This window comes from Microbacterium sp. HM-570, assembly GCF_054165885.1.
The window spans coordinates 2,624,623-2,737,657 of record NZ_CM135111.1 but is presented as its reverse complement, the minus strand read 5'-3'; the positions used below and the strand labels follow the sequence as shown (position 1 = coordinate 2,737,657).

General features: G+C 67.6%; 110 protein-coding genes, 1 tRNA gene and 4 pseudogenes (2 of these 115 running past the window's edge). 44 read left to right on the top strand and 71 right to left on the bottom strand.

Annotated features, from left to right (window positions below):
• The 6 genes from ACT9TC_RS13125 to ACT9TC_RS13100 all read right to left on the bottom strand — a co-directional run.
• Positions 1-386, bottom strand: partial view of a glucosamine-6-phosphate deaminase gene (locus tag ACT9TC_RS13125; RefSeq protein ID WP_458040917.1) — the start only. Its footprint begins 394 nt before the window's first position; 386 of the gene's 780 nt are visible here — the first part of the coding sequence; it begins with the start codon at positions 384-386; its stop codon lies off the left edge, out of view.
• Positions 379-1,362 (bottom strand): ROK family protein, encoded by a 984-nt coding sequence (locus tag ACT9TC_RS13120; RefSeq protein WP_458040916.1) that lies wholly within the window; start codon positions 1,360-1,362, stop codon positions 379-381. The genes ACT9TC_RS13125 and ACT9TC_RS13120 overlap by 8 nt, the downstream gene beginning before the upstream one ends.
• Positions 1,363-1,405: 43 nt before the next feature.
• Positions 1,406-2,251: a carbohydrate ABC transporter permease gene (locus ACT9TC_RS13115; protein ID WP_458042933.1), complete on the bottom strand. Its 846-nt coding sequence runs from the start codon at positions 2,249-2,251 to the stop codon at positions 1,406-1,408.
• A gap of 98 nt (positions 2,252-2,349) precedes the next feature.
• Positions 2,350-3,336, bottom strand: a complete 987-nt coding sequence (locus ACT9TC_RS13110) for a carbohydrate ABC transporter permease (RefSeq protein WP_458040915.1) — start codon at positions 3,334-3,336, stop codon at positions 2,350-2,352.
• Positions 3,337-3,444: 108 nt separating this feature from the next.
• Positions 3,445-4,668, bottom strand: a complete 1,224-nt coding sequence (locus tag ACT9TC_RS13105; RefSeq protein WP_458040914.1) for an extracellular solute-binding protein — start codon at positions 4,666-4,668, stop codon at positions 3,445-3,447.
• 88 nt (positions 4,669-4,756) lie between these two features.
• Positions 4,757-5,911 carry an ROK family protein gene (locus tag ACT9TC_RS13100; RefSeq protein ID WP_458042932.1) on the bottom strand — a complete coding sequence of 385 codons (1,155 nt, stop codon included), beginning with the start codon at positions 5,909-5,911 and terminating at the stop codon, positions 4,757-4,759.
• Positions 5,912-6,127: 216 nt separating this feature from the next.
• Here ACT9TC_RS13100 and ACT9TC_RS13095 point away from each other — a divergent pair, with 216 nt between their 5' ends.
• On the top strand, positions 6,128-6,598 hold the full coding sequence (locus tag ACT9TC_RS13095; RefSeq protein ID WP_458040913.1) for a hypothetical protein: 471 nt from the start codon (positions 6,128-6,130) through the stop codon (positions 6,596-6,598).
• A 174-nt stretch (positions 6,599-6,772) separates the two neighbouring features.
• A complete protein-coding gene (locus tag ACT9TC_RS13090) occupies positions 6,773-8,206 on the top strand; it encodes a L,D-transpeptidase family protein (protein WP_458040912.1) in 1,434 nt (477 codons plus the stop codon).
• 142 nt (positions 8,207-8,348) lie between these two features.
• Here the strand turns inward: ACT9TC_RS13090 and ACT9TC_RS13085 are convergent, their stop codons facing one another.
• Positions 8,349-10,565: an NADP-dependent isocitrate dehydrogenase gene (locus tag ACT9TC_RS13085; RefSeq protein WP_458040911.1), complete on the bottom strand. Its 2,217-nt coding sequence runs from the start codon at positions 10,563-10,565 to the stop codon at positions 8,349-8,351.
• 198 nt (positions 10,566-10,763) lie between these two features.
• On the opposite strand from ACT9TC_RS13085, the gene ACT9TC_RS13080 reads away from it, so the two are divergent.
• Positions 10,764-11,216: a GNAT family N-acetyltransferase gene (locus ACT9TC_RS13080; RefSeq protein ID WP_458040910.1), complete on the top strand. Its 453-nt coding sequence runs from the start codon at positions 10,764-10,766 to the stop codon at positions 11,214-11,216.
• Positions 11,217-11,315: 99 nt separating this feature from the next.
• Here ACT9TC_RS13080 and ACT9TC_RS13075 read toward each other — a convergent pair whose 3' ends face one another.
• The 13 genes from ACT9TC_RS13075 to ACT9TC_RS13015 all read right to left on the bottom strand — a co-directional run bounded on the left by ACT9TC_RS13075 (position 11,316) and on the right by ACT9TC_RS13015 (position 28,044).
• Positions 11,316-12,113: an alpha/beta fold hydrolase gene (locus tag ACT9TC_RS13075; protein WP_458040909.1), complete on the bottom strand. Its 798-nt coding sequence runs from the start codon at positions 12,111-12,113 to the stop codon at positions 11,316-11,318.
• Between the two features lie 40 nt (positions 12,114-12,153).
• A complete protein-coding gene (locus ACT9TC_RS13070; RefSeq protein ID WP_458040908.1) occupies positions 12,154-13,974 on the bottom strand; it encodes an ABC transporter ATP-binding protein in 1,821 nt (606 codons plus the stop codon).
• Entirely contained in the window at positions 13,971-15,908 is a 1,938-nt protein-coding gene (locus ACT9TC_RS13065; RefSeq protein WP_458040907.1) for an ABC transporter ATP-binding protein, read from the bottom strand. The genes ACT9TC_RS13070 and ACT9TC_RS13065 overlap by 4 nt, the downstream gene beginning before the upstream one ends.
• Positions 15,909-16,091: 183 nt before the next feature.
• A complete protein-coding gene (locus tag ACT9TC_RS13060) occupies positions 16,092-16,622 on the bottom strand; it encodes a methylated-DNA--[protein]-cysteine S-methyltransferase (RefSeq protein WP_458040906.1) in 531 nt (176 codons plus the stop codon).
• Positions 16,619-18,244 carry an AlkA N-terminal domain-containing protein gene (locus ACT9TC_RS13055; protein WP_458040905.1) on the bottom strand — a complete coding sequence of 542 codons (1,626 nt, stop codon included), beginning with the start codon at positions 18,242-18,244 and terminating at the stop codon, positions 16,619-16,621. The genes ACT9TC_RS13060 and ACT9TC_RS13055 overlap by 4 nt, the downstream gene beginning before the upstream one ends.
• A gap of 140 nt (positions 18,245-18,384) precedes the next feature.
• On the bottom strand, positions 18,385-19,992 hold the full coding sequence (gene purH, locus ACT9TC_RS13050; protein WP_458040904.1) for a bifunctional phosphoribosylaminoimidazolecarboxamide formyltransferase/IMP cyclohydrolase: 1,608 nt from the start codon (positions 19,990-19,992) through the stop codon (positions 18,385-18,387).
• Positions 19,993-20,042: 50 nt separating this feature from the next.
• Positions 20,043-20,636, bottom strand: coding sequence for a phosphoribosylglycinamide formyltransferase (gene purN, locus ACT9TC_RS13045; protein ID WP_458040903.1), 594 nt, complete (start codon positions 20,634-20,636; stop codon positions 20,043-20,045).
• Positions 20,637-20,677: 41 nt separating this feature from the next.
• A complete protein-coding gene (locus ACT9TC_RS13040) occupies positions 20,678-22,015 on the bottom strand; it encodes a cell division protein PerM (protein WP_458040902.1) in 1,338 nt (445 codons plus the stop codon).
• Between the two features lie 215 nt (positions 22,016-22,230).
• On the bottom strand, positions 22,231-23,133 hold the full coding sequence (gene sucD, locus ACT9TC_RS13035) for a succinate--CoA ligase subunit alpha (RefSeq protein WP_458040901.1): 903 nt from the start codon (positions 23,131-23,133) through the stop codon (positions 22,231-22,233).
• A 26-nt stretch (positions 23,134-23,159) separates the two neighbouring features.
• On the bottom strand, positions 23,160-24,323 hold the full coding sequence (gene sucC, locus ACT9TC_RS13030; RefSeq protein ID WP_458040900.1) for an ADP-forming succinate--CoA ligase subunit beta: 1,164 nt from the start codon (positions 24,321-24,323) through the stop codon (positions 23,160-23,162).
• Positions 24,324-24,404: 81 nt separating this feature from the next.
• Positions 24,405-25,973 (bottom strand): FAD-dependent oxidoreductase, encoded by a 1,569-nt coding sequence (locus ACT9TC_RS13025; protein WP_458040899.1) that lies wholly within the window; start codon positions 25,971-25,973, stop codon positions 24,405-24,407.
• 297 nt (positions 25,974-26,270) lie between these two features.
• A complete protein-coding gene (locus ACT9TC_RS13020; RefSeq protein WP_458040898.1) occupies positions 26,271-27,473 on the bottom strand; it encodes an IS4 family transposase in 1,203 nt (400 codons plus the stop codon).
• A 400-nt stretch (positions 27,474-27,873) separates the two neighbouring features.
• Positions 27,874-28,044 carry a hypothetical protein gene (locus ACT9TC_RS13015; RefSeq protein ID WP_458040897.1) on the bottom strand — a complete coding sequence of 57 codons (171 nt, stop codon included), beginning with the start codon at positions 28,042-28,044 and terminating at the stop codon, positions 27,874-27,876.
• A gap of 425 nt (positions 28,045-28,469) precedes the next feature.
• On the opposite strand from ACT9TC_RS13015, the gene ACT9TC_RS13010 reads away from it, so the two are divergent.
• Positions 28,470-28,904: a hypothetical protein gene (locus tag ACT9TC_RS13010; RefSeq protein WP_458040896.1), complete on the top strand. Its 435-nt coding sequence runs from the start codon at positions 28,470-28,472 to the stop codon at positions 28,902-28,904.
• A gap of 246 nt (positions 28,905-29,150) precedes the next feature.
• On the opposite strand, the gene ACT9TC_RS13005 is transcribed toward ACT9TC_RS13010, so the two are convergent.
• Both ACT9TC_RS13005 and ACT9TC_RS13000 read right to left on the bottom strand, forming a co-directional pair.
• The gene (locus ACT9TC_RS13005) at positions 29,151-29,333 is read right to left on the bottom strand and encodes a GIY-YIG nuclease family protein (protein WP_458040895.1); all 183 of its coding nucleotides are present in this window, start codon (positions 29,331-29,333) and stop codon (positions 29,151-29,153) included.
• Positions 29,334-29,422: 89 nt separating this feature from the next.
• On the bottom strand, positions 29,423-30,355 hold the full coding sequence (locus ACT9TC_RS13000) for a hypothetical protein (protein WP_458040894.1): 933 nt from the start codon (positions 30,353-30,355) through the stop codon (positions 29,423-29,425).
• Positions 30,356-30,529: 174 nt separating this feature from the next.
• On the opposite strand from ACT9TC_RS13000, the gene ACT9TC_RS12995 reads away from it, so the two are divergent.
• Positions 30,530-31,723 (top strand): amidohydrolase family protein, encoded by a 1,194-nt coding sequence (locus ACT9TC_RS12995; protein ID WP_458042931.1) that lies wholly within the window; start codon positions 30,530-30,532, stop codon positions 31,721-31,723.
• Between the two features lie 22 nt (positions 31,724-31,745).
• Here the strand turns inward: ACT9TC_RS12995 and ACT9TC_RS12990 are convergent, their stop codons facing one another.
• Positions 31,746-34,547 (bottom strand): heavy metal translocating P-type ATPase, encoded by a 2,802-nt coding sequence (locus ACT9TC_RS12990; RefSeq protein ID WP_458040893.1) that lies wholly within the window; start codon positions 34,545-34,547, stop codon positions 31,746-31,748.
• A gap of 776 nt (positions 34,548-35,323) precedes the next feature.
• Between ACT9TC_RS12990 and ACT9TC_RS12985 the strand changes: the two genes are divergently transcribed.
• The 6 genes from ACT9TC_RS12985 to ACT9TC_RS12960 all read left to right on the top strand — a co-directional run bounded on the left by ACT9TC_RS12985 (position 35,324) and on the right by ACT9TC_RS12960 (position 39,660).
• Positions 35,324-35,689: a BlaI/MecI/CopY family transcriptional regulator gene (locus ACT9TC_RS12985; RefSeq protein WP_458040892.1), complete on the top strand. Its 366-nt coding sequence runs from the start codon at positions 35,324-35,326 to the stop codon at positions 35,687-35,689.
• Complete coding sequence (locus ACT9TC_RS12980) at positions 35,686-36,675, top strand: M56 family metallopeptidase (protein WP_458040891.1); 990 nt, start codon at positions 35,686-35,688, stop codon at positions 36,673-36,675. The genes ACT9TC_RS12985 and ACT9TC_RS12980 overlap by 4 nt, the downstream gene beginning before the upstream one ends.
• A 281-nt stretch (positions 36,676-36,956) precedes the next feature.
• Positions 36,957-37,133 (top strand): hypothetical protein, encoded by a 177-nt coding sequence (locus ACT9TC_RS12975; protein WP_458040890.1) that lies wholly within the window; start codon positions 36,957-36,959, stop codon positions 37,131-37,133.
• A 94-nt stretch (positions 37,134-37,227) separates the two neighbouring features.
• The gene (locus tag ACT9TC_RS12970; RefSeq protein ID WP_458040889.1) at positions 37,228-37,455 is read left to right on the top strand and encodes a hypothetical protein; all 228 of its coding nucleotides are present in this window, start codon (positions 37,228-37,230) and stop codon (positions 37,453-37,455) included.
• An 853-nt stretch (positions 37,456-38,308) separates the two neighbouring features.
• A complete protein-coding gene (lgt, locus tag ACT9TC_RS12965; RefSeq protein WP_458040888.1) occupies positions 38,309-39,235 on the top strand; it encodes a prolipoprotein diacylglyceryl transferase in 927 nt (308 codons plus the stop codon).
• A 38-nt stretch (positions 39,236-39,273) separates the two neighbouring features.
• Positions 39,274-39,660 carry an SHOCT domain-containing protein gene (locus ACT9TC_RS12960; RefSeq protein ID WP_458040887.1) on the top strand — a complete coding sequence of 129 codons (387 nt, stop codon included), beginning with the start codon at positions 39,274-39,276 and terminating at the stop codon, positions 39,658-39,660.
• Between the two features lie 73 nt (positions 39,661-39,733).
• Here ACT9TC_RS12960 and ACT9TC_RS12955 read toward each other — a convergent pair whose 3' ends face one another.
• The 3 genes and pseudogenes from ACT9TC_RS12955 to ACT9TC_RS12945 form a co-directional block, all read right to left on the bottom strand.
• Positions 39,734-40,285 (bottom strand): OsmC family protein, encoded by a 552-nt coding sequence (locus tag ACT9TC_RS12955; protein WP_458040886.1) that lies wholly within the window; start codon positions 40,283-40,285, stop codon positions 39,734-39,736.
• Positions 40,286-40,696: 411 nt separating this feature from the next.
• Positions 40,697-40,928: pseudogene (locus ACT9TC_RS12950) on the bottom strand (IS3-like element ISGmo1 family transposase); the annotation flags it as partial.
• Positions 40,929-41,146: 218 nt separating this feature from the next.
• A complete protein-coding gene (locus ACT9TC_RS12945) occupies positions 41,147-41,536 on the bottom strand; it encodes a heavy metal-responsive transcriptional regulator (protein ID WP_458040885.1) in 390 nt (129 codons plus the stop codon).
• 102 nt (positions 41,537-41,638) lie between these two features.
• Between ACT9TC_RS12945 and merA the strand changes: the two genes are divergently transcribed.
• The 3 genes from merA to ACT9TC_RS12930 all read left to right on the top strand — a co-directional run bounded on the left by merA (position 41,639) and on the right by ACT9TC_RS12930 (position 44,769).
• Positions 41,639-43,072, top strand: a complete 1,434-nt coding sequence (gene merA / locus ACT9TC_RS12940; RefSeq protein ID WP_458040884.1) for a mercury(II) reductase — start codon at positions 41,639-41,641, stop codon at positions 43,070-43,072.
• Between the two features lie 36 nt (positions 43,073-43,108).
• A complete protein-coding gene (gene merB, locus ACT9TC_RS12935; protein WP_458040883.1) occupies positions 43,109-43,879 on the top strand; it encodes an organomercurial lyase MerB in 771 nt (256 codons plus the stop codon).
• Positions 43,880-44,040: 161 nt separating this feature from the next.
• Entirely contained in the window at positions 44,041-44,769 is a 729-nt protein-coding gene (locus tag ACT9TC_RS12930; protein ID WP_458040882.1) for a cytochrome c biogenesis CcdA family protein, read from the top strand.
• 11 nt (positions 44,770-44,780) lie between these two features.
• Here ACT9TC_RS12930 and ACT9TC_RS12925 read toward each other — a convergent pair whose 3' ends face one another.
• The 11 genes and pseudogenes from ACT9TC_RS12925 to ACT9TC_RS12875 form a co-directional block, all read right to left on the bottom strand.
• Positions 44,781-45,275: a TlpA family protein disulfide reductase gene (locus ACT9TC_RS12925; RefSeq protein WP_458040881.1), complete on the bottom strand. Its 495-nt coding sequence runs from the start codon at positions 45,273-45,275 to the stop codon at positions 44,781-44,783.
• A gap of 149 nt (positions 45,276-45,424) precedes the next feature.
• Positions 45,425-46,315, bottom strand: coding sequence for a tetratricopeptide repeat protein (locus tag ACT9TC_RS12920; protein WP_458040880.1), 891 nt, complete (start codon positions 46,313-46,315; stop codon positions 45,425-45,427).
• A complete protein-coding gene (locus ACT9TC_RS12915; protein ID WP_458040879.1) occupies positions 46,312-46,791 on the bottom strand; it encodes a cytochrome c-type biogenesis protein in 480 nt (159 codons plus the stop codon). Before ACT9TC_RS12915 ends, ACT9TC_RS12920 begins: the two co-directional genes overlap by 4 nt.
• Positions 46,784-48,616: a heme lyase CcmF/NrfE family subunit gene (locus tag ACT9TC_RS12910; RefSeq protein WP_458040878.1), complete on the bottom strand. Its 1,833-nt coding sequence runs from the start codon at positions 48,614-48,616 to the stop codon at positions 46,784-46,786. Before ACT9TC_RS12910 ends, ACT9TC_RS12915 begins: the two co-directional genes overlap by 8 nt.
• Positions 48,617-48,765: 149 nt before the next feature.
• Positions 48,766-49,167, bottom strand: coding sequence for a cytochrome c maturation protein CcmE (locus ACT9TC_RS12905; protein ID WP_458040877.1), 402 nt, complete (start codon positions 49,165-49,167; stop codon positions 48,766-48,768).
• A gap of 138 nt (positions 49,168-49,305) precedes the next feature.
• On the bottom strand, positions 49,306-50,040 hold the full coding sequence (ccsA, locus tag ACT9TC_RS12900) for a cytochrome c biogenesis protein CcsA (protein WP_458040876.1): 735 nt from the start codon (positions 50,038-50,040) through the stop codon (positions 49,306-49,308).
• A 4-nt stretch (positions 50,041-50,044) separates the two neighbouring features.
• Positions 50,045-50,704, bottom strand: a complete 660-nt coding sequence (locus ACT9TC_RS12895) for a heme exporter protein CcmB (RefSeq protein WP_458040875.1) — start codon at positions 50,702-50,704, stop codon at positions 50,045-50,047.
• Positions 50,701-51,378, bottom strand: coding sequence for an ABC transporter ATP-binding protein (locus ACT9TC_RS12890; RefSeq protein ID WP_458040874.1), 678 nt, complete (start codon positions 51,376-51,378; stop codon positions 50,701-50,703). Before ACT9TC_RS12890 ends, ACT9TC_RS12895 begins: the two co-directional genes overlap by 4 nt.
• Positions 51,379-51,830: 452 nt before the next feature.
• Entirely contained in the window at positions 51,831-52,730 is a 900-nt protein-coding gene (locus ACT9TC_RS12885) for a DDE-type integrase/transposase/recombinase (RefSeq protein WP_458042930.1), read from the bottom strand.
• A pseudogene (locus tag ACT9TC_RS12880) lies at positions 52,730-52,831 on the bottom strand (recombinase family protein); the annotation flags it as partial. The pseudogene ACT9TC_RS12880 and the gene ACT9TC_RS12885, both read right to left, overlap by 1 nt.
• Positions 52,830-53,102: an IS3 family transposase gene (locus tag ACT9TC_RS12875; RefSeq protein ID WP_458040873.1), complete on the bottom strand. Its 273-nt coding sequence runs from the start codon at positions 53,100-53,102 to the stop codon at positions 52,830-52,832. The gene ACT9TC_RS12875 and the pseudogene ACT9TC_RS12880, both read right to left, overlap by 2 nt.
• Before the next feature lie 791 nt (positions 53,103-53,893).
• Between ACT9TC_RS12875 and ACT9TC_RS12870 the strand changes: the two genes are divergently transcribed.
• Positions 53,894-54,712 carry a WD40/YVTN/BNR-like repeat-containing protein gene (locus tag ACT9TC_RS12870; protein ID WP_458040872.1) on the top strand — a complete coding sequence of 273 codons (819 nt, stop codon included), beginning with the start codon at positions 53,894-53,896 and terminating at the stop codon, positions 54,710-54,712.
• Positions 54,713-54,779: 67 nt separating this feature from the next.
• On the opposite strand, the gene ACT9TC_RS12865 is transcribed toward ACT9TC_RS12870, so the two are convergent.
• Positions 54,780-56,147, bottom strand: coding sequence for an IS1380 family transposase (locus ACT9TC_RS12865; protein ID WP_458040660.1), 1,368 nt, complete (start codon positions 56,145-56,147; stop codon positions 54,780-54,782).
• 569 nt (positions 56,148-56,716) lie between these two features.
• A pseudogene (locus ACT9TC_RS12860) lies at positions 56,717-56,846 on the bottom strand (IS4 family transposase); the annotation flags it as partial.
• 60 nt (positions 56,847-56,906) lie between these two features.
• On the opposite strand from ACT9TC_RS12860, the gene ACT9TC_RS12855 reads away from it, so the two are divergent.
• From ACT9TC_RS12855 to ACT9TC_RS12840, 4 genes are all read left to right on the top strand, one after another.
• Positions 56,907-57,578 (top strand): TetR/AcrR family transcriptional regulator, encoded by a 672-nt coding sequence (locus ACT9TC_RS12855; protein ID WP_458040871.1) that lies wholly within the window; start codon positions 56,907-56,909, stop codon positions 57,576-57,578.
• Positions 57,579-57,705: 127 nt separating this feature from the next.
• Positions 57,706-58,965: an acyl-CoA dehydrogenase family protein gene (locus ACT9TC_RS12850; RefSeq protein ID WP_458040870.1), complete on the top strand. Its 1,260-nt coding sequence runs from the start codon at positions 57,706-57,708 to the stop codon at positions 58,963-58,965.
• 78 nt (positions 58,966-59,043) lie between these two features.
• Positions 59,044-60,195, top strand: a complete 1,152-nt coding sequence (locus ACT9TC_RS12845; protein WP_458040869.1) for an AI-2E family transporter — start codon at positions 59,044-59,046, stop codon at positions 60,193-60,195.
• A 54-nt stretch (positions 60,196-60,249) separates the two neighbouring features.
• Positions 60,250-61,281 (top strand): ATP-dependent DNA ligase, encoded by a 1,032-nt coding sequence (locus ACT9TC_RS12840; protein WP_458040868.1) that lies wholly within the window; start codon positions 60,250-60,252, stop codon positions 61,279-61,281.
• Positions 61,282-61,290: 9 nt separating this feature from the next.
• On the opposite strand, the gene ligD (ACT9TC_RS12835) is transcribed toward ACT9TC_RS12840, so the two are convergent.
• The 5 genes from ligD (ACT9TC_RS12835) to ACT9TC_RS12815 form a co-directional block, all read right to left on the bottom strand.
• Positions 61,291-62,328 carry a non-homologous end-joining DNA ligase gene (ligD, locus tag ACT9TC_RS12835; protein WP_458040867.1) on the bottom strand — a complete coding sequence of 346 codons (1,038 nt, stop codon included), beginning with the start codon at positions 62,326-62,328 and terminating at the stop codon, positions 61,291-61,293.
• A gap of 127 nt (positions 62,329-62,455) precedes the next feature.
• Complete coding sequence (locus ACT9TC_RS12830) at positions 62,456-63,643, bottom strand: SseB family protein (RefSeq protein WP_458040866.1); 1,188 nt, start codon at positions 63,641-63,643, stop codon at positions 62,456-62,458.
• 199 nt (positions 63,644-63,842) lie between these two features.
• Positions 63,843-66,299, bottom strand: coding sequence for an ATP-dependent helicase (locus ACT9TC_RS12825; protein ID WP_458040865.1), 2,457 nt, complete (start codon positions 66,297-66,299; stop codon positions 63,843-63,845).
• A 230-nt stretch (positions 66,300-66,529) separates the two neighbouring features.
• Positions 66,530-66,823 carry a putative quinol monooxygenase gene (locus tag ACT9TC_RS12820; protein ID WP_458040864.1) on the bottom strand — a complete coding sequence of 98 codons (294 nt, stop codon included), beginning with the start codon at positions 66,821-66,823 and terminating at the stop codon, positions 66,530-66,532.
• Position 66,824: 1 nt separating this feature from the next.
• A complete protein-coding gene (locus ACT9TC_RS12815; RefSeq protein WP_458040863.1) occupies positions 66,825-67,049 on the bottom strand; it encodes a hypothetical protein in 225 nt (74 codons plus the stop codon).
• A gap of 446 nt (positions 67,050-67,495) precedes the next feature.
• Here ACT9TC_RS12815 and ACT9TC_RS12810 point away from each other — a divergent pair.
• From ACT9TC_RS12810 to ACT9TC_RS12800, 3 genes are all read left to right on the top strand, one after another.
• Positions 67,496-67,568: transfer RNA gene (locus ACT9TC_RS12810), tRNA-Met, on the top strand.
• Positions 67,569-67,699: 131 nt separating this feature from the next.
• Positions 67,700-68,608 (top strand): oxygenase MpaB family protein, encoded by a 909-nt coding sequence (locus ACT9TC_RS12805; protein WP_458040862.1) that lies wholly within the window; start codon positions 67,700-67,702, stop codon positions 68,606-68,608.
• Positions 68,609-68,722: 114 nt separating this feature from the next.
• The gene (locus ACT9TC_RS12800) at positions 68,723-69,724 is read left to right on the top strand and encodes an IS481 family transposase (protein WP_458040861.1); all 1,002 of its coding nucleotides are present in this window, start codon (positions 68,723-68,725) and stop codon (positions 69,722-69,724) included.
• Here ACT9TC_RS12800 and ACT9TC_RS12795 read toward each other — a convergent pair.
• Complete coding sequence (locus ACT9TC_RS12795) at positions 69,721-70,167, bottom strand: ester cyclase (RefSeq protein ID WP_458040860.1); 447 nt, start codon at positions 70,165-70,167, stop codon at positions 69,721-69,723. The two genes, ACT9TC_RS12800 and ACT9TC_RS12795, sit on opposite strands and share 4 nt — an antisense overlap.
• Positions 70,168-70,232: 65 nt before the next feature.
• The gene (locus ACT9TC_RS12790; protein ID WP_458040859.1) at positions 70,233-70,856 is read right to left on the bottom strand and encodes a TetR/AcrR family transcriptional regulator; all 624 of its coding nucleotides are present in this window, start codon (positions 70,854-70,856) and stop codon (positions 70,233-70,235) included.
• Between the two features lie 56 nt (positions 70,857-70,912).
• On the opposite strand from ACT9TC_RS12790, the gene ACT9TC_RS12785 reads away from it, so the two are divergent.
• Positions 70,913-71,854: an SDR family NAD(P)-dependent oxidoreductase gene (locus ACT9TC_RS12785; RefSeq protein ID WP_458040858.1), complete on the top strand. Its 942-nt coding sequence runs from the start codon at positions 70,913-70,915 to the stop codon at positions 71,852-71,854.
• Between the two features lie 20 nt (positions 71,855-71,874).
• Here the strand turns inward: ACT9TC_RS12785 and ACT9TC_RS12780 are convergent, their stop codons facing one another.
• On the bottom strand, positions 71,875-72,465 hold the full coding sequence (locus ACT9TC_RS12780; RefSeq protein ID WP_458040857.1) for a TetR/AcrR family transcriptional regulator: 591 nt from the start codon (positions 72,463-72,465) through the stop codon (positions 71,875-71,877).
• A gap of 153 nt (positions 72,466-72,618) precedes the next feature.
• Between ACT9TC_RS12780 and ACT9TC_RS12775 the strand changes: the two genes are divergently transcribed.
• Positions 72,619-73,044 (top strand): SRPBCC family protein, encoded by a 426-nt coding sequence (locus ACT9TC_RS12775; RefSeq protein WP_458040856.1) that lies wholly within the window; start codon positions 72,619-72,621, stop codon positions 73,042-73,044.
• A 15-nt stretch (positions 73,045-73,059) separates the two neighbouring features.
• Here ACT9TC_RS12775 and ACT9TC_RS12770 read toward each other — a convergent pair whose 3' ends face one another.
• The 4 genes from ACT9TC_RS12770 to ACT9TC_RS12755 all read right to left on the bottom strand — a co-directional run bounded on the left by ACT9TC_RS12770 (position 73,060) and on the right by ACT9TC_RS12755 (position 75,269).
• Positions 73,060-73,278: a three-helix bundle dimerization domain-containing protein gene (locus tag ACT9TC_RS12770; protein ID WP_458040855.1), complete on the bottom strand. Its 219-nt coding sequence runs from the start codon at positions 73,276-73,278 to the stop codon at positions 73,060-73,062.
• A 95-nt stretch (positions 73,279-73,373) separates the two neighbouring features.
• A complete protein-coding gene (locus ACT9TC_RS12765; protein WP_458040854.1) occupies positions 73,374-73,619 on the bottom strand; it encodes a hypothetical protein in 246 nt (81 codons plus the stop codon).
• Positions 73,620-73,758: 139 nt separating this feature from the next.
• Entirely contained in the window at positions 73,759-74,289 is a 531-nt protein-coding gene (locus ACT9TC_RS12760) for a hypothetical protein (protein WP_458040853.1), read from the bottom strand.
• Between the two features lie 53 nt (positions 74,290-74,342).
• Entirely contained in the window at positions 74,343-75,269 is a 927-nt protein-coding gene (locus tag ACT9TC_RS12755) for an AraC family transcriptional regulator (protein ID WP_458040852.1), read from the bottom strand.
• Positions 75,270-75,408: 139 nt separating this feature from the next.
• Here ACT9TC_RS12755 and ACT9TC_RS12750 point away from each other — a divergent pair, with 139 nt between their 5' ends.
• Entirely contained in the window at positions 75,409-76,146 is a 738-nt protein-coding gene (locus tag ACT9TC_RS12750; RefSeq protein WP_458040851.1) for an SDR family oxidoreductase, read from the top strand.
• Between the two features lie 158 nt (positions 76,147-76,304).
• On the opposite strand, the gene ACT9TC_RS12745 is transcribed toward ACT9TC_RS12750, so the two are convergent.
• A complete protein-coding gene (locus tag ACT9TC_RS12745) occupies positions 76,305-76,796 on the bottom strand; it encodes a DUF6326 family protein (RefSeq protein WP_458040850.1) in 492 nt (163 codons plus the stop codon).
• A gap of 40 nt (positions 76,797-76,836) precedes the next feature.
• Positions 76,837-77,850: an NAD(P)-dependent alcohol dehydrogenase gene (locus tag ACT9TC_RS12740; RefSeq protein WP_458040849.1), complete on the bottom strand. Its 1,014-nt coding sequence runs from the start codon at positions 77,848-77,850 to the stop codon at positions 76,837-76,839.
• 131 nt (positions 77,851-77,981) lie between these two features.
• Here ACT9TC_RS12740 and ACT9TC_RS12735 point away from each other — a divergent pair, with 131 nt between their 5' ends.
• The 4 genes from ACT9TC_RS12735 (at position 77,982) to ACT9TC_RS12720 (ending at position 81,773) form a co-directional block, all read left to right on the top strand.
• Entirely contained in the window at positions 77,982-78,644 is a 663-nt protein-coding gene (locus ACT9TC_RS12735; RefSeq protein WP_458040848.1) for a DUF2306 domain-containing protein, read from the top strand.
• Complete coding sequence (locus tag ACT9TC_RS12730) at positions 78,622-79,785, top strand: sensor histidine kinase (protein WP_458040847.1); 1,164 nt, start codon at positions 78,622-78,624, stop codon at positions 79,783-79,785. Before ACT9TC_RS12735 ends, ACT9TC_RS12730 begins: the two co-directional genes overlap by 23 nt.
• Positions 79,782-80,435: a response regulator gene (locus ACT9TC_RS12725; protein ID WP_458040846.1), complete on the top strand. Its 654-nt coding sequence runs from the start codon at positions 79,782-79,784 to the stop codon at positions 80,433-80,435. Before ACT9TC_RS12730 ends, ACT9TC_RS12725 begins: the two co-directional genes overlap by 4 nt.
• An 87-nt stretch (positions 80,436-80,522) precedes the next feature.
• Positions 80,523-81,773 carry a serine hydrolase domain-containing protein gene (locus ACT9TC_RS12720; RefSeq protein ID WP_458040845.1) on the top strand — a complete coding sequence of 417 codons (1,251 nt, stop codon included), beginning with the start codon at positions 80,523-80,525 and terminating at the stop codon, positions 81,771-81,773.
• A 27-nt stretch (positions 81,774-81,800) separates the two neighbouring features.
• Here ACT9TC_RS12720 and ACT9TC_RS12715 read toward each other — a convergent pair whose 3' ends face one another.
• The 3 genes from ACT9TC_RS12715 to ACT9TC_RS12705 form a co-directional block, all read right to left on the bottom strand.
• Entirely contained in the window at positions 81,801-82,193 is a 393-nt protein-coding gene (locus ACT9TC_RS12715) for an HNH endonuclease (protein WP_458040844.1), read from the bottom strand.
• Between the two features lie 90 nt (positions 82,194-82,283).
• On the bottom strand, positions 82,284-82,550 hold the full coding sequence (locus ACT9TC_RS12710; protein ID WP_458040843.1) for a hypothetical protein: 267 nt from the start codon (positions 82,548-82,550) through the stop codon (positions 82,284-82,286).
• Between the two features lie 187 nt (positions 82,551-82,737).
• Positions 82,738-83,157, bottom strand: a complete 420-nt coding sequence (locus ACT9TC_RS12705; RefSeq protein WP_458040842.1) for a hypothetical protein — start codon at positions 83,155-83,157, stop codon at positions 82,738-82,740.
• Between the two features lie 458 nt (positions 83,158-83,615).
• On the opposite strand from ACT9TC_RS12705, the gene ACT9TC_RS12700 reads away from it, so the two are divergent.
• Together ACT9TC_RS12700 and ACT9TC_RS12695 are read left to right on the top strand one after the other, a co-directional pair.
• Positions 83,616-84,611, top strand: a complete 996-nt coding sequence (locus ACT9TC_RS12700) for a hypothetical protein (protein ID WP_458040841.1) — start codon at positions 83,616-83,618, stop codon at positions 84,609-84,611.
• A 121-nt stretch (positions 84,612-84,732) separates the two neighbouring features.
• Positions 84,733-84,960, top strand: a complete 228-nt coding sequence (locus ACT9TC_RS12695) for an RNA-binding S4 domain-containing protein (protein ID WP_458040840.1) — start codon at positions 84,733-84,735, stop codon at positions 84,958-84,960.
• A gap of 13 nt (positions 84,961-84,973) precedes the next feature.
• Here ACT9TC_RS12695 and ACT9TC_RS12690 read toward each other — a convergent pair whose 3' ends face one another.
• The gene (locus ACT9TC_RS12690) at positions 84,974-85,630 is read right to left on the bottom strand and encodes a histidine phosphatase family protein (protein WP_458040839.1); all 657 of its coding nucleotides are present in this window, start codon (positions 85,628-85,630) and stop codon (positions 84,974-84,976) included.
• A gap of 53 nt (positions 85,631-85,683) precedes the next feature.
• Here ACT9TC_RS12690 and ACT9TC_RS12685 point away from each other — a divergent pair, with 53 nt between their 5' ends.
• Both ACT9TC_RS12685 and ACT9TC_RS12680 read left to right on the top strand, forming a co-directional pair.
• Positions 85,684-86,358 (top strand): TetR family transcriptional regulator, encoded by a 675-nt coding sequence (locus ACT9TC_RS12685; RefSeq protein ID WP_458040838.1) that lies wholly within the window; start codon positions 85,684-85,686, stop codon positions 86,356-86,358.
• Between the two features lie 215 nt (positions 86,359-86,573).
• Positions 86,574-87,860, top strand: a complete 1,287-nt coding sequence (locus ACT9TC_RS12680; protein ID WP_458040837.1) for a DUF222 domain-containing protein — start codon at positions 86,574-86,576, stop codon at positions 87,858-87,860.
• 94 nt (positions 87,861-87,954) lie between these two features.
• On the opposite strand, the gene ACT9TC_RS12675 is transcribed toward ACT9TC_RS12680, so the two are convergent.
• From ACT9TC_RS12675 to ACT9TC_RS12655, 5 genes are read right to left on the bottom strand one after another with little or no spacing between them, the layout of a single operon-like run.
• Positions 87,955-89,034: an ABC transporter permease gene (locus tag ACT9TC_RS12675; protein WP_458040836.1), complete on the bottom strand. Its 1,080-nt coding sequence runs from the start codon at positions 89,032-89,034 to the stop codon at positions 87,955-87,957.
• The gene (locus ACT9TC_RS12670) at positions 89,034-89,972 is read right to left on the bottom strand and encodes an ABC transporter ATP-binding protein (protein WP_458040835.1); all 939 of its coding nucleotides are present in this window, start codon (positions 89,970-89,972) and stop codon (positions 89,034-89,036) included. The genes ACT9TC_RS12675 and ACT9TC_RS12670 overlap by 1 nt, the downstream gene beginning before the upstream one ends.
• A gap of 41 nt (positions 89,973-90,013) precedes the next feature.
• Positions 90,014-90,982, bottom strand: coding sequence for an NAD-dependent epimerase/dehydratase family protein (locus tag ACT9TC_RS12665; protein WP_458040834.1), 969 nt, complete (start codon positions 90,980-90,982; stop codon positions 90,014-90,016).
• Positions 90,979-93,720: an alpha/beta fold hydrolase gene (locus ACT9TC_RS12660; protein ID WP_458042929.1), complete on the bottom strand. Its 2,742-nt coding sequence runs from the start codon at positions 93,718-93,720 to the stop codon at positions 90,979-90,981. The genes ACT9TC_RS12665 and ACT9TC_RS12660 overlap by 4 nt, the downstream gene beginning before the upstream one ends.
• 20 nt (positions 93,721-93,740) lie before the next feature.
• Positions 93,741-94,763 (bottom strand): 3-oxoacyl-ACP synthase III, encoded by a 1,023-nt coding sequence (locus ACT9TC_RS12655; protein ID WP_458040833.1) that lies wholly within the window; start codon positions 94,761-94,763, stop codon positions 93,741-93,743.
• Positions 94,764-94,935: 172 nt separating this feature from the next.
• On the opposite strand from ACT9TC_RS12655, the gene ACT9TC_RS12650 reads away from it, so the two are divergent.
• The 5 genes from ACT9TC_RS12650 (at position 94,936) to ACT9TC_RS12630 (ending at position 97,241) form a co-directional block, all read left to right on the top strand.
• The gene (locus ACT9TC_RS12650; protein ID WP_458040832.1) at positions 94,936-95,625 is read left to right on the top strand and encodes an HAD family hydrolase; all 690 of its coding nucleotides are present in this window, start codon (positions 94,936-94,938) and stop codon (positions 95,623-95,625) included.
• Between the two features lie 36 nt (positions 95,626-95,661).
• Positions 95,662-95,814, top strand: coding sequence for a hypothetical protein (locus tag ACT9TC_RS12645; RefSeq protein WP_458040831.1), 153 nt, complete (start codon positions 95,662-95,664; stop codon positions 95,812-95,814).
• A gap of 116 nt (positions 95,815-95,930) precedes the next feature.
• Positions 95,931-96,368 carry a helix-turn-helix transcriptional regulator gene (locus ACT9TC_RS12640; RefSeq protein ID WP_458040830.1) on the top strand — a complete coding sequence of 146 codons (438 nt, stop codon included), beginning with the start codon at positions 95,931-95,933 and terminating at the stop codon, positions 96,366-96,368.
• Between the two features lie 10 nt (positions 96,369-96,378).
• Positions 96,379-96,792, top strand: a complete 414-nt coding sequence (locus ACT9TC_RS12635) for a VOC family protein (RefSeq protein WP_458040829.1) — start codon at positions 96,379-96,381, stop codon at positions 96,790-96,792.
• Positions 96,789-97,241, top strand: coding sequence for an iron chaperone (locus ACT9TC_RS12630; protein WP_458040828.1), 453 nt, complete (start codon positions 96,789-96,791; stop codon positions 97,239-97,241). The genes ACT9TC_RS12635 and ACT9TC_RS12630 overlap by 4 nt, the downstream gene beginning before the upstream one ends.
• 45 nt (positions 97,242-97,286) lie before the next feature.
• Here ACT9TC_RS12630 and ACT9TC_RS12625 read toward each other — a convergent pair whose 3' ends face one another.
• From ACT9TC_RS12625 to ACT9TC_RS12615, 3 genes are all read right to left on the bottom strand, one after another.
• Positions 97,287-97,967: an esterase/lipase family protein gene (locus tag ACT9TC_RS12625; RefSeq protein ID WP_458040827.1), complete on the bottom strand. Its 681-nt coding sequence runs from the start codon at positions 97,965-97,967 to the stop codon at positions 97,287-97,289.
• A complete protein-coding gene (locus ACT9TC_RS12620) occupies positions 97,964-98,755 on the bottom strand; it encodes an alpha/beta fold hydrolase (RefSeq protein ID WP_458040826.1) in 792 nt (263 codons plus the stop codon). Before ACT9TC_RS12620 ends, ACT9TC_RS12625 begins: the two co-directional genes overlap by 4 nt.
• Positions 98,756-98,832: 77 nt before the next feature.
• A complete protein-coding gene (locus ACT9TC_RS12615; RefSeq protein WP_458040825.1) occupies positions 98,833-99,876 on the bottom strand; it encodes a glycerophosphodiester phosphodiesterase family protein in 1,044 nt (347 codons plus the stop codon).
• 166 nt (positions 99,877-100,042) lie between these two features.
• Here ACT9TC_RS12615 and ACT9TC_RS12610 point away from each other — a divergent pair, with 166 nt between their 5' ends.
• The gene (locus ACT9TC_RS12610; RefSeq protein WP_458040824.1) at positions 100,043-100,969 is read left to right on the top strand and encodes a Bax inhibitor-1/YccA family protein; all 927 of its coding nucleotides are present in this window, start codon (positions 100,043-100,045) and stop codon (positions 100,967-100,969) included.
• A 128-nt stretch (positions 100,970-101,097) separates the two neighbouring features.
• Positions 101,098-102,065, top strand: a pseudogene (gene ligD / locus ACT9TC_RS12605) (non-homologous end-joining DNA ligase LigD).
• Between the two features lie 221 nt (positions 102,066-102,286).
• Here ligD (ACT9TC_RS12605) and guaA read toward each other — a convergent pair.
• The 6 genes from guaA to guaB all read right to left on the bottom strand — a co-directional run bounded on the left by guaA (position 102,287) and on the right by guaB (position 108,795).
• Positions 102,287-103,870, bottom strand: coding sequence for a glutamine-hydrolyzing GMP synthase (guaA, locus tag ACT9TC_RS12600; RefSeq protein WP_458040823.1), 1,584 nt, complete (start codon positions 103,868-103,870; stop codon positions 102,287-102,289).
• Complete coding sequence (locus ACT9TC_RS12595; RefSeq protein WP_458040822.1) at positions 103,867-104,385, bottom strand: DUF3817 domain-containing protein; 519 nt, start codon at positions 104,383-104,385, stop codon at positions 103,867-103,869. Before ACT9TC_RS12595 ends, guaA begins: the two co-directional genes overlap by 4 nt.
• A gap of 81 nt (positions 104,386-104,466) precedes the next feature.
• Positions 104,467-105,261 (bottom strand): SURF1 family cytochrome oxidase biogenesis protein, encoded by a 795-nt coding sequence (locus ACT9TC_RS12590; RefSeq protein WP_458042928.1) that lies wholly within the window; start codon positions 105,259-105,261, stop codon positions 104,467-104,469.
• Positions 105,262-105,366: 105 nt separating this feature from the next.
• Positions 105,367-106,485 carry a GuaB3 family IMP dehydrogenase-related protein gene (locus ACT9TC_RS12585; RefSeq protein WP_458042927.1) on the bottom strand — a complete coding sequence of 373 codons (1,119 nt, stop codon included), beginning with the start codon at positions 106,483-106,485 and terminating at the stop codon, positions 105,367-105,369.
• A 140-nt stretch (positions 106,486-106,625) separates the two neighbouring features.
• Positions 106,626-107,249, bottom strand: a complete 624-nt coding sequence (locus ACT9TC_RS12580; protein WP_458040821.1) for a TMEM175 family protein — start codon at positions 107,247-107,249, stop codon at positions 106,626-106,628.
• 43 nt (positions 107,250-107,292) lie between these two features.
• Positions 107,293-108,795 (bottom strand): IMP dehydrogenase, encoded by a 1,503-nt coding sequence (guaB, locus tag ACT9TC_RS12575; RefSeq protein ID WP_458040820.1) that lies wholly within the window; start codon positions 108,793-108,795, stop codon positions 107,293-107,295.
• 245 nt (positions 108,796-109,040) lie between these two features.
• On the opposite strand from guaB, the gene ACT9TC_RS12570 reads away from it, so the two are divergent.
• The 4 genes from ACT9TC_RS12570 to ACT9TC_RS12555 all read left to right on the top strand — a co-directional run.
• Positions 109,041-110,363 carry a branched-chain amino acid ABC transporter permease gene (locus tag ACT9TC_RS12570; RefSeq protein WP_458040819.1) on the top strand — a complete coding sequence of 441 codons (1,323 nt, stop codon included), beginning with the start codon at positions 109,041-109,043 and terminating at the stop codon, positions 110,361-110,363.
• Positions 110,364-110,370: 7 nt separating this feature from the next.
• Complete coding sequence (locus ACT9TC_RS12565) at positions 110,371-111,351, top strand: branched-chain amino acid ABC transporter permease (RefSeq protein ID WP_458040818.1); 981 nt, start codon at positions 110,371-110,373, stop codon at positions 111,349-111,351.
• A 115-nt stretch (positions 111,352-111,466) separates the two neighbouring features.
• Positions 111,467-112,402 carry an ABC transporter ATP-binding protein gene (locus ACT9TC_RS12560; protein ID WP_458042926.1) on the top strand — a complete coding sequence of 312 codons (936 nt, stop codon included), beginning with the start codon at positions 111,467-111,469 and terminating at the stop codon, positions 112,400-112,402.
• Positions 112,399-113,035, top strand: partial view of an ABC transporter ATP-binding protein gene (locus tag ACT9TC_RS12555; RefSeq protein WP_458040817.1) — the 5' portion only. Its footprint extends 101 nt past the window's final position; 637 of the gene's 738 nt are visible here — the first part of the coding sequence; it begins with the start codon at positions 112,399-112,401; the stop codon falls past the right edge of the window. Before ACT9TC_RS12560 ends, ACT9TC_RS12555 begins: the two co-directional genes overlap by 4 nt.

The following is a 113,035-nucleotide window of genomic DNA, read 5'->3' as shown; positions in this document are numbered from 1 at the left end:
AGCTGCAGATCCACACCCCCGGATGCCTCGAGCTCGGCCTCGTACGCCTCGCCCGCGTGTTCGATGCCCGCGAGCGACCCGTTCGGCACGCGCACCCGCTCCGCGTCGAGCCCGAGCGGTTCGACGACCTCGCGTCGGATCACACTGCGGTAGCTCTGTGGATCGTCGGGGTCGAGGCCGACGTATTCGTCGAGGGCGAACGCGCGCACGCGGGACACGTCAACGCTCGGCATCCGGCTCACCAGCGCACGGTAGACCGGAAGCGGGCTCGACCCGGTCGCAAGCCCCAGCACCGCGTCGGGTCGCCTGTCGATGAGTCGCACGATCTCGTCGGCGACGAGCGTGCCCCCGGTCGAAGCATCCGGAACGATGACCACCTCAGCCATGAATCAGAACCCCTTCCTCCGGCGCTCCGGCCAGCGCTGCGCCAAGAGCGGCCGCCGGCCAACCCGGCGGGAGCAGCTCGACACGGTCGGCGAGCGCGAGTGAACGCAGAAAGACGGATGCCTCGGCCACCGCTTCGAGTTCGCGCCGCACGTCGTCGTGCAATCTGGCACCGAGAGCGGTCAGTCCGCCACCGAGAATGACCGTCTCGACGTCCGTCGTGAGGACCAGTATTCGCACCGCCGCTGCAACACCGCGCGCGAGTTGGCCGCGGAGCGTCAACGCGAACGGATCGCCCGACGCGGCCGCGTCGAAGATATCCCCCACCGGGTGCGCGCCCGGTCGCCCCCATCGTTCGGCGAGCGCGGCGCCCCCGGCGAGGGCCTCGATGCACCCGCGCTGTCCGCACCGGCAGAGCGGTCCCGCGGGATCCACGCTGATGTGACCGACCTCGCCGGCCGCCCCGCGCGCGCCACGCCAGACCGTGCCCGGCACCGTCTGGCGCCCGGCGCCGGGCCCCGTCACGGGCCCCGTCACTGACCCCGTCACGATCCCCGCCGCGATGCCCGTCCCGAGGTTCAGGTAGGCGATCGATCCCGAGCCAGCGCGCAGCACGGCGGCGCCCAGGGCCGCGGCCCGCACGTCGTTGTCGACACGCACCTCCACCCCCAGCACCGACGCGACGGTATCGCCGAGATCGAGCGCCTCGATGCCCAGGTTGACGGCGTGCTCGACCCGCAGCGTTCCGGGCGCGATCTGGCCCGGAATGCCGATGCCGACAGACGAGATGCGCGACGCGGCACCCGATGGAGCCGCGCCCAGCTGAGCCCCGAGGTCGGTGACTGCTCCCAGGATCGTCTCGACCACGGCATCCGGACCCCACCCCGTGACGCGGCGCACCCGCGCGACGATCGTGCCGTCCGGCGCGACGGCGACCCCCTCGGTCTTCGAGCCGCCGACGTCCAGCCCGACCCTCATCGCCCGACTCCCGAGGGGGCGCCGGTGTTCAGCCTGTGACGCATCAGCCCTTGACCGCCCCCGACACGAGGCCGCTCGTCATCCGTCCCTGCACGATCAGGAAGAAGATCACGACCGGAACGGCGACGAGCGTTGACCCGGCCATCAACTCGGCCCAGTTCGTGCCGCCGTTCGGGTCGAGGAACGTCCGCAGCCACACCGGCAGCGTCATCGCCTCGGGCCGCGGGTTGAGCACGAGCGCGAAGACGAACTCGTTCCACGCCTGGATGAAGCCGAACACGCCGGTCGCGACCAACCCGGGCGCGAGCAGCGGGAACGTGATGCGCCAGAACGCCTGGGAGCGACTCAGCCCGTCGATCATCGCGGCCTCTTCCAGCTCGACCGGCACGCCGTTGACGAAGCCCCGCAGCGTCCAGATCGTGAAGGGCAGCACCGTCGCGATGTAGACCGCCGAGAGCCCGATGATCGTGTTGAGCAGCTGCCATCCGTCGATCAACCGGAAGGTCGAGATGATCATCGCCTCGGCGGGAATCATCTGCACGATCAGGATCGTCGCGATGAAGGAGCCGCGGGCCCGGAAACGGAAGCGCGTCACGGCGAGCGCCGCAAGGAACGCGAAGACGAGCGCGACGATCACGGTGATGAGCGCGATCTGCAGCGAATTGAGCAGGGCGGGCACGAACGGCGCGCGGCTCTGGCCGAGGATGATGCTCGCGTAGTTCTCCAGCGTGCCGTTGTCGGGCCACAGGTGCAGTTCGCTCCCCCGTACCTGCCCGTTCGGCTGGAACGACGTGTTGACCATCCAGTACACGGGGAAGACCGAGAAGAAGAACACCACGAGCGCCGCCGCACCCGCGAGCAGCGACCCCACACGTCGGCGCGCGGACATCTTGCGGCGCGGTGCGCGCGGCGGGCGCGGCGGGCGTTGCGGACGATCGGATGCCTCGGCATCCGTCCCCCGAATGTTGCGCGGCGTCGACACGGCGCTCATGCGCTCTCCTCCCGCAGGCTCCGGCGCACATAGAACAACGAGACCCCGACGAGCATCAGCACGACGATGACCGAGATCGCGCCGCCCGCGCCGAAGTCGCCCGAGCCGAGCGAGACGCGGTAGATGTACACGCCGAGCGTGTTGGTCTGGGACGCGAGGCCCCCGATGGACTGCAGCGCGTAGATCTGGGTGAAGACCCGCAGGTCCCAGATGACCTGCAGGATCGTCACGATGATGAGGATCGATCGGATGTAGGGCACGACCACGAGCCGGAAGCGCTTGACCGCTCCCGCCCCGTCGAGCTGCGCTGCCTCGAGCACCTCGTCGGGCACCTGCGTGAGCCCGGCATAGACCGTGAAAGCGACGAACGGCACGGCACCCCAGACGATGATGATCGTCGCGACGAAGAAGAAGCTGAGCGGATCGATCAGCCACGAGTGGCCCTCGAACGGCAGACCGAGGGCACTGAGGAACGCGTTCAGCACCCCATACTGCGTGTCGAAGATCCAGCCCCACACGATCGTCGCCGACAACGGCGGCATAGCCCACGCCAGCAGCAGCCCGACCGAGACGAGCGTGCGCAGGCCCGTGCCGAGCCGCCGCATGAGCAGCGCGACCAGGATGCCGAGCAGCATCGTCAGCACGACGCACACGGCCGCGAACAACACCGAACGCCCGAGCACCTGCCAGAACTCGGCGTCGGTGAGCACGGCCAGGTAGTTCGCCAGCCCGACGAATTCGGGCGGCGCTCCGAAGACCTGAGCCCGACCGAATTCCTGGAACGACATCACGAACAGCTGCACGAGAGGCCAGCCGGTGATGACCGCCAGCACAAGCAATCCGGGCACCAGGAGCGCGTAGGGCGTGAAGCCTCCGGGCCGACGCGGCCGGCGGCGTCCTCCGGGCTGCGGTTCGGGGGCGACGAGCCGCTCCCCCTCGACCGCGCTCACGGCCGGGGCGAGTCCGCGGGGGACGCTCGACATGGGATCTCCTGATCGGGAGGCGAATGGTCTGGGGCCAGATGGTGGGCCGGATGGGCGAGGCCCGATGGGCGGGGCCGGAGGAGCGCGCGGCTCCCCCGGCCCGCCCGATCAGCCGTTGAGGACCGACTCGATCTGCGTGTCGACCTCGGTCGCGAGCGCCGCGACGTCACCGCCGAGCGCGATCTGCACGAAGAAGTCCTCGAGCACGCGGGATGCCTCGACCTCGGCCCAGTTCGGCGATGCCGGAGTGAGCTTGGCGTTGCCGGCAGCCGCGGTGAAGGCCATCGCCTCGGGGGTGTCGCCGAGCGTCGAGGCGAGCGACTTCTTTGCCGGAATCAGGCCGTTCTCGCCGTAGATCGTCTGGAACTCATCGCTCAGGATGATCCCCAGCGCGCTCTTCGCCAAGTCGGGGTTGGCCGACTTGGCCGAGATTGCGATGTTCGATCCGCCCGCGAAAACTTGGGCGGCTCCGCCTTCCATGCCGGGCAGGGCGTAGACGAACGGTGCGGCGGGGGGCGCCTCGGTCTCGCAAGCGCTCGCCAGACCCAGCGCCCAGTTCGGGGCCGAGAACTGCACGGCCTGGTTCTCGCAGTACGGGGTCCACGGTTCGGCGTTGTCGCCATCCTTCGGTGCGAGGGAGGCGTTCATCATGAGGTCCTGCACCTGCAGCAGGCCCGCGACCGAGGCATCCGATGACAGTTGCGCATCCCAGCTGTCGCCATCCGCGACGGCGATCTCGCCGCCGTTCTCCCAGATGAAGGGCAGCGCGTTGTACCAGTCCTGGCCGGCGAAGTAGATACCCGACTTCCCCGGGTTGGCCGCGGCGAGCGCTTTGGCGCTCGTGACGTATTCGTCGAGCGTCGCGGGGGCGGCGCTCACGAGGGCGGGGTCGGCGAAGACCACGCGAGCGCCCGAGTACAGGGGCGGTGCGAAGAACTTGCCGTCGTAGGACCCGGCCTCGACGAACCCGGGCAGCAGGTCGTCGCCGCCGAGCGCCTCGTACTCGTCCGTGAGGTCGAGCAGGGCACCGACGGATGTGAAGGCGGGCGCCTGCGTGTTGCCGAACTCGACGATGTCGGGGCTGTCGGAGCTCGACAGACTCGTCGTCAGCTTGTCGACGAGCCCGTCCCACGACTGCTCCTCGATCACCAGGGTCGAGCCGGGGTTGTCGGCCTCGAAGGTCTCGACGAGGTAGTCCCGAGCCTCTTGCGGGGTGTCCGTGCCGACGAGCCAGACGCGGATCTCGGCTGATTCCGACGATCCGGCGGTGCAGCCGGCGAGGACGAGGGCGGATGCCCCGAGCAGGGCAATCGCCCCGAGCGTCTTCTTCATGGTGTTCCTTCGCGTGTGTTGAGTGGTGTGTGAATGGGTCGTGCCTGTATTGATCGGAGTGGGGCCTGTATCGATCGGGTGGGGCGGATCACGAGACACCGAGCTGTCCGGAGAGCACCATGACGGCGGCCCCGCGCAGGACGATGTCTTGGCCGTGCTGGGTCATGCGGACGCGCACGCCGTCGTGGAACTCGGCGAGCGTGCGGGCGCGCAGGGTGTCGGCGGTCTGCTGGAGCAGGGGGCCGTCGAGCAGTTCGGGCGGACCCGAGAGAACGATCTCGGACAGATCGAGTGCGCCGACGATGGGCGCGACCGCGATGCCGAGTCGCTCGCCCGCGTCTCGCAGGATGCCGTCCCGGTCGGTCTCCGCGGATGCCTCGGCCAGGCGGGCTTCCAGGGCCGGCACCGACAGCCAGGCCTCGAGGCACCCGACTTTGCCGCAGGCACAGCGCGGACCGCCGTCCGTGCCGATCGTCACGTGTCCGATCTCGCCCGCGGCGAAACGGCTGCCACGGGTCGGCTGACCGCCGGTGAGCAGACCCGAGCCGACACCCGCGCCCACCTTGATGAGCATCATGTCGTCTTCCGCGCCGCCGAACGTGTACTCGGCGAGCGCTGCCGCGTTGGCGTCGTTGGCGACGAGGACGGGCAGCTCGAGCGCCGAACGGAGGCGAGTCTCGAGGTCGAAGGCCGTCCATCCGAGGTTCGGCGCGCTCAAGACGACGCCGCGGTCGTCGACGATGCCGGGCGTGCCGACGCCGACGCCCAGCACGGGCGCGAAGGAGTCGGCGATCAGGTGTCGGGCGAGTTCGATGACGGCCGTTGCGGCGGCCTCTCCCCCGCCGGGCCGCGGCACTTCGTGGCGGGCGACGATCTCGCCGTCGAGGGTGAGTACGGCGCCGAGAAATGCCGTTGGCCCCGAGAGGTCGATGCCGACGATCCGGTGCGCGGCGCGGTCGATATCGAGCAGGATCGCGGGCTTGCCGGGTCGCGAGCCCTCGCGCAGTCCCTGTTCGATCACAAAACCATCGGCGATCAGCTCGGCGACGAGGTCACTGATCGTGACGCGAGTGAGCCCGGTTTCGCGCGACAGGTCCGCGCGACTCAGGGGGCCGCGGTGGAAGAGCGTCTGCAAGACGAGCGAGCGGTTGTGTCCTCGTCCGTGCTCCGGGAGAACCTTCTTGCCGGGCCGCAGGGCGCGACCCGCACCGAAGGCTCGAGGGGACGTCGTAGCCGGGGGCATGGTGATCGGCAGCGCGGGTCCGGATGCGGGCTCGGACACCGCGCCGGAGGGCTGCTCGGGGGTCGACATATTTGTTAGTAGACCTTACTAACACTCCGCTTGGCAAGGGTTTGTCCACAGTTCGTTCGGATCATTTACAAAACCGTAATGAGACGCGCTCGCGGCGCTGCCCGGAGAGCGCACATAGGCTGGGAGCTTCACCAAGGGGGAACCGTCATGAATCGACGACTGATCGCGCTCGCGCTGGCCGCGACAGTAACGTTCGGACTGACCGCGTGCACCGGAGGTGGGTCCGAGTCCCCCGAGAGCACTGGATCCTCCCGGGGCACTGAGTCCTCGAACAGCGGGGGCGCACCCGAATCGCAGACGGTGGAAGAGGCATGCGCCTCGATCAACGGCACCATCCAAAGCGTCTCGGCCGACTTCGAGGGCGTCACCGCCGAAAACCCCGAAGACGCGGCTGCCGCGTTCCAGGCCGCCGCGGATGCCCTGGGCGACGCGACCTCGGAAATCGGAAATGCCGAGGTCGCCGCGCTGCTGCCCGACATCCAGGCCGTCTTCGAGGCTGCCGGAGAAGCGATGACTGCTCTCTCCGAGGGGGATGCCACGAAGGTCACCGAGCTGCAGAACCTCGGCACCGATCTGCAGGAGAGCTTCACCGCGTTCCAGGAACTCTGCCTCGAGTAGATCAGACCGCTCCTCCCCCGCGTCGGCGCCACTTTCCGACATCCGCCACATCGATTGGCGGCGCGGATGCGGCGAAGTTGCACTCCCGTCCCCGGCACGATAAAGAGTCGTTGCGCCTTCGTTCTCAAGCCTCGCCTACAATCGAGGCACACCCCTCCGCGGGTGAGGGGGCCCGTGACTGACCTCATTTCGACGCCATCGTCCGCTGTCGACGATGCGCCGCTGACTCCTGCGCCGCGCGTGGAGTGGACTCCGGCTCCTCCGCGCAAGCGTCGTCGCTGGCCGCTCGCGCTGTGGATCGGGATCCCCGTGCTCGCTCTTGCGGGCATCGGCGTCTTCTTCGGCACCATCCTGATCGCACCGGGCGTGACCATCGCGGGAGTTCCCGTGGGCGGCCTCACGGTGGGCGCCGCCACGGAAAAGGTCTCGCAGACCGTCTCGGACACGGCAGTCGAGGTGTCCGTGGCCGGCACCACCGCGACCATCAGCGGCGCCGATCTGGGCGCGTCGATCGATGCGGATGCGCTCGCGCAGGCCGCCCTCGAAACGCACCCGATGTGGCAGGTGGGCGGGTGGTTCCCGAGCCCCGAACGGGTCGCACCCGACGTGGACGCCGCTGAATCCGAGGCCGCCCTCGCCAACGCGTTCGCCGCCGACTGGGTGGACCCCGTAGACGCGGTCGTCGCTTTCGACCCCGCCACCGGCTCCTATGTCGTCACACCCGCGGTGCCGGGTCGCGGCCTCGACCACGCCGCGATCGAGCAGGCCTACGAAGCTCGGCGGCTCGACTCCTCACTCCCCCCGGCCTTCGACGGCCAGCTCGTCGCGCTCGAGGCAGACATCACGACGGATGCCGCGACAGCCCGCGTGGAGCAGCTGAACGCCATGGTCGCGTCGGCGGGCTTCTACGTCGGCGAGGAGCGCACCGTTCCGATCGCCGCTGATGAACTCGCTTCGTGGCTGACGCTGTCGCCGAATCCCGAACAGGGCACGATCAGCATCTCGGCCGACCGCGCGGCGATCCAGACCATGGTGGACACGCTGCCCGCCGCCGTGGATCGCGCGCCCGTCAACGGCGTCCAGGTCGTCAACAAGGCCGGCACGGTGCTGCGCACCGAACAGGCCGGCGCCGGCGGACGCGCTCTCGGCGCGACGACCGGAATCGCCGCGGGCTTCGCATCGCAGCTCGCCGCCGGTGATGCCGCGTACGCGCTCGATGTCGAGGTGACCACCGCGCAGACCACGTCCGTGGTTCGTCTGCTCGAGGTCGACCTCTCCGAGCAGCGGCTATATGTCAAAGAAAACGACGTCGTGGTCGACTCGTGGCTGATCTCCAGCGGAGGACCCGGCTGGGCCACCCGCCAGGGCAACTTCACCGTCAACGCCAAGGTGCGGATGCAGGACATGGGTAACAGCGAGGTCGGCTACCTTCAGCCCGACGTCGAGTGGGTCATGTACTTCAGCGGCGACCAGGCGTTCCACGCCGTGTACTGGCGCAACATCTGGGGCACTCCGCTGAGCCACGGCTGCGTCGGTATGCCGACGTCGCTGGCCAAGCAGATCTATCAGTGGGCCGACGTCGGAACCGACGTCTGGGTGCACGCGTAAGCACACCGCGTTTCGACTCGGCCCTCCGGGCCTCACTCAACGACCGAGGCCGTGCCCGGTCGTTCAGCGAGCGCAGCGAGACGAAACGCAACGAAAGAAGAGCGGATGCCGGAGGCATCCGCTCTTCTTCTGTTCCACACCCCTACATGGCGTCGATGATGCCGTTCAGCGTCGAGGACGGACGCATGATGTCGTCGACCCGCTGCGCGTCGGGGTGGTAGTAGCCGCCGATGTCGACGGCCGTGCCCTGGGCCGCGGCGAGCTCGGCCACGATCGCCTGCTCGTTCGCGGCCAGCTCGGCGGCGATCGGCGCGAACCGAGCGGCGAGCTCGGGGTCGCTGGTTTGCTTCGCCAGCTCCTGCGCCCAGTACAGCGCGAGGTAGAAGTGGCTGCCGCGGTTGTCGATCATGCCGACGGCACGACCCGGCGAGCGGTCGTTCTCGAGGAACGTTCCGGTTGCCGCATCCAGTGTGTCGGCGAGGACTTTGGCGCTGGCGTTGCCCGTGCGGTCGGCGAGGTGCTCGAACGAGGCTGCCAGGGCGAAGAATTCACCCAGCGAGTCCCAACGCAGGAAGTTATCACCCACGAGCTGCTGCACGTGTTTGGGTGCGGAGCCGCCGGCACCGGTCTCGAATAGCCCGCCACCCGCGAGCAACGGAACGATCGAGAGCATCTTGGCGCTCGTGCCGACCTCGAGGATCGGGAACAGGTCGGTCAGGTAGTCGCGCAGCACGTTGCCCGTCACCGAGATGGTGTCGAGTCCGTGACGCATGCGCGAGAGCGTGTACCGCGTCGCCTCTTCGGGCGACAGGATCGACAGCTGCAGACCGTGCACGTCGAGGGTCGCGAGAGCCTGGTGCACCTTGGCGATCAGCTGCGCGTCGTGCGAGCGGTTGACGTCGAGCCAGAACACGGCGGGCGAACCCGTGGCGCGCGCTCGCGAAACGGCGAGACGCACCCAGTCGATGACGGCGATGTGCTTGGTCTGCGTGGCGCGCCAGATGTCGCCGGCTTCGACGGCGTGCTCGATGAGCACCTCACCGGAGCTGTCGAGGACCTGGACGATGCCGTCAGCGGCGATCTCGAACGTCTTGTCGTGGCTGCCGTACTCTTCAGCGGCCTGAGCCATGAGGCCGACGTTCGGAACGGTGCCGATCTTGGCCGGATCGAGCGGTCCGTTCGCGATCACATCGTCGATGACGGTCTGATAGACGCCCGCGTAGGACGAGTCGGGGATCACGGCGATCGTGTCGTCTTCGCCACCATCCGCGCCCCACAGCTTGCCGCCGTTGCGGACGAGCGCAGGCATGGATGCATCCACGATGACGTCCGACGGGACGTGCAGGTTCGTGATGCCCTTGTCGGAGTTGACGTACGACACGCGTGCCCCGGCCGCGAGGGCCTCGTGGAACGCGGCGATGATCTCGTCGCCCCCGTCCACACTGGCAAGCCCCGCGAGGATCGCGCCGAGCCCGTTGTTCGGGTCGAGGCCGGCCGCCGCGATCTTGTCGCCGTAGCGCGCGAAGACATCGGCGAAGTAGGAGCGTACGACGTGCCCGAAGATGATCGGGTCGCTAACCTTCATCATCGTGGCCTTGAGGTGCACGGAGTACAGCACGTCGTCGGCTTTGGCGGCATCCTGCGCCTCGGCCAGGAAAGCGTCGAGCGCCTTGCCCGACAGGAATGTCGCGTCGATGATTTCGCGCGGCAACACCTTGAGATCGCTCTTCAGCACCGTCTCGGTACCATCCGTCGCCGTGTGACGAATGGTCAGGACATCGTCGTGTGCGGCGACCCAGGACTTCTCGTTGCTCTTGAAGTCGTCGTGACCCATGGTCGCGACGCGTGTCTTCGACCCGGCGGGGAACGGCTTGTTGGTGTGCGGGTGCTTGCGGGCGTAGTTCTTCACCGACAGGGGCGCGCGACGGTCGCTGTTGCCCTCGCGCAGCACGGGGTTGACGGCCGATCCCTTGATGCGGTCGTAGCGCGCGCGCACGTCCTTCTCATCGAGGCTCGTGGGCTCGTCGGGGTAGTCGGGGATGTCGTATCCCTGCGCCTGCAGTTCGGCGATGGCCGCCTTCAGCTGCGGGATCGAGGCCGAGATGTTCGGCAGCTTGATGATGTTCGCCTCGGGGAGCGTCGCGAGCCCGCCGAGCTCGGCCAGCGCGTCGCCGACCTGCTGTTCGGGCGTCAGCTTCTGCGGGAAAGCCGCGAGCACGCGAGCCGCGAGCGAGATATCGCGCGTCTCGACGTCCACGCCCGCCTGACGCGCGACGGCACGCACGATCGGCAGAAACGATGCCGTTGCGAGGGCCGGGGCCTCATCGGTGTGGGTGTAGATGATGGTCGATTCGGTCACCAGAAAGTCTCCATTCACGTCTTGTCCACCCTATCCCACGCGCCCGAAATGTATCTCGACGTCGAGATAGTTGACCGTCGCCGACGCCCGGGAGAACGGCCTCGTGAACCCTCGTTCAGCGCGGGATGTTCATGGCGAAGACACATTCCGCAACATCGAACTGTGGGCACTCACACGATGAGCCGTTAGCCTGTCGCTATGGCTGAGCTGCGATTGGTTGAACTGTCCGCGTCCACGATCGTGGCGGTGAACAACCTGTCCCTGAAGCCCGGGCAGGAACAATTCCTCGCGCCGGTGTCCTACGGCGTCGCGGCCACCGTCGCCGACCCGACCACGTCATGGCAGCGCGTTGTCGCCGATGGCGACGAGGTCGTCGGCTTCGTCAGCGCGAACTTCGACGACGATGCCTCGATCGACTACTTCCGCTCGGTGCTCTGGCGCATCAACGTCGACGCCGACGACCAGGGCCGCGGCGTCGGACGCTTCGCCGTGAAGTCGCTCGTAGAAGAGGCGCGCTCGCGCGGTCTCGACCACGTCAACGTCATCTACGAGGCCGGCGAAAACGGGCCCGAGGCGTTCTTCCGCCGCGTCGGCTTCACGCCCGTGGGCGAGACGGAGTACGGCGAGGTCATCGCCCAGATCCGCATCTAGCGTCACAGGACAGACAATCGTTTCGACTCGCTGCGCTCGCTCAACGAGCGGGGGTACGCCGGTCGTTGAGCGAGGCCCGCAGGGCCGAGACGAAACGCATCACGGGGCGGTCAAGAACTCCAGCGCGGCATTCCGGAAGTCGCGTGAGCCCGGGGTGTTGAAGTGGTGCCGGCCCGGGATCTCGGCGAATCGACCGTTCGGTGTGGCTTCCGCCAGAACGCGTGAGCGCTCGAGGATCGCGTCGTCGCTGCCCGTGGCGAACAGGATCGGCTGGCGCGGCGGATGCGCGGGGTCGGGGTCCGCGTCCCCCAGCCGCATGCCCTCGGCGAGCGCGATGAGCGAGCGCAGGTCGTTGCCCGCCACCCGCTCCGAGAGCGTGACGTAGTTGCGGGTGACCTTGTCGCTGATCTCCACGCCGTCCTCGACGAACGCCCGCGCTTCATCGAGTTTCAGGCGCCCGAGCGGTGTGCCATCCGGAATGCCGCCCAGCACCGCACGTGAGACGCGGTGCGAGGCCTCGACCGCGAACTGCCACCCCACACGCGCGCCGAGCGAATATCCGACGTAACGCACCTCCTCGACCAGGTACGTGTCGAGGACGATCTCGAGGTCCGCGAGGAAGTCGTCCATCGTGTAGGCCCGCGGCTCGTGGGGTTTGTCGCTTGCCCCGTGACCGCGCTGATCGACACCGATCACGCGGAAGCCCGCCCGGGTGAGGTCGCGAACCCAGCCCGTGTCGACCCAGTTGTCCCGGCAGCTCGAGGAGAAACCGTGGACGCAGAGAACGGGCACCGCATCTTCGTCGCCCCACGTGTACGTCGCGATGCGGTAGCCCTCCACCGACATCACGAACTGCGGATCGGTCATCTCGGTCAGCACTGGTGAGGGAACGCTCATGGCACACAGCATCCCACGCGTCCGGCCGCCGCCACGAAAGCTAGACGAGGGTCTCGCGCCAGGCCTCGTGCAGCTTCGCGAACCGCCCCGTACCCGCGATCAGCGCCCCGGGGGTGTCGTCCTCGACGATACGGCCGTGCTCCATCACCAGAACGCGGTCGGCGATCGCGACCGTCGACAGCCGGTGCGCGATGATGATCGCGGTGCGGTCAGCCAACAGGTGCTGCAAGGCATCCTGAATCAACCGTTCGCTGGGCATGTCGAGCGACGCCGTCGCCTCGTCGAGGATCAGCACGGCCGGGTCGGCGAGGAACGCCCGCGCGAACGAGATCAGCTGACGCTGACCCGCCGAGACACGGCCACCGCGCTTGTTCACGTCGGTGTCGTATCCGTCGGGAAGTGCCCGGATGAAGTCATCCGCCCCAACCGCCCGCGCGGCCGCCTGAACCTCTTCGAACGTCGCCTCGGGCTTGCCGAAGGCGATGTTGTCGGCCACCGAGCCGCTGAAAAGGTACGCCTCTTGCGTGACCATGACGATCGCGCGGCGCAGGTCCTTCGGGTGCAGGTCCCGCAGGTCCACGTCATCGAGGGTGACGCGACCCCGGGTGGGATCGTAGAAGCGCGAGACGAGCTTGGCCAGCGTCGACTTGCCGGCGCCCGTCGTGCCGACGAGCGCAACCGTCTGGCCCGCCGGGATGTCGAGCGTGAAGTCGGGCAGGATCGTGCGGTCGCCGCCGTAGCCGAATTCGACTCCATCGAAGCGCACGTGACCGCGGGCCTTCCAGAGGTCGACCGGCTTGGTCGGATCGGGCACCGTCGGCTGCTCCTCGAGCACGCCCGACACCTTCTCGAGCGCAGCCGTCGCAGACTGGTACGAGTTGAGGAAGAACGCCACCTCCTGCAGCGGCGAGAAGAAGTTGCGGACGTACAGCACCGCGGCTAGCAGGACACCGACGTCGAGGGCTCCGCCGGCGATACCGGCGACCCGAAGTCCGCCCCAGAGCAGCACGAGCGCGACCGACATCGCCGCGACGGCCATCAGCCCCGGCTCGAACGTTCCGAACAGACGGATCGACCGGATGTTGACGTCGCGGTACTGGCTGGCGAGCTCGCCGAAGTCCTCGTCGTCGCGCTTCTCGCGCCGGAACGCCTTGACGGCACGGATGCCCGTCATCGTCTCGACGAACTTCACGATGACCTGCGCGCTCACGACGCGCGACTCGCGGTAGACCAGCTGCGAGCGACGGTAGAACCAGCGCATCAGCAGCCAGAGCGGCACGCCCATCACGACGAGGATGATGCCGGACTGCCAGTCGAGCAGGACGAGCGCGATGAGCGTGAACCCGCCGTACAGCAAGCCCGACACGAGCTCGTTCAGACCACCGTCCAGCAGCTCGCGGATGGAGTCGAGGTCGCTCGTCTGGCGCGAAATGATGCGCCCAGACGTGTACGACTCGTGAAACTCCAGGCTGAGCAGCTGCGTGTGGCGGAAGATCCGCATGCGCAGGTCCAGCATGATCGTCTGTGTCAGACGAGCCGTCACGACGACATACCAGCCGATCAGCACCGCCCCACCGATCGCCGAGAGGATGAACACCGCGACGACGCCGATCGTCGGCATCCAGTCCGCGCGATCGAGCACCGCGGGCAGTGCCGTGTCGATTCCGTACGCGATCAGGGCGGGGCCGAGGACCCGCAGCGCGGTCGAGACGACGAGCACCGTCGCCGCGAGGATCAGGTTGGCGCGCACGGGCGAAAGCAGCGACCCGAGCAGACGCAGCGACCGGCGACGGATCTGCCGACTCTCGGCCTGCGTGTAGTCCGAGCGGTCTTCGCCCTCGGTTCCGGTGACGGTACTCACGGATTCACCCCTCCGAGGCCGGCAACACCGGGCCCCTGACGTTCGACGATCGATGCGGCTGCCAGGGGGTCGGGCTCGGCGATCGAGGCATCCGAAATCGGGGCCGGTCCGTCGGCCGTGACCGTATTCGCTTCCGATTCGAGACTCGAGATCACATGCCGGTAATGCTCGCTCGTGCGGAGCAGTTCGGAGTGCGTGCCGACGCCCGTGATCCGCCCGTCCTCGAGCAGCGCGACGCGGTCGGCGAGCGCGACGGTCGAGGGCCGGTGCGCGACGATCAGCGCCGTCGTGGTCTCGAGCACACGACGAAGTGCTGCCTCGACGAGTGCCTCGGTGTCGACATCCAGGGCCGAGAGCGGGTCATCGAGCACGAGAACGGCGGGTTTGGCGGCCACCGCCCGGGCGAGCGCCAGGCGCTGGCGCTGACCGCCCGACAGGCTCAGACCCTCCTCGCCGATGATCGTGTCGACACCGTCGGGCAGCTCGTCCACGAACGTCGCCTGCGCGACATCGAGCGCCTCGCGCAGCACGCGCTCGGCCTCGGCGCTGCCGGGTTCGAGGTCTTCACGCCCGAGCAGGACGTTCTCGCGCACGGTCGCGGAGAAGAGCGTCGCGTCCTCGAAAGCCATCCCGATGTGCCCGCGAAGCTCGTGCAGCGTGAGCTCGCGAACATCCACGCCATCCAGTTCCACCCGTCCGGCGGTCACGTCGTAGAGACGCGTCGGCAGCGTCGTGAGCGTCGTCTTGCCCGAGCCGGTGAGCCCGACGAGGGCCATGGTCTCGCCCGGCTTCAGCACCAGGTCGATTCCGTCGAGCAGGTCGCGTTCGCCGTCCGCGGCATCCTGATACCGGAAATGCGCGTCACGGAACGCGAGTTCGCCACGGACTTCCGCCGCTCCTCGCGGCCGCGCGGGATCGATGATGGTGTTCTCTTCATCGAAAACCTCGAACAGGCGATCCGTCGCGGTGCGGGCATCGAGCAGGAACGAGAACAGGAATCCAATCGACTCCATCGGCCACCGCAACACGGTCGCCATGGCGAAGAACGCGAACAGCTCGGCGACGCTCAACTGGCCGAGCTGCGCGAGCACGATGCCCGCGGCCAGGCAGAGTGCGAAGGCGATCTCGGGCAGCAGCACGAGCCAGAACCAGATCACACCCACCGCGCGGGCCTTGTTCAGCTCGGTTTCGCGCAGGCCCTCGGCCTGGCTCGCGAACTTCTTCAACGCGTGACCGCCCCGGCCGAACGCCTTCAGAACGCGGATACCGTGCACGCTTTCCTCGACCGCCGTCGCGAGGTCGCCCGCCTGATCCTGGCTCTGCCGGGTGAGGGAGCCATAGCGCTTCTCGAAACGGAAACCGGCGATCCAGAGCGGGATCGAGCAGAGCACGAAGATCGTGCCGAGCGCCCAGTGCCAACGGAAGAGGATGACCGAGCCGACCAGGATCGTCAGGACGTTCACGACGAGCAGCACGAGGCCGAACGCGAGCCAGCGCCGGATCAGGCTGATGTCCTGCATCATGCGACTGAGCAGCTGCCCGGACTGCCACCGGTCATGGAACGCGACCGGCAGGCGCTGCAGACGCTCGTAGAACTGGGTACGCAGGTCGTACTCGACCTTCGTCGCCGGACCGAGAACGAACCAGCGCCGCGCCCAGACCATCACGGCCTCGAGAAGTCCGAGGCCGAGCACGACGACGGCGCCCCACACGATCTGCCCGGTGTCCCTCGACGCGATCGGGCCCGCGACGATGACCTCCAGGGCGAGCGGGATCGTGAGGGCCAACAGGCTTGCGATGAGGGCGCTGACACCGCCCAGCACGAGGCGCCCGGCCACCGGGCGGGCGAACGGAACGAGGCGCGCCAGTGCGCGTGGCGTTGACAGCTGAGCGGTCGACGATTGAGGCGTTGGGGTCGGAGCTGTCGAAGTCATGGTCCTTTTGGGCGTGCAGAATCGCCGAGTCGGCGCGACGGAGCGGAAGAGCTGCAGCGCACGGATCCCGGTCGGAGGCGCGGTGCGGGCAGCCTTTCAGGCTATGCGCCCGCGCGGCGCGAGGCAAGCATCAGACCGCTACCCGCGCTGGATGCGGGCCCGAGCCCGCCGGTTGCGACGAGATCAGGACGACGGGGGCGAGACCGAAGCCTCTCCTCGTTCTCGGGCGAGCAAGCTCGCCTTGACAGGCAGACCCCAGGCGAAACCCCCGAGCGATCCATCGCTGCGTAGCACCCGGTGGCACGGCACGAACAGGGCGGGCGCGTTTCGCGCACACACCGACGCAGCGGCCCGAACGGCCGTCGACGAGCCGAAGGCGGCGGCGAACGCGCTGTACGTGAGCGGCTCCCCCGGCACGATCCGGCGCAACGCACTCCAGCCCTTCAGCTGAAGCTCGGTGCCCTGCTGCCGGACGACGACATCGTCCAGGGCGCCGAGGGCGCCGCCGTAGTACGCGCGCGCCACGCCAGCAGCGTCGAGCTGGGCCTCGCGCACGGAGCTGGGCCGGAGGGCCGGGTGAATGCGAGCGATGACAGCGGAGGCATCCGTCGTCCAGCCCGACCCGAGTACGCGCTGCTGCGCGTCAGCAACGACGACGAGGGGGCCGTCCGGGGTGTCGACCGTCTCCATGAGGGCGGTTGCGAGGTCGGTCATGCGGGCTTGCCTTTCGTGTGGCGTAAATCCGGAAGGAATATCGGGGGCAGATGGGCCGAAGCGGGCCCTAATTCGGGGTTTCGGGGGCCTGGTTCCTTCGAGATTTTCGCCCCGGCCCGCGCACCGGCCGCGGGAAGGTCCGCGGCCGCGCGCCACAGATGCCCGGTCAGGTACGACCGCCACGGCGCGAACGGCGCGACACGAGCGGTCAACTCACGGGGATCGCTAGGCAGACCGGCGCGAACAGCGCCCGTTCGCACGGCCACGTCGCCCGACAGGAACACATCGGGGTCGCCGGTCACACGCATCCGCACATAGTCGGCGGTCCAGGGCCCTACTCCGGGCAGCGCAAGCAGTGTCACGCGCTGCGCCGCGGGCTCATCCCCCGGCCCGAGATCGAGCTCACCCGACGCGAGGGCCGCGGCGACGGCCGTGATGGCGCTGATCCGGGCACGGGGACCACGCAACACCTCGGCGCCGTGCTCGGCGATCGCGGACATCGTCGGGAACAGCCGCTCGGTTCCTTCCCAGGGCTCAACCGATTCGCCGAGCTCGTGGGTCAGTCGCGTGAGCGCCGTCCGCGCGGCGACCACGGTGATCTGCTGACCGACCATCGCCCGGATCAATATTTCGTGCGGATCCGCGGCACCGGGCACCCGCAGCCCGGGCACGGCTCGCACGCGCTCGGCGATCAGCGAGTCGGCAGACAGCGCCGCATCGATCGCGAGCGGGTCGGCGTCGAGATCGAAGAGCCGCCGCACCCGGGCCACGAGAGAGGCGAGGTCCGCCGGGCGGGCGACACGGGCTTCAAGCACGAGCCGCCCCTGCGCGGGCGCATCGCGCACCCGGAACCACGCCGGCCCACCCGGCAATCGCAGGGTACGAGCGAACGAATCGGACGACGAGACCTCCACCCCCGGAACCGCCCGCGCCGACATCCACGCGAACAGCCCCGCGGCATCGAACGGCAGCCGGTACGGCAGGGCGAGACGGATGTTGCCCCCAGCCTCGGGCGCCACCCCGGCCCGCGTGCCGCGCGCGCGGAGCTCGGTCGGGGTCATTCCGAACACCTCGCGCACCGTGTCGTTGAACTGCCGAACGCTCGAGAATCCAGCCGAGAACGCGACGTCCGCAGCGGTCAGGTCGGTGCCGACGAGGAGCATGCGAGCGGCGTGGGCACGCTGCGCCCGGGCGAGGGCCAAGGGCCCGGCGCCGAGTTCGGCCGCGAGCATCCGGGTCAGATGCCGGGGCGAGTACCCGAGGCGCGACGCCAGTCCCGGTACTCCCTCGCGTTCGATGACCCCGTCGGCGATGAGCCGCATCGCGCGTCCCGTGGCGTCCCCGCGAAGATCCCACTCCGGCGAACCCGGCGCCGCTTCAGGAAGACAGCGCTTGCACGCGCGGTAGCCCGCCTCGTGTGCGGCGGCAGAGGTAGCGAAGAACGACACGTTCGCGGGCTTCGGGGTGCGGGCCGGGCAGCTCGGGCGACAGTAGATTCCGGTTGTCCGCACGGCCGTCACGAACTGCCCGTCGAAGCGGGTGTCGCGCGACGAGATCGCGCGGTAGCGCTCGTCGAAGGTCATCGACGGATGCCTCGGCAGAGCACTCAAGGACTGCTTCATGCCCCCAGCCTGACACGCCCCGGGGCCACCCGCTCGCGGAAATCGGACACGGCTGCGCGAGCGTGCGACGCGCACGCTTCGACAGGCTCAGCGAGCGTACGCCCCCTGAGCTTGTCGAAGGGTGCGTACGCTCGCCCTGCTCAGTGGAAGAAGTGCCGCTCGCCCGTGAAGAACATGGTCACGCCCGCGTCGCGCGCGGCCTGGATGACCTCGTCATCGCGCACGGATCCACCGGGCTGAACGATCGCCGCGATGCCCGCATCGAGCAGCACCTGCGGGCCGTCCGCGAACGGGAAGAAGGCATCGGATGCGGCGACGGAACCGCGTGCGCGGTCCCCCGCGCGATCGACCGCGAGGCGGCACGAATCGACACGGTTGACCTGACCCATCCCGATCCCGACCGTCGCGGAGTTCTTCGCCAGCACGATCGCGTTGGACTTCACGGCGCGGCACGCCTTCCACGCGAAGATGAGGTTCGTCATCTCATCTCCCTCGGGCTGCGTGCCCGAAACGAGCTCCCAGTCCTTAGCGACCGACTCGATGTCGTCGGGGAACCGGTCCGCGTCCTGCAGCAGAAGTCCGCCGGAGACGAGGCGGACATCCATCCGCTCCTGCTTCCAGTCGGCCGGAAGCTGCAGCAGCCGCAGGTTCTTCTTCTCGGCGAAGACCTCGAGGGCCTGCGGCTCGAAGCCGGGCGCGACGATGACTTCAGTGAAGATGTCGCGCAGGTTCTCGGCCATCTTCAGCGTCACCGGGCGGTTCGCGGCGATCACGCCGCCGAACGCCGAGACCGGGTCGCACTCGTTCGCACGCAGGTGGGCGCTGGCGATCGGGTCAAGCGCGTTCGGAGCGCCGACGGCGATGCCGCACGGGTTGGCGTGCTTGATGATCGCGACGGCGGGCTTGACCATGTCGAACGCAGCGCGCAGGGCCGCATCTGCGTCGACATAGTTGTTGTAGCTCATGCCCTTGCCCTGCAGCTGCGTCGCCTGCGCGATGCCGTGGCCGCCCGTGCGGGTGTAGATCGCGGCGCGCTGGTGCGAGTTCTCGCCATAGCGGAGGGTTTCGAGGCGCTCGGCGCGGATCGTCAGATGACCCGGCAGATCCTCCCCCTCGGCGAGGGTGCCCTCGGCGAACCAGGTGGCGACGGCGGAGTCGTAGGCCGCGGTGTGCGCGAACGCGCGCGCGGCGAGCTCACGGCGCTGTCCGAGGCTCGTTCCGCCCGACGCGACGGCGTCGATCACTGCCGGGTACGACGAGGGCGACACGACGATTGCGACGTTCGCGTGGTTCTTGGCCGAGGCGCGGACCATCGCGGGACCACCGATGTCGATCTGCTCGACCACATCATCGGCCTCGGCCCCCGAGGCAACGGTCTCGACGAACGGGTACAGGTTCACCACGACGAGCTCGAACGGCGCGATGTCGAGGTCGGCGAGCTGACGCTCGTGGTCTTCCAGGCGCAGGTCGGCGAGCAGGCCCGCGTGCACGCCGGGGTGCAGGGTCTTGACCCGCCCGTCGAGTGACTCGGGGAAGCCCGTCACTGCCGCGACATCCGTCACCGCGTAGCCAGCGTCGCGGATCGTTGCCGCGGTCGAACCGGTCGAAACGATCTCGACGCCCGCATCGGCGAGGGCCGCGGCCAGTACCAGCAGGTCGGTCTTGTCGCTGACGGAGACAAGCGCGCGGCGAACGGGAATGACATCGCGGTCGCGGTAGAGGGACTTGTCGTGGCTCGGTCCGGCCATGGGGGTGCTCCTTTGCGGGGACGGTGGTCCTGGTGACAGATGGGGTGAAATCAGGTGGAGGATGCGACGGCGAGATCGAGCTCACCGGCTCCGATGCGGCGGACGACATCGATCAACAGGCGGCGTTCGACAGGCTTGATGCGCTCGTGCAGGGCCGCCTCGTCGTCGGTCGGCAGGACGGGCACCCGCTCCTGGGCAAGGATCGGTCCGGTGTCGACCCCGTCGTCGACGACGATGACACTCGCGCCGGTCTGTTCCGCACCCGCAGCGAGCGCGTCGCGGACGCCGTGTGCGCCCGGAAACTCGGGCAGGAAGGCCGGATGCGTGTTGACGATGCGCGGGGCGTACGCGGCGACGACAGCCGGCGGCAGCAGGCGCATCAGCCCGCTCAGCACGATCAGGTCGGGGTTCCACACATCGAGTTGGCGCAACAGCTCGTCGCCCCACGCCTCACGCGAATCGAAGCTCGACCACGGCACCAGAAAGGTCGGGATGCCGAACTCGTCGGCGTGCGCGAACCCCTCGGCCTCACGATCGGCACCGACGACGATGATCCGAGCCGGAAAGCCGGCACCATTCGCGGCCTCCAGCAGCGCGCGAAGGTTAGATCCCGTGCCCGAGATGAGGACCGCGACCGTGAGCACCGGGCAAGTCTACCGGGGCCGGGGCGACGCGCCCGGGGCGATCACCCCTGAACGAGAGGCGCGATGGGGGCGGTCGGCTGATCATCCTCGATGACGAACGCGCGGTCGCGCGTTTCCGGCGTCGCCGCGACGGGCTGATCCCCGTGTCCCCCAGGTGGGGAATCGTCCGCCGAACGCTCGTGCGAGAGCGGTGACAGCAACAGGATGGCTGCCCCCACGAACACCTCGACGCCGATCGCGAAGGCGAGGGGCCCCGCCTGGGGGCCGACGTCTGCGAGGCGCCCGGGCCCGATCGCCCCCGAGGCTGCGATTGCCATTCCGGCCGTGGCGAGGGCCGACACGACCGACATTGCGAGGGTTGTCACGAGACGCGGCGCGATCGCATCCGTGGGCCCGTCGGCGACGGCGTGCAGGCGGGAGCGGGCGAACCATCCGCCCAGCGCACCCGCCGCGACGGGGATGAGCGCGACGAGCAGCAGCCACGCATCGGACGCGTCGGGCACGGCGCCCAGCACGGGAATCGAGGGCACCACGGCCAGATCTGTGCCGACCGGCGAGACGGTGCTGCCCGTGCCGATCGCGAACCCGGGGCCGGCAATCCACGAGATGGTCCACACGATGAGCGTCGGGATATAGGCGACCTGGCCCAGGGTGACGACGATCGCACCCAGGATGTCGACGTTACCGGCCTGATACAGCGCGGCGATCTCGCCACCCGACATCGCCACGGCACCCGCGAGCACGACGGCCCCCACCCCGATCAGTGTGGCCACGGTGACGGCCACACCGAGGGCCGTCGCGCTGATGACCGCGTCGGCCGCGCCGCGGCGCTCGAGGGCGTCCCGGAACGTGTCGACGGCACCGTCGTCACCGTTCCGCCAGGCCGAGACGATCCCGCCGGTCAACACCGAAACCGCGTACAAGGCCGCCGGGATGACGATGGCCTGCCACAGGACGGATGAGACGACGTCGGTGTTGGAAGTGAGGGCGATCACCGTCGAGAGCGCCCCCGCGACGAAAAGCGCCGAGACGAATCCGGTGAACCACGCGCCCGAGCGCGCCGCGCGGGCGCCGGAGCGAACGCCGAAGATGATGGTGAAGGCGGCGAAACCGAGGGGCGCGAGCGAGAAGGCGAAGGATGCGGCATCCGACGAGATCCCGGCGGCGATGAGTGTGTCGGGGAGCGTCACCTGCAGCGGCACGAGGTTGCCCGCGTGCCATACCGCGGCCGTCGAGGGCCAGAGCGCAGCCCAGTCGGCGGTACCCCCCAGCCCGAAGACCCACAGGGCCGTGAGGGGCGCGGCGATCACCGCGAGTCCCCCCGCGACCTGGATGAGGGCGTCGAGCGCGCTGAGCAGGGCGACGATGAGGCGATGCATGGCGTCCTCGACCCTACCCGCGGCGGCTGCGGCGCCCTCCCAGGCTCGCCCGGACATTACTCCGGCGACATCGTCTCAACGGGGCTCGGCGGGCGCGCCCGCAGCCCGACCGGGCACATGCCACCGGAATATTGTCCGCGGGCGGCGCGCCGCCACACGAAGAAGGGCGGATGCGGCGGCTGTGGCCGCGGCATCCGCCCTTCTTGGTGTGAGTGCTAGAGCGCCTCGATGACCTCGCGCATGAGCGCAGCGGTCTCGCTCGGCGTTTTGCCGACCTTGACCCCGGCAGCCTCGAGGGCTTCCTTCTTGGCCTGCGCGGTACCCGCCGAGCCGGAGACGATCGCGCCGGCGTGGCCCATCGTCTTGCCCTCCGGGGCGGTGAAGCCCGCGACGTAGCCGACGACCGGCTTCGTGACGTGCGCCTTGATGTAGTCGGCCGCGCGCTCTTCCGCGTCGCCGCCGATCTCACCGATCATGACGATGGCCTTGGTCTCGGGGTCGGCCTCGAAGGCCGCGAGCGCGTCGATGTGCGTCGTGCCGATGACGGGGTCGCCGCCGATGCCGATGGCGGTCGAGAAGCCGAGGTCCCGCAGCTCGAACATCATCTGGTACGTCAGGGTGCCCGACTTCGACACGAGGCCGATCGGTCCCTTCCCCGTGATGTTCGCGGGGGTGATTCCGACGAGTGCCTCGCCGGGCGTGATGATTCCGGGGCAGTTCGGGCCGATGATGCGCGTGGCGTTGCCCTTGCTCTGGGCGTAGGCCCAGGCCTCGGCGCTGTCACCGACGGGCACACCCTCGGTGATCACGACGAGCAGCGGGATCTCGGCGTCGATGGCCTCGAGCATCGCGTCCTTCGTGAAGGCGGCGGGAACGAAGGCGATCGAGACGTCCGCGCCGGTCGCGGCCATGGCCTCGGCGACCGACGCGAAGACGGGCAGCTCGACAGCGTTGCCCGAGGCATCCGTGTGCGAAACCGTCGTGCCGGCCTTGCGGGCGTTGACACCACCGGCGACCTGGGTGCCCGCCTTCAGCATGAGCGCCGTGTGCTTGGTGCCCTCGCCTCCGGTGATGCCCTGGACGATGACCTTGGAGTCTTTGTTGAGGAAGATCGACATTTCTCTGCAGTCCTTTGATCCGTGGGTCAGACGTTGGCGAGTTCGGCGGCCTTGTCGGCGCCCTCGTCCATGGTCGAGGCCAGCGTGACGAGCGGGTGGGCGTAATCGCGCAGGATCGCGCGGCCCTCGTCGACGCGGTTTCCGTCGAGGCGGACGACGAGGGGCTTGGATGCCGTGGCACCGAGCGTGTCGAGGGCGCCGACGATGCCGTTGGCGACCGCGTCGCAGGCGGTGATGCCGCCGAAGACGTTGACGAACACGCTCTTGACCTGCGGGTCTCCGAGGATGACGTCGAGGCCGGCGGCCATGACGGCGGCGGATGCTCCGCCACCGATGTCGAGGAAGTTGGCCGGGGTCACGCCGCCGTGGGCTTCACCCGCGTAGGCGACGACGTCGAGCGTCGACATGACGAGCCCCGCGCCGTTGCCGATGATGCCGACCTGACCGTCGAGCTTGACGTAGTTGAGGTCGTTCTCCTTGGCCTTGGCCTCGAGAGGGTCGGCGGCGTCCTTGTCTTCGAGCGCATCGTGGTCGGGGTGACGGAACGCGGCGTTCTCGTCGATCGAGACCTTGCCGTCGAGGGCGATGATGTCGCCCTCCTCGGTGAGCACGAGCGGGTTGACCTCGACGAGTGTCGCGTCCTCGCCCTTGTACACGTCGTAGAGCTTGACGAAGACATCCGCGACCTTGGGGGCGAGCTCGGCATCGAAGCCGGCGGCCTGCGCAATCTCGAGGGCCTTCGCTGCATCGATACCCGTCAGCGGGTTGACCTCGATGCGGGCGAGTGCCTCGGGCTTCTCGACGGCGAGCTGCTCGATCTCCATGCCACCCTCGACGCTCGCAAGGCTGAGGTAGGAGCGGTTGGCGCGGTCGAGCAGCACCGAGAAGTAGTACTCGGTGGCGATGCGCGCACCCGCCGCGACCATGACGCGCTTGACGATGTGGCCCTTGATGTCGAGGCCGAGGATCTGCTGCGCAGCCTCGAAGGCCTCTTCGGGGGTCTTGGCGACCTTCACGCCGCCGGCCTTGCCGCGGCCACCGACCTTGACCTGGGCCTTGACGACGACGACACCACCGATCTTCTCGGCAGCCGCCTTCGCCTCCTCAGCGGTGTCGGCGATGATGCCCGCGAGAACCGGCACCTCGTACTTCTCGAATAGGTCTCGTGCCTGGTACTCGTAAAGATCCACGTTGCAGTCCTTCGCTGTCGCGCCGGGGGATTTCTTCGAAAAGAGTCTTGATGTCGAGAGATCGACCAATCCCCGAGCCTACTACTTGGTCGGGTGGGCGGCAGACGCCGGGCACCCGCTGAGTGAGTCTCCGGGCGGCCCGTCGAGTGGGGTGAGGTCCTCGACCGCGGGGCCCTCGATGCGCGTCCCGTCGGGTGCGAAACGCGAGGCGTGGAGCGGGCAATCCCAGGTTCGGTCGGCGTCATTCCACGCCACGATGCCGCCCAGATGCGTGCAGACCGCGCTCACCGCGCGCGTCTGCCCGTCGACACTCGAAACGGCGACCGGATGTCCGGCGCGCTGCGCGACGACGCCTTCCCCCTCGGCGGGGCGCGGCACGGGCACACTCGCGCTCTCCGCCCGCAGCCATCCCTTCGCCGCTTCCGCACCGACCAGTGCGTTCTCGCGCGCGCCTCGTGCCAGGTCTGCCGGAACGGTCAAACGCGTGCCGAGCGCGATCATCCAGGACGCCCGTTCACGGAACGGCACGCGCATGATCTCCGACGTGAGCCGGATGGCAGCGGCCGGTCCGTTCGTCAGGCCCCACTTGGCGTATCCCGTCGCGAAGCGCACGCGCCCGAGGGTGCGGGGCATGACGCCGACGAAGGGAACGAGGTTGTGGGACTCGTAGTCCTGGGCCGACCAGCGCACCACTTCTTGCGCTCCGGGGAAGTGCTTCTGGGTCCAGGCGACGAGCTCGTCGATCTCCGCGGTGTCCGAGAGCGAGCGGCCGACCGGATGACCGTTGCCCCCGACGATCAGGCGTGCTGCGCCCGCGGGCCCGTCATCGGCCGTGACCGAGCGCACGGAGCGCACCGGTCCGTCGATCGAGAGGAACATGCCGTCCGGGATGTCCCCGTCATAGTCGAACGCGACGCAGTGCGACCGCAGACCGCGTGTCTTGGCGAACGTCAGCCCGCGGTCCATGATGGCCGTTCCGGTTGCGAGCACGATCCGATCCGCACGGAGGGCTCCCGCATCCGTCCGCACGAGGGGTTCCGGAACGGCGTGCACGGACCGCACTCGGGTGCCCGTGTGCAGAGTGCCGCCCGCTGCGACGAACGCCCGAGCGAGGGCGTCCGTGAGAGCGACCGGATCGACCGCGAGTTGACTGTCCAGCGCGGCCGCCGCCATCGCGGGGAACGGCGTTGCGAGTTCTCGCTCGTCGGCGCGCCGCATGTCGAGGCCGGCCTCGCGTCCGGCTCCGATCTCTGCCTCGATGGCTTCCAAGCCCGCCCGCGATGGCGTGTACGAGTACGCGGTGCGGTGTGTCGTCGACACTCCCGCGTCCTCCGTGAACTCGGCAAGCCATTCGGCTCCCGCCCGGTTCGCGTCGACATAGGCGCGCACGAGGGACGCGGAATGGTGCCTGCGCAGCGTCGAGAGCGTGCTGCCCTGCAGCAGTGAGACCTTGCCCGTGTTCGATCCGCTCGCGAGTTCTGCGATCTCGCCCGCTTCCACGATCGCAACGTCTCGCCCGAGGGTCGCCAGCATGAGACCGGTCGACAGCCCCGTAATGCCGGCCCCGACAATGACGACCTCGTGCCGTGCCGGAGCGAACGGGACGGAGACGGGCGGGGCGGTGCGGTCGAGTTTCCAGAGCGGGGGCATGAAACCAGCACACCTCGCGACGACGGATGAATCAACGGGGTTGACAGGGGGGCGCGACTCGCGGGCCGCTCTGCGACTGCGGGTCTAGGCTCAATACCGTTCAATTAGATGAGGATGGCTTCGTGGGGTGGTCTGTCGGGTTGGGGCCAGTTTCGGTGCCGGGCGCGTTTGACGTGCCAGCGGGTGTACTTGCGCTTGACGACGCGGGGGTTGGCGCGAGGGCGTCGCCTGGGCAGGAGCCGGCGGACAAGTTCGCCGATGGCGTGGGCCCAGAGCCGGACGATAGTGTCTTCGGCGTCAGGGGGGAAAAGCGCCCTGCTGGGCGATGGAGCGGCGGCTGATCCGGAGCGCGGTGACGAAGGAGATCCTGTGGGGGTCGTGGCCGGCGTGAGTGGCGGCATCGAGCATGAGGGTGCGGATCGCGTAGTGGCAGCACAGGTGTCCCCAGATCTCCTGGAGCACGAGATCGGGGGTCTTGGAGCGCAGCACCTGGCGGGGCCCGCGCTGATGGGTTTTCAGCTCGTCGAATGCGGTCTCGATCTCCCACCGTTGCGCGTACGCGGCGGCCAGTTCGGCGGCGGGAGCCTCTTGCGGGTCGAGGATCGTCGTCAGCAGCCGGTAGGGGCCTGCCGTGTCGCGTCCGTCCTCGATCGTGTACTCGACCACCCGGACGGTGACGCCCCGCTCGCGCTTCCGGTCGGTGCGTGAGTCGAACACCTCGGCCAGGTACGACCCGTCCGGCAGATCCTCGATCGCGTCGAGCTTGAGGTTGTCCCGGACCCGCCAGAGCAGGTCCGTGTCTGTCGCGGCGGCGGTCTGCCAGGCGGTGAAGGAGTAGAAGCCACGGTCGGCCAGGCACAGCATCCCCGGGGTGAGCCGGTCCAACAACTCGGCGGACAGCGCTTTCTCGCTCGTCGCGTACGGACCGCTCACCGCGTCGAAGATCGCATGGGTGCCGCACTCGGCGAGGGCGACCACCCTCGCCTGCGGGAACGCGGATCGTTCCCCCTTCATCACCCCGGGGCGCCCGAAGTGCTCGTCGTTGGCGGGTGTGTCAGCCAGATCCAGGCAGGTCCCATCGATCGCGACCAGCCGGCGCCCCGCCAGCCAGCACCCCGCAGCGTCCGGCCCCGCCAGAGGCTGCGCGACCCGGTCGAACAGCACCGCCATCGGCTCGGAACCCAGCCGGTCGCGCGCGTGGGAGATCGCTGCCTTGTTCGCCAGCCGCACCGGCGCCTGCTCCCGATCCGCCCACGCGATGCCGTCCGAGATCAGCGCCAGCACGTCCTCATACGACCCTTCCGAGTGCAGCGCCATCCCCATCGCGAAGTACACCACCGACCGGGCCGGCAACGACCTGCGCCGCTGCTCCGTCCGGCCGCACTCCGCGATCACCGCATCGACCAGACCGGCGGGGAACACCTTCATCAGCAACCCGACCGACACCAGATCCGGCAACCGCCGATCCGACTCGGGCTTCCTCCAACCAGAACGAGGCATACCCCAAAACTACACCGATGTAACTCTAATTGAACGGTATTGGCACTAAAGTGGCACGAGTCAGGAGGCCACCCTCAGGCGCGGCGTTGAACTCGTAGGTCAAACCCAACGCATGCGGCTCAACCTCTGCCAAGGCATTGCAATTGAACGCGGAAACCTGCAACGCTCCCAGCTCCACGTCATCAGTGCCCTGATCTGTCGTCGCTGGTGGCGGTGTAGACCCGCCGAGCCTGACCTGCGCTGCGCCGAGCCCAACCTGTGGTGTAGGAGGCGCCGATCCACGGTAAAAGGATGCCCCAGGAGGCGACGCAGTCTCCTCTGGGTGGGCGGTCATGGTCGTGGTTCTGTGGGTAACTCTAACGCTGTACTACGCTTCATAGTAGTTATATTACGTCCGGTCCTAGCTGAACCTGCGATTGAGGAGATTCGTCGGCCGCTGCGCGGCGGGATCGGACTTCGTTGCGAATACCGGTTTCAACTTGCGCACCCCGCGGACACCGGCCTTCCGCATGAGTCGCTCGGTCTGGTCCCGCCCAATTGACCAGCCCTGTCGTTGCATCAGCGCATGCATCTTCGGCGCCCGTAGATGCCGTAGTTCTCCGCACGCAGGCGGGCGATCTGGCACCGCGAAACTCTCCACTACTCCAAGCACCGGGCTCGCCAGCGCCCCGTTGCTTGGCATCGTGTTCGGCTGGGCTGAGCCTTCCCGGCGTGGCCCGACGCTTTCCGCGATCGCCGCCTAAGCATCGGCCCAGCTCAGCCCTAAGCGCAGCGCTCCTCACCGCGGTATACCCCGTGGGCTCGGGCTGCCGTTCCGCATGCTGGCGGTCGGGCTGGGCCCTGAGATAGCCGCTGTCGCCCTTCTGCGACGCCACATCCCCATCAACATCGTCGGCGGGCTTACCACGATTACTATTGGGGCATCCATGTTCAGGGGGTCTGAACGCAAACCCTCTGCTCCGTGCAGGATTTCAAGTGTGGAACGGTGCTAGCGAAATGAGTCTCACGACCGGCCGACCCAAGCGTTCACGCTGGCCGCTGATCACCGCCATCCTCGCCCCGCCAATCGTCGCCGGGGCGATCCTGGTGCCGACACTTATCAACAGTGGCCCCGCGCCGCAAGACATGTGGGTTGGCGCCACCAGCTACGGGCCCTCGAGCACCGCCCCTGCTGCTGACATCCAGGTGGTCCACAACGCCCTGCATAACATCGGCGCGCAGTGCCTCGAGACTGACCCCGACATGGGCATCATCGCCGCGGACGTTGACGAGATCATCGCGTTCTCGGCTCGCTACCCGACCGGCCGGTTTCCCATCGACGACGAGACCGCCACAGCCTCATCACTGCTGTTGGTCACCGAGAGGGCCGTGAAGAACTGCGCCCCGCAAGAAATAGAGGCTCTCGACGCCGCCCGATCAGCCTTGCCGTAGTCGCCGTGGCCAACTAAAACGCGAGTAATTCTCGCAACCATGTCGCGCAACCGACAGCTCAGAGCTGTGCACTCGTCGACCGTTCTGAGGCACTTCCTGAGCTGATCACCTACAACGGGCCGGCGCAGTCGATGCGGCCCGACGAGCTTGACGGGTAGCCAACTCGGGCCGAGCGCGTTCGCCTCGCAGCGACTATAGGAGCGTCGTGCTGCACATGGCGATCGGAGTGTGAGCGCTGCCGCCACGTCAGACGGCCTCGGACCGTGCAGCGGCCTTCGCGCCGATGCGCCGCCGATTCAGCTCGCGTGAGAACGGATCGTGGAGGTGCTGGTCGACGTTGAGAGGCACGTTCGCTGCGGCGAGCAATTCCTCCTCCGCGGTCCGAGGCGCGGGGTCACGCACCCAGCTCACTCGCGCATGCCGGTGCATCCAACCCACGAGAACTGGCCAGAGTGTTCGAAGTCGGGACGGCGCCGAAAGAAAGCGGCATTTACGCCTGGTGGTTCACGCCGGGTGCGTTACGGGTGCCCGCACGCGAGTATGCGGCCACGGACGAATTCGACTTGCTGTACACCGGCATCTCGCCACGCAAGCCGACCGCCGCGGGCAAAGCCAGCACCGGGAACATCCGCTCGCGGCTCCGCTCGCACGCGAAGCGAGACGCTTCGTGGAGCACGTGCGACGAAGTGGTCGGCGATGCCCTCGATCAGTGGCGCGCTGAACAGCGGGTTGAAGGCGAACGGCTCGCGGAGGAACTGCTGGGCAGTCGTGCCGCCGAAGCGCTCGACGTGAGTTCGTCGCTGTGCCCGGTAGTCGCCGACCGTCATGGTGAACCCTTGCCGAACGACACGGTCGAAGGCCTCTGAGCCTCCTAGCGCTTCGAGGGCCGGTTCAAGCTCGGGAGTCCACTCGAACGGATAGTGGCTCCCCTGAAGCAGCGCGGCGTGGAGAGCGAACCCGACGGACACCCACTGCTCCACGGAGCAGCCGAGCAACTCCTTCTGCCAGCTCGATGTCATGACCTCGGGAACGTAGCCCTCCTGAAACTCCGTGTCGCGGAAGAGGGCGACAGCCCGCGCCCAATGCGCCCCCGCGTCGGGCGCTTGGAAGGGTATTTGCGAGTAGATGAGGCGTAGGACCGTGGCGAACCCTGACCCCGGCTCCCCGAGGCTCGGATGTTCAAGGTTGAGAAACATCCAGCACATCCGTCGGAGTTCGTCCGGTGTTGGCGCGCCGCCTCCCGCCGTGCCCCATTGCAGGAACGTTGCCGCGACCCCGGCGATGTCCCACGGGAGGAAAGGCTTCACCCGCCCGCGTTCATCTGTGGGGTGGCCGTCCCACGCTCTCGACGCGACGCTGAGCATCTGGAGCGACGCATCGCGGTCGAACCGTCGGCAGAAGGCCCGCAGGTCTTGATAACGAGTAGCGCCCTCGATGGCGGGGGCGGTCACGAGTCATCCCGGGTTGGCAACTCCGAGGGAACCAGTGCGGCATCGTCCGGGTGGAAGTACAGCTCAAGCTCCGCGTTGTGGACGGTTCGCGCGTTCAAGCGCTTTGCCCACGTGTCGTTTCCTTCGACCTCGCGGTCGAACGCCCCATTGAGGAGAGCTCTTGTTTAGGCGTTTCTGGCGCACCTGGACCATCTGAGCTATTCGCCGAACACCATCAAGGCCTATGCCCATGACCTCCAAGACCTGTTTGGGTGGCTCGGCGACACCGGCCTGGATTGGCGGAATGTGCAGTTGCAGGACATCGGCGAATGGGTCGCCTGGTTGCGGGTTCCCCGGCGGCTGCGCGGCTCGGGCATCCCGGTTCTCCCGACGGTGGAGAGCGCTGTCTCGGAGCGGACGTTGCAGCGCAAGCTGGCGGCTGCCTCGGCGTTCTATGACTTCCATCTACGCTCCGATGTTGGGGTGGAGCTGGCGTTGTCACAGTGGACGCCGGGCTCGCGCCGTGGCGGCTTCAAGGGCTTCCTCGTGCACGCCGAGCGCGGAGCCCGGCGGCGGGAGATCCGAGCGATCGAGCTCGCCGCCGAGGCGGGCACCCCGTGGCTGCGCGTCGCCGGTATCAAGCTCGTGCTCGACGGCGTCATCGACGCCTGCACGGCGGCGATGCGGCATCCGTACGCCGACGGCTCGAACGCCGCACCCATCTGGCCGCTCGACGACCTCGCGCCTGTCGTCGTCGCAGCCGACGCCGCCGGCCTGCAGATCGCGATGCACGCGATCGGCGACGCGGCGAGCGGCATCGCCCTCGACGCCCTCGAGCACGCCCACGCCGTGAACGGCGACCGCCACCGGCGCCACCGCATCGAGCACCTCGAGTACGCCGACCCGGCCGACATCGTGCGGCTCGCGCGACTCGGCGTCACGGCGTCGATGCAGCCCGTGCACGCCGACCCGGCGATCTGGGCGAACTGGGCCGCGATGCTCGGCGACGAACGCGCCGACCGCGGCTTCGCCTGGACCGAGTTCACGGATGCCGGCGCCCGCCTGGCCTTCTCGACGGATGCCCCGACCGCGCCGCACGAGGCCCTGCCCAACCTGTACGTGGCCGCGACCCGGCGCTCCGCGCTCGACGGATCGTTCCCGCCCAGCCACCCCGAATACGCGGTGCCCCTCGAGGACGCCGTCGTGCACGCGACGCGCGACGCGGCGGCATCGTGCCTCGACGACGACGTGCGCGGCAGCATCGCGCCCGGCCTCGCGGCCGACTTCGCGGTGCTCGATCGAGACCCGTTCACCGAGGGCGCGGAGGCGCTCCTCGAAGCGCGCGTCGTGCGCACGGTCGTGGCGGGGGCCACCGTCTACGAAGTGTGACCCGTGGCGGCGTCCGATCCGGTCAGCGGACCGCAGTGGCGTACCTGGCCGGGTCGGCGTTGAAGCTCTCTGCGCATCCGTTCGAGCAGAAGTAGTAGGTGCGGCTTTCGTACTCGGTGCTTCCGGCGGCGGACGCCGGGTCGACGCTCATACCGCACACGGGGTCGGTGACCTTCTGGGACATGTGTTCCTCAATCTCTTCTTCTTCGCGTCCGACCTCCACTACAGGGTCGGTGGCTGGGATCCGGGCGGCATCGGGGACGGTCGGCGGGGTGAAGCTGCGAAGCCTGTTGGCGTTGGTCACCACGGACAGCGAGGACAGCGCCATCGCCGCTGCGGCAAGCATCGGGCTGAGGGTCCAGCCCAGCGCCGGGTACAGGAGGCCGGCGGCGATCGGGATGCCCGCGGCGTTGTAGAAGAACGCGAAGATCAGGTTCTGGTGGATGTTGCGCATCGTGGCCCGCGACAGGTCCACCGCGGTCACCAGCCCGGACAGCGCCCCCGAGATCAGGGTGATGTCGGATGACTCGATGGCCACGTCGGTGCCGGTGCCGATGGCGGAGCCGACGTCCGCCTGGGCCAGGGCGGGGGCGTCGTTGATGCCGTCGCCGACCATCCCGACCACGCGGCCCTCGCCCTGCAGCCGTTTGACCTCCGCGGCCTTGTGCTGGGGCATGACCTCCGCGAGGACCCTGCCGATGCCGACCTGCCGGGCGATCGCCGCGGCGGTGGCCCGGTTGTCCCCCGTCATCATCACCACGTCGATCCCGCGGGCACGCAGGGCCGCGACGGCGGCGGCGGAGCCGTCCTTGACGGTGTCCGCGACGCCGATCACACCGGCGAAGCGGCCGTCGACGGCTGCCAGGATCGGGGTCTTGCCGTCGGCGGCCAGCCGGTCGTCGTCGCCGGATTCCGCCGGGATGCCGGCACCGGCAAGCAGCCGCCGGTTGCCGACGAGCACCTCCCGGCCGCCCACCAGGGCGCGCACGCCCTGCCCTGTGACGGAATCGAACCCGGCCGCCTCGGGCAGCTCCATGCCGCGCTCGGCCGCTCCGGCCACGATCGCCGTCGCCAGCGGGTGCTCGGAGGCCCGCTCGACAGCGGCCACCAAGGTCAGCAGCTCGGCCTCGGAGAACCCTTCGGCGGGCAGCACGTCGGTCAGGGCGGGAGCGCCCCTGGTGATCGTGCCGGTCTTGTCGAGCACCACCGTGTCGAGCTTGTGGGCCGTCTCTAGTGCCTCTGCGTCGCGGATCAGGATGCCGGCCGTGGCCCCCTTGCCGGTGGCCACGGTGATCGACAGCGGCGTGGCCAGCCCCAATGCGCAGGGGCAGGCGATGATCAGCACCGACACGGCGGCAACGAGCGCGAAGACGAACGCCGGCGGCGGACCGGCCAGCTCCCACGCCACGAAGGCCCAGATGGCGACCGCGATGACCGCGGGCACGAAGTAGCCCGAGACCTTGTCGACCAGCCGCTGGATCGGGGCCTTCGACCCCTGCGCCTGCCGCACGAGCGCGATGATCTGTGCGAGCATCGTGTCCGCGCCGACCTTGGTCGCCGTGTACCGGAACGAACCCGTCTGGTTGATCGTGGCCCCGATGACCGTGTCACCGGTCCTCTTCGTCACCGGAATCGGCTCGCCGGTGACCATCGACTCGTCCACCGCGGAGGCGCCGTCGAGGACCTCTCCGTCGACGGGCAGCTTCTCCCCGGGGCGGACGACCACGACATCGCCTCGGACCACCTGGTCGATCTGGACCTCCAGCTCCTGCCCGCCGCGGATCACTCGCGCGATGCGGGGCTGAAGCCCGATCAGGGTGCGGATCGCCTCCCCGGTCCCGGCCTTCGCCTTGGTCTCCAGCAGCCGGCCGAGCAGGATCAGGGTGATGATCACCCCCACCACCTCGTAATAGACCTCCCGCGCCTCTGCGGGAAGGGCGCCCGGTGCGAATGTGACCACGAGGCTGTAACCGAACGCGGCGATGGTGCCCAGCGTGATCAGCGAGTTCATCTCCGCGGTCCGGTGCGACAACGCCAGCCACCCGGTCTTGTGAATGGGCCAGCCGGTGTAGAAGAACACCGGCACGATCAGCAAAAGCTGGAAGAAGTCGTTCATCAGCAACGGCGGCACCCACGTGGCACCGAACAGCTTCACCGCCATCACCGCGAAAAGCACCGGGAAGGTCAGAATCGCACCCAGGATGACCCGATTGCGCAGATCCCTGATCTCCGCCGCACGCTCACGCTCCTCGGCATCTCCGGAGTCTTCCGCCACACTCAGCGTCGGCATCGCGGCCAGCGGCTGCGCGCCACCACCGTGTACATGTTCGGCCGCCACCGCGTCCTGCGCGTGGTCACCCGTGCCGCCATCGGCGTGGACATCCGTACCGCCCTCGCTCTCCTGACGCTCGGCCAGCGCGACGGCAGAGCCCCCACCGTCGGCGTCCGAACCGCCCAGGACACGGATGCGCCCGTGCAGCATGTTCATGCCGCACGCGAACGTGTACTCACCGGGCTCGTCGGGGGTGAACTCCACCGTGGTCGTCTCATTCGCGGGCAGCAGCTGGTTGACCTTGAAGTCGGGGAACACCACGCGCGAGGAGCACTCGCCGCTCTCCTGCCGGTCGAACGACAGGCGCACCGGCACCCCCGCTGCGACCTCGATCGTGTCCGGGCTGTACCCGCCCTTGACGGTCACCGTCACGACCTGCACCCCGTCGGCGACCTCGGCCTTGCTCGACTTCTTCGGCCCGAAGAAGAACCAAGCGATGAACGCCGTCAGCGCCAGTGCCCCCCCGATGACCAGAACGTCACCGACAGCCATGGCCCCCACCTCCCTGCACCTTGCAGCAGCCTGTCCGCTGAGTTCTGAGCCGTCGCAGACCCGAGCGATCGCGCTGCGCGCCGATCGCCGTCCTCTCATCATGGACGGGCCATCCCGCCATGGTGTCCAACCCTGAACGCGAGTTCATGGCTTCTCCGTTTAGGGTGGGTGCCCCAGCCGCTATACCCTTACCCCCCATGGGTGTCAACGCGTTTGCTTTCCATTACCCTTGAGGTCGGCGTGAAGTGCATCCTGATACGAGGATTCTCCGGGAGCCAGTCGTTGATGTGTTGGTGCTTGTGGGTGTGGTCATTGTCCGTGACCACACAGAGTCGTTCACCGGGTAGGCGCGGGCACCCTCTTCATCACGTCGAGGAAATCGGCCTTCCCGTTCCGGTCGTATGCACTTGTCCGCCCCCTCCCAACTGCCGTGGACGTGGAGTTCGCTCCAAGGCAAGCTCTCTTCTTCACCTCTGGTAGTCGCCTACGCGATATCGACATGTTGCCCTCTGTGGTAGCGCCCTCATCCTCAACTCGGAGAGCCCGCTGTCCGAAATCTTCAGGGGAGGTTACAACACAGGTACTCTCACGGCAGCCCCGAGATCCCCGGTGCGGTGCGCAATAGGCGTCGGAGCAACAGTGAAGCAGGGACAGCAAACCGAGAGCGCGAGCGGGTCAGCGCAGCGCAGAGCGCGCGCTTGCTAACGCGGCCAGGAGTAGGATGTAATCCCTGATCATCCGGCATGGCCCAGAGTGACGAGGGGTGAGGAGTTCGGTTGCCCAAGTTCGGGAATCTCGAAAGCGCGATCATGAATGCGGTGTGGCATGCCGATCGGCCGCTGCTGGTGCGCGACGTGTTGGACCGCATGGGACGCGAGCTCGCGTACACCACGGTGCAGACCGTGATGGAGATCCTGCACCGCAAGGGCTGGCTGACAAAGAGTCGTGACGGCCGGGCATTCCGGTACGGTGCGGCGGCGAGCCGCGATGAATATGTTTCGGGCTTGGTTGGCGAGGCCCTCGCCCTGAGCGATGACAGCACGGCGGCCCTCGTAGGGTTCGTCGAGCGGATGCAGCCGGATGAGGTGGATGAGCTGCGCCGCATGCTGGGTTCGGCACGAGAACAGCGAGAGCGCGGATGACCGCCGCACTGACCCTGCTCGGCTACGCACTGCTGATTGCGGCCACGGTCCCGCGGTTGCTGCGGGCGGCCGCATGGGTGGACCGTGCGCCACGACTGGCGATCATCGCCTGGCAGGTGACCACCGTGAGCATCCTCACTTCCGTCGTCTTGGCGGGCGTCGCCCTCACCGTCCCGACAGTGCCGGTCACTGGCAACCTTGCAGAGTGGTTGAACGCCTGTCTCATGGCCCTCCGGGAGCAGTACGCTTCTACCGGCGGCGTCGCCAGCGGGGCAGCAGGTGTCGCGCTCGCCCTGGCCGTGACTGGACGCATCGGCTGGTCCCTCACCATCGCGACGCGGCGAATGGTCAGGGAGCGGGACAGCCACCGCCGGACCCTCGACATCGTCGGACAGCCAGATCATCGGCATGGTTTCGTCATCCTAGAGTCCGACGAGTCGATGGTGTACTGTCTCCCGGGGCGCCGCCATCGTACCGTCATCACGCGGGCCGCGCTCGGCAACCTCGACGATCGTCAGCTCAGGGCGGTGCTGGCACATGAGCGTGCCCACCTGCGCGAGCGCCACGATCTTGTCCTGCTGTTCTCCGCTGCGATCGCCGCCGCATTCCCATTCCTGAGGATCTTCCGCACGGCAACCACGGAGACCACACGATTGGTGGAATTGCGTGCCGATGACATCGCGAGCGTCAAGACTGATCGGCTTACTCTGGCCGAGGCTCTGCTCTTGGTGACATCCGGTGGTGCGCCGCGCGCCACTCCCGGTGTCGCACTCGGAGTAGGGAATGATGCCGCCGCCCGCGTCCGCCGGCTGATCCCACCCCGAAACCGGATCAGCCGAACTCAGGGGGCGGTCGGCTCCGCCGCCGTCGCAGCTGCCCTGGTGCTTCCATTGGTGATTCTCAGCGGACCTGCTGCGGTGGCCGCACAGCACCCCATCTGCCCTGCCGACTCGATCGGGGCAGCGAGCGCGACCACGACCGCCTGACCCGGCGGCTCCGCTCGTCGCGTCGGTAGTGCGACGACCGACTGGACAAACGTCCTCCTATCTCCTAAACTCCTTAGTAGATTGGTCCCACCTGCATTCTTTGCCGAGCGGGCCACGAACGGAGTGTATGGACGAGGTACTGTTCGGCGGCATGCCGGTTACCGCTTGCCTCGTCGGGCCGAATGGAACCATCCCGTGGAGTGCCCACTACGGCGGTGTCCCGACTACACCACGTACGTTCCTGTCGAGCAGCTACTCAGCGACCTGAAGGAGGGAGTCACGTGATCAACCCGATCCTGCTGATTCAGCCCGACTGCACGTGGTGCGCCGACAGAAAGCAACCGCTCGCCGAGCTCGATGAAGACATCCCACTACCCCGCGTCGACGAGGTCGACTTGCGCAGCGACCGGGCCGTCGACTCGCCACCGACCATCGCCTCATGGTCGCGCGCGGCCTGATCGCCCACGTCCGGTTTTCCAAGCGCGCTCCGCACGCAGCTGCTCGTTCTCACCCCTGCCGATATCACCTCCAACTGACCAGAAGGGTCATCTCGTGGAACTGTCGTACCTCCTGCTCGTCCTCGTCTGCCCGCTCGTCATGGGCGCCATGATGTGGTTCATGATGCGTGGAAACAGCGCAAAGCCGCACGCAAGCGCGGACCAGGAACAGGAGCTGGCCAAGCTGCGTGCAGAGATCGCCGCGCTGCGACCCGCACCTGCCCCCTTCGACGAGCGGCACCCCGCCCCCGCCTCGCGCGCTGACAAGCACACCTCGGCATGACCCCGGAGGTGCTGATCACCCTCGCCGCAGCGGCAGCGGGGATCGGTCTGATGTGGTTCGTCTGCATCCGTCCGATGCGAAAGATGCATTCCTCGGCGAAGGCGCCGGGCACAGCACGAATGGACAGCTCAACTGGGAGCGGTTGCTGCGCTTCGGCATCGTCGCCCAGCATCGAGGATCAGCTTCGGGCCGCGAGGAAAGAGCTGCAACAGCTCCGGCAGGCCGAGAACCCGGCCGAACCTGACTCGAGCCCGTCGCCCTCCAACGGGCGCGGTGGCCTATAAGGCGCCGCCGAACCGTTCCCCCTCTTCACTCGCTGTCGGGCAGTGGGACGAGTCGGTGCGGGTCGCCGGGGAGTTCGGATCTCTTCCATTCGAGACCAATACTGATGCCATTCGAGACCAGTACCGATGCCCGCAACATGCCGCATTGCGCCGAAAGGAGACCAGTGAACACGGAACGAGTCGAACTCCGCGGCGACTGGATGACCTGCGCATCCGGTGAGATACGGATCGAAGAAGCTCAATCGCATTCCGGGAGTCGGCGTGGCCGTGAACTATGCGACTGCGAAGGCACGGGTCGTTTCGCGATGCCGGGCCTCCTGAAGCCGCTGATCGGCGGAGCCGCGATGGCCTCCTCCTCTGTCCTCCTGGTCACCAACAGTCTTCGTCTTCGCCGGTTGAGCCCTGGCCAGTGCAGCCAGTGCAACTGAACGCTTCCGGCCAGAGCCGGGCACCGAATCCCCTGTCGGTCGTTCCGCCTCCACGCCAGCCGATTCCCACCCGAATGACGCACAGAAAGCCACGCCGTGAATTTCATTACCAGTATCCCCCGTCCCCCGGGGCAGTCTCTGATGCTCGGGCCGATCCACATCACGTACTACGCCCTGATCATTCTGACAGCGATCGCAGTGGCCATCTGGCTCACCTCATGGCGACTCAAGCGACGCGGTGGCCCGTCGGGCGTGGTGCTCGATATCGCCATCTGGGCGGTGCCCTTCGGCATCGTCGGCGGACGCCTGTACCACGTGGTGACTCACCCGGGAGATTACTTCTTCCCCGGCGCGGACCTCACGAAGATCTTCTTCGTTTGGGAGGGCGGGCTCGCCATCTTCGGCGCGGCCATCTTCGGCGCGCTCGGAGCCTACATCGGGTGTCGCCGGGCCGGCATCCGCTTCCTATCTTTCGCCGACGCGCTCGCGCCTGCGCTGCTGATCGCCCAGGGCATCGGGCGGATCGGCTGCTACTTCGCCGAAGAACTGTTCGGCGCCCCCACCACCCTTCCCTGGGGGCTGGAGGTCAGCCCGACCAACCCCGCGTTCCCAGCCGGGCTCCCCGCCGACACCCTCTTCCATCCGCTGTTCCTGTACGAGCTCATCTGGAACTTCATCGGTGCCGGTGTCATCTTTGCCGCCGAGCGCAGGTTCCACCTGCGTTGGGGCAAGGCCATCGGGCTCTATCTCGTCTGGTACGGCATCGGCAGGACGTGGCTCGAGGACCTGCGCCTCGACCCGACCGAGTTCCTGCTGGGCGGTGTCAAGATCAACATGGTCACCGCAATGACTGTTGCCCTCCTCGGGGTCGTCTTCATCATCGTGCAGAGCCGTCGCAGACTGGGGCCGGAGACGAGCGTCTATCTTCCCGGGCGCGACCCCGATGCTGCAGCACCCTCAGCAGAGGCGCGGACACCAGATGTTCACTCTGACGTCGACGATGACCTCGTATCCGCTTCGCCCTCCACCGACGGTCGAAGCGATCTGCGGCAACCGCCCGGCGCCTGAGGCCTACGTGATCACACCCCGAAAGAAGGAGAAAACAGATGATGGACTCTGAGACGACGCCGACGCCCGAGCCGACGCCCTCGCCGTCGGACATGTCCGGGATGGAGGGCATGTCCGGGATGGACGGCATGATGTCGATGATGGACGAGATGATGGGAGAGATGATGTCGATGGACGGTATGGGCGGTATGGGGTGGACGGGCGGTATGGGGTGGATGTGGGTGTGGACGATCCTGCTCGCACTCCTGCTCATCGCGGGGCTGGTTCTGCTGGTGCTGCTGATTGTCAGAATGGTTCGCAGTCAGGGGAGCACCTCAGCCGCGGCCGCCGATGGGAGTGGCGCGGCACGGCGGATACTCGCCGAACGATACGCGCGTGGCGAGATCGACTCGGATGAGTACCAGACACGGCGGGACGGTCTGTAGCGGGTCGAACAAGAGAAAATGTGGCAGCGCTGGCACTGATACCACCCGCGTGTCTTTGGCGGATGGCCCGGGATCAGGCCTTCGAGACGGTGATGCTGACCGGGGTCGGGTTCGCGAAGACGTCGAGAACTGGGCAGTGTTCGTCAACCGCGTCCTTCAGTTCCTTGTAGCGTTCCTCCGTCTCGGGACCGGAGATCCGGACATCGAGCCGTACCGACGTGAAGCCGGCGCGCACGCCTTCCTCGATCCCGAACAATTTTCGTGCGTCGAGGTCCTCTTCTGCCTCGATCGCGATGCCGTCGACCTGAACGCCGAGCGCCTGGGCGTACAGCCGGTACACGACGACCTGGCAGGACAGCAGGGCGCCAAGGGCATACTCGACCGGGCTCGCCGCGGCATCGTCCCCCGCGAGCGCGGCGGGCTCATCGACCGCGAAGGTGTGCTTTCCCGATGTGACCCGCGAGGCGACCGAGCCTTCGCCTTCCGCCTTCACGCGGAACGTCAGCTCTGCCGCGGTCGGGTCCGCCGAGATCCGCTCACCCCACGAGGCGGCGGCGGTCGTCAGGCGCTCGGTGCGCTGCTCAGCGATGGGGGGATGTCCGGTTGAGGTCTCGAGGAGCGTCATAACGCGACGCAAACCTGCCTCCCGCTGGCGTGCGAGCGGGCCTGCCGCACGGCGCAATAAAGGCGGCTCCGGCGTCTCACATTGCCGGGCGCACCGCTTGCATGCGCCCGGGTAGGTGGTCACATCGTGGGCGTCCAGGTGGTGCCACCGTCCTCCGACCGGATCTCAGCTTGGGCTCGACGGAGCGCGCCAGCGCAGAGGTTCCGCCGTCAACCGAGAGGGTCACGGCGCTGGTCGCTGGGGGGCGATTTCCTCCCAGCCGGTCCCGCCGTCGGTGCTGCGCGCTGCGCAGTTCATGCCGACGACGACGATCTCGTCGGTGTCGGCCGGATCCCAAGTCACCACCATGGCTCCCTGTGGCCCGCCGAGGCTGGTCCAGCTGAGCCTTGATCCGATTCGGTATGGGGTGTCCTGGATCATCGCCCCGAGGTGTGCACGCCGCGCTGCCTGGTCCGAGAACGTGCCCTGACGCTCCACCCACGCGTAGTAGCCGGCGCGGGACACGCCGAGCAGCCGGGCCATGAACTCGACCGCGTGGAAGGCCTTCTCCGCGTGCATCAGCGTGAACTTCTCGCTCACTTCTGCTCCCTCGCGAAGAAGCCGCGGCTTTTTTCAAGAACGCGTTCTCCTCCGCCAGCCGCCGGCGAGAATGTCAACTGAACTCAGACCCGGGGTGGCAATCTAAGCGAGGACCACCTGGGTGTGATGGCGGTGGGGGCCGATGCCCGTCGTCACGGGCTTGCTGGCGCGGGCTCGGGGTTGCCGGATTGCCACGTCGAATCTGTCGTCGAGCCATGGTGTGGGGTTGCAAGGCGGTTTCTGGCCACCTCGCCTTGAGGTGTGTCAGGACGGCGTCTTTCGCTACAGGTATTGGCAGATCTGGTTTGCCGCGCAACTCTCCGTGTCGATGGAAGTGGCCTCGGCGCGCAGTTCGGCGAGGGTCTCGCGCAGCGACACGAGGTGCTGTAGTTGGGCGTCGATGTCCGCCAAGCGTTGGTCGAGCAGGCCGCGGACGTGCTCACAAGGAGCGTCGCCGCCGTCGCGGATGTCGAGCACCTGCCGGATCTGGGCGAGGGTGAGGCCCGCAGCTTGTCCGCGGTGGACGAAGTCGATACGGGCGACAGACTCCAAGCTGTAGTCACGGTAGCCGGACTGCGTGCGGTCGGGCTCGGGGAGGAGGCCCTGTTCTTCATAGAACCGCAGGGTCTTCGTAGTGGTGCCGGCCGCGTCGGCGAGCTCTCCGATCCGCATGGCATCTCCTAATTCCGAGCTAGGGCTTGACCTTCCATCATACTGGAAGGTCCAGAATGGGGGCATCGAGGGAGTTCTCAAGCTGATCGGAAAGGAATTTGGATGAGCAGCACGAGGGTTGATCTCGCGGTGATCGGCTCAGGCGGAGCGGCGTTCGCGGCCGCGATCCGCGCGCGTGGACTGGGCAAGTCGGTAGTGATGATCGAGCGTGGCACGGTCGGTGGCACCTGTGTGAACACCGGCTGCGTGCCGTCCAAGGCGTTGATCGCTGCGGCCGAGGCACGTTACACCGCTGCCGACGCCGCAGGCCGGTTCCCGGGGATACATGCCGACGCGGGTTCGGTGGATATGCCCACCCTCGTCGAGGGCAAGCAGTCGCTCGTGGAGTCGATGCGTTCGGCGAAGTACGTCGACATCGCCGAGGCCTACGACTGGCCGATCCGGCAGGGTGCGGCGACCTTCACGGGCACCCCGGATGCGCCGCTTCTCCGAGTGATGGCACCGGACGGCAGCGGTGAGGTGATCGAGGCCGAGCATTACCTGGTCGCCACCGGTGCCCAGCCGTGGATCCCACCGATCCCCGGCCTGGAGCAGGTGGACTACCTGACCTCCACGACCGCGATGGAACTAAACGAGGTGCCCGACTCACTGCTGGTCCTCGGCGGCGGCGACGTCGGCCTGGAGCTGGCCCAGCTCTTCGCCCACCTCGGGGCGACGGTCACCATGCTGGTGCGCTCCCGCCTGGCCTCCCGCGAGGAGCCGGAGGTGTCCCAGCTGCTGCAATCGGTGTTCGCCGACGAGGGCATCCGGGTGGTACGCCGTGCCGAGGTCACTGCCATCAGGCGCGACGACCCGACAGGGCAGGTCGTGGCCACGGCAACGGTGTCCGGGGGCACGAGTGAGTTCCGGGCCGACCGGGTGCTCGTGGCTATGGGCCGCCATCCGGTCACCGACGCGCTCAACCTGGACGTCATCGAGGCCAAGACCGGCCTCGACGGGGCGATCATGGTCGACGACGGCCTGGCCACCTCGAACCCGCGGATCTGGGCGGCCGGCGATGTGACCGGGCACCCCGAGTTCGTCTACGTCGCGGCCTCGCACGGCGCGATGGCTGTCGACAACGCCTTCACCGGCGTCGGCCGGACCATCGACTACACCCACCTGCCCCGGGTCACGTTCACCAGCCCCGCGGTCGGCGCGGTCGGGATGACCGAGAGGGAGGCCATCGCCGCCGGGTATCGGTGCGACTGCCGGGTGCTGCCGCTCGACTACGTGTCCCGGGCCCTGGTGAACCGGGACACCCGCGGGTTCATCAAGGTCGTCCGCGATGCCGAGAGCGACCGGATCCTCGGGATCACCGCGGTCGCCAAGGACGCCGGCGAGTTCGCCGCCGCCGGGGTCTACATCCTCGAAGGACAGATGACCGCCGACCAGGTCGCCCATGCCTGGGCGCCCTACCTGACCATGGCGGAGGGTATCAAGATCGCCTGCCAATCCTTCACCACTGACGTCAGCAAGCTGTCCTGCTGCGCCTGACGCGCAAGCACTCCGATCAGAGAAGGAGACACACCGATGAGCGCCCCCCATGACACCCCCAGCCGACGCCTCCTGGAGCGGCTCGCCGACTCCGGCCAGAACGGCCTCGACCCGGTCGTCTTGATCCCGCTTCTGAAGCTGCTCGCCCACGGCGAGCCCGTCGAGGTCGCCGATCTGGCCGCGGCCGCCGGCCTCAGCGACACCGAGGTCCGTGCCCGGCTCGCCGCCGTGCCGGATACCGAATACGACGACGCCGGCAGAATCGTCGGCCAAGGTCTCACCCTGCGACCCACTCCGCACCGGTTGACAGTCGACGGCCAGGAGCTCTACACCTGGTGCGCCCTTGACACCTTGATCTTCCCGACCCTGCTCGAGCGCGCCGCCCGGGTGGAGTCCGTCTCGGCAGCCAGCGGGCAACCGATCACGATCGCCGTCGAGCCCGACCGCGTCACCCGCGTGGGGCCGGCCACCGCCGTGGTGTCCGTGCTCAACCCCGACGGCGCATCGATCCGGTCTTCCTTCTGCAACCAGGTCCACTTCTTCACCTCCAATGAGGATGCCGCCGACTGGCTGGCCGACCATCCCGAGGGGCAGGTGCTCCCGGTCGCCGACGCCTACCAGCTCGCGACCGACCTGACCACCGTCATGCACCACGCCACCGACGAGGCCATCACGACCGGCTCCCCGCACGCCGTCGGCAGCGAGGCACCGACCTGTTGCCAAGCACGACCGCTCCTTGGAGCGGGTTCAGATAAAGCAGATGACGTCGTAAACGTGAATCGGCCCGAGCCTGGAGCGAATGGGTAGCGAATAGACGCCTTGCCAGCGCTCAAGACGACCCGCGACTGCACGCTCTCATCGGTTCCTGGGTGACTGCGGACCGTAGACTGGCTCATACTGCCGTTCCGGGTGGCGGAAGACTTTCGGAGCATCGGCGTGGTGGGCTCGATCGGTTCTTAGAGGAGTGGGTGAGTTTGGAGCTCTTCGCGCTGTCCTCACTGGCGCTGGTGGCCGGGGTGGTGTCATTTACGGCACCGTGCACCCTGCCACTTTTGCCCGGCTACATCTCCTACGTCTCCGGCATGGCGAGTTCGGGTGCCGTGGTGGCCAAATCGAAGGTGCTTGCGGGCGCCGGCCTATTCGTGCTCGGATTCTCGGTGGTGTTCGTCGCACTGGGCCTCACCGCGTCGGGCCTGGGGCTGCTGCTGGCCCAGAACGGGCGGCTGCTCGAGCTGGCCGGTGGTGCATTCATCGTAATCATGGGCCTGGTGACCGCCGGTGCACTGCGGATTCCGCTCCTGCAGCGACAGCTCAGCTTCGACCTCTCGAAGCTCGGCCGGGGCCCACGTTCTGCGGCTCCGCTCGGGGCGGCTTTCGCGTTCGGCTGGACACCCTGCATCGGGCCGGTATTGGCCAGCGTACTGGTGACCGCCGCGAGCACGGAATCGATGTTCGAGGGGGCAGTTCTCCTGGCCGCCTACTCGCTGGGCCTGGGGCTGCCCTTCCTCGGACTCGCGGTGGCGGTCGCGCGTGGGAACGCCCGAATCGGCTGGTTGCGCCGGCACACTCGCAAGCTTGAGGTCGCCGGTGGCGTCGTGCTCGTCCTGATGGGCCTCGCGGTGATGAGCGGTCTGTGGACAGAATGGATGAGTTCGATGCTCAGCTGGTATGCCAAGGTGGGATGGCCGCCAATCTGACTGGATGCACACTACTCGTCCGGCGCGTCCTGCACCGGTCCGGTGGAGATGGTGGGGTCAGGACGTTCGCCCGCGAGCATCTCGTCCAGTACGCCGCTGAGCAGCGGCAGGGTCGATGCCCCGGTGATCTTTGCCGCGATCCGTCCTTCCGGGTCGATGAAGAAGGTCTCCGGAACGCCGAACACGCCGAAGTCGATCGCCAGTCTCGATTCGGGATCGCTCACATAGAGGTAGTCCTCCCCGCGGCCCATCTCGTCCAAGAAGGCGGTCGCCGTCGATTTCTGGTCCTGGTACACCACGCCGATGAACTGCACCCCGGCGTCCCGGTACGCGGCGGCGGCCGCGTTCAAGGAGGGATGTTCCTCACGGCATGCCACGCACCACGACGCCCAGAAGTTGACCACCACTACGTCGCCCTGGAAGTCGCTCAGTGAGACCGAACCGTCCTGCTCCAGATAGGGAAGTTGGCGCTCGGGTGCTGGCTCTCCGATCAGCGGTGTGGACACGAGGGTATTGTCCCGGTCCAGCCGGGCCCCGAAAAGGGCTCCGATCCCGACCGCGGCCACGACGACGAGGGCGGCGCTCCACCGTAGCCAGCGTCGTCGTCGCGGTGGCGGGGAGGCCGACATCGTCGCCTCCGTAGCACGCGACCGGATCATCCGGTTCCGCCCACGACCTCGCCGGACGCAATTCGCCGTAACTCCTCGACCTGCTCCCGCACACCGGCGGCGAGGTCCGTCCGCTTCTGCAGGGTGTCGAGCACGGTGATGGCCCCCTCCTGATCCTCGAACCCATAGAGCAGAATGTTCGCCTTGAACCACAGCGCTTCCATCAACTCAGGTTCCGCCGCCAGCGCCTGATCGACCAGCCGGGCCGCCTCCGCCGGATCGCCGACCTGCAGCATCAACCAGCCGAGACGCGCCATCGAGGCGGGATTTCCTGGTTCCCGCTCGAGTGCTTTTCGGTAGTGCACGAAAGCAAGGTCGTAGCGCCCTTCCGCGGCGTAGCGGTCCGCGAGCGCGAGGCGCATCCCGATCACGTCCGGGTTCGCCGCGACGACCGCTTCCATCTCCTCGTTGGTGACGTTATCCAGCTCCGCCGCGGTTGGGGCATCGCCGCCGCTGGTACCGAGCGGATTCTGCAGTGCCTCGTTTCCTGTCACGAATCCCCCTTCCGGCCGGTCGAGAAGGTTGCCGGGCAGCAGCAGCACTGCCGCGACGACCGAAAGGAGTCCGAGGGAGTAGAGCAGGATGCGCGGCTGGAGCAATTGCCGTCCGCGACTGGCCCTCAGCTCATCGGCCTCGCCAAGGTCCTCACCGGATTCGCGGTCCTCACCGGGCTCCGAATCGTAGGTCTCCCCGGAATCGTGCGCGGAGAGCCGTTCGATCTCCGCAATCGCGCGCGCCGCCTCGCTCTCGTACGTACTGCGCAAGGAGGTTTCGGTCTCCGGTGACAGCTCACCGCGGTCGACCTGCTGCTCTAGCTCCAGCAGGTCCCGGAGCGCCTGATCCCGGCGCTGCTCCAGAGCCTGGCGGCCGCCGCTCACGGTTCTTCCTCCTCGGCACGCCACCGGTAGTCAGCCAGGGCCGCCTGCACCCTGTCGCGATCGGTGCCGATCAACTCGGCCGGGTCGACGACCGGGCGCCGACTTCTCGTCGCCAGAACGACGACGCCGGTGCCCGCCGCCACCGCCGGAAGCAGCCACAGCAGGAAAGTCTGCCCCTCCACCGGGGGATCCAGCAGGATCCACGCACCATACCGTTCGGTGAAGTAGCCGATGACCTGCTCGTCGGTGCGTCCGGCGGCCACCTGTTCGGCGACGATCCGGCGCATCGATGTCGCCGTCTCCGACGGCGACTCCGCGATCGACACACTCTTGCAGACCGGGCAGCGCAGTCGCTGCTCAAGCGCGAGGGCGCGGTCTGATTCAACCGCATTCCCCCCGAAGAGCCCCGCCGCAGCGACCGCGAGCAGCACGAGGATGAGCCCGGCCAGCCCCCACTGCCGACGCCCGTTACGCATGAGGATTCCCCTCGACCACGGCATCTGCTTGCCGCCGGGAGTCAGTGCCGCCGTCACCACTACGACGCCGGAGGCCGAGTGCCCACGCGCCCCCCGCCATGATCAGCGTCCCGCCAGCCCAGAGCAACCACATGTAGGGGTAGCGGTAGAGGTTGAGCCCGATCTCGTCGGCTTCCAGGCTAGACAACGCCACATAGATGTCACGACTCGGGGTGCTCCACACCGACGGCGTGGCCACCGCCTGCACCTGGTTGTTGAACTGGGTCAGTGCTGGTTCGGCGCGGAACTCGACTTTGTCGTCCGCTTCGAAGACAATACGTGCGATAGTCGCGGTCCGGTCGCCGCCGACCCGCTCGAACGAGCCCTCGTAGGTGACCGTATAGCCATCGAACTGCACTGACTCGCCGCGCTCAAGCATGACGCTCGTCCGGTCCGAGAGGGTTCCCGAGGTGGCGATCCCGAGCGCCAACAGCGCCACTCCGAGATGCGCCAGTTGCCCGCCCCAGTAACCCCGGCGCTTGACGATCATCCGCAGCATCGGCCTCGGGCGTAGCGCAGGAACCGAGGTGATCAGCTCCCGGATGCTCCCGCTGATAATCGCCGCAACCAGGAACGCGACTAGGACGACAGGCACCGCACGCACACCGTTGAGAACGAGAGCGGCCGCGACCGCACTGGCGATCAGCAGCGGGACCCGCAGTCGGCGCCACATCACCGCCGCATCGGCCCGCCGGTAGGGCGTGAAAGGACCGATCCCCATCGCCAGCAGGAGCGCGAAAGCCAGCGGCACTGCCATCCGGTCGAAGAAGGGCCGCCCCACCGACACCTGCGCACCGCTGAAGGCCTCGACGAAGACCGGGTACACGGTGCCGAGCAGCACTACGAAGGCGAACACGGTGAGGATGACGTTGTTGGTGACGAACGCGCCCTCGCGGCTGAGGATTGATTCCGGATGCCGGTTCGAGGCGAGCTGCTCGCCGCGGAGCGCGAATAGCGCGAAGCCGCCGCCCGCGACGAGGACGAAGAAACCGAGTAGAGCCGGGCCGACGCCGGACTGGGTAAAGCTATGCACCGAGGCGATCAAGGACGACCTGGTCAGCAGGGTGGCGAGAATTGTCATCGAGAACGTGCCGATCACGAGGACGAAGTTCCATGCCTGAAGCATGCCGCGCTTGACCTGCACGACAGACGAGTGGATGAAAGCGGTGGCCAGCAACCAGGGAATGAGGGCGGCGTTCTCAACCGGATCCCAGGCCCAGTAGCCGCCCCAGCCCAGCACCTCATACGACCACCACGCGCCGTAGACCAGTCCACCGGTCAGAAACGTCCACGCCACTAGGTTGGAGCGGCGTGTGCGGCGCAGCCAGCCGACTCCGCCCTCGCGGATCAGCAGGGCGGACATCGCGAACGCAAACGGCACGGTGAACCCGACCAGTCCCAGGTACAGCATGGGCGGGTGGATGAGCACCATCAGGTGGTTCTGGAGGATAGCGTTCGGGCCGGGTCCGTCCAAGGGAGGGTCGGCGAGAATGCCGAACGGGTTCGCGACGGTGGCGATCATCCCGAAGAAGAACGCGGCAACAACGCCGATGATGGCTAGCGCACCGGTGCCCAGCCGGTCCTCGACGCTGCGCACTTGCCGGAGCACGACGGCTGTATAACCGGCCAGCACCAGTGTCCAGAGCACGATGCTGCCGGACAGCGCCGACCAGCCGGTCGTGATCTTGAACAGCAGCGGCGTAGCCCGCGCGGAGTTCTCCGCGACGTAGGAGACGGAGAAGTCGTCGGTGACGAGTGCGAACTCCAGCGCGCCGAACGCGACCACGGCCCCGGCCACCATCCCGAGGACGGCGAGTCGAAGCTGACCCAGCCGCACCGGTCCGTCCGGTCGGCGCTGGGCCCGCCAGCCGAGCACCGTGAGTGACAGGGAGCTGACCAGCGCCAGGACTACGGCGGTCCAGCCCACCGCCGCCGTCACGGTGTCACCGCTCGGGTCGAATATTCCGCACTGTCCTGTGGCACCGAATACTCTTCGTACTCCTCGTCGTGCTTGATGATCACCGTGTCGGCGTAGAAGGCACCGGCACGCCAGCTGCCCTCAACCACGGCCCCGATACCCGCGGCAAAGAGCTGCGGGGGGGCGCCGGTGAGCCGCACCGGTATCGCCGCGCCGTCGTCGACGAGGGTGAACCGAGTCTCCTCGTCCGTGCGCACCACACTGCCCTCCGCTACTAGTCCGCCGAGCCGGAATCGCTCTCCCGCCGGCGCGGAGCTCTTCTGAGCCGCCGCCTCGGTCGGGGTCAGGTAGTACACCAGGTTCTGGTTCAGGTTGCCGAACAGCAGGAATCCGACCAGCATCAGAATGGCGCCGGCCACCGGAATCACGATAAGCCGATACTTCATCGTGGGCGCTCCGCCTCTCGCCGCAGCCTGGCGCGGCGGAGGTGCAGCACGCCGAAGTAGCCGAGGATAGAGCCGTAGGCGGTGATAAATCCCCAACCCACCCAGAACCATTCAGACATGAGAGCGCGGTCCTTTCAGCTGTGGTGCACCGATCGACTGGCCGGCCAGTTTCCAGTCATGCGCTGCCACCGCGTCTTCGAGCTGATCGAGTTCTACACCGAGGCGATACCGCTGCCGGAGCAGCCAGCCCGCGAGCAGGGTGAAGGCAACGATGTTGAGCAGCAGCACCGCCAGCATGGTGTGGTCGATCGTCGGATCCCCCGGGCGCAGCACGGTGGGCGGCTGATGCAAAGTCCTCCACCACAGCACGGAGAAGTGGACAACCGGCACGAGGACGAACGCGACGATCCCGAACACGGCCGCCCGGCGGGCCCGGTCGGAGCGGTCACTGATCGCGCGCCGCAGAGCGAGGTAGCCCAGGTAGACGAACAGCAGCAGGGCGGTGGTGACCAGGCGAGCGTCCCAAGTCCACCAGACGCCCCACACCGGCTTACCCCAGATGGCGCCGAGGGCGATCGTCAGCGCAGTGAAGAATACACCGACCTCGGCGGCGGCCGCCGCAAGCCGGTCCCAGCGCTCGGTGCGGCGCCAGAGCCATCCGATGCTGCCGATCAGCGTCAGCAGGAAGGCTAGATAGGCCAGCCAGGCCGCCGGCACGTGCACGTACATCAGCTTCTGCAGATTCCCCTGCAGCCGATCGGGTGGAGCGATGAGCGCGGCGACCACACCGCCGATCGTCACGATGACGGCAGCCGGGGAGAGCATCTTGCCGAGAACACGTTTCATGCAGCTACTCCAGGAAGTGGCCGGCGAACAGCACTGCCAGCAAGAGGATCAGATCGACGGTCGCGATGAGCAGCAACCAGGGCAGCGGCGAGCGCCCGAAGGCGACCGCTTCCAGGACCTGTGTCGCCCCCAGCAGCAGGGGAAGCGCCAGCGGAACTATCAGCAGGGGCCCGAGTGTGCTGCGGACGTGGATCCAGTGCACCAGCGTATCGGCGATCACACCGAGCAAGGCCAGGCCGGTCGCCACACCGGGCAGCAGCGCCAGGAACCAGGCCCAGCCCGCCAGCACCGGGTCGTACAGCAGGACCGCCACCGGTGCCAGCACAGCGCCGAATCCGAGCAGCAGCACCGTCGTCGCGATGGCGTTGCCTAACATCCGGACCGCGCCGGGGACACCGGCGAGTGTGAGCAGGCGGGCTTGGGCAGGGGTCTGGTGCGAGCTCTGCCGGAGGATGACCATCACACCGAAGAGCAGCAGCACCACCCAGTACATCCCCGGCCCGACTTGCCGCAGCAACGGCACATCCGTTCCGACCGCCATCGGGATAATCAGCAGGGCGATCGCCCCGAAGGGGGCGATCACGAGCAGGGCCTCACCGGCCCGACGTTCCAGCCGCAAGCGGTTGCCGGCGATCGCCGTGCACATCCGGAGCTTACCGGTCACGGTAGTGCTCCGGCTGAAACGAGTCTTCCGTCGGCCAGCTCCGCGATGTCGTCGACGAGCGGCACCAGCCGCGCACGATCGTGGGAGACGATGAGGGCCGCACCACCTCGGCCGCGCACGTCGTCGATCAGGAACTCCACGAGATCGGCGGCAGCAGAGTCCAGTCCGGCGTGGGGTTCGTCGAGCAGGAGCAGCCACGGCCGACTCATCAGGGCTCGCGCTAAATCGGCGCGTCGCAGCATGCCGTGCGAGCAGTGGCCGGCCCGTCGGTCAGCGGCGCGGCCGAGGCCGACGGTGTCCAATGCGGCGTCCGCGACCTGTCGGGGCTGCCCGAACACCGCTGCGACAAACCGCAGGTTCTCCCGCAGTGTGAGCTGCGGGTACAGGGCCGCCTCGTGACCGATTAGGCAGATAGAGCGACGGACATCCGCCGGCACGACGCCATGCAGATCCGCACCCAGGATGCGACCTGCTCCGGCCGCCGGACGATGCAGGGTCGCCGCCAGCTGCAGCAGGGTGGTCTTGCCGGATCCGTTTGCCCCAGTGATCCCCGTGATCTGCCCGGGCGCAAGAGTGAGATCCAGCCCGCGAAGAACGGGTGTGCGCTGGATCTCTACGGCGATCGCGGCGAGGTGGATGACGCCGCCCGACAGTGAGTCGGCATGCCCCGCCACCACTGAAGGAACGGAGGGGAGTGCCCTGCATTTCCGGCCGGATGGCATGCCCAATCCCGCTTTGACATCAACAGCAGCGATCGTGCGCACGTCATCCTTATGGCGGCTTGGACAATTTCTCACACTATATCCGAACCACCTTAGGACTGCATCTCGATGGCCTGGGCTGGGCAGTCGCGCAGACGTCTGGGGATCGGCGATGGTCCACCGCGTGGACTCCGTAGCCGCTCGTGGCCGGCTGACAGGCGGGACTTCCCGGATGATGAGTCCCTGCGCAAACCGGCCAACGACGCGTCCACCCCGCCTACCCTCGAGTGCGAGGAGCCGCCGAATGACGCCCCGAGCACCTTCGGCCCGTGCCCTGGGCCGGACCGAAGAACGCCCGCTATGCGTCGTGGATTGTCCGCTCGTTTCGGCGGTAGGAAACCACGGTATTCGACTGTGTCGACATACTATGAGCTCGACCCTATAGGGGCTTGACTGGCTTCGGGTTCCTGGTGCCACGGCTCAGATGCCCGGGCAATGTTGCCAGAAGCTCGGAGTCGACGGTACGGAAGAATCGCTCGACCTTCCCCCGCCCCTGCGGCCGACCGACCGTGGAATGGATGATCCGGACGTGCAGCGCGATGGCGGTGCGTTCTAGCTAGGTGGTGGCTGGTGAATTCGGAGCCGTGATCGACATGGAGAACGTCGGGGATCCCGCACATCGCCCAGGCGCGGTCGGTCTTCCGCCAGATCGCCTGCCGGAGTGCGAGGGCGGTGTTCATCGCGGAGGGTGCACCCGTGAACACCATGTAGCCGCAGATCGCGCGGGAGTGATCATCCAGCACGGTCGTCAACCAGGGCCGAACAGGTTTCCCGTCGGCACCGACGATGAGGATGTCGAGTTCGGTGTGGTCGGAATGCCACGTCTGGTTCGGGTGCTCGGCGCGGCGACGAAACACGAGCTCGTGCTTGTCCCGGTACGACGCCGGCCCCTCCAACGCGAGCGTGACCAGGGCCGGGTCAAGTTCCAACACGATCTCCCTGACCTTCCAGTAGCTCGGCGCAGGGAGATCTCGTTGCGTCGCATCTGCGGCGGCGAGGCGATGGAGGGTAGCGAGGGCGGGGCGAGGTTTGGTCAGAGCCAGGCGTTCGATGAACGCCACGGTCTCGGGCCGTGTGCGTCGCACTCCCTGGTCGCTCCGGGGATGAGGGTCCAGCGCTGCGGGGCCGCCGTCGCGGTAGATCTGGTGCCAGCGTTGAAGTGTTCTTGCGCTGATCCCGGAATCCCGGGCGAGGACGGCGAGGGGGATCTGGTCTTCGACATGCAGCCGAAGGATCCGCCACCGCTCCTCGCCATCCAAGACCACTACATCGTCGCGGCGCGTGACGCGTGCGTTTGCTGATGCCGGTACAGCGTCGCGCGGCTCCACCCGACGAGCCGAGCCGCGTCTTCCGCGGTGCGGCCCCTAGTTGAACCTGCGATTGACGAGATTCGTCGGCCGTTGCGCGGCGGGATCGGACTTCGTTGTGAATACCCGTTTCAACTTGCGCACCCCGCGGACACCGGCCTTCCGCATGAGTCGCTCGGTCTGGTCCCGCCCGATTGACCAGCCCTGTCGTTGCATCAGCGCATCCATCTTTCGGCGCCCGTAGACGCCGTAGTTCTCCGCATGCAGGCGGGCGATCTCGGGAACCAGGAGATCGTCCTGCAGCGGCCTGGCGGATGGGGTTCGGTTCACCGCGGCGCGGAAGCCGCGTGAGGTCAGGAATCCTCTCACTGCCGGTCGGAGGACCTGGCAGATGAGCTCGACCCCGAACGATTTTCTGGTGATATTCCCGCAGCGCAGGGTCGAGGTCGACCGGAAAATCCTCTAAGTTGTGCAATACGTCGAGCCCATAAGTCCTGCTGAGGAGGTCGCGAACACGGTGAAGGTACTCGTAGTACTTGATCATCAGCGCTCGGAGCAGTCACCATCGAATGTGTAGTGAGAAGCACTCGGCTGGAGCAGCCGGTAGAAGCGGTTGAGAAACCGAACTGGCCCTGCGTCTTCATGAACGCGAGACCAGCCTCGATGGCGGCGTAGTCATGCTCGGTGGAGTCGTCCTTTGTGTGGATCAGCACGGCGACGCCTTCGACCAGGTTTCGCAGCTGGGAGAGCATGTTCTGCGAGAGCAGGGCGCGATTAGCGGAGAGCGCGGTGATGTTGTTGCAGATCACGCCGTCGATGCTGCGAAGGTGCTCCTCGACGATGCGGTCGGCGATTGCGTCCTTGCACCGCATCTTAAGGCCCTGCAGCCACGCCGTTCGCGTCTGCAGTCCCGCAACATCTCCCAAGCAAGTTAGGATATAGACCGGCGCTTGTCCAGCCGCCCCGCATTCCGAGTCGGCGGGGAAGCATGTCGAGACTTTGCGAAGGTGCCGCGGAATCGCGGGCAGAAGGGTGTTGCGGTGACACAGACCAGGGCTGCTGCAGGCAGGGAAGCGCTTGCACGGGCGCAACGGACCGAAGCGAGCAGGAGACGCCGGCGAGTGCTTCCATGGGTTGTCGGCGGGGCTGCGGTCGCGGTCGCGGGAGCCGCCGTAGCCGGTGCCCTCGTCGCCGGAGGTGCGGGGCAGCAAGCGTCTCCGGCCCCCTATGTGGGCGGAGACCTGCACGTGCTGGCTGCGACCGGTGGCGGGCTCTTCGTCGGCGGGCATGACGGGGCTGCGGCGTCCGCCGACGGGGGGAAGACCTGGGCCCAGCTCGAGAGTCTGGAGGGGGGCGATCCCATGGGCTGGGCCGAGACAACCGACGGCTTTCTCGTCGGGGGGCACCCTGGCCTCTACTCCTCGGCCGACGGCGAGAGCTTCACGCTCCGCACGGGTCAGGACGCCGTATCCGACGTCCACGGGATCGGCGCCGCGGGTGACACCGTCTACCTCGCCTCCACGCAGGCCGGTCTGCTGGCGAGTTCCGACGGCGGGGACGCTTGGGAGGTCCGGAATCCGCAAGTGGGGCAGAGCGTCATGGGCACGATCCTGGTCGATCCCGATGACTCGCAGCGGCTCGTCGCGCCCGACATGATGAATGGATTGCTGCTGAGCGAGGATGGCGGACTGACCTGGACCGTGCTTGGGGGAGCGGAGGGCCCGATGGCGGCGGCCTGGGACCCGCGGGACCGCAATCGGATCGTCTCGGTGGGCATGTCCGGGGGCACCGTCACGAGCGACGGAGGCGCGACCTGGAGCTCCATCACCCTCCCCACCGGAGCATCCGCCGTGGCGTTCTCAGCCCTGATCCACCGATTGGGTGGAGTATCGGCGTGTGACTGGATTCCTGGCCTGCTGGTGGCCGTGGGGCGTGTGTGAGTGGCGGGCCTCGTGATCCCGTTCGTTCCACTTGGGTTCCGGTCGCGCCCGTGGTGGGCTGGGGTTGTCAGGCGGAGGCGTTCGCGGGTGGGGAGGTCCCCGTCGCGAGTTCCCAGAGCCGAGCCCATGCCTGCTGCCAGGGCCATCGCTTGGGGAGGTGCAGGATCAGACGCCTGCCGGTGGATGCGACCCTGCCGGGCACCGCGGTGAGGGTTCGCAGGATGGTGCTCATCCGTGCGGTGCTGGTGCCGGCGGCGTGGGCGGCGGCTCGGGAGATGTTGAACGCGAGGACGGCGAAGCCGAGCCATGCCGCGTTGGCGGGGAAGCTCCCGGAGGGCAGGTGGGCGAGGGGTCCGTTTTTGAGTTCGGCGATGACCTGCTCGATGATCGCGTGGCCGCGGTGACGGGCGTCGGCGTCGACCGCGGTCAGGGTGCTGTTGGTGATGAACGCGTGATACCGCCAGGTGTCGAACAGGGTGTCCTGCCCATGCCGGGCGTGCTGGTTCAGCCGTTTCACGCGGCGGACGATCAGCCGGCAGGTGACCTGCTCGTCCTTGCGGCGTGAGGTGAACGCGGTGAACGAGACTTCGGCGACTTCGGCGTCGCTGATCAGTTCTCCGGTGTCGGGGTCCGGGATCGCGTGCGGGTAGCTGATCGGTATCCACGCGTCCTCGGCGATGCTTGCGATCGCGCGGGTCACGGTCGGCCAGTGCGGGATCGTGAACGAGAACCATGCTCCCGAGCGGATCGTCTGCTGCACGTTCTCGAACGTGCAGAACGCCGAATCGCCGCGGACCAGCACGTCCCGTCCCGGTGCGACAGATTCGACGGTGCCCAGCGCTCGGGCGAGGTGCCAGGCGGCGTTGTCGCCGCTTTTGACGTTCCCGCGGCGCAGTGAGAACTCCCCGACCACCGGTGCGCTGGAATCGGTGGAGATCGTGACCGCGAGGGCGTTCAGGCCCTTCACCTTGGAGTACCCGAACGCGGCGCCCTGCTGCTGATACCCGTGCAACTCGCGGATGGTGTCGTCCATGTCCACCAGCACCGGCCCGCCCGACCCGACCAGCCCCGGGACCAGGGCGGCCAGCGAGGTCAGCAGCCGCCGGTTCACCGCGGCGAGCTGGAGGACGTGGCCGTGGGTGAAGTTCCGCAGGAAGGTGCCCATCGTCGATGGTGCCCGCACCTGCCCGATCAGCCGGGCCATCGACCCGGCGCGCAGCACGTTCAGATCGTCGATGCTGTCCGCCCCGGCCAGCATCCCGCCGATCACGGTCCGCGCCTTGATCACCCGGTTCGGCGAGGGCACCGTCCAGTGCTCAGCCAGCAGCTCGGACAGCCCGGCCCGTTCGGCCAGTGCGAGCACCGGCAGCAAGCCGGCATGCGACACCAGATTCGGGTCATCGAACACCGGCGTGATCCTGTGAGATGCTTTCACCTACGAGATGTCCTTCCGGCCAGGGTCAATACGGCTTCAATCACCAGTATTTTCCCGCGTCAGAAGGACATTTCGGCATTAACACGCCGCCCCCACACCCCTTTCATCGGTGGATCAGGGCTCAGAGGACGGCGGCATCCTCTACGCGGGCACTCTCACCGGGGACCGGGCTGTCGTCTACGCCTCAACAGACGTCGGTGGGAGCTGGGTGGAGACCTCCACCGGTGCGGCGAGCTGAGTGTCGGCTCGGTACGGCGGACCTGATGCAAACGGTGGTGCGAATCGGTAGGTGTGCCGATCGGCAACTCCGCCGAGGTCGCGTACCTCACGCGGCGCCGCGGTCAGCTCGCCGGCTGAGGGTGCATCGACGCGTCCGCGGCAGGATCGGTGCATGGGATTCTCGCGGGCCGAACTCGAGTCGTACTACGGGCGTCAAGGCCAAGCCCTCCGGGTGGCCTCCGGCCAGCCCTGACCCCCGCTCCGGGCGAGAGCACAGGCCACGAGCGGGATGCCAGCAAGGCATGGGCATCAGACAAAATCACGTCTCCACGGTTCCAGGGGATTGCCACCGTCCTGCCGCACTCCGCGATCACCGCGTCGACCACATCAGCAGGGAACACCTTCATCAGCAGACCCACCGACACCCAGATCCGGCAACTGCCGATCCGAGACGGGCTTCCTCCAACCAGAACGGGGCATACCCCCAAACTACCGCGCCACACACTAATTGAACGGTATTGGGTCTAGGCTGCTATCGACATGAGCGAGACACCGTCACCGTCCGCCGCGCGCACCGTCGTCGTCGCCGCGGCCCTGGAGCTTTTCGCCCAGCAGGGGTTCGAAGCGACGTCGGTCGAGCAGATCGCGCGCGCCGCGGGCGTCTCCCGCAGCACCTTCTTCCGACAGTTCGGGGGCAAGGAGGATGTCGTCTTCGCGGATCACGAGATCTTGCTCGCGGACCTCCGCACCTGGCTCGAACGCGGCCATGAGAATCCGTGGGTGGCGGTCTGCGAGGCAACCCAGCGTGTCTTCCGGCACTTCGCGAACGACCCGAAGGTCGCGCGTCGCCGCTACGAGATCGTGCGGCAGGTACCGGCGCTTCGGGACCGCGAGATCGTGACCGTCTTCCGATACGAGCGCCTGTTCGACGAATATCTGCGGTCGGCCCTGCCCGGCATCGATCCGCTCGACGCGGTCGGATTCGCGGCTCTCGTGACAGCCCTGCACAATCACGTGCTGCGGCGTCTGCTCCGCGGAACCAAGCGCGTGCCGCTGTCCGAGTTGCAGGCCGCATTGGACGACGCACTCCGTCGCTACGGGGTCCACCCCGACCCGGCGCCGGCAGCGGCGGACGACATCGTGATTGCCGTGTTCCCGCGCGCAACGCCCGCGGCCGAGGTCGCGCGCCGCATCCGCACGTCGCTCGACTGATCCCGCGCGAAAGATGCCCGCTCGGGCCGCGCAACGGGCACGCTCGGGCTCGTAGCGACACAGCCGCGAGGTGAAACTCCGTACCGCGCGTGGTGGAACCGGATGTCGTGGGAGTACCGTTGAGCGCATGAGCAGCACCGCACCCACCACGGCATCGAACGACACCTTCCCCGGCGAGCGCGTCCCGCACTACGACGTCTCCCAGCGCCTCGACACCGACTACTACGCGGTGTTCGCGGACATCCCCGCCGAAGACCGCGCCGTCTGGGATCGCGCGAAGACGCTCGTCGACGAGGTCGCGCCGACGATGCGCGAGGCCTGGGACCGTGCCGAGTACCCCCTCGAGGTCGCGAGGCGCATCGGCGAACTCGATCTGCTCGGCGACGGCATCGACCACCCGGACATCACGCACCTCTCCCCCCTCGCCGCGGGCCTGGTCAATATGGAGGTCTCGCGTGGCGACGGATCGCTCGGCACGATGCTCGCCGTGCAGGGAGGCCTCGCGCTCCGCACACTCGCGCTCTTCGGCAGTCCCGAACAGCAGGAGCGCTGGCTGCGCCCCCTCGCGACCTCCGAGGTGCTCGGCGCCTTCGCGCTGACCGAGCCCGACCACGGATCCGACTCGGTCTCGCTCGAGACGACGGCTCGTCGTGACGCGGAGTCCGACGAGTGGGTGCTCCGCGGCGCCAAGAAGTGGATCGGCAACGGCGCCTCGGGCGGCATCACGTTCGTCTGGGCGCGTGTCGACGACCCCGATGCATCCGAGCATGGCGCGGTCCGCTGCTTCCTCGTCGAGCAGGACCGCCCCGGGTACAGCGGCACCCCGATTCTCGGCAAGGTGTCGCTGCGCGGCATCCATCAAGCGCACATCACCCTCGATGACGTGCGACTACCGATCGACGCTGTGCTGCCGGGTGCCCAGAGTTTCAAGGATGCTTCGACGGTGCTCTACGCCACCCGCTCCGGTGTCGCGTGGTCGGCGCTCGGGCACGCAACGGCCTGCTACGAAGCCGCGCTGTCGTATTCCCTACAGCGCATACAGTTCGGCAAGCCGCTCGCGAAGTTCCAGATGGTGCAGGAACGCCTCACGCAGATGCTCGACGAACTGACCGCGATGCAGCTGTACTGCCGTCACCTGGCCGACCTCGAGGCATCCGGCGCCCTTCGCCCGACGCAGGCGTCGCTCGCCAAGTTCCACAACACGCGGGCCGCGCGTCGGATCGCATCGACAGCGCGCGATCTGCTCGGCGGCAACGGGATCCTGCTCGAGAACGTCGTGATGCAGCATCTCGCCGATATCGAAGCGATCCACACCTACGAGGGCACCGAGTCGATTCAGGCGCTGCTGATCGGTCGCGACATCACGGGCATGAGCGCGTTCGTCTAGCGGGAAGAGCTTTTACCGTCCGCGTACGCCGAGCACAAGGTCCGGCGGAATGTCGCGGGTCGCGGGTACCTTCATTTCATGGGACTTTTCGGCCGCAGCGCACCCCCGTCAGACGAGTCCAAGGACTCGGCCCTGATCGACGAGATCGCGACCCCGGTTAGCCTGTGGTCGGACGGGCTCGGCAAGCTCGCGATCCGTGCCGTCCAGATCATCGTCGTGGTGATCGTCCTCATCGGCTTCATCTGGGGCATCCGCCAACTCACCTTGGTCACGATCCCGATCGTGTTGGCGCTGATCCTCGCCTCCGCCTTCTATCCGGTCATGCGTTTCATGCGGACCCGCGGCGTTCCCTCGATCGTCGCCACGCTCGTGTCGCTCCTCGCGATCGTCGCGCTGCTGGGCGGGGTGGGCTGGCTGATCGTCTGGGCCGTCCGCGACCAGTGGGACATGCTCTACAGCCAGGCGCAGGAGGGGCTGCAAAACGTCCTCGACTGGGCCAGCACCCTTCCCTTCGACATCGACCAGAACCAGATCGACGAGTGGATCGCGAGCGCCCAGGACTTCGTCACGAGCGCGCAGTTCGGCTCGGGAGCCATCGCCGGCGTCGGCATCGTCGCCAACTTCATCACCGGATTCATCCTGCTCGTCGTCGTGCTCTTCTTCTTCCTGAAGGACGGCCCGCAGCTCTGGGAGTTCATGCTGCGCCCCTTCCGCGGCGCGAACTACGCGCGCGCGCGCCGCGTCGGCAACAAGACGGTCTCGACGCTCGGCTCCTACATTCGGGGCACAGCAACGGTCGCTTTCGTCGATGCGGTCGGCATCGGCATCGGCCTCTGGATCCTGCAGGTTCCCCTCGCTCTGCCCCTCGCCGTGCTGGTCTTCCTTCTTGCATTCATCCCCATCGTGGGTGCGACGCTCGCGGGCATCCTTGCCGCCCTCGTCGCGCTCGTCTCGAACGGTCTGATCAATGCCCTGTTCGTCGTGGGAGTCGTCGTGCTCGTCAACCAGCTCGAGGGCAACTTCCTCCAGCCCGTACTCATGGGCCGCACGCTCAAGCTGCATCCTTTCGTCGTACTGATCGCCTTGACCATCGGCACGGTGCTCGGCGGCGTGCTGGGCGCGGTCCTCGCCGTGCCGATCACCGCCGTCGTCTGGGGCGCGATCCAGGTGTGGGACGGCCCCGACAAGCCCGCCCGTTGGGCCCGCCAGAAACGGTCCGAAGCGGTCTAGCCTCAGCGGACGGATGCTCGACCCGCGCCCCGCGCGGACTGCAGGAGGGAACCCATGTCACACGACATCCCCTCACCGATGCTTGCGAAGGCGGTGCCCGCGATCCCGGATCGTGAGGGCCTGAGTTTCGAACCGAAGTGGGACGGGTTTCGTGTCATCGCCTCGTGGGACGGCGAGTCGGTCGAACTCGGCTCGCGCGGCGCAAAGCCCCTCACGCGGTACTTTCCCGAACTGGTCGAGGCCCTCGCGCGACTGTTGCCCGAACCGGTCGTGCTCGATGGCGAGATCGTCGTCGCCGTCGGACCGGATGGCTCGCAGCGCCTCGATTGGGAGGCCCTGTCGCAGCGCATCCATCCCGCCGACTCGCGCGTGCAGCGGCTTGCCACCGAGACCCCGGCGATGATCATCGCTTTCGATCTGTTGGCCGTCGGCGGTGAGACGCTCCTCGACGCGCCGTTCGCCGAGCGGCGCGCGCGGCTCGAAACGTTGCTGGCCGGGGTGCCGCATCCGATCCACCTGACCCGGACGACAACGGATGCCTCGCTCGCCCGCCGCTGGCTCGACGAGTTCGAGGGCGCGGGTCTCGACGGCGTGGTCGCCAAGCCGCTCGACCAGCCGTATGCGCCGGGAAAGCGCACGATGCTGAAGATCAAGCACGCGCGGACGGCGGATGTCGTGGCCCTCGGGTACCGCATCCACAAGAGCGGGCAGGGCGTCGGGTCGCTGTTGGTCGGGCTCTACGATTCGTCAGGGGTGCTGCGGGGCGTCGGCGGTGTCGCCGCGTGGAGTGACAAACGGCGGCTCGAGCTGGTGGAGGAGCTGGCGCCGCTCGTCGAGCGCGATGACGCCGGGGATGCGGTCACCGGAGCGACCGACCGGTCACGCTTTTCGGCGTCGAAGGATGTCTCGTTCGTTCGGCTCCGACCCGAGCGCGTGCTCGAGGTACGTTACGACCAGCTCGAGGGCATGCGCTTTCGGCACACCGTGCAGTTCGAGCGCTGGCGTCCCGACCGGGATCCGGCATCCTGTCGCTTCGATCAGCTCGAGCAGATCTCGGCGTACGATCTCGGGCGCGTGCTGGCCTGACGACGAGGCTCAGGCGTCGGGCTTGCGGGCGCGGCTCGGCTGCACGCGCGGCGGCTCGCCCGGCATCTTCGGGAACTCGGGCGGGAACGGCAACTCGCCGAGCCCCGCATCCAGGTCCCGCTGCCACCACTCCAGCAGCACATCGACACGTCCGGGCCGATCGAGCAGCCCCGCCCACGGATCACCGATCGTCGAGAGTCGCTCGGGAATCGAACGGACGGTAAAGGATGCGGGGTCCACCCCGTCGAGTTCATCCCACGTCACCGGGGTCGACACCGTCGCGGTAGCGAGCGCGCGCGGGCTGTACGCGCCGGCCATCGTGCGGTCTCGGTTGGCCTGGTTGAAGTCGACGAAGATCCGCTCGCCACGCTCTTCTTTCCACCAGTTCGTCGTGACACGGTCGGGCATGCGGCGCTCCAGCTCGCGCGCGGCCGCGATCACGGCGTGGCGCACATCGAGGAACTCATGGGTGGGTTCGATCGGGCAGAAGACGTGGAGGCCGCGGTTGCCGCTCGTCTTGATCCACGGTTCGAGCCCCGCCTCGCGAAGGACCTCGCGCAGGCCGTGGGCCGCGACGACAGCGTCGGCGAAGTCGGTGCCCGGTTGCGGGTCGAGGTCGATGCGCAGTTCGACCGGGTTGTCGGTGTCGCCCGCGAGCGACGCCCACGGGTGGAACACGATCGTGTTCATCTGCACGGCCCACAGCACGGCGGCCGTCTCGGTGAGGACGAGCTGCGGATGCTTGCGGCCACTGTTGTAGGTGACAGTGACAGCCTCGACGTAGTCGGGCGCACCCTTGGGCGGGTTCTTCGAGAAGAAGCTCTCGCCGGCGACCGAATCGGGGTAGCGCTCGAGCGAGACCGGCCGATCGCCGTTCGCCGCGAGGAACGGCGCCGACACGGCGATCATGTACTCGGCGAGCTCATGCTTGGTGATGCCGACCTCGGGCCACAGCACGCGGTTCGGGCTCGAGAGCCCCACGTCGCGGTCACCCGCGCCGTCGGGGTCCGGTCCGGGAACGGTCAGGGTGATGCGCTCGCTGGCCATGGTCCGACCCTAGGGCGGTGCCGGGGCTTGCGACACCCCCTTGCGCCGCTGGACCGATGCCTCCACGGGCTCTCATCCCGCCGGCATCCGTCCCGGCGGTCCCACGCATGCGGGACCCGTCGAGCGGCTACGCGGGCGACGCCTCGGGCGAATCATCAGACCCCGCGGACGGGGTCGCGGGCGGTGGCGGCGCCGGCAACGCGATCACCGGGGCGAGAGCATCCCGATCGAGGATGATCCACGGTCCCGCCGCATCCACGATCACGCCGGCGACGGACGGATGGTCGCGCAGAGACGCACCGAGCTGCTCGGGCAGGAAAGGCATGGGCCGGTCGCCGCGGCCGCGCGCGATCACCTCGAGTGGGTGCGAATAGACCTCGATCAGGCGGCGACCGTCTGCCGTGCGGGACTCAGCGACGCCGAAGCGCGGCGCCTCGCCCTCGGTCGCGGCGCCCGTCTCGTTCACGGCGACGAACAACGGCGCCTCGGTGAGCGCTGTCGCGACGGTCGCCGCGGTTTCGGGGGTACGGGGAGCCGCGAGCGCTGTCTTGATGAGCAGCTCGGGGTCGGCCTGATTGACCGCGGCCTCGATGACGGCGCGGGGCAGCACGGCACGCGCCGGGCCCGACGATCCGTCCACGATCACACCCGCGTATGTTCCGGCGACGACGTGCTTCAGGATCGTCAGCGCCGGCTGGCCGACCGCAGAGGTGCCCGAATCACCATCGGCCGACAGCGCTGCCTGTAGCGCCGCACCCGTGCTGTAGACGAGCACGTAGGCGTCGTCGCCGCGGCGGGCGACAGCCAGTGGAAGCTCACGGCCCTCGGCGAGCATTGCGCGGGCATCACCTTTGATCCGCAGGAACAGGTGGTTCTGGAGCAGTTGACGCATCACGTCGAGCAACTGCTCGGGCTTGGCGGGCGAATCGAGTTTCCCGAGCGCCTGGGCGAGCAACACGTTGTCTCGCAGGCCCGGCACCGTCTCCGTCTGCAGCGGGGCCTCGGCGGGCCCGGCAGGATTTCCCGTTCGCGGATTCGGTGCGGAGCTTGCGCCGGGAGCGGCGGACGACCCTGCCGTCGACGGGTGTGCCGAAGCATCCGGCAGTGTCGTCGGACGGCCGACCTCTCCCCCGCCACCGCGATAGGTCGAGACCGAGATGCCCACCTGCGGCGCGGCCTCGGCCGGCGCGTCGTTCGACGCGTCCCGCTCGGATGTCGCGGCTTCGGATTCCTCGGCGGAGCGTGCTTCCTCCGATGCGGCATTCGTGGTGTCGGGCGTGTCGCCACGCTTCGGACGTCTCGAGAACACAGCCATCGGACCAGACTAACCCGGGCATGAACCGCACCCCAGGGCCCGGCTTCGCGCTTCGCGCTTCGCGTGGACAATACTCCGGCGAGATTGCCTCGGAGGGCCCGAACCTTCCCCAGGGCGGGGTTGATCGCCACTTCTTCCGAAGTCTTGTCCTGATTGCTCACCCCGACGGTACGCAGGGTACGCAGGGCGCGGGCGGAGGCTAGATCTTCTCGATCGGCGCGATCTTGATCAGGATCTTCTTCGCACCGACAGTGTCGAAGCGAATGTGCGCCACGCGGCGCGCGCCCTCGCCCGTGACGGCATCGACGCGCCCCTCGCCGAAATCGTCGTGCCGGATGCGGTCGCCGCCAGCGAGTTCGAGGTCGCCGTTGTCTCGCACCCGTGCCGGAACGCGGTTCGGGAAGCGGTCGAGCGCGGTCGACGTGGGCACCAGATCCGAGCCGTACCGGTTTCCGCCGGAAGAGCCCGACCCGCCAGAGCGACCGCCACCGCTGAAGCCACCACCGCCATACCCGCCACCGAGCGCTCGGCCCGCCCCGCGGCCGCGCGAATTCACATCGCCGGGCGACTGCCGCCAATCGATCAACTCGGGCGGAATCTCCTGCAGGAAGCGGCTCGGCATCGCCACCGTAACCTCGCCGAACTGCGCGCGGGTCATCGCGAGAGACAGGTACAGACGCTTCCGCGCGCGCGTCACGCCGACGTAGAACAGGCGCCGTTCCTCGGCGGGCCCGCCGGGCTCGTTCGCCGACATCCGGTGCGGAATCAGGTCTTCTTCGACACCCGTGACGAACACGGCGTCGTACTCCAGACCCTTGGCCGTATGCATCGTCATGAGCGAAACGGAACCCGACGCATCCTCGAGGTCATCCGCGTCCGAGACCAGCGCGACCTCGGCGAGGAAGTCGATGATCGTGCCCTCGGGATTGTTGCGCGCGAACTCCTTGGCGACCGAGACGAACTCGTCGAGGTTTTCGAGCCGGGCCTCGTCTTGGGGGTCACGGCTCGCGCGGAGCGCATCCATGAACCCCGACTTGTTGAGCAGCAACGCGAGCCCGTCGGCCACCGCCGAGGCCGGGGCGAGCTCGCCGCTCGCGGGGAGCATGAGAGCGGATGCCTCGACCAGCACGGCATCGAGGTGCACGATCGCGGCCTGGATCTTGGGTCCGACACCGAGTGCGGACGCGTTGGCGAGCGCGTCGCGGAACGAGATGCCCTCGCTCGTCGCGTAGCGCGCGATCGCCGACTCCGTGACGTCGCCGATACCGCGCCGCGGCTTGTTCAGGATGCGCCGCACGGCCATGTCATCGGCGGGGTTCGCGACCGCGACGAGGTACGCCAGTGCGTCTTTGATCTCGGCACGTTCGTAGAACTTGGTGCCGCCCATGATCTTGTAGGGCAGCGCCGAGCGGATGAAGATCTCTTCCAGCGCACGGCTCTGCGAGTTTGTGCGGTAGAACACGGCGACGTCGCCGTAGGCCAGGCCGGCCTTGTGAAGGGTCTCGATCTCGTCGGCGACGAACTGCGCCTCGTCGTGTTGGGAGTAGCCGGTGAAGCCGACGATCTGCTCGCCGGCCCCGACATCCGTCCACAGCTTCTTGTCTTTGCGGTCGAAGTTGTGCGAAATCACCGCGTTCGCGGCGTTCAGGATGGTCTGGGTGGAGCGATAGTTCTGCTCGAGCAGCACGACCTTGGCGCCCGGGTAATCGCGTTCGAACTCGCTGATGTTTCGGATGTCTGCGCCCCGGAAGGCGTAGATCGACTGGTCGGAGTCGCCAACGACCGTGAGCGACGCGGCTTCAATCCCATCGGATGCCGCGGGTGCCGGCGCTTCGAAGATCATCATGCCCCCGGAGCCTTCGAACGGCGCCGGTTCGTCCGACGACAGCGGCCGCGTGAGCTCGTGAATCAGGGCGTACTGGGCGTGGTTGGTGTCCTGGTACTCGTCGACCAGGATGTGCCGGAAGCGGCGACGGTAGGTATCGGCGATCTTCGGGAACGCGCGGAAAAGGTACACCGTCTGCGCGATGAGGTCGTCGAAGTCGAACGCGTTCGACCGCTGCAAAGAACGCTGGTAATCGGCGAAGATCTCGACGAAGATCCGCTCGGCCGGGTCGCTCATGTTGGCGGTCCGCGCGTACGACTCGGCATCGGCGAGTTCGTTCTTGAGCTTCGAGATACGGCTCTTCACCCCGGCGGGAGTGAGGCCGAAGCTGTCGCCCTCGTGCTCTTTGATCAGGCGCTTGACGAGGGCCCGCGAGTCACCCGAGTCGTAGATCGTGAACGAGCTCTTGAATCCGAACGCCTCGGCCTCGCGGCGCAGGATCCGCACGCACGCCGAGTGGAAGGTCGAGATCCACATACCCCGCGACACCTCGCCGACGAGCGCGTGGACGCGCTCGCGCATCTCGGCGGCGGCCTTGTTGGTGAAGGTGATCGCCAGGATCTGGCTCGGCCACGCCTCTTTCGTGCGCAATAGACCGGCGATGCGGTGCGCCAGCACGCGCGTCTTGCCCGAACCCGCACCCGCGACGATGAGCAACGCCTGACCGCGGTAGAGCACGGCCTCGAGCTGTGGCGGGTTGAGCCCATCGAGCAGATCGCCCAGGAGGGGGTCGTGTGACCCGATTGCGAGGGGCGAGGAGGCTTCGGTCATGTCCCATCAAGTCTAGGCGGGCGCGCCGACACCGCCGCGGGTCGGGTCGGCGTCCCCCGAGCACGACGCGACACCTCGACAGGCTCAGCGACTGCGGTGCATCGCCGACTTCGCGCTGGTGCCGATCTCCCTGACGCCCCTCGGCAAGACGATCGTCGACACCCGCCGCCGCGCCTTTGACACCGCCAGACAACAACACAGTCCGCGCTGCAATGCAACGCCGTTCTGGTCTAGGCGCGGATGACGAAGTTCTCGGGGATCGGTGGCGCCGCCAGCGCCTCGCCGAGCCGCGGGATCGCACCCTCCGGCGTCGCGCGGAAGGCGCGATACGCGTCCTCGGAAGCGCGGTCCGTCCAGATCTCGTACAGCGTCCAGGTATCGGGATCGGAGTCGTCGAGAAGGATGTCGAGCCGCTCCAAACCGTCGAACGCCCGAGTCGCGCGCAGCATGTCATCGACAAGGGCCGGGATCTCGTCCCGCACCTCGGGCCGGAACGTGAATCGGACGATACTCGCGACGGCCATGTCAGTGGGTCTGGTCGCCGGGGTACTCGAGGCTGATTGTCTCGGCCGGGACGTCCAGCGCCTTCGCCAACATTCCCGTCATGACGACCTTGGGAACGAGGCAGTCGCTGCAGACGCCCTCGCCGGCCGTGATAACGGCGTTCGTCCGGTCTTGATCGGTCTCCACGGACAGCGTGTAGCCGTCCACCGAGAGCATCTTCTGCAGGTCATCGAGTGTGGTGGTCATGTTCTTTCCTGACTCCGAGAAAGTGAACGAGGATCCGGCCTCGCGGTCCGAGTCCTCTTCTATGAGGTCGTCCTCTATTAGGCTCCCCGGCGCCCTCGCACAGCCAAGAGCTTTCCGGCTGGTGGAAGACTACGTCCGAGACCCAGGGCCAGGCCTCACGCCGCGCTCGGCGGTCGTCCCATCGCGGAGGCTTGAGCTCGTGGGGCTGAGCCCGGACACCCACCTGCGCCGGCGACCCCCTCGAGCTCTCGGACGGCCAGGCGCAGCGGGTCGCGATCTCGCGCGGCGGGCCTGTCATTTCCCGCTCGACGCGGTGCCGACCGTGTCCGTCGATACGCTGCGCGCGGCGATTCTCGAGCCGTCGCTCGCGTCATCCGCCGTCGCATCGCGAAACGGGACGTAAGACTCGGGACAGGAGGATGCGGGGCCCGCTACGTTGGCGGTATCGCGGCGATCCGGGTGGTCCCGGGCACCGGTTCATACCCGGTCGTGTTGTGGGTTCGACTCCCGCCGTCGCGTCTACTTCGAAGGGCCCGAGAACCCGGGAATCACGCGAATCTCGTGCGTACTCATTCTCGGCCAAAGAGTTCGGCCCACCTCGCTGGCGCTCTTTTCGCCCCGTCGCCCCAAGCCCGTGGCACGCTGGAACTATGAAACGTCCCCCACTTCGCGCGCGGCTGCTCACCGCGCTCGCGGGTGATCCGGACGGCACGCCGCGATGGGTGCGTGAGCTCGCCGACGGCGCCGACGACGGGTACTTCCCCGACGGGGGCGCGGCATGGACGGTCCACGCGGGAACCGCGACCTTCGTCGCCGGCATCCGGGCGCTACTCATCCAAGCTCTTCACCCCGGCGCGATGGCCGGCGTGCACGACTTCTCGCGCTACCGCGAGGATCCGATCGGTCGCCTGACCGGCACCGTGCGCTGGATCATCTGCGTCACGTACGGCTCGACGGCGCAGGCGCAGCAGGAGACGGCGCGTGTCGGCCGGATGCACGAACGAGTCGCGGGAACCTACATGACGGGTGCCGACCCTCACACCTATTCGGCGTCGGACACCCGTCTCGTGGAATGGGTGCATCTGGCGTTCACGGAGGCGTTCTTGGGCGCGCACGAGCGTTGGGGCGGTCCGATTCCCGGGGGCGCCGACGAGTATGTGCGCGAGTGGGCGACGGCGGGGCGCCTGATGCGTCTGGAGAATCCCCCCGAGACCGAGGCCGATCTGCGCGAGAGGATGCGCGAGTTCTTGGTCAGTGGAGAGCTCCGCCGCGACGAGCGCGTCGACGAGGTGGTGCGGTTTTTGCGTGACGTTCCCTTCACCGGTTCGATGCGAATTGCTTATCGCGTGCTTTTCGCCGCCGCTGTCGCGAGCCTGCCGCGGCCGTACCGACAGCTGCTCGGTGTGCGCCGAACGGTCCTGCCCGTCGTGACCGCGACGCGGCTCGTGCTCTCGGTATCGCAACGTGCCCTCGGCTCGGGTCCTCGCGCACAAGATTTTGCTCGAGAACGGCACCGCCGCCTTGCGGCAGGGCGGGCCGGGGTCCATCCCGCAGGGTGAGCTTGACCCCCGCTAGCTGTACTTCCTCGGCAGGTTGTGAACATCTGAGGTAGGCGAAGACCTCCGGGCAGGATGTGGGTTACCACACTCACCATCCTGACCACGGAGGTCTTCGTGACTCACGCTAACGCGCCCTTGACTCCAGAGGGGCGTCGCCGTCTTGCTGTTCTCATCGTTGACAAGCGGTGGCCGTTGCGGCGGGCCGCGGAGCGGTTCCAGTGTTCGCCCGCGACGGCTAAGCGATGGGCGGACCGTTACCGGTCCGGGCTGCCGTTGATCGACCGCAGCTCGAGACCGCAGAGATCACCGAACCGGCTTCCGCAGAGGACGGAACGGCGGATCGTCGCGTTGCGGTTCACCCGCCAGTGGGGTCCGCACCGGATCGCGTATCACCTGCGGCTGCACCGCTCCACGGTCGGACGAGTCCTCGACCGCTACGGGATGCCGAAGCTGGCGTACATCGACCAGTCCACCGGGCTCCCCGTCCGCAAGCCCACACCGAAACGCTACGAGGTCGCCGCGCCCGGCCAGCTCGTCCACGTGGATATCAAGAAGCAGGGCCGGATTCCCGACGGTGGCGGGTGGCGTGTCCACGGCCGCGGATCCACCCAGGATCGGAAAGCCGGTGTCGCCCGCGACAAAGCCGCCCGCGCAGGAGCGGCAGGCTCACGCGGCTACCGCTACCTGCACCACGCCGTCGACGACTACTCCCGGGTCGCGTACTCGGAGATCCTCGACGACGAACGCAAAGAGACCGCCGCCGGTTTCTGGGAACGCGCCAACGCATTCTTCACCGGCCTCGGCGTGACCGTTACCGCCGTGATGACCGACAACGGCTCCTGCTACCGCTCCCATGCCTTCGCCGCCGCGCTCGGCGACGGCATCAAACACAAGTGGACCAAGCCCTACCGCCCACAGACCAACGGCAAAGTGGAACGCTTCAACCGCACCCTCGCCACCGAATGGGCCTACGCGAAGCCCTACGCCAACGAAGCCGAGCGCGCCGCCGCCTACGACACCTGGATCCATCACTACAATCACCACAGACCCCACACCGGCATCAGCGGCCAAACCCCCTCAGCCCGCGTTCACAACCTCACGGGGAAGTACAGCTAGCTCCCGACCTGGAGTTGGGTCATGAGGTCAAGCGTGTCGGCGTTAAGCCAGTATTCAGCGACCTGATCGTTTGCGATGCGCAGGATGTCGGTGCCGTGAAACGTCACCTCGCTGCCGACGGGTGCTCCAGCTCCCGGGATGCCGCCGCCGTAGTGTCCAGCGTCGACCCAGCGAACGACAATGTGGTCAGTGTCGACGATCGGTCCGACCTCGACGGAGAAGGTGAGGTCGGACATGAGGGCACGCATCTGGGCGACGAGATCCTTCATCCCGGACACTCCCCCGACAGCGCTGCCGTCGCCGCCGTCGAACATGGCGGCGTGAACGCGATTGTCTTCGGCGATGATGTCACCCGCAATATCGAGGTCACCGTTCCACATGCTGACCCACTTCGAGACAAGGGAATTGGCGGCATCTCTCCCGATGCTTTCCGAGTTACTCATGGTGTTCCTCCCGTATTGGTGGTTCGTGCGAGTTCGGTCACAAAGGGCTATTGGCCGCGAGCGGGTCAGCTCTGTCGACGAGCGGCGGTCGTGGAGGCTCGGTCAAGGGGGTCGAGCGCCGAGTCGAGTGCGGCTTCCAGCGGCCATGCGGCGCGTAGCGGCTGGCTCATCACGAGGCCGCCCTGGATAGCAGCGAGAATGACGACGGCTATCCGGACGGGGTCTGCGGAAGGATCGACGTGGCCCGCCGCCTGCATTTTGGCAACGCCCGCGGCGAGCGCGTCTCGCCATCCGTCCATGCTGTCGGCAATGATCCGTTCCAGCAGCGGATCGCTCATCGCGGCCTGCGTCGCAAGTGAACCGATGGGGCAGGCCCAACGGCCAAGACCGAGGTAGTACTCGATGAGCGCCTCGCGCCATGCGGTCCACGACTCCCAGGTGCCGAGGTCGTGCAGATGGGGTTCCTGCGCGGCAAAGAGCTGCCCCGCTTCCCACGCGGCGACCTCGCGCACGAGTTCGGCCTTGCCCCCCGGAAAGTAGTGGAACAGCTGACTCTTGCTCGTGAGTGTCGCCACCCGAACGGTGTCGAGAGTCGTCCCGCCGATACCGGAGGCGAGGATCTGTTCGCCGGTGGCCTCGATGATGCGCTGACGGGTAGCCCGCCCGCGCTCGGTGATTTTCGTCTCCACGGTGTGACCCTATCCTCGTTGGACCGATCGGTCCAGTCACGTGATAGGAATGGACCATGAAGTCCAGTGAGCTTTTCTCTCGGGAGCCTTTCGGGGCCGAGTCCACCGCGATCGAGGTCGTCGAGGGCATCGATCTGCGAGGCCGCACCGCCCTGGTGACGGGAGCAACCTCCGGCATCGGCGTCGAGACAGCGCGTGCGCTGGCCGTCGCGGGGGCCACCGTGGTGCTTGCCGTGCGCGACGTCCAAGCGGGAAAACGGATTGCGTCCGAGATCGAACGCAGCACGGGCCCCGACACCGTGCGGGTCGCCGAGCTCGACCTCGCCGATCTGGCTTCCGTCCAACGCCTGGTCGATACGTGGGTCGGGCCACTGCACCTGCTCGTGGCCAATGCGGGAGTGATGAACACCCCCGAAATGCGAACGCGCGAGGGGCGCGAGATGCAGTTCGGGGTGAACCATATCGGTCACTTCGCCCTCACCACGGGGCTTCGATCAGCACTCGCGGATGCCGGGGGTGCTCGCGTGGTTGCGCTCTCCTCGAGCGGGCACGCCGCGAGTGGAATCCGCTTTGACGACGTCGACTTCCGTCGCGACCCGTACGACCCGGGTCTCGCCTACGGACAGTCGAAGACGGCCAACGTGCTCTTCGCGCTGGACGTCACGAGGCGCTGGACAGATGACGGCATCGCCGCGTCGGCGGTCATGCCCGGCGGTGTCTGGACGGGCCTGCAGCGGTGGTGGGATCCGGCGATTCTCGACGACATGAAGCGTCGGTATGTGACGGGGGTCAAGACCACCGAGCAGGGCGCCGCGACATCGGTGTACGTCGCCACTCGCGCCGATCTCGGCCCGGGCGCCCCCGCGTACTGGGAAGACTGCCACCCTGCCGAGGTGGTTTCGCGAATCACCGACGGGCTCCACGGGGTCGTGCCGCACGCGCTCGCTCCGGAGGCCGCAGAACGGCTCTGGGAGCTGACGCTCGAGATGCTCGACTGACAGAGTCTGCGTTGACGAGCTTAGGGAGCCGGATGAGCGGCGCCCGTGTCGCTCCAGTGCGAGAGGGCGACGATGAAACCGTTGATCAGGCGATCGAAGCTCCGGTCGACATCCGCGCTCCATCGAAAGGCGCCCGCGCTCTCGTACGACACGAAACCGTGAAGAGTAGAACGGAAGGCCCGGATCGCGTCGACAGCGTCATCGCCTTCGAGCCGGTAGGCGATGAGCGCGTCCGCGATGACCTGGATCGCCGACAGAGAGACGGCCTCGTCCTCCACATCTCCGGGCGCGGGCATGACGTTCGACGCCTCGTACCGCCCGGGGTGCTCGAGCGCCCACGCGCGGTACGCGTGCGACATCGTCGATATCGCGTCTGCCCCCGACCGCCCGACAGAAGCGCGAGCGAGGACTTCGCCGAGGTCCTTCTTCGCCTGCACCGCGATGTCTCGGTGCAGGCCCGCCATCGAGTCGATGTGGTTGTACAAAGACGGCTGGCGCACGCCGAGGCGCTGCGCCAACCCAGCGAGGGTCAGCTTGCCGAGACCGAGCTCGTCGGCCATCACTGCCGCTTCTTCGGCGACACGGTCGCGATTGAGTCCTGCTCTGCGCATGATTGCCTCCCGGCATCGCTCGTCCGATCCTCACATCAGCCTGTCGGACCTGAATACTATTGTCAATAGTTCTAAGCTATTGACAATAGTTACAGGAGCAGGTCATAGTAGCCAGATCACCTACTCGCTTCCCGGATCGCTGGAGAGACAATCATGAGCATCACTTTCGCTACCACCATCGACATCGCCGCCACGCCCGAGCAGGTCTGGGATGTGCTGTCCGACTTCTCGACCTATGGGGAGTGGAGCAACTTCTCTCGAATCACCGGCGCGCCGAAGCTCGGCACGAAACTGAAGATGCGCATGCCCGGCTTCTGGTTCACGTCCAAGGTCACCGCCGCTACCCCCGCCCAGGAGCTGCAGTGGTCGGCGAAGCTCTTCACCGCCGGACTGTTTCTCGGCGAACACAACTTCACCCTGGTGCGCCAAACGGACGGCACAACGCACCTCAAGAACACCGAGACCTTCTCTGGCGCTCTCACCCGCCCCCTCGAGGGCACGTTCGCCAAGAACCGAAACGAGGGCGGCTACGCCGTCTTCAACCAGGCCCTGAAGCGCCGGGTCGAGGCGGCGGTCTGACTACTCTCGCGGGAGTTAGGCCGCGAGACCGACGGATGCCCTCAACCGGCGAAGCACATTGCGCTCCACGAGCACGGGCACATAGTCGCGCAAGCGGACACCGTCGAACGACTCCAACTCTTCGGCGATGAGAGCCAGGATGTCGTTCTCCGCCGCGTCCGGAAAGCGCCGTTGAAGGCGCTCTGTCAGATAGACGAGCGCCTCGAACTCGGTGCCGGGGTTGGTGCAGCTCACCCCCTATTTTCTCCCAGAACGAGGGAAATGGATCGAAAACGAGTCATGTGGCGGTGGGCCTACCCCAGCGCACACGACGACGTCGGACGAGTGGGCTACCCTCGGCCGTCAAACCCTGCCGCGCGCAGCTCGGTGATGTACTCGCTGTCTGCTGGGTGCAGGTAGTACGCCTCGGATCGCTCACCAGCGTGACTCTCGATGCGCACGGGTGAACCTCCCGCTCCGACGACGGCGTCAAAAGCCTCCGTCGAGAGGGCGGACCCGGGATTGCCGAGAAGCCAGTCCTTGACGGACTTCTCGCAGCGTTCGAACCAGTGCGCGGAGTCGTTGTGCGTTGCCATGGGAGCATCATCCCCGCGGCAGGTTACCGAGCGGTGAAGTCCAACGACCGCGCCACGATCGACCGCCAATCTTTTCCGTGAGCTGCAGCCTCAACATCGCCGTCACGATGACTCGTGCCGTCCCCCACCATCCGCGCGCTTACTCGTCGTCGAAGCTCGCAAGCCAGGTTTTGCAGATGCCCGAGGTGCCCATGTTCGGACCGTGCGGCAGGTTGCCGCTGTCGAGAATCGCCGTCTCCCACCCCTCGAAGCCCGGGACCCCCGCGTTGATCGCACCGATGACGGTCGCAAATTTCGCGTCGGCGTTAGCAATGTCCCCGTTCGCGACGTCCGTCCAGGCGGACTCCAGAGTCGAGCATCCCCACCACCAGTAGGCGGCCGCGTCACCCGCCATGTCTGCTCGATTGCCCCGAGGGAGCGACTCGGGGAAGGAGTAATTGGCGGGGAAATCGTAGGGGAACGTTGCGACCGTTTCGGCATACAACGCCTCGCGATCGGCGAGAGCCGTCTCCCACGGCGCCGGAGTCGAGGAGTCCGAGGCTGCGGCGGCACCACTTTGTGTCGCCTCGGCGGTTGGTGGCGTCTCGACGGAGTCCGGCGACGCGGAGCAGCCGGTAAAGAGGAAAGCAGCCGATACGGCCATCGTGGCGCTGGCTGTACGAGAGTCCATGCCCGAACTTTACGGGCAGGCCCCGATCGACGTGCGATCGCCGCGAGCGTCGGTCAGAGACGCTCGGCTAGGCGCGTGCGGTAGGCAAGAGGCGACTCGCCGAGTTGTTTCTTGAAAGCGGAGCTGAAGGCGCTCTCGGATGAGTACCCGAGGGTGAACGCTAGCGCGCCGATCCGGGTCTCGCGTTTGCGGAGTTCGCGTTGGGCGAGCAGCATGCGCCAATTGATCAGGTAGGCCAGCGGTGGGGTGCCGGCTACGTCGCGAAAGCGTTTCGCAAAGGTGCTGCGAGACATCGACGACGCGCGGGCAAGGTCTTCCAAACTCCAACTCTGCGCGGGTTGCTCGTGGATCAGGGCCAGGGCGGGACGGAGTCGTTCGTCGGTGAGTACTTTCAGCCATCCGGCAGGCATGTCCGTGTCTTGGATGAATCCGCGGATGATGTCGAGAATGAGCAGCTGCCCGTATTGACGAATCGCGAAGTCCGCGCCGACGCGGTGGGCGACGATCTCGGTGAACAGACGCTGCACGTGTCCTCGAAGCTGCGGGGCGACGGCGCTGGATGCTCCGACGTGGGCCACGGGCGGAAGCGCTCGAAGGAGAACCTCTTTGCCGGTGGGGTTGAGATCGACTCGCCCGCCAATCAGGATGTCCACGTCCGCGGCATCGACATCGGAATCTGCGATCGCGGATCCTGCGGATGGCGGGTCTACCACCACGGGTTCGCCGGGCCCGTCTCCGCCCTCGAGGGTGAGCCACGATCGCCCGTTCAACACGGCGACGTCACCGGCAACGAGCTCGAAGTGCGTGCCGACGCCGTCGGTCGTCAGGGTGGCGCGGCCTCGGACGATGGCGATGAATTTGAGGTCGTCCTCAATGAAACTGTGCGTGCGCCATCGGCCGCGGATAGCGGAGCCGCCCGACACGACGCTGCGCACCTCGACGAGGTCGAGTACCTCGGAAAGCCGGTCTATCGCCACCATCTGGACTATAGAGCATAAAAAGCAGACGAAGCATTATTCCAGATACGATCAGCCGGTATCAGGCTGGGGTGGTGGTTCGGATCTCTCGTTCCACGCAAACGCCCGCCGCTCATCGTGTGCGGCATGAAAGGACACCCCCATGACTGACTCCATGATCGCTCTGGTCACCGGCGGCAACAAAAGCATCGGCCGCGAGATCGCCGCCCAGTTGGCGCAACTCGGCCACACCGTCATCATCGGCGCACGCAGTCTCGAGCGCGGAGAGGAGACCGCGGCCGAGCTCCGCGCAGCAGGTGGGAGAGTCACGGCCGTCACCCTCGACGTCACCGACACCGCCTCCGCAGGTACCGCCGCCGATAAAGTCGGGGCCGAATACGGGCGACTGGACGCACTGATCAACAACGCCGGCATCAGCCACCAACCGGGCGCCGACTTCGCCGGACAGATACCCCGCACGGCAGACATCGATCACATCCGCTACGTGTTCGACACGAACGTGTTCGGTGTGATCCGCGTCACCAGCGCCTTCCTGCCGCTGCTCCGAAAGTCGTCATCACCGCGCATCGTCAACGTCTCGAGCAGCGCCGGATCTCTCGCCGCCATCTCCGACTTCGGCAACACCGACCCGATCGCCCTCGGCTATGTACCATCCAAGACCGCGCTGACCGCGGTGACGATGATGTACGCCCGCGACCTCGAATCCGAGAACATCCTCGTCAACGCCGTATGCCCCGGCTTCGTCGCCACCGACCTCAACGGTCACCGCGGTCTTCTCACCCCTGTAGAAGGCGCGCGCTCGGCCGTGACCATGTCGACGATCCCCGCCGACGGACCGACCGGCACGTTCACGGACATCAACGGCCCCGTCGCCTGGTAGTACCATCTCTCGGCGGTGTCGGCCCGTCGCACCCTCGCCGTGCCCTGTGGCAGAATTCTCTATCCTCTGGCCCTGCGACGTCCGTCAACGTCAGTATCCGCGCGAGTAGCAGGAGACCGGGCCAGGAGAGACCGTTCATGGCACTCCCGACTCCAGATTCACACGCGCTGCGGAGCGGGATCGCCATCCGAGCTGGTGGCCAGGCGCGCGGGGTGTGTGGCGCGGGGCCACATCCAGGCAGAGCGGAGAATGAAGGCCAGAAGCAATACCTCAATCCCGATGGCGATGGCGTAAAAGGCGGCCCAGTCCCAGGTTTCCCCCACGGCGTTGAAGGCCGAATAAGGGATGAGGAGCGCCGTCACGACGAGGTTCGTGGCGCGATTCACCCGCGCTGGCAGCGTCATCGAGAGCACCACCATCAGCGCAGGGATCGACACCGACACGAGGAACACCGTCAACAATCCCGGGCTGATGTCGAACTCGAAAACAACGCCATTCAGGATGTCATCGACGACGCCGGGTTTGTAGAAGCCCAGCACATCGACGTAGACGTAGAGGAACATGAAGGTCGTCCACGCGGCGGCGATCTTCGCCTGCACGGGGATCGGTGGGTTCTCGAGCAGTCTCGGGGTGTTCGTGCGGTTGGTCATCGGTTCTTCTTTCGCTTCGTGCGGGCGGGGGGATGGGTCTTCAGGGAGCGGTGACTCGCAGCACGACGTTGCCGCGCTTGCGGCCGGTGTCGACGTAGCGGTGCGCCTCGACGATGTCGGCGAGGTCGTAGGTGCGGTCGATCACGGGCCGGTAGTGACCGGATTCGGCGAGGCGGACGAGGCGGGCGACATCTTCGGCACCGATCGTGTCGACATCCGATGTAACGAGCTTTCCCGTCCTCCGGCTCTGCCCGCGGCTGCGCAGCATCTGTCTCAGATCGGCGATGACGAGCAGAAGTGCCCCGCCGGGAGTGAGGGATGCCTCGACCCGATCGAATTCGGCATTGCCCACGCAGTCGACGATCACGTCGTACCGGGCGCCGTTCGCGGCGAAATCCTGTCGCGTGTAGTCGATGACGTGGTCGGCGCCGAGCGCCGTCACGAGCTCAGTGTTCTTGCCGCTCGTCACGGCGGTCACGTGGGTGCCGAGGTGCTTCGCGAGTTGGATGGCCGCGGTGCCGACGGCTCCGGAGGCACCGTTGACGAGCACGGTCGTTCCCGGGCGGATCGACACCTTCGACAGGAAGCCCAGGGCCGTCGTGCCACCGAACACAAGGGTGACGGCCTCTTCGAAGGTCAGGTTCTCGGGAGCCCGGGCGATCGCACCATCCGCGGGCACGCACACGTACTCGGCGTGGCCGCCGAATCCGCTGCCCATCATCGCGATCACCCGGTCGCCGGGCACAAAGCGAGTCACACCGGGGCCGACGGCCTCGATGACGCCCGCGGCATCCATTCCCAGCACGGGCCGCCTGGGGCGCAAGAATCCGATGCTCAGCGCCGCGAGCATTCCGAGGCCCGCGGGGATGTCTCGGGCCCGAGTCCGGTGATCGGCGATGCTCACTGTGCTCGCGTGCACTCGGATGAGCACTTCGCCGGGCTTCGGCGACGGGATGGGGAGCTGCTCGATCCGCACAACCTCGGGTGCGCCGAAGTGCCGATACACGGCCGCCGTCATGCTGGTCCTAACAGTCGCGCTGGTCTTCGTTGTCATGACTCGATGCTCGCCGCCGCGTCCGCCGTCGGCATCGGGCAAATGGCCGAAACCGTCTCGGCCGAAAGTACGGTCCTGCGCTCGTGCTGCGTACCGATGTGCACCGCGCCTGATCAAACGAGCATCGATGCATGACTTCGACGCGTACTCCGCCAGCGACGCCCGCCCGCACCCGTGGCGCACAGCGTCCCCGCACTGGCTGGCTCGCCATCACGGGGTTCTTACTTCTCAGCGCACTCCCCGTGCTGGGAGGCGCTCTCAGCCTGGGCGAGCTGACCGCAGGAAAAGCGTCGACCGCTCCCCTGATCCCGCTGATAGGCCACGTCGTGGCGATGAGCGTGTTCTGCCTGGTGGGTGCGTTTCAGTTCTCGCCGGCGTTGCGGATACGGCGCACCTGGCATCGCACGGCCGGGCGCGTACTCATCCCCGCCGGCTTCATCGGGGCCCTCTCCAGCCTCTGGTTGGCGGTCTTCTTCGGCGGCCCGGCGGACGAGTTCGCCCTGGCGATGGTCCGTGTCATCTTTGCGATCGCGATGACGGGCTTCCTCGTGATGGGGGTGATCGCGATCCGCCGCCGCGCCTTCGTCTCGCATGGCGCGTGGCTGACGCGCGCTTACGCGATCGCCGTCTCGGGTGGAACGCAAGCGCTCGTCTTCGCACTCTGGACGCTCACCGTCGGCGAAGTCGATACCTTTGGTGAAACCGTGCTGGTTGCCGCGGCGTTCGTGATCAACAGCGTTGCGGCCGAGCTGATCATCGTGAGGCGGGCCCATGCACTCCGCGCGCGCCAATGAGGTGGTGACCGGGCTCATCCGCTCGGTGTGGAATGCGCCGGCGGCCATGCCCGCACCACCGCGCCGCGTGTGGCGCGACGGGGTCTTGCTCGGCGTCGTCGTGGCGCTCGCCGCCGTCGAGGGAGTCGTCAGGACCGACCTCACCCATCCCGTCCTGTCGGTGCTGGGTGTGATCGCGATCGCCCCGACAGTGCTGTGGCGACGCCAGCGACCCCTGCTCATGCTCGTGATCGCCGTCGTGGTGTCGACGCCACTGCAGCTCGTCGAGCCCGATTCGGTGCCCTACACGGCCGTCTTCGTCGTGGTCGTCATCTACGCCCTCTTCCGCTGGGGTCCCGGCCGTGACCTCGTGTTCGGCTCGGGGATACTCCTCGGTAGCCTCGCGCTCGCGTTTGTTCGCGACGGCAGGTTCGACGACCTGATCGGTGGCTTCGCTCTGCTGCTCTCGGTCGCGGTGCTCGGCGCGGTGTTCCGCACGCGCGCGGGGTCCCGCCAGCGCGACCTCGACCGCATCCGGATGCTCGAGCGCGAACACCTGGCGCGTGACCTGCACGACACGGTCGCCCACCACGTCTCAGCGATCGCGATTCGCGCGCAGGCGGGCGTTGCGATGGCGGCGCACGACCCGGATGCCGCGACCGACGCCCTCGGAGTGATCGAGGCCGAGGCTGCCACCACGCTGAGCGAGCTGCGGTCGATGGTGCGCGTGCTGCGCCAGCACGAGTCCGCCGACCTGGCGCCCAGCCCGGGGCTGACTGACATCCACCAGCTCGCCGGAAAGCGGCCGGGTGGCGCGGCGGTCACGGTGCGGGTCGACGGTGACAGTGACAGTGACGGTGACCGCATCCCGCCGCCCGTCGCCGCGGCCGTCTTCCGCCTCGCCCAGGAGTCGGTGACCAATGCCCTGCGCCACGCGCGGCAGGTCACGCGCATCGACGTCGTCGTGAGCGTGGATGACGGCGGAGTGCGTGTGAACGTGACCAACGACGGCGATGCCGCGGTCTCCCCGGTTCCCGGCTTCGGCATCATCGGCATGATGGAACGTGCGGCTCTGTTCGGCGGTGCGTGTCAGGCCGGGCCGGCGCCAGGCGGCGGATGGGCGGTCACCGCCGTGCTGCCTCGTGTTGGATGGGCACCGTGACAATTCGCGTGCTCGTCGCCGACGACCAGGAACTCGTGCGCACCGGGCTCAGCATGATCCTCTCCGCGCAGCCCGACATCGAGGTCGTCGGGCAGGCCCACGACGGCACCGAGGCGGTCGCCCTCGCGCACAGCCTTCGACCGGATGTCTGCCTCTTCGACATCCGGATGCCTGGCCTCGACGGCATCGAGGCGACCCGAGCGATCGCCGGCCCGGGAACCGAGCATCCGATCGCGGTCGTCATCATCACGACGTTCGACCTCGACGAGTATGTGTTCGCGGCGCTGCGGGCGGGAGCGAAAGGCTTTCTCCTCAAGGACGCTGGCTCGGAGATGCTCGCCCAGGCGATTCGTGCCGCCGCCAGCGGCGATGCCCTGATCGCGCCGAATGTCACCGTGCGTCTGCTCGAAGCGTTCGCGGGGGCAGAGCCTGCGGCATCCTTGCCGCAGCCGATCGAGCCGCTCACCGAGCGCGAAGAGCAGGTTCTCGCCAAGGTCGCGAGTGGCTTGAGTAACAGTGAGATCGCGGCCGAGCTGTACATCACGCTGAGCACGGTCAAGACTCACGTCGCGAGTCTGATGACCAAGCTCGGCGCCCGCAATCGCGTGGAGATCGCGATTTGGGCGCACGAGACGCGGCGTAAGCGGTAGCTGTTGATCCCGATGGCCCGGGACGCCCGGACATCGCGCGCCCTCGTCGTCAACAGCGCCGTCGCCGTGACCTGATACCGTCGGCGGATGTGGCGAGCGCGGATGTTGTCCACCGTCGGTGTGCTGGTCACAACCATCCTGGCGCTGTCTGCATGCACCTTCGGGCCGCCCACAGACGACACATCCACGTCGCCCTCAACATCGAGCAACGCCCCGGGCACCGATGCGGTGGCCGACGAGATCCGCGACACGATCACCGAGCGGATGGATGACTGGGGCCTTCGCGCGGTGATCGTGCAGGCCACCCGCGACGGGCAACCGATCATCTCGGAAGCCTTCGGGGAGTCGATGACCGGGGTGCCCGCCACCACCGACATGCACTTCCGCAACGGAGCGGTCGCCATCTCGTATGTGGCGACCGCGCTCCTGCTTCTCGTGGAAGAGGGGACGGTCACGCTCGACGACACACTGTCGGAATGGCTGCCCGACGTGCCGAACGCCGATCGGGTCACGCTGGGGCAACTCGCACAGATGACCTCGGGCTACGCCGACTACCTCTGGGATGCCGAGCTGATTGCGCAGCTGGAGGCGAACCCATTTCGCCAGTGGACGCCGGAAGAACTCGCCGCGTACGGAACCTCGAGGCCTCTGCTCTACGAGCCGGGCACGAACTGGAATTACTCCCACACCAACTACGTGCTGCTGGGCCTGGCGCTCGAGAGGATCACCGGGCAGCCCATGGAGCAGCTGCTGGAGGACCGCGTGCTCGATCCGCTCGGACTCGACAACACCGCAGACCCGGGCACGGCCGAGATTCCCGGCCCCGCGCTGCACGCCTTCACTGCGGAACGCCGCGCCTACCTGGGTGTGCCCGCCGGCACGGGCTTCCTCGAAGACTCGACTTTCTGGAACCCGTCGTGGACCATCACGCGCGGCGCCGTCCAGTACACCGACATCGACGACCTCATCCGCACCGCGCAGGGCATCGGCACCGGAGAGCTGCTCTCCCCCGAGATGCACGAGCGGCAACTGAATCTCGATACCCGGGACATCGCGACCGCGGTCGACGGATGCCCGGCGTGCTTCCCGCACTCCGAGATCTACACCTACGGAATCGGCGTCGTGATGATGGGCGACTGGATTCTGCAGAACCCGATGTTCAGCGGCACGGCGGCCGTCGAGGCGTACCTGCCAGAGGAAGACGTTGCCCTCGCGGTCGTCGTCACGTTCGACGAGAGCGCCTTTGACGAGACCGGCGACTACACCAACCGCGCCACCGACCTGTTCCGGGAGCTGGCGGGCGTCGTATCCCCCGGTTCGGCCCCGCCGACGCGGTAGCGCCTGGCCATCGCGGGCGCGAACCGGTCAGCCGGCGCTACCGACGTCGTCGGACGGCCGGAGAGCCCGCAGAACCTCCGCGTGGCGAAGCAGAAACGTGCGCTCGTCGAGCTTCTTGCGCCGCAGCCATCCGGTCACTTCGTCGTTGCTCTTGCTCGCGTTGCACGACGCGCAGGCAGGCACCACGTTCTCGAGCGTGTAGCGGCCGCCGCGAGAGATGGGCATGATGCAGTCGCGCTGCAGCGCCGGACCCTCTGCCCGGCAATAGGCACAGCCACCCCAGGCGTCGAGCAGATCGGACCACTCTTCGGCGGTCAGGTCGTTGTCTGCGCGGGCGACTCGCCGTTGCCGCCGCTTCGCGTATCGAGCGCGCATGGCAGCGGATGGCTGGGCGGTTGAGAAATTGCGGCGGCGGCGCACCCTCACACGCTAGTTCCGTGAAGGACGAGCGCGGCGGAGCGAAAAGCGCGCGTCGAGGGCCGGTCTCCGAAAGGGCTCCCAACATCGCATCTACTTCTGAGGTTCGCCATCGCTTTCGACCTGCTCATCGAGATACGTCGCCGCGAGCAGTGCCGCTGCGCTCGCGGGATCGAGCGCGAGGATAGTCGCGTCGTCAACACCACGCTCTCGAAGCGCCTGGCGCAGGAAGAGGGGGATTGCCTTCGTGACGTCGGGCGAATCCGGCTTTCCTCGATCAGGGACCACGCCTCTGTTCACGCATGCCCAGAACGCCTCCGCCGTCACCTCGAGCTGGTTCTTGAGGATGTGCGACCACATGCTCGCTGCATAGTCAGTCTTGTCGATGGGCCGGGAGATGCGCGTCCGCAGAATTCGCCCGTCCCAGAGGTCGAGCTCATACGTCCTGTGGTGCGTGACAGGTCTCCCGGTAGCGCCACGGACCAACGTCCACTTTTCGTTCTCGCAGAACTGGTCGTGGGCCTCGCGCGTGGCGGGCGGATGCTTCTCACTCACCGCCGTGCGTAAACCATTCCGCCAATTCGTCGTCCGTAGACAACTTGATCAGCTGGACAAGCGCCCAGTGCTGCGAATGGTTCGGCGCATGCTGCAACCGATCTTCCCAATCCTCCGCGTACTCACGCAAAGTAAGCGCAAGATCGGCAAGCGCACCATCGACATCCGCTCCCTCGGAGACAAACGGTCGCCCCTCCATGAGCGCGACAACACGATCATCATCCGCCAGCAACCGCACACGGGGCGCAACGGTGCTGAAGAAGTGCTCACGAAGGCGGTTCGCTGGCACGACCGCAGAAACCTGCTCGTCGCGACGCACAGTGACAGTGATGCCGCGGGCGTTCGAGTCGAGAACGTCCTTGAGGTGAATCCGAGCTTGGGTAAACGTGGGGTAGTCGACGGCGATCGACATGGCATTTCCTTTCAGCGATGTACACCAGGTACATCGCGTACATACTACTCCCGCAACGTCGACACTCGCTCGCTTGCTCGCTCGCTTAGACGGGCTCGGTGGTGCGAATCAATCCGCAGCTCATGCACGACCACGCGACGAGAAATCGTTCATCATCGAGAATCTCGAACGTGAGCGGGTCGCCACAGGTGGGGCAGGCCCGCGGGTCCGCAGTCCGCGCCATCATGCCGTCAGCCTACGGACACGGCGACGCCGATCGTCATCGTCCGCCGCGGACAGCTCCTGACGGCTGCTGCGCGGGCCTCAGAGACCTGTTGTGAAGCGTGATCAACACGGTGCCTAGTGTAAAAGCCGCTTGAGCCGCGGCGACCCCATCGTTATGGGCTTGTTGCGCGCCGCTCCTCCCGCTCATCTAGCGTCGAAACCGGAGGTGAGTGATGCGACGCAGGGCGACAATCGTGGCGCTCACGCTCGTCGTGGCACTGACCGGGTGCGGCGTCATTCCCGGCGTCGGCCCCGATCCGCGGGTCAACGCGGTTCCGGTGGACGCCGTCACGTGCCCCGAAACCTACGACGACGGATACGCCGAAGCAGGGCTCGTCCCGCCCGATTTCGCGGCGGTCGCGATCCTGCGATGCGACCCCTACGCGTCGTGGCAGGATGCCGACGGCACCTGGTCGGGAGCAGTCCTCGAACGCCTCGAGGGCGACCTCGACCCCGTTCTGGCCGCACTCGCCACACCCAGCGACTCGCTATCGATCGGTGCCTGCACCACCGTCGGATACATCCTGCCGGAGCTGTGGGTCGAGAACGAAGACGGTCTTGTCGTGCGCGTCGCGTTGCCCTCGACCGGATGCGGCGCGCCCAAGTCCGTCGGCCTCAACAGCGCTCTCGACACCCTGACCGTTGTCGAGACAACGACCGCGAGCGCGTCGCTGATGGAATCGGCGGCGGCGACCGCGGCGGGCTGCGCGAGCCAGGCGGGACTGCTGATTCTCCAGGGAGTCGACGGTGATGAGGACCTCTCGAGTGACGAGCACTCGCCTCGCGCCGACGCGAGCGAACACGGCGGCAGCGTGGCGCTCATTCCCGATGAAATGCCCGGATGGCCCGACCCCGCAGCCATCACTGGTGCCCGGGTGTGCACATACGCCGCAGCCCCTGCACGCGAAAACTCACCCACGGTCGTGGGCCCCGACAGCGTTTTCGTCGGCGCGAGGGAGCTGAACGCCACCGACGCGCGGGCGATCGTCGCCGCGGCTCGACGCGCCCCCGCCGCGGCACCGTGTGCCGACAGCGCTCAACAGCTGGTCGTCGTACACCCCGACGTGGTTGGCCCTGATGCGGCACCATTCACCGTGGAGCTCGATGGGTGTCAGCGCCTGGTGGATCCGGCTTTCCGAGCCCGCGTCGCGCCGGCAGAAGTCCTCGCTGCCCTTGTGCCGATGCAGTGATCAGCTGCCCCGACGAACCTCGACCATCCGCTTCCTCGTGACCGCGGCGATCCGCTCGCAAGGCGCGACCTCCGCCCCGCCGTCTGGCGATCTTCTCCCCTCCGTCGGCTAGCCTTCCGGCATGACGAATTCAGCTCCGGTCGACGACATCTCGATCGGTGGCGACATGATCCGCCTCGGTCCATTCCTGAAGTTCGCAGGAATGCTCGACTCGGGCGGACTCGTGAAAGAGGCGATCATCGACGGCTACGTGGCCGTGAACGGTGAGGTCGAGCGCCGCCGCGGACGGCAGCTGCAGATCGGCGACGTCGTCGAGTTCGCCGGGAGCAGAGTCCGCGTTTGCCCGTGATGCGCAGGCGGCGTCAGGACTCCGACGGCACCATCGGCAGCGCGAGTCCGTAGTTCCACGACAGGATGGCGGGCTGCTCGCGGTAGTAGCTCAACACCGAAACCGACCCGGCATCCAGGGTGATCTGGGCGCCGAAACGGGGCGCCATCCGCAGATACACCGCCGTCAAGATGCGCAGGAAATGCCCGTGCGCCACGAGGGCGACATCCCCCTCGACCATCGCCGGCAGCACCCGCGTGAGCACCCGCGACGCGCGCCCCGCGACCTCTTCGACCGTCTCACCGGGGGTCTTGCCGCGGATCACACCGTGCGTGAAAGCGCTCCAGTCGTACCCGAGTTCGGCACGGATGTCTCGGGTCGTTCGCCCCTCGAACCCGCCGTAGTCCCACTCGACCAGGAGGGGGTCGACGTCGGCCTCAAGGCCCGCGAGCTCCGCCGTGCGCCGCGCACGCTCGAGCGGCGAGGTCAGGATCAGCGAGAAGTTGTAGTCCGAAACGAGCTCACCCGCACCGCGAGCGAGATCTTCGCCATGTGCGGTGAGCGGTATGTCGGTCAGACCCGTATGCCTGCCGAGCTTCGACCATTCCGTCTCGCCGTGGCGAAGAAGAACGAGCTTGCCCGTGGGGTTGTCGGGCGCGGGGCGATCGGGCAGCGGATCGTTGATGGGCACACCGCAACCCTAGAGCCCCGGACGATCCGAGACGCGCCGACCCAGCACATCGGATGTCTCGTGACCGACCACCCGGAAAGGGCGAACTGACCCGGCAGCGCATCCGCGGGGCGGCGCTCCGGTCGTTTCGTGACAACGGCTACGACGCGACGACGATCAGGAAGATCGCGGACGAGCTCGGCATGTCGGTGGGAGCCACGAATTACCACTTCCCGTCGAAGAACCACCACATTCAGGAGCTCTATCTCGACGTGCAGGAGGCGCACCGCGCGGCGGCCGAGCCGCTTCTTGCAGACGAAGGTCGCCTAATCGAGCGCCTCCGGATCGTATTCTCGACCGGCCTCGACCAGCTCACGCCGTATCACGCGCACGCGGGCGAGTTCCTGTCGGCCGCCGTCTCGCCGCGCTCGCCGATCAACCCGCTGTCGACGGAGTCGGCCGAGGCTTTTGCGATCGTGGAGGAGCTTTTCGCGGAGGCCGTAGGCGGTGCCGCGATTACCGGCCTGCCCGATGACATCCGCTCGCTGCTCCCTCGTGCGCTCGTGCTCGCACACCTGCTGCTCGCGCTGTACTGGGTCTACGACACGTCCGAGGGCCAGCGTCGCACCCGGAGACTTCTCGATCGGGCTCTGAAGCTCTTCGCACGGCTTGTGCCCCTGACCCGACTCCCCGTTCTGCGCGGGGCGGTACGAGATGCGCTCGCCCTCGTCACCGAGGTGCGCGCGTGAGCGCACAGCGGCCCGACCCGGCGTCAGGTCGGGCGCCGGTCATCCGATTCGATAGAGAACCGGCCTGCGGGCCCGTCTGCTGCATCCCGCGGTCCACGGCCGCGATCTCGAGGCGTCGCGAGATGTGAGAACTCTCATCTCTCCGGTGTGATTTCGGCGTGATTTGGGGGCTTTTCGGGGTTCGGATGTCGGTGGTTGTCCGTAGAGTTTCGAACATGCATTCGAGCTGTGATGACGTCGAAACGACAGGCGTGGACGTGATCGCGCGCGAGCTCGCCGGGGAGGGCATCGAAGCCCGGCGCGCGATGGCGCGTACGGAAGCCGCGCTCGCGCGAGTGTTCGCGAAAGCCGCGCACGTCGGTGCGCGCCGGGTCGCGGAACTGGCGTCCCCCTCGTCGCGCGAAGCCGAGCTGCCGTTCCGTGCCTTGGCGGCAGAACTCGGCGCCGCAATGAACATGTCAGACCGAACCGTGCAACGCCGCATGAACGACGCCGCCGTATTGGAAGAGTCGTTCCCCGCCACGTTCGCGGCGTGGGACGAGGGGCGCGTCAGTGGCGGACATGTCGCGGTGATCATGGAACACGGACTCCCGCTCACCGGCCCGGACGCACGCGCCCTGTTCGAACGTGAAGCGCTGGTGCGGGCCGAGGGGACCACGCCCGGGAGGCTCGGGGCATCGCTCGCGCGTCTGGCCGAGTCGCTGCAGCCGCGCCCGCTCGCGGAGCGTCACAAGCAGGCACGAGCGTCGCGGGGTGCGTGCGTGCGGGACATCGGCGACGGGATGGCCGAGTTCATCTCTACCCAGCCCGCAGTGCTCGCGCATGCGATGCACGACCGGATCACGCAGCAGGCTCAGGCGTTGAAGAAAGCCGACCCGACCGACACGCGAACGTTGGATCAGATTCGTGCTGACCTCGTCGCCGACATGGTGCTCACCACGACGCCCACCGTCGAAACCGGCGCCGGGATGTCGGACGGGTTCGGTGGTCTCGGGACGATTCGCGGGATTGTGAACGTCACCGTCCCCGCGCTCGCACTCGCGGGGGTGACCGACGAGCCCGCCGAGCTGGTGGGCCGATGCCCGATCGACCCGGCTACGGCCCGCCAGCTCGCAGGGCACGCGGCCGGGTGGGATCGGGTCCTGGCTGACCCGATCACGGGATGTGTTCTCGCGGTCGACCGATACACCCCGTCCGCCGACATGAAACGGTTCCTCCGGGCTCGGGATCAACACTGCCGATTCCCCGGATGCCGACAACCCGCCCACCGGTGCGACCGGGACCACACCCTCGACTACGCCCTCGGCGGCGAAACCAGCGTCTGCAACCTGGCGTGCTTGTGCAAACGACACCACACGTTGAAGGGCGAAACGGCGTGGACCGTCCGACAACTCGGCGGCGGAGTCCTCGAATGGACCTCACCCGGCGGCCACGTCTACATCGACAAACCCCCGCCCGCGCTGGTCATCTTCACGCCCTCCTCAGACCCACCGCCGTTCTGAGACACGCGTCCGCCGCGCCCGCTGCCCCCCCCCCCCCGGTCACCGAGCTTGTCGAAGTGACCCGCAGCGCCCTCGGCGTGCGCTGATCCGCGACTTACCCGAAAGCGGGTTCTGCAGTACGCCTAGGCGATGCGGCTACCCCGGGGAAGACGTTTCGCCGGTGTGCGGGTGCGCAACCCAGCCCACAACAGCACCCCGCCCGCGAGCACGATCTGGATGCCGAGGCCCGCGAACCAGCTCGGCACCGTGCGCGAATACACTTCTTCGGGCGTCTCGCCCGGGGCGTACATGCCACGCGAATCGCACTCGTCCCACGACGAACCTTCGGGTGGCAACTGGGCGGCGCGCACGCACCACGCGATCTGACCGAACGTGTCGACGGGGTACCCCTCGCGCGAGAAGGCGATGGGAGTGGCGTCGGCAAGTATGACGAACGGGTTCGCCGCCAGGATCCACCACACGTGGTCGTACCGCGGCACCTCACGTTGCGATTCCTGCCACGGGCACACGTGGGCGGATTGGTCGTCGTCAGGCCCTCGGAGGTGTATTCATACGAGCGGTAGCGGTCCGTCACCTCGGTGCGCACGGCCGCGCTCCCGAGACCGAACGCAACGACGGTGCCGATGGTCAGCGCGGCGACCACCAAGTAGGTCGTGGCGACCGAGAACAGTGGACGATTCAGGATGCCCGAGAACCCGACGCCGAGGGCGGCGATGACGCCGATCTCGACGATCAACACACCGAGGGACGCCGCGACCACTCCCGCCGGCACATCGCCCGCAAGCGACATGAACACGATGAAGGGCACGGCGACGAGCGCGAACGCCAGACCCGTTGCCCACGCGGCCACGAACTTGCCGGTCAGGATCTGAGCGGTCGAGACCAGAGTGACCTGCACGGGCGCAAGCGTCGCCTGGTCGCAATCGCCGTTGATCGCGTTGCCGCTCAGCGCCGGACTGACGAAGGTCACGAGCAGCAGGACGATGTAGACGGCGACCGAGTAGGCACCGCGCAACTGGTCCATCGAGCCCGAGAAGACCATGCTGGCCAGCAGAGAGACCACGAGCAGAATCACGGCGAACAGCGACAGCAGCACGTACCACGCAACGCTGCGCACGCGCTGCCGCAGCTCGAGGGCGGCGACCGTGGCGGTGCCTGAGCCGAAGTTCTTCATCACTGCCCCTCCCCTCCCTCGGTGCCCGGCCTGTTTCCCGGGCCTGCATCGAGATCCTCACCGAGATCGAGGAAGGTCCGCTCGAGGGCGCCGGTGGCGGGCGCGAACTCCGCGACGGGCAGGCCTGCGGCGACGAGACGGGCCAGCGCTGCCGCCGCATCCGATTCCGACGCGAACGGGATCAGGATGTCGCGGCGCTCGCTGCGCACGGATGCCCCGTCGAACTCGGGGCGTGCCTCGACGATGCGGCCCACGGCATCCGCGCCTTCGCCGCCCGCCGCGGTCAACCGCACGCGCCAGTCGCTGAGCCTGGATGCGGCAGCGGCGACACGATCCGCGCCGACGGTTTCGCCGCGCACCATGAAGACAGCGTCGTCCGCGACCTCTTCGAGCTCGGAGAGCACATGACTGGAGACAAGGATCGTGCGCCCCTCCGCCGCGAGCCGGCGCAGCAGCTGCCTCAGCTCGACGCGCGCTCGGGGGTCGAGCCCCGAAGCCGGTTCGTCGAGCAGCAGCACACTCGGCTCGTGAACGAGCGCACGGGCGAGCCCCAAACGCTGCTTCTGCCCGCGTGACAAGACTCGGGCGGGAGCGTCCGCGAGGTCTGCGAGGCCGACCAGCTCGATCAGTTCGCCGACGCGCACCGCGGCCTTGTCGTGCGGAATCCGGTAGAGCCGAGCCGTCGTCACGAGCGTCTCGCGCACGGTCAGCGAGGGCCAGGCCCCCAGCGCGTCGGGCATCCAGCCGAGCAACGCGCGAGCTCCCTGGGGATCCGAGACGGGGTCCACTCCCCCGATCCGCACCTCACCCGCGTCGGGAATGAGAAGCGAGGCCAGCATGAGCAGCAGCGTCGTCTTGCCCGACCCGTTCGGTCCGACGAGTGCCGTCACCCGGCCGGGGTGCGCGACGAGGGTCGCATCGCGGACGGCGTGCACCATCCCCGCCGTTCTGCCCTGGCGAGCAGGGCGTGACCCTCCGATCAGGGGGCGGAGTACTCCGCGAGGCGACGGAGCCCCTCGTCGATGCTGACGGTCGGAGCCCAATCGAGGGCCTGACGTGTCTCGCGCTGATCGAACCAGTGCGCGGTCGACAGCTGTTCGGCCAAGAAACGAGTCATCGGGGGTTCGTCCTCTCCCGGCCGGAGCGCCCAGGCCCGTTCGATCAGCGATCCCGCCGTGCGCGCGACACCCGCGGGGATGCTCCACCGCGGGGGCCGCACGCCCGAGGCTAGGCAGATTCCCGCAAGGAGTTCACCGACCGGCCGCGGCTCGCCGTTTGTGATCACGAACGCACGTCCTCGCGCGGTGTGGGCCCGGTGGAGCGCGGCCACGATCCCGGTGGCCGCGTTGTCGACGTAGGTCGAGTCGATCAAGGCCCGTCCGCCGTCGAGCAGCGGCAGGCGCCCCCGGCGCGCGCGGTCGAGGATGCGGCCGACCAGCTGCGTGTCCCCCGGCCCCCAGGCGAGGTGCGGGCGCACCGCCACAACCCGCATGGCGTCCGAGTCGCGGTCGAGCGCGATCAGTTCGGCTTCGGCCTTCGTACGGGCGTACTCGCCCCGGGCGTCGGTCGGCGACGCCGGCTCTGCGCCCACCCCGGCGAGCGCAGAACCAGCATGCGCCACGGATGGCGACGACACCTGCACGAACCGGGATGCTCCGGCCCGCGCCGCGGCGTCGAGCACGGCCCGCGTTCCCTCGACATTCACAGCACGAAACTCCGCGGGGTCGCCCGCGAGCGACACCTTCGCGGCGAGGTGAACAACGCCCTCTGCCCCGTCAACGAGGCGCGCGACTGCATCTGCGTCGGTGATCGAGCCGCGGATGTCGGCGACCCCCTCGACCCCCGAGGGTCGACGCTGCAGCGTGCGCACATCGTGCCCGGATGCGGCCAGCTCCGCCGCAACGGCGCGACCGAGGTATCCGGATGCCCCCGTCACCGCGACGATCACGGCCGAGTCATCCGTCCGCCCGCGAGGGTGCGCTCGGCCCACTCCGACAGACGCGTGCGGTCGATCTTGGAGTTGTGACGGATGTCGGTGGGCAGCTGTCGAACGACCAGCACCGCGACGAGGGGCAGTTCTGTGCGTGCCCGAACGTCCGCGGTCAGCTCGGGAGAGGCCAGGCCGGGGCGTGCGACAGATGGCACGGCCTCGACGACGGCCACGGCTTGGTGAAGCCCCTCCGGGCCGACCCCGACGACCGCCGCGCGCCGAACGCCTGCCGCGCCCTCCATCTGCTGTTCCGGCCCGACGGGGGCGACCGGACCGTCGGCGGTGGTCAGAACGTGGGGCAGGCGTCCCTCGATCCAGAGGCGACCATCCGCGTCGAGATGGCCGACATCGCCTGTGCGGTGCCAGCGCCCGTCGGCGGGGATATCGCGGACCGCCCCTCGGTCGGTCAGCCAGAGCCGGTCGTACGACGTCTTCAGGTGCGCGGCCGACACAATGACCTCGCCCAGCACGCCGGGCTCGTCGCTCGGCGCCCCGACAGCGCGGCCCTCGGCATCCAACGCACTGATGAGCACCCGGTTCGACCCGATGGGCGAGCCGACGCAGACGCCGCGGTCGGCGGCATCCGATACGGCGCGAATGCCCGCGAGGGTCACGTCCGTGACGAGCAGACATTCGGTCATGCCGTACGGAGTGTGGGGTTCGGCGTGGGGCATCAGCTCAGCCGCGGCGGCCAGCAGCGGCTCACCGACCGGAGCGCCGGTCGAGAGGAATGTCCTGACGCCCTCGAGCGCACGACGATCGTCGCCAGACAGGTCACCGGCGGTGGCGACGACGTTCAGGATCGCTGCAGGCGAGAGGAAGACGATGCGCGCATCGGAGGCCCGCACCGCTGCCGCGACGGCCCGCGCGGTGAGGGTCCGCGGTGCCGAGACATCCATATCCGGCGTCGCCGACCGGGTACCGAGCGCGGGCCCCAGCAGGGCAAACGGCGCGAAACCGGTCACGAGCCCCGTGTCGGTGCTCACCTCGAAGTGAGCCGCGAGCACATCACGGAGCGCCGAAAGCTGACGATGCGTGTACGCGACGCCCTTCGCGGGGCCCGTCGAGCCCGACGTGAACAGGATCGCCGCGGGATCTTCGGGCGCCGGCTCTGCGGGCAGGGCACCCGAGCGGAGCGCCGCGGCGCCCGTGCGAGCGATCTCCGACAGATCGTGCGCAACACCGAGAAGTTTCGCGGATGCTCGGGGCAGGCGCGCGACCGAGATGCGCATGCCGGGCCATCCCAGCGCCCGGGCTGCGGAAAGTCCCGGCAACTCGCCGATGACGACATCCGGCCAGGCCCCCCGCACGGCGCGCGAGAGTCCGCGGACGCCGAGCCCAGCATCGGCCACGACGACGACCGCGCCGATGCGCAGGCACGCGTAGACGACAGCGGTGAGTGTGGGCCCCGGCGGGACGAGCACCGAAACGCGCTGCCCCTTCTTCACCCCGGCGCGGTCAAGGCCCGCCGCCAGGCTCCGGACGCGGTCGTCGAGCTGCCGCCAGCTGACGCGCCGCACGCCGCTCAGCTGCTCAGAACCCTGCCGTCCCGCGCGCGTCTTCACCGCCATGTCGATGATCGCGACATCGTCGTCGTCGCGTCGTGCCTCGAGCGCGGCCCACAACGGGGTGAATGACTCGGCCTCAGAATCCGCAACGGTCGAGACATCCGTGGTCGAGACATCCGTGGTCGAGACATCCGTGGTCGAGACATCCGTGGTCGAGACATCCGACCCGCCGGCATCTCCCAGAACAAGCGCCTCGGCGTTGTCGCCGAGCCACGTCAGGATCGCATCCGCGTAGGGCCGGTCCTCGGCGAGCAGATGGCCCGCGCCCTCGAAGCGGTGCACATCGGCGTGGGGCAGACGGTCGATCAGGTCGTCCAGGTACCGGTCGCCGAAGATCGGATCCTTCGGGCCCCACAAAAGCAGAGCGGGCACCGTGAGCTCCGCCACGCCGGCGGCGATGCGCTGCAATTCCGCAAAGCTCCCGTGCGACGCATCCACCGGGATATCCGCGACGAAGGCGCCGATGCCGTGCCGCTGCGCGGCCGAAGAATAGGGCGCACGGAAGGCATCCTTGACCTCCGGCGCGAGCGGCGGCTGGGCCAGCGCGAGCGTCGTCTCGAGAAAGGCGGGGGTCGCGACGGTGGACGCCGCGAGCACACCGCGAGCGCCGGCGAGGCGCAGCGGGGCCGGGATCGGCACGCCTTCGGGATGGTGCACGGCCGTGTTCAGCGTGATGACTCCGGCGAGGAGCTCGGGGTGATCGATCGCCCACCCCAACGAGATCACACCGCCCCAGTCATGGCCGAGCGTGATGACCGGGCCCGCGATGCCCAGGTCATCGGTGAAGTCGGCGAGGTCGTTGACCCGCTGCGGCAGAGTCCGGGTCGTCCCCGTGCGCGCTGAAAAGCCCATGTCGAGCTGGTCGACCGCGATCACGCGCCAGGCCGGCTGGCCCGCTTCTGCGGCCCGCAGCGACGCCGAGGCAAGGCGACGCCACAGGTACGACCAGGTCGGGTTGCCGTGCACGGCGAGGATCGTCCCCGCGACCTCCACGCCACGCTCTCGTGCGACGCGCTCGAGTTCGTCGCCGGTGTCGAGATAGTGCCACTCGCGCGAGACATCCGCTGTCCGATCGCGCACGAGGCGCGTACGACTGAAGCGGATGTCGAAATCAGGCAATCCTGCGATCGTCCGCCTCTCAGCGTCGTTCACCAGGCGAGTTCCATCATGGCCGTGTTCAGCCCCGAGCCGACTCCCATCAGCAGCACCCGGTCGCCCCTGCGCAGCGACGCCTGCTCTTCGACCAGCGTGATCGGGACCGACGCCGGGCCGATGTTTCCGTAGTGCGGGAAGGTCGTCGGAACGCGGGAGGCATCCAGATTCACCGCCTTGACGATCGCGTGCGTGTGGATCGACGAGACCTGGTGCGTGATGTACCGGTTCATCGATTTCCAGTCCCACTCGTGCGCGGCGTCTTTCCAGGCCGAGACGACCAGGTCGAGCCCGCCCTTGAGGAGAGCCTTCGCGTCGGTGAACATGCCATCGACGCTGCCGACGCAGAGCCGGTGAAACTCGGTCGCGGCGCGGGTGACTCCGCCGAGGATGCGGTGCCCCTCGGGGTGCTCGTCGGCACGGCCGAGCACGGCCGCCGCGGAGCCCGAGCCCAGCGTGAGAGAGGCGAACTCGCTCATGAAGCCGTCACGATCGCTCTCGGCGAGCAGAAGGCGCTCGATCGTGTTGACCTGAATCTCGTCGGCGTCTTCGCCTGCGACGACGACGGCGTAACGGATTTGACCGGATTCGATCATCGTCGCGGCGAGCGACATGCCGTTGATGAAACCGAGGCAGGCGTTGGCGATGTCGAAGTTGACCGCGGAGCTCGGCAGGTCGAGTCCGTGGTGCAGGGCGACGGCAACGGAAGGCTCGAGATTCGTTCGCGTAACGGAGGTGTTGATCAGTAGACCGACCTCGGACGCGTCAACCCCCGCTTCCGCGAGCGCGCGCTGCCCGGCCGTGATGGTGGCCGCGTCGACCGTCTCGCCCGCGGCCCAGTTGCGTCGCTCGAGGACACCGGCGACGCGTTTGAGCAGACCGCTGCGGAGCTTCAGGCGTTTCAGCGACGGCGCCAGGCGGTCTTCGATGTCGTCGGAGGTCGTCACACGACCGGGAAGAACGCTCGCAACAGAGAGCAACGCGACGTTGCTGAAGCGAGCGGTGGCATTTCCGGGCACAGAATCTCCTTCAGGAGGTCGTTACATTCCCCCTCATATGGTTTTACCTCACTCTGTCTGTGTGTTGGCGGGGGTTGCGCTTTCGCAGGCATGCGAGGCGCACCGACTGGCACACTCGAGGGGATTCCGCCAGCCCCTCGGCACCCGGCGCGTGATGCCGTTTGCTGGGACCATGTCCCCACCCCCCGCCGACCCGATCGCGGTCCTCTTCGACATCGATGGAACCCTCGTCGACTCGAACTACCTTCACATTGACGCCTGGGACAGGGCGTTCGTCGAAGCGGGACATCCGGTCGACGTGTGGCGCATCCACCGCGCGATCGGTATGGACTCGGGCAAGCTGCTGGAACGCCTGCTCGGAGAGGATGCCGAAGCTGTGGGCGACACCGTGAAGCAGGCGCACGCCCGGAACTACTCAGAGACGACCGACCGACTCCGGGCGTTCGCTTCCGCCCGCGAGTTGCTGGGCGAACTCTCGCGTCGCGGACATCGCGTCGTCTTGGCGACCTCGGCGCCCCAGGAAGAGCTGGACGCGCTCCTCGCCGTGCTCGATGTTCCGGATGCCGTGGACGCGGTCACCTCCGGCGAGGACGTCGAGGCAGCCAAGCCCGAACCCGATCTGGTCAACGTCGCCGTGGAGCGGGCTCAGGTCACCCCCGAGCGTGCGCTGCTGGTCGGCGACTCCGTGTGGGACATCTACTCGGCATCGCGCGCGGGAGTTCGGAGCGTCGGGGTGCGCAGCGGCGGGTACAGCTCAGAAGAACTTCTCGCAGCGGGCGCCGTCGCCGTCTACGACGACGTCGCGGATCTACTCGCACACCTCGAAGAGAGCCCTATCGTCGCCAGCACCTACGAAATCTGAGCAAGCCCCATCACATCCTCGATAAAGGAGCACGAAATGAACGAATCCACCACAGAATCGGGACGCGACGCCGACGAGCAGTCGCAGCAGGCCGACGATGCCGCCGCGGATGCCGGCTCGGAATCGCCCGAAGAGGGCGCAGCGGCGATGGAAGACGCCGAGGACGCGGTTGTCGATCAGGGCGACTGAGCCGACAGAGGCGCGACCCCGATCGCTGCGTACCGCTCTCACCGCATGAATGCGAACGCTGCCCCGCTCGATCTCACCCCTCGACATCCGGCCCCGGGTGCTGAGAGCATGTCGGGATGGCGCCACCTGCCGCCGCTGAGCTTCGCGATCTGGCGCTTCTGCGGCGGGTACGTGACCGGATGGATCGGGACTACTCGCAGCCGCTCAATGTCGAAGCCCTTGCACGCAGCGTCCACATGTCGGCCGGTCACCTCAGTCGCACGTTCCGTCGCGCATTCGGCGAATCGCCCTATTCGTACCTGATGACCCGGCGAATCGAACGGGCGATGATGCTTCTGCGGCAGACCGACCTGAGTGTTACCGACATCAGCCTCGCGGTGGGGTGCGCGTCGCTGGGCACGTTCAGCACGCGCTTCACCGAGCTCGTCGGCGTATCCCCGAGCGTCTACCGGGACCACGGCGCGGATGCGACCGCCGGCATGCTCCCGTGCATCGCAAAACAGGTGACCAGACCGATCAGAAATCGAGAAGTGCCCGTCAGCGCCCGTCGGTAACCTGGCCCTCATGAGCGTCACGATTCACTCCAGCTTCCTGCCCGCCACGGATCCGGATGCCTCACTCGCCTTCTATCGAGACGTGCTGGGATTCGAAGTCCGCCTCGACGTCGGCTACGAGAACCTGCGGTGGATCACGGTCGGCCCGGTCGGCCAACCCGACACCGCGATCGTGCTGCACCCGTCCACGGCGAACCCGGGCGTCACCGAGGACGAGGGGCGCGTGCTGCTCGAACTCATCGCGAAGGGCACGTATTTCGGTGTGAACCTTGCGACCGACGACCTCGATGCCCTGTTCGCGACGCTGGAATCGCGCGGCGCCGAGATCGTGCAGGAGCCGATCGATCAGGACTACGGGGTGCGCGACTGCGCCTTCCGTGCCCCCGCCGGCAACACGATCCGCGTTCAGGAGAACAAGCCGTGAGCCCCGCAGCGAAGAAGCCCAACGCATCCCTCTCGGCCGAGGAGCGCGCCGCTGTCAAGGAGCGCGCCGCCGAACTCCGGGCCGAGGGGCGCGCGGGTCGGGGTGCCGCAAAGATCTCGGCCGAGGAGCGCACCGCTCTGAAGACCATCGAGGAGATGCCGGAACCCGATCGAACGATCGCGACGCGCATCCACTCAGTGATCACAGACGTCGCCCCCGAAATGACCGTCAAACTCCGCTACGGCATGCCCACGTATTCGAAGGACGGCAAGATCGTGTGTTTCTTCCAAGCGGCATCCAAGTTCGACACGAGGTATCCGACCCTCGCCTTCGACGAGAACGCGCAGCTCGACGACGGAACGATGTGGGCGACCGCGTTCGCTCTGACGGAGTTCACCGACGCGAACGAGAAGAAGATCCGAGAGCTCGTCGAGAAGGCGGTCGGCTGACGGTTCACCCGATCCTCATCCGGGTTCATCCGACACGATTCCGGTTCACGCCGTCAGCGTCTCGAGTTCCTCCAGGATGCGCGGGTCGGCGAGCACGCGGAAGTGCCCCATCGTGTCGAGCACGACGTTGCGCGCCCCGGGCAACGCGCTCCCGCCCGGAATGTGCGGGTCGAAGCGCCCGTAAACGGACACGATGTTGGCGTCGATCGTCGTCTCGAGCAGCAGGGCGCGGATCGTGGCGTCGCGGGGCGAGAATCCCCGCAGGGCAGGATTCACGAAGAACCGGGCGTACCGCGATCCCGCGAACGGTGTCGCGATCGCCAGCATCCCCGTCACGTGCTCGGGCGTCGCGCCCGAGATCATCGCCTGCTTGCCGATCAACCCGCCCTTGCTGTGGGCGACGATCACCGCGCCGCGCACGTCGTTCTCGCGCAGGTACTGCACCACGGCGACGGCGCTCTCGATGACCGGCCGGCCGTTGCGGCGCAGGGCGCCGACGACGTGCACCGGGTACCCCCGCCGGTGCATCGCCACGATCAGCGGGCGCATGAAGTGCCACGACTCGTAGATCCCGGGTAGCACCACGAGGGGTGTGCGGTGCCCGGTACGGAAGGTCGCGGGATCGGTGCGGTCGAACACCCCGCGCGCCTGCGCCGCGATGGCGTAGGCGTAGTCGCGCACCCAAGCGCCGAGCATCACAAGCGGGGATGCACCCCGGATCGTCATGCCGGCGCGCTTCCGCGAACGACCCCGCGCCCGCGGGCGAGAAAGGCGTCGACCGCGGATGCCACGGCTCGCGCCCCCGCGAACTGCACGACGTGTCTGTGGCCGGGCACGATGATCAGCGAACCCTCGCGTGCACGGTCGCGCAATCGCCGGCACCATTCGAGGCCTGCCACGGGGTCATTCCCCCCGCGCAGAACGAGCACCGGGGCCGTGAGTTCGGCGACCCGCTCTTCGATCGGGTACGCCATCATGTGGCGCAGCTGGGTGAGGTACCAGGGCATTCCGCACCGGATGTAGTCCGCGAACACGATCGTGTTGACGAGCGGCGGCTCACCCAGCGTGTCGAGGGCGAGCGCGGCGCTCTGCGCTCGAAGCGTCCGATGCTCGTCGTCCGCGACCGGACCGATCAGCACGACACTCGCCGCGAGGTCGGGGCGCTGGCGCGCAAGTTCGACGACCCACTGCGCACCCATCGAATGACCCACGAGCACGGCGCGGGGCACGTCAAGCCGATCCAGGACGTCGGCGAGCGCCCGCGCCATCCGTTCCTGCTCGAACGGCTCCCGCGGGCGACCGAACCGCCCGAAGCCCGGCAGGTCGATCGAGTGCACGTCGCGCGTGCGGGCGAATTCGTCGTGCAACCGGACGAAGTAGCGATGCGACATCCCGATCCCGTGGATCAGGACAACGGGCAGGGGGGCGTCCCCGTCCGATACCCCGGCGCGCGGCGCGAGCGATGAGTACACGCGAAAGCGCCCCCCATCGATGTCGATCTGGATCTGCCGCATGGACCGAGCCTGACAGCCCGGGCGTCCGCGCGTCGAGGGTTGACACGGTGCCCCGACGACGACCTCGCGCGATCGTCTCAGGGTGCGAAGACGTCCATGCCGAGATCGGGGTGATCGACGAACACGCCGTCCACCCCCGCATCCAAGATCACACGCCACTCGGCCTCGTAGTCGCCGAGCGCCGCGGCACCGCCCCGCCCACGGAAGTCCGCGACCAGGAACGAGTTCTCGGGACGGCACGTCCAGGTGAAAACCTTCAGCCCCCGGTCGTGCGCGTCCGCGACGACGGAGGACGGGCCCGTCATACGGCCCAACTTGTTCGGCGCGAGGATCACGCGCTTGTCGACACTGATGCCGTCGAACCGGCCGACCAGGCCATCGAGCCCCGCCGGGTGCACCGTCTGACGGTAGGTCGGTGCGTCATCTCCGCCGGCTACGTAGAGGTCGAAGGGGCGCCCGGCCGCCTCGATCAGATAGATGTACGACGCGTGGATGCCCCGGCCGCGGAGCCGCTCGAGCACGGTCGACTCGAACGACTCGATCACGAGCGCGGCCGAATCGGCCCATCCGCTTCGGCGCAGTTCTTCTTCTACGAGCGGCGCGACGTCGAGACCCACGGACTCGAAGTACGTCGCGTGCTTGATCTCGAGCACGACGCCGATCTCGCGATCCTGCTCGTCCGAGGCATCGCGCACCAGATCGAGCACGTCCGAGAGCCGTAGAACGGGCTGCTGATCATCGAAGCTCGCACTGGCGGGCCGAATCTTCGGCAGCCGCTCGCGGCACTTCAGCGTCGCGAGCTCGGCCCAGGTGAAATCCTCGGTGAACCAGCCGGTGAGCGAGGTTCCGTCCACCGACTTCGTCGTCTTCCGGTCGGCGAACTCGGGCCGGGCCGAGACATCCGTCGTTCCGGAGATCTCATTCTCGTGCCGCACGACCAGCACGCCGTCCCTCGTGGGCACGACGTCGGGCTCGACCGCGTCCACACCCATCGCGAGGGCCAGGTCGTACGAGGACCGACTGTGCTCGGGGCGATACCCCGGGGCACCACGATGCCCGATCACGAGGGGTCGGCCGGGCGACCGGGCGAATGGCCCGTGGGACGGGCTCTCGAGACGCATGTTTCCAGGCTATCCGCGGGCATCCTCCCGACCGCGCGAATGACGGATGCCAGGACGCCCTCATAGGCGTCTCACAGCCCATGACCACGACCCCGCGACGGGCGTCAGATATCGTTGAGAAACAGCACACCGCTGTGGACCCCAATTTTGGAGTGTGAGCCAGGCCATGGCCCTCAATAACCCCGCGTTCAACAACCCGGCGTTCCAGGACCCCCGCGCCGTCCAGACCTACCCCGGTGGGTCACAGGCCGCGAACCTCCGCGGTGCGTCCTCGACGGCTTCCGCCTCGCGCGCAGGTCTCGACGTCGGCACCCAGGCGCAGATGGAGGGTGCGTACGCGGCCCCCGCCGCCGGAGCCCACCAGACCGACCGCATGACGGTCGAAGACACGGTCGTCAAGACCCTCGGACTCTTCGCCATCCTCCTCGTGACCGCCGTCGTCGGCTGGGTCTGGACGCTCGGCGCCCTCTCTCCCGCCGAGTCGACGAGCCAGAACATCCTGCCGCTGATCATCGGTGGCCTCGGTGGCTTCGTTCTCGCGATGGTCATCATCTTCACGTCGCGCAAGAAGGTCCGCCCCGGGCTGATCTTCGCGTACGCGGCCCTCGAGGGCCTCTTCATCGGCGGAATCTCGGCGATCTTCGAGTTCCAGCTGCCGGGCATCGTCATTCAGGCCACCCTCGCGACGCTCGCGGTCGTCGGTGTAACGCTGGCGCTGTTCGCGAGCGGGAAGATCCGCGCATCCAAGCGCGCAACCAAGGTCTTCCTCGTCGCGATGGTCGGATACCTGGCCTTCTCGCTGCTGAACCTGGTCCTCATGTGGACGGGTATTGCGCCTGGAGCCTTCGGTCTGCGCAGCGAGACGCTGAACATCATGGGCATCGAGATCCCGTGGGGCCTGATCATCGGTGTCTTCGTCGTCCTGATGGCCGCGTACTCGCTGGTGCTCGACTTCGACCAGATCCAGCGGGGTGTCCGCAACGGCGCCCCCCGTCAGCTCGCGTGGATGGGCGCCTTCGGCATCATGGTGACGGTCGTGTGGCTGTACGTCGAGATCCTGCGCATCATCGCGATCGTTCGCGGCAGCAACTAGCACCGCATTTGTATGGGGGGTCGTCCGGTTTCGGGAGGCCCCCTTTTCGCGTGCGTGCGCTCGCCTGTTTTCGTGCGCGGTCGGCACGAGCGGGTCTGGCCCCAGGCATCCGTCCCGCCTAGCCTGAGGTGATGGCTTCTTCAGCGCCCGCCGAGATCCTCGAGATCGACGGTCACGAGGTGCGCGTCAGCAACCCGAGCAAGGTCGTCTTCCCCGAGCCGGGGCTCACCAAGCTCGACATCGTCCGGTACTACCTGGCCGTCGCCGAGGGGGCGTTGCGGGGTGCCGGCGGTCGTCCGATGGTTCTCAAGCGCTTCGTTAAGGGCATCGGTGCCGAGGCCTTCTTCCAGAAACGCGTGCCCGAGAATCACCCAAGACCTCGGGGTCGCGGGGGCTGCACATCCTGGTGCGGATCGAGCCGCTCTGGACGTTCCGCGAACTGCGCGCCGCGGCCGAGGCGCTGGCCCGCGAAGTGGAAGCGCGTGCACCCGGGCTCGCGACCGCCCGGTGGTGGAAGGAGGAGCGCGGCGAGAGCGTGTTCGTCGACTTCAACCAGAACGCAAAAGATCGCACCGTGGCATCCGCGTACTCCATCCGTCCCCTGCCGGATGCGCGCGTGTCGACTCCCCTCGGATGGGACGAGCTGCGGACGCGCCGGCCCGAGGAGTTCACCGTTGCGACTGTCGTGCCGCGGTTTCGCGACATCGGCGACCCCCACGCGGGAATTGACGACGCGGCCGGGTCGCTCGACGGGCTGCTCGCACTGTCGGAAAGCCTGGGGCCCGCCGAGAAGCCGCCGCGCGCCGGCGACGGATCGGGGCGGCGGGTTTCGATGATGCCGCTGATCGAGGTCGCGCGGACCAAGACGAAGCCCGAGGCGCTGGAGGCGCTCGGGCGGTGGCGGGCGGAGCATCCCGAGGCGGCTGCTGCGCTCCATCCCGCGGACGAACTCGTCGACGGCATGCGCGGCAGTTCGTCGCTCTGGTACCGCGTGCGGGTCAATCTGCAGCATGTGCCCGAGGAGCAACGACCCGAGCAGGGGCCCTTGCTGGCCGACTACGACCCGTGGGCGGGCCGAACCTGGCCGGCGCGCTGAGCCCACACGGTCACAATTCAGTCTCGCCGGCACCGTGCTGCGCAGGCGCAGCACTCGACCCGCGGAATCACCGGGCCCACAGTCGCGCCTCGATTCGCGGAGACTGAATTGCGAACACGGTCAATGCGCAAACCCGGCCACTGCCCGGCCTCCGAGGGGTCGCCTCCGGCCCTGCCCCGTCCCTGGAATGCTGACGCGGGGAGCGAGAACCCCGCGTCAGCTCACTCCCACTCGATGGTGCCCGGCGGCTTCGACGTGACGTCGAGCACGACCCGGTTGACCTCACGCACCTCATTGGTGATGCGGTTCGAGATCTTCGACAGGACGTCGTAGGGCAGGCGCGTCCAGTCGGCCGTCATCGCGTCTTCCGACGAGACGGGCCGCAGCACGATCGGGTGGCCGTAGGTGCGACCGTCGCCCTGCACACCGACCGAGCGCACGTCGGCGAGCAGCACGACCGGGCACTGCCAGATCTCGCCGTCAAGTCCCGCGCGGGTCAGCTCTTCGCGGGCAATGGCGTCGGCGTCACGCAGAATTTCGAGGCGGTCAGCGGTAACCTCACCGACGATCCGGATGCCGAGGCCGGGCCCCGGAAAGGGCTGTCGTCCGACGATCACCTCAGGAAGACCGAGCTCGCGACCGATCGCACGCACCTCGTCCTTGAACAGGGTGCGCAGCGGCTCGACGAGTTCGAACTGCAGGTCTTCGGGCAGGCCACCGACGTTGTGGTGCGACTTGATGTTCGCGGTACCCGAGCCACCGCCGGACTCCACGACATCCGGGTACAGTGTGCCCTGCACGAGGAACCGGATGGGCTCCCCGTCTGCCGCGGCCTCGGCGACGAGCTCGCGCTCGACCTGTTCGAAGGCGCGAATGAACTCGCGGCCGATGATCTTGCGCTTCTCTTCGGGGTCGCTGACTCCGGCGAGTGCGTCGAGGAAGATCTGGCGGGCATCCACCGTCACGAGCCGCACACCTGTCGACTCGACATAGTCTTGCTCGACCTGCTCGCGCTCGCCCTTGCGCAGCAGGCCGTGGTCGACGAACACCGCGACGAGCTGGTCACCGACGGCCTCGTGCACGAGCGCCGTCGAGACGGCGGAGTCGACACCACCCGACAGGGCCGACAGCACCCGTGCCGAACCGACCTGCTCCCGGATGCGGGCGACCTGCTCGGCGATGACGTTGCCGCTGTTCCAGTCGGCGGGCAGTCCCGCGGCGTTGTGCAGGAAGTTCTCGATGACGCGCTGGCCGTGGTCGGTGTGCTTGACCTCGGGGTGCCACTGCACCCCGTACATCCGGCGCTCGTCGCTGCCGAAGGCGGCCACCGGGGTCGCTGTCGTCGACGCGAGCACGGTAAAGCCCTCGGGCGCCCGCGACACCTGGTCGCCGTGGCTCATCCACACGTTTTGCGCGGCGGGCTGGCCGGCGAGCAGCACTCCCCCATCGCCCTGGACCGAAGCATCCGTCGCCCCGTATTCACGCAACCCCGTGTGTGCGACCTCGCCGCCGAGGGCCTGGGCCATGACCTGAAAGCCGTAGCAGATGCCCAGTGTCGGCACGTCGAGATCGAACACCCCGGGGTCGAGCGCTGGCGCACCGGGCTCGTAGACCGACGACGGTCCACCCGACAGGATGAGTCCGACCGGGTTCTTCGCCGCGATCTCGGCCGCAGTGGCGGTGTGCGGCACGATCTCGCTGTACACCCCCGCCTCGCGCACACGCCGGGCGATCAGCTGCGCATACTGCGCGCCGAAGTCGACGACCAAGACGGGGCGCTGCGAGGTTTCTGTGGCTTCGGTCAACGCGGGCCTTCCGGAGTGGAGACAGGAGGGGATGCTTCGGATGCCTCGCGCTCGGCGAGATACGTACGCACCTCACGCGCGACGCGTGCCTCCATGAAAAAGGACAGCAGCGGGACGATGCCACCGAGGGCTAGCACGATGAAGCGCAGGAACGGCCAGCGCATCAGGCTCCAGATGCGGAAGCACGCGAAGAGGTAGACGACGTAGAACCAGCCGTGCACCACGAGGATCGCGAGCGAGACGTTGACCCCGTCGCCGGTCGACACCAACTCGCAACCGCTGCCCGGCAAGAAGAGCGAATTCCAGTTGCAGTCGGCGCCGACGATGACGGTCGCGAACCACAGGAACCCACCGGATCCCCCGAGGAACAGCTCGAGATGGATCGGTGTGTACTTCAGGATCATCTCGGCCACGAGCAGCAGCAGCCCGACGCCGGTGATGATCGAGGCGACCTGGTAGAACTTCAACGCCCCTCGGATCACCGGAAACGAGGCGAGTTTGGGGGCGCGTGGCATGTTCCCAGTCTACCGACGGTGGACGGGCACGGTTTCGCGCGCCATTCCCCGGGCGCCCGCAGCGGCGGAGAATGGGACGGCTCAGGATGCCTCGGCGCGGGCATCTTCCAGATCTTCGAGTTCCTTCTCCCAGGCGTCCCGCGCGAGGCGGTACCAGAGGTAGAAGGCGAAGCCCGCGAACACGGCCCACTCGGCGGCGTAGAAGATGTTGAGCAGATTGACCGTCGAAGCCTTATCTGGGGGCCGAGATGAGATCGGCACGAGCCCGGCGTCCTCCGCGGTCCCGCCAGGCTCGAGCAGGGCGAGGTAGGGGCGGTAGACCATCAGCTGATCGACGTCGTGCCATTCGCCGAGCAGTGCGGCGGGAGACATCCGCGTCATTTCGAACGGATCGGCTCCGCGGGGCGGCAGCTTCGGTCCCTCGTCGGAGATCACACGGCCTGTCACCGGGGTTGTGAGGCCGGCCGCTGTCGTCGCGGCGTTCTCGGACAGCTCGGATGCCGCGGCCTCTGCTCGCTCGAGGGTTGGCGCCCATCCAATGGCGACGGCGATCGAGGTCGGGTTGAGCGTGCCCTCGATCCGCAGCTGACCGGTGACCCAGTAGCCCTCGACGCCATCGTTGAAGCGCGATGTCACGACCAGGAAGTCTTCGGGCACCCAGGTTCCGGTCGTGGTGACCTGCTGACCGACGAACGGCTCTTCGAGGTAAGCACCGGGCTCAACGACCTCATCGAGCGGACGGACCTCCTCCGTCGCGCCGACGGCGGGCGGGTCGGTGTCGATCGCACGTTCGAGCTGCCACTGACCCAGCCATGCGAACGCGGCGGCGACGAGCAGGCACAGCCCGAGCATCAGGAGCCACTGCGGACGCAGCATGACCTCACGCAGCGTCGGCGGGAATACCTCGGGCTCGCCGGGGGCTGAGTGCCCGGGACCGGACGTCGCGCTCACACCGCTCACAAATTCATCCGTCGGATCAGTTCACACCGCGGAGTAGGGCGCGACCACGACTTCCACGCGCTGGAATTCTTTGAGGTCCGAGTAGCCCGTCGTCGCCATGGACTTGCGGAGGGCCCCGATCAGGTTCGCGGTGCCGTCCGCGACGGGCGCGGGGCCGTAGAGAATGCCCTCGAGCGAGGCGACCTGATCGACGCGGACGCGGTGGCCGCGGGGCAGCTTGGGGTGGTGCGCCTCGGGTCCCCAATGGAACCCCTGACCCGGGGCATCCGTCGCCCGCGCGAGCGCAACGCCGAGCATGACGGCATCTGCGCCCATCGCGAGGGCCTTGACGATGTCGCCTGAGGTGCCTACTCCCCCGTCGGCGATGACGTGCACGTAGCGCCCGCCCGACTCATCGAGGTAGTCGCGACGCGCGCCGGTGACATCGGCGACCGCGGTGGCCATGGGGGCGTGAACGCCGAGGGTCGCCCGCGTCGTGGACGCCGCACCCCCGCCGAACCCGACGAGAACGCCCGCGGCACCGGTTCGCATCAGGTGCAGCGCGGCCGTGTAGGTCGCGGCGCCTCCGACGATGACGGGAACGTCGAGGTCGTAGATGAACTTCTTGAGGTTGAGGGGGGCCGACACGCTCGAGACGTGCTCGGCGGAGACGGTCGTGCCCCGGATGACGAAGATGTCGACACCGGCGGCGACGACGGTCTCGTACAGCTCCTGTGTGCGCTGGGGGGTGAGCGCACCCGCGACCGTGACGCCCGCAGCGCGAATTTCGGCGAGGCGTGCGGTGACGAGCTCGGGCTTGATCGGCTCGGAGTACAGCTCTTGCATCCGCAGCGTGGCGTCGCCGTCTTCGCGACCGGCGATTTCGGCGAGGAGCGGCTCGGGGTCTTCGTAGCGCGTCCACAGACCCTCGAGGTCGAGAACGCCGAGCCCGCCGAGCTGGCCGAGCATGATGGCGGTCTGCGGGCTGACGACCGAGTCCATCGGGGCGCCCAACACCGGGATGTCGAATTGGAAGGCGTCGATCGACCAGGCGGTCGAGACATCCTCGGGGTTTCGCGTGCGCCGCGAGGGCACCACCGCGATGTCATCGAAGGTGTACGCGCGTCGCGCTCGCTTTGCGCGCCCCAACTCGATCTCCATGCTCACCCACCCAGCCTACCGGCTGACCCCGACAGCGCCCGCGGCCAGCTCGACCCGTCACTAACTGCTCGATGTGCGAAAGAGATCGAGCAGTCTGTGACAGGTCGGTGACGCCCGCCGAGCGTGCATTGCGAGCGCTGTCAGTCGCCGGCGCCGCGCAGCAGCCGGGTCACCAGCGGGTCGAGCAGGAAGAGGACGAAGGCCAACGATCCGATCAGCGGCGCGGTGAGGACCACGACCGCACCGATGAGCAGGGCGCTCAATCCGCCCCGTCCGTGAGACTTCGCTTCATCGTCGGTGAGGTCGGGAAGCATCGTCTCGCGTTGACGCACCGCCCAGCCCCACTGCAACCAGCTGAAGAGAATGGCCAAGAAGAAGGTGACGGGCATGAACAGCCGGCCAGCCAGCCATTCCGAGTACTCCGTGGTCATGCTGGTGGCGAAGGGGACGAGCACGATGAACAGCAACCTGGCGTTGTTCAACCAGACGATCGCGAAGTCGATGCGTGCGATGTGCTCGAACTGCCGCACATGCGTCGCCCAGAGCAGGCAGAGCAAGACGAAGCTGAGAGCGAAGTTCACGAACAGCTCCCACATACCGGCGAGCGCCGCCCACATCTCGGCATCCGAGGTGATGTCGCCGAACGCGTAGGTCGTGAGGTCGAGCACCAACAGAGTCGCGGCAATCGCGAAGACGCCATCGGTGAACGCCTCGAGCCGCCGCGTGTCTTGCGTGGCCGCCGGGTGGTTCCGCTGCCGAATCATGCGCCAAACATATCGATGGCCGCGACCCAGCGCCGCGCCGACCCTACTTCTTGTAGTTCGGCGCCTCGACGATGATCTGCACGTCGTGCGGGTGCGATTCCTTCAGCCCTGCCGAGGTGATGCGCACGAACTTGCCCTTGGCCTTGAGCTCGTCGATCGTGCGCGCGCCAACGTAGAACATCGACTGACGGAGTCCGCCGACGAGCTGGTACGCGACGGCCGACACGGGGCCTCGGTACGCGACCTGACCCTCGATGCCCTCGGGGATGAGCTTGTCGTCCGAGGGCACGTCCGCCTGGAAGTAACGGTCCTTCGAGTACGAGGTCTTCTTGCCGCGCGTCTGCAGCGCGCCGAGCGACCCCATACCGCGGTACTGCTTGAACTGCTTGCCGCCCTGGAACACGATCTCGCCCGGCGACTCGTCGGTTCCGGCGAGGAGCGAGCCGAGCATCACGGTGTCGGCTCCGGCGACCAGGGCCTTCGCGATGTCGCCCGAGTACTGCAGGCCACCGTCGGCGATAACCGGCACACCGGCCGGACGCGCGGCGAGGGATGCCTCGTACACCGCGGTGACCTGCGGCATCCCGACACCGGCCACGACGCGGGTGGTGCAGATCGAGCCCGGCCCGACACCGACCTTGACGGCGTCGACGCCCGCGTCGATGAGCGCCTGCGCACCCTCGCGGGTGGCGACGTTGCCACCGATGATGTCGATGTGGGCGAAGGATGCATCGGACCGCAGCCGCGTGATGATGTCGATGACGCCCGCGGACTGGCCGTTGGCGGTGTCGACGACCAGCACATCGACGCCCGCGTCGCGGAGCGCTTCGGCGCGCTCCCACGCATCGCCGAAGAATCCGATCGCCGCACCGACACGAAGTCGACCCTGGTCATCCTTCGTCGCGAGGGGGTACTTCTCGCTCTTGTCGAAGTCCTTGATGGTGATAAGGCCCGCGAGCTTGCCGTCGTCGTCGATCAGCGGCAGCTTTTCGACACGGTGCTTGGCGAACGTCGCAATGACGTCGTTCGCGCCGATGCCGACCTTCGCGGTGATGAGGCCCTCGCTCGTCATCACGTCGCGCACGAGCGTGGTCTGGCGCTCGAAGCCCGAGACGAAGCGCATGTCGCGGTTCGTGATGATGCCGACGAGCCGTCCATCGTCGTCCACAACGGGCAGACCCGAGATGCGGTACTGCGCGCACTGCGCGTCGACCTCTTCGACGGTCGCGTCGGGGCGGGTGGTGATGGGATCGGTGATCATGCCGGACTCGCTGCGCTTGACGCGGTCGACCTGCGAGGCCTGGTCCTCGATGGACAGATTGCGGTGCAGGATGCCGAGGCCGCCCTCGCGCGCGATCGCGATCGCCATGCGGGCTTCGGTGACCGTGTCCATCGCCGACGACACCAGGGGTGTTGCCACCGTGATCCGCCGCGTCAGCCGCGAGGACGTGTCGGCCTCGCTCGGAATCACGTCGGTGTGGCCAGGCAGTAGTAACACATCGTCGTACGTCAGTCCGACAAAACCGAACGGATCGTAATCGGGCATGTACGCGCTCCTCGTGCGGTGAGATCGGGGTGCGGATCGATGTGTTTCCACGCGAAGCATCCGCTTGATGAAGTCTAAGCGGCGCGCGTGTGCGAACATTCCTCCGGGAGCGTTCCCATTGCGCATCGGTAACGGCTGACGTTTGAGCGATGGGCGAAACAATGCCGACACATTACGCTCGTACCGTCGTCCATCGATGCCGATGCGACGCGACCATCGGTTAACGGTGCCCGACTGGAGGATCTGTGAGTCCCACGACCGCTACGGCGAGACGTTCCCGCGGGGGGACTCTGCTCACCATAGGAGCACTCTTCGGCGTGCTCTTCGCGCTGATGAGCCTGACCGCATCCCCGGCCTTCGCGGCCGAGGACGACCCCTACCGCATCAGCGGCAACGTGCAGCTCGACGGTGCTCCCCTCGAGGGCATTCGACTCGTCATCGACGGCCCCGGCGGTGAGCAAGAAGTCGAGACGGATGCCGAGGGCCAGTGGCGCGTCGGCGTTCCCGAGCGCGGCGAGACCTACACGGTCACGCTCGACGAGGACACGCTGCCCGAGGGCATCGCGGTCGTCAACGACGAGGACGATACCCCCAACGAGCAAGAGGTCGAGATGGGCGCCGGTGGGCGCGTCACCGTCAACTTCTTCATCGGCGAGGGTGAGCGAAGCGTCACGAGCTTCGCCGACCAGCTCATCCAACGCATCGTGCAGGGCCTGAGCTTCGGCCTCATGCTGGCCCTCGCGGCCGTCGGCCTGTCGCTCGTCTTCGGCACCACGGGCATCTCGAACTTCGCGCACGGCGAGATGGTCACTTTCGGCGCCGTCGTGGCGCTCACGCTCGTCGGACCGGCCAGCCTCGCGCTGCCGGTGTGGCTCGGCTTCCCGCTGGCGGTGATCCTCAGCGCGGGCCTCGGGCTCGTGCTGGACATGATCCTGTGGAGACCCCTGCGCCGAAGGCGAGTGGGTGTCGTTCAGCTCATGATCGTCAGCATCGGCCTGTCCCTCGCCCTCCGATACACGTTCCAGTTCTTCATCGGTGGCGGGACGAGCCAACTCCCCTACGCATCCGAGCCGAAGATCCAGCTGTTCGGATCCGTGCAGATGAGCATCATCGACATGGTCTCGATCGCGATCTCGATCATCGTCATCATCGCGTTCGCGGTCTGGCTCACGCGCAGCCGCCTCGGCAAGGCCACACGCGCGATCTCCGACAACCCCTCGCTCGCCGCCGCCTCCGGCATCGACGTCGACTTTGTCGTCCGCGTCGTGTGGGTCATCGCCGGTGGGCTCGCGGGTCTCGCCGGCATCCTGTACGCCTACTACCGTCCCGGTATCAAGTGGGACATGGGATCGCAGGTGCTGCTGCTGATGTTCGCGGCCGTCATCCTCGGTGGTCTCGGGACGGCCTACGGCGCCCTGGTCGGCGCCATCATCGTCGGCCTGCTCGTCGAGGTGTCGAGCCTGTGGATCCCCGCCGACCTGAAGTACGCCAGCGCGCTCTTCATCCTCATCGTGATCCTGCTGTTCCGGCCCCAGGGGATCCTCGGCCGACGCGAGAGAATAGGTTAGGCGCACCATGGACTTGCTCCAGATCCTCTCGAACTCGGCCTCGTCGATCCTCAGCCCCGCGACGATCGGCTACGCACTCGCCGCCCTCGGTCTCGCGGTCCACTTCGGCTACACCGGCCTGATCAACATGGGCATTGCCGGCTTCATGGCCATCGGCGCCTACGGCTACGCGATCGGCGTGCTCACCTTCGGCCTCGAATGGTGGCTCGCGGCGATCGCGGGACTCGTGGCGTCGGCGATCTTCGCCGTCATCCTCGGTATCCCGACGTTGCGCCTACGCGGTGACTACCTCGCTATCGTCACGATCGCCGCTGCGGAGGTCGTGCGTCTGCTGTTCTTGACCACCGCGTTCGACGAGTACACCGGCTCGGCCGACGGCCTGAGCGGCTACCACTCGAGCTTCCGGGCGTCGAACCCGTTGCCCGAGGGCACTTACGGCTTCGGTCCGTTCACGTACAACGAGACGCAGTGGTGGGTCCGCATCATGGGCCTCCTGACGCTCGGCTTCGCCGTGCTGGTGGTCTGGATGCTGATGCGCAGCCCGTGGGGCCGCGTGCTGAAGGGCGTCCGCGAAGACGAAGACGCCGTGCGCGCGCTCGGCAAGAACGTCTACGCCTACAAGATGCAGTCGCTGGTGCTGGGTGGTGTGCTCGCCGCGGCGGGCGGCATCGTCTACGCCCTGCCGTCGGCCGTCAGCCCCGGCGTGTACGTCACGTCGCTGACGTTCTTCGTGTGGACGGCCCTGCTGCTCGGCGGCGCGGCGACCGTGTTCGGTCCGCTGCTGGGTTCGCTCATCTTCTGGGTGCTGCAGACCTTCCTGAGCAACTTCCTCCCGGCGCTCGTCACGGCCGGGGTCCTTCCCTTCATGTCGCAGATCCAGGCCGGAACCCTTCGATTCATCCTCGTCGGCGTCGCCCTCATGCTGCTCGTGATCTTCATGCCGCAGGGAATCCTCGGCAACAAGAAGGAGCTGACCTTTGTCAAATAACGGGCAGTCAAGTAACGAGCAGTCGGGCGCCGATCACACGACGACCGGTCAGCTGGGCGAAGAGGCCTCGGGAGCGCCCCTCACGGCGCCTGTCGAACGCCCCAAGACCACCGGATTGCACGTGGGCGAGGCGGTGCCTGGTGCCAAGAAGGTCGATCCGATCATCGTCGCCGATCATGTGCGCCGCACGTTCGGCGGTGTCACGGCGGTCGACGTGGAGCATCTCGAGATCCCACGCGGCGCGATCACCGCACTGATCGGCCCGAACGGTGCCGGCAAGACCACGCTCTTCAACCTGCTCACCGGTTTCGACAAGCCCGACGAGGGCGACTGGAGCTTCAACGGCAGATCGCTGTCGGGCGTCCCCGCGTTCCGCGTCGCGCGGTTGGGGATGGTCCGCACGTTCCAGCTGACAAAAGCACTGGGCCTCTTGACGGTGCTCGAGAACATGAAGCTCGGGGCGACGGGTCAGCGCGGCGAGAAGTTCTGGCAGGCGCTCATTCCCGCGATTTGGCGCAAGCAGGACTCGAGCATCGACAGCCAGGCCGAGGTGCTGTTGAAGAAGTTCAAGCTCGACGCCAAGTCGAGCGACTTCGCGGCGAGCCTCTCGGGTGGTCAGCGAAAGCTGCTCGAGATGGCGCGGGCACTCATGACCAAGCCGACGCTCGTCATGCTCGACGAGCCGATGGCCGGCGTGAACCCGGCACTCACGCAGTCGTTGCTCGACCACATCCTCGATCTGAAGGATGAGGGCATGACGGTGCTGTTCGTCGAGCACGACATGCACATGGTGCGCCACATCGCCGACTGGGTCATCGTCATGGCCGAGGGTCGTGTGGTCGCCGAGGGCGACCCGCACACGGTCATGCGCAACCCGGCGGTGATCGACGCGTATCTCGGCGCACACCAAGAGCTCGACCTGGGCGTCGTCACCGGGCGTATCACGGCGATCGAGGCCGACCCGACGACGGATGCCGGGGCATCCGCTCAGGCAAACGCGACGCTGCTGGTCGACGAGGGCGTTGCCGAAGACGAGGAGAACCGCTCATGAGCACGGTAGCCACCGAAACCCCCGTCGTCTTCGTCGATAACGTCCACGCCGGGTATCTGCCGGGTGTCAACATCCTGAACGGCTGCTCGCTGGTCGCAAACCAGGGAGAGCTGATCGGCATCATCGGTCCGAACGGCGCCGGCAAGTCGACGTTGCTGAAGGCGATCTTCGGCCAGGTGAACGTGCGCGAGGGCTCGATCACCCTGCAGGGCGACGACATCACGGGCCTGCGCGCCAACAAGCTCGTCGCGCGCGGCGTGGGGTTCATCCCGCAGAACAACAACGTCTTCCCGACGTTGACGATCGAAGAGAACCTGCAGATGGGTCTGTACCAGCGCCCGTCCGCCTACAAGGAGCGCCTCGAGTTCGTGACGAGCATCTTCGCAGAGCTCGGCAAGCGCCTCAAACAGCGTGCTGGTTCACTCTCGGGTGGTGAGCGTCAGATGGTGGCGATGAGCCGCGCCCTGATGATGGATCCGAAGGTGCTGCTGCTCGACGAGCCGTCCGCGGGCCTCTCGCCCGTGCGTCAAGATGAGGCGTTCATCCGCGTTTCCGAGATCAACAAGGCCGGGGTGACCTGCATCATGGTCGAGCAGAACGCTCGGCGCTGCCTGCAGATCTGCGACCGCGGCT

Coding starts and splice junctions, on each gene's coding strand:
- ACT9TC_RS13120 (WP_458040916.1), bottom strand. CDS start 1,362: ATGAGGGTCGGGCTGGACGTCGGCGGCTCGAAGACCGAGGGGGTCGCC.
- ACT9TC_RS13115 (WP_458042933.1), bottom strand. CDS start 2,251: ATGTCCGCGCGCCGACGTGTGGGGTCGCTGCTCGCGGGTGCGGCGGCG.
- ACT9TC_RS13110 (WP_458040915.1), bottom strand. CDS start 3,336: ATGTCGAGCGTCCCCCGCGGACTCGCCCCGGCCGTGAGCGCGGTCGAG.
- ACT9TC_RS13105 (WP_458040914.1), bottom strand. CDS start 4,668: ATGAAGAAGACGCTCGGGGCGATTGCCCTGCTCGGGGCATCCGCCCTC.
- ACT9TC_RS13100 (WP_458042932.1), bottom strand. CDS start 5,911: ATGCCCCCGGCTACGACGTCCCCTCGAGCCTTCGGTGCGGGTCGCGCC.
- ACT9TC_RS13095 (WP_458040913.1), top strand. CDS start 6,128: ATGAATCGACGACTGATCGCGCTCGCGCTGGCCGCGACAGTAACGTTC.
- ACT9TC_RS13080 (WP_458040910.1), top strand. CDS start 10,764: ATGGCTGAGCTGCGATTGGTTGAACTGTCCGCGTCCACGATCGTGGCG.
- ACT9TC_RS13075 (WP_458040909.1), bottom strand. CDS start 12,113: ATGAGCGTTCCCTCACCAGTGCTGACCGAGATGACCGATCCGCAGTTC.
- ACT9TC_RS13065 (WP_458040907.1), bottom strand. CDS start 15,908: ATGACTTCGACAGCTCCGACCCCAACGCCTCAATCGTCGACCGCTCAG.
- ACT9TC_RS13060 (WP_458040906.1), bottom strand. CDS start 16,622: ATGACCGACCTCGCAACCGCCCTCATGGAGACGGTCGACACCCCGGAC.
- ACT9TC_RS13055 (WP_458040905.1), bottom strand. CDS start 18,244: ATGAAGCAGTCCTTGAGTGCTCTGCCGAGGCATCCGTCGATGACCTTC.
- purH (WP_458040904.1), bottom strand. CDS start 19,992: ATGGCCGGACCGAGCCACGACAAGTCCCTCTACCGCGACCGCGATGTC.
- ACT9TC_RS13040 (WP_458040902.1), bottom strand. CDS start 22,015: ATGCATCGCCTCATCGTCGCCCTGCTCAGCGCGCTCGACGCCCTCATC.
- sucD (WP_458040901.1), bottom strand. CDS start 23,133: ATGTCGATCTTCCTCAACAAAGACTCCAAGGTCATCGTCCAGGGCATC.
- ACT9TC_RS13025 (WP_458040899.1), bottom strand. CDS start 25,973: ATGCCCCCGCTCTGGAAACTCGACCGCACCGCCCCGCCCGTCTCCGTC.
- ACT9TC_RS13020 (WP_458040898.1), bottom strand. CDS start 27,473: ATGCCTCGTTCTGGTTGGAGGAAGCCCGAGTCGGATCGGCGGTTGCCG.
- ACT9TC_RS13015 (WP_458040897.1), bottom strand. CDS start 28,044: ATGCATGCGCTGATGCAACGACAGGGCTGGTCAATTGGGCGGGACCAG.
- ACT9TC_RS13010 (WP_458040896.1), top strand. CDS start 28,470: ATGAGTCTCACGACCGGCCGACCCAAGCGTTCACGCTGGCCGCTGATC.
- ACT9TC_RS13005 (WP_458040895.1), bottom strand. CDS start 29,333: ATGCACCGGCATGCGCGAGTGAGCTGGGTGCGTGACCCCGCGCCTCGG.
- ACT9TC_RS12990 (WP_458040893.1), bottom strand. CDS start 34,547: ATGGCTGTCGGTGACGTTCTGGTCATCGGGGGGGCACTGGCGCTGACG.
- ACT9TC_RS12980 (WP_458040891.1), top strand. CDS start 35,686: ATGACCGCCGCACTGACCCTGCTCGGCTACGCACTGCTGATTGCGGCC.
- lgt (WP_458040888.1), top strand. CDS start 38,309: ATGCTCGGGCCGATCCACATCACGTACTACGCCCTGATCATTCTGACA.
- ACT9TC_RS12960 (WP_458040887.1), top strand. CDS start 39,274: ATGATGGACTCTGAGACGACGCCGACGCCCGAGCCGACGCCCTCGCCG.
- ACT9TC_RS12955 (WP_458040886.1), bottom strand. CDS start 40,285: ATGACGCTCCTCGAGACCTCAACCGGACATCCCCCCATCGCTGAGCAG.
- ACT9TC_RS12945 (WP_458040885.1), bottom strand. CDS start 41,536: ATGCGGATCGGAGAGCTCGCCGACGCGGCCGGCACCACTACGAAGACC.
- merA (WP_458040884.1), top strand. CDS start 41,639: ATGAGCAGCACGAGGGTTGATCTCGCGGTGATCGGCTCAGGCGGAGCG.
- merB (WP_458040883.1), top strand. CDS start 43,109: ATGAGCGCCCCCCATGACACCCCCAGCCGACGCCTCCTGGAGCGGCTC.
- ACT9TC_RS12915 (WP_458040879.1), bottom strand. CDS start 46,791: ATGCGTAACGGGCGTCGGCAGTGGGGGCTGGCCGGGCTCATCCTCGTG.
- ccsA (WP_458040876.1), bottom strand. CDS start 50,040: ATGAAACGTGTTCTCGGCAAGATGCTCTCCCCGGCTGCCGTCATCGTG.
- ACT9TC_RS12855 (WP_458040871.1), top strand. CDS start 56,907: ATGAGCGAGACACCGTCACCGTCCGCCGCGCGCACCGTCGTCGTCGCC.
- ACT9TC_RS12850 (WP_458040870.1), top strand. CDS start 57,706: ATGAGCAGCACCGCACCCACCACGGCATCGAACGACACCTTCCCCGGC.
- ACT9TC_RS12845 (WP_458040869.1), top strand. CDS start 59,044: ATGGGACTTTTCGGCCGCAGCGCACCCCCGTCAGACGAGTCCAAGGAC.
- ACT9TC_RS12840 (WP_458040868.1), top strand. CDS start 60,250: ATGTCACACGACATCCCCTCACCGATGCTTGCGAAGGCGGTGCCCGCG.
- ligD (WP_458040867.1), bottom strand. CDS start 62,328: ATGGCCAGCGAGCGCATCACCCTGACCGTTCCCGGACCGGACCCCGAC.
- ACT9TC_RS12830 (WP_458040866.1), bottom strand. CDS start 63,643: ATGGCTGTGTTCTCGAGACGTCCGAAGCGTGGCGACACGCCCGACACC.
- ACT9TC_RS12825 (WP_458040865.1), bottom strand. CDS start 66,299: ATGACCGAAGCCTCCTCGCCCCTCGCAATCGGGTCACACGACCCCCTC.
- ACT9TC_RS12820 (WP_458040864.1), bottom strand. CDS start 66,823: ATGGCCGTCGCGAGTATCGTCCGATTCACGTTCCGGCCCGAGGTGCGG.
- ACT9TC_RS12815 (WP_458040863.1), bottom strand. CDS start 67,049: ATGACCACCACACTCGATGACCTGCAGAAGATGCTCTCGGTGGACGGC.
- ACT9TC_RS12805 (WP_458040862.1), top strand. CDS start 67,700: ATGAAACGTCCCCCACTTCGCGCGCGGCTGCTCACCGCGCTCGCGGGT.
- ACT9TC_RS12795 (WP_458040860.1), bottom strand. CDS start 70,167: ATGAGTAACTCGGAAAGCATCGGGAGAGATGCCGCCAATTCCCTTGTC.
- ACT9TC_RS12785 (WP_458040858.1), top strand. CDS start 70,913: ATGAAGTCCAGTGAGCTTTTCTCTCGGGAGCCTTTCGGGGCCGAGTCC.
- ACT9TC_RS12780 (WP_458040857.1), bottom strand. CDS start 72,465: ATGCGCAGAGCAGGACTCAATCGCGACCGTGTCGCCGAAGAAGCGGCA.
- ACT9TC_RS12775 (WP_458040856.1), top strand. CDS start 72,619: ATGAGCATCACTTTCGCTACCACCATCGACATCGCCGCCACGCCCGAG.
- ACT9TC_RS12765 (WP_458040854.1), bottom strand. CDS start 73,619: ATGGCAACGCACAACGACTCCGCGCACTGGTTCGAACGCTGCGAGAAG.
- ACT9TC_RS12760 (WP_458040853.1), bottom strand. CDS start 74,289: ATGGACTCTCGTACAGCCAGCGCCACGATGGCCGTATCGGCTGCTTTC.
- ACT9TC_RS12755 (WP_458040852.1), bottom strand. CDS start 75,269: ATGGTGGCGATAGACCGGCTTTCCGAGGTACTCGACCTCGTCGAGGTG.
- ACT9TC_RS12750 (WP_458040851.1), top strand. CDS start 75,409: ATGACTGACTCCATGATCGCTCTGGTCACCGGCGGCAACAAAAGCATC.
- ACT9TC_RS12745 (WP_458040850.1), bottom strand. CDS start 76,796: ATGACCAACCGCACGAACACCCCGAGACTGCTCGAGAACCCACCGATC.
- ACT9TC_RS12740 (WP_458040849.1), bottom strand. CDS start 77,850: ATGACAACGAAGACCAGCGCGACTGTTAGGACCAGCATGACGGCGGCC.
- ACT9TC_RS12735 (WP_458040848.1), top strand. CDS start 77,982: ATGACTTCGACGCGTACTCCGCCAGCGACGCCCGCCCGCACCCGTGGC.
- ACT9TC_RS12730 (WP_458040847.1), top strand. CDS start 78,622: ATGCACTCCGCGCGCGCCAATGAGGTGGTGACCGGGCTCATCCGCTCG.
- ACT9TC_RS12720 (WP_458040845.1), top strand. CDS start 80,523: ATGTGGCGAGCGCGGATGTTGTCCACCGTCGGTGTGCTGGTCACAACC.
- ACT9TC_RS12710 (WP_458040843.1), bottom strand. CDS start 82,550: ATGTGGTCGCACATCCTCAAGAACCAGCTCGAGGTGACGGCGGAGGCG.
- ACT9TC_RS12705 (WP_458040842.1), bottom strand. CDS start 83,157: ATGTCGATCGCCGTCGACTACCCCACGTTTACCCAAGCTCGGATTCAC.
- ACT9TC_RS12695 (WP_458040840.1), top strand. CDS start 84,733: ATGACGAATTCAGCTCCGGTCGACGACATCTCGATCGGTGGCGACATG.
- ACT9TC_RS12685 (WP_458040838.1), top strand. CDS start 85,684: ATGTCTCGTGACCGACCACCCGGAAAGGGCGAACTGACCCGGCAGCGC.
- ACT9TC_RS12680 (WP_458040837.1), top strand. CDS start 86,574: ATGCATTCGAGCTGTGATGACGTCGAAACGACAGGCGTGGACGTGATC.
- ACT9TC_RS12675 (WP_458040836.1), bottom strand. CDS start 89,034: ATGAAGAACTTCGGCTCAGGCACCGCCACGGTCGCCGCCCTCGAGCTG.
- ACT9TC_RS12670 (WP_458040835.1), bottom strand. CDS start 89,972: ATGGTGCACGCCGTCCGCGATGCGACCCTCGTCGCGCACCCCGGCCGG.
- ACT9TC_RS12650 (WP_458040832.1), top strand. CDS start 94,936: ATGTCCCCACCCCCCGCCGACCCGATCGCGGTCCTCTTCGACATCGAT.
- ACT9TC_RS12645 (WP_458040831.1), top strand. CDS start 95,662: ATGAACGAATCCACCACAGAATCGGGACGCGACGCCGACGAGCAGTCG.
- ACT9TC_RS12640 (WP_458040830.1), top strand. CDS start 95,931: ATGGCGCCACCTGCCGCCGCTGAGCTTCGCGATCTGGCGCTTCTGCGG.
- ACT9TC_RS12635 (WP_458040829.1), top strand. CDS start 96,379: ATGAGCGTCACGATTCACTCCAGCTTCCTGCCCGCCACGGATCCGGAT.
- ACT9TC_RS12625 (WP_458040827.1), bottom strand. CDS start 97,967: ATGACGATCCGGGGTGCATCCCCGCTTGTGATGCTCGGCGCTTGGGTG.
- ACT9TC_RS12620 (WP_458040826.1), bottom strand. CDS start 98,755: ATGCGGCAGATCCAGATCGACATCGATGGGGGGCGCTTTCGCGTGTAC.
- ACT9TC_RS12615 (WP_458040825.1), bottom strand. CDS start 99,876: ATGCGTCTCGAGAGCCCGTCCCACGGGCCATTCGCCCGGTCGCCCGGC.
- ACT9TC_RS12610 (WP_458040824.1), top strand. CDS start 100,043: ATGGCCCTCAATAACCCCGCGTTCAACAACCCGGCGTTCCAGGACCCC.
- ACT9TC_RS12595 (WP_458040822.1), bottom strand. CDS start 104,385: ATGCCACGCGCCCCCAAACTCGCCTCGTTTCCGGTGATCCGAGGGGCG.
- ACT9TC_RS12590 (WP_458042928.1), bottom strand. CDS start 105,261: ATGCTGCGTCCGCAGTGGCTCCTGATGCTCGGGCTGTGCCTGCTCGTC.
- ACT9TC_RS12585 (WP_458042927.1), bottom strand. CDS start 106,485: ATGGAGATCGAGTTGGGGCGCGCAAAGCGAGCGCGACGCGCGTACACC.
- ACT9TC_RS12580 (WP_458040821.1), bottom strand. CDS start 107,249: ATGATTCGGCAGCGGAACCACCCGGCGGCCACGCAAGACACGCGGCGG.
- guaB (WP_458040820.1), bottom strand. CDS start 108,795: ATGCCCGATTACGATCCGTTCGGTTTTGTCGGACTGACGTACGACGAT.
- ACT9TC_RS12565 (WP_458040818.1), top strand. CDS start 110,371: ATGGACTTGCTCCAGATCCTCTCGAACTCGGCCTCGTCGATCCTCAGC.